This is a genomic window from Mucilaginibacter aurantiaciroseus (assembly GCF_024055595.1).
Taxonomy (GTDB): domain Bacteria; phylum Bacteroidota; class Bacteroidia; order Sphingobacteriales; family Sphingobacteriaceae; genus Mucilaginibacter; species Mucilaginibacter aurantiaciroseus.
In genome coordinates this window covers 690,998-806,340 of sequence record NZ_JAMXOF010000001.1, presented here as the reverse complement: position 1 = coordinate 806,340, position 115,343 = coordinate 690,998, and the positions used below count along the sequence as shown (strand labels likewise).

General features: G+C 43.6%; 108 protein-coding genes, 1 tRNA gene and 2 pseudogenes (1 of these 111 cut by a window edge). 41 read left to right on the top strand and 70 right to left on the bottom strand.

Features of this window, described 5'->3' with window-relative positions:
• Positions 1-321: 321 nt before the first annotated feature.
• Positions 322-1,707, bottom strand: a complete 1,386-nt coding sequence (gene mnmE, locus NAF17_RS03760; RefSeq protein WP_252756643.1) for a tRNA uridine-5-carboxymethylaminomethyl(34) synthesis GTPase MnmE — start codon at positions 1,705-1,707, stop codon at positions 322-324.
• A gap of 161 nt (positions 1,708-1,868) precedes the next feature.
• Here mnmE and NAF17_RS03755 point away from each other — a divergent pair, with 161 nt between their 5' ends.
• Positions 1,869-2,927, top strand: a complete 1,059-nt coding sequence (locus NAF17_RS03755) for a nucleoid-associated protein (protein WP_252756642.1) — start codon at positions 1,869-1,871, stop codon at positions 2,925-2,927.
• A 265-nt stretch (positions 2,928-3,192) separates the two neighbouring features.
• On the opposite strand, the gene NAF17_RS03750 is transcribed toward NAF17_RS03755, so the two are convergent.
• The 4 genes and pseudogenes from NAF17_RS03750 to proS form a co-directional block, all read right to left on the bottom strand.
• Positions 3,193-4,056, bottom strand: a complete 864-nt coding sequence (locus NAF17_RS03750; protein ID WP_252756641.1) for a TIGR02757 family protein — start codon at positions 4,054-4,056, stop codon at positions 3,193-3,195.
• A gap of 93 nt (positions 4,057-4,149) precedes the next feature.
• A complete protein-coding gene (locus NAF17_RS03745; RefSeq protein WP_252756640.1) occupies positions 4,150-5,289 on the bottom strand; it encodes a cystathionine gamma-synthase in 1,140 nt (379 codons plus the stop codon).
• A gap of 83 nt (positions 5,290-5,372) precedes the next feature.
• Positions 5,373-5,720 (bottom strand): annotated as a pseudogene (locus NAF17_RS18230) (four helix bundle protein).
• 114 nt (positions 5,721-5,834) lie between these two features.
• Positions 5,835-7,307, bottom strand: a complete 1,473-nt coding sequence (gene proS, locus NAF17_RS03740; RefSeq protein ID WP_252756639.1) for a proline--tRNA ligase — start codon at positions 7,305-7,307, stop codon at positions 5,835-5,837.
• A 105-nt stretch (positions 7,308-7,412) separates the two neighbouring features.
• On the opposite strand from proS, the gene NAF17_RS03735 reads away from it, so the two are divergent.
• Both NAF17_RS03735 and NAF17_RS03730 read left to right on the top strand, forming a co-directional pair.
• Entirely contained in the window at positions 7,413-8,255 is an 843-nt protein-coding gene (locus tag NAF17_RS03735; protein WP_252756638.1) for a hypothetical protein, read from the top strand.
• A gap of 26 nt (positions 8,256-8,281) precedes the next feature.
• Positions 8,282-9,733 (top strand): OmpP1/FadL family transporter, encoded by a 1,452-nt coding sequence (locus NAF17_RS03730; RefSeq protein ID WP_252756637.1) that lies wholly within the window; start codon positions 8,282-8,284, stop codon positions 9,731-9,733.
• Positions 9,734-9,816: 83 nt separating this feature from the next.
• Here the strand turns inward: NAF17_RS03730 and NAF17_RS03725 are convergent, their stop codons facing one another.
• A complete protein-coding gene (locus tag NAF17_RS03725; protein ID WP_252756636.1) occupies positions 9,817-10,296 on the bottom strand; it encodes a Dps family protein in 480 nt (159 codons plus the stop codon).
• Positions 10,297-10,397: 101 nt separating this feature from the next.
• Between NAF17_RS03725 and NAF17_RS03720 the strand changes: the two genes are divergently transcribed.
• The 3 genes from NAF17_RS03720 to NAF17_RS03710 are packed head-to-tail and all read left to right on the top strand — an operon-like array spanning position 10,398 to position 12,813.
• The gene (locus NAF17_RS03720) at positions 10,398-11,153 is read left to right on the top strand and encodes a DUF4905 domain-containing protein (RefSeq protein WP_252756635.1); all 756 of its coding nucleotides are present in this window, start codon (positions 10,398-10,400) and stop codon (positions 11,151-11,153) included.
• Positions 11,154-11,174: 21 nt separating this feature from the next.
• Positions 11,175-12,185 (top strand): DPBB and LysM peptidoglycan-binding domain-containing protein, encoded by a 1,011-nt coding sequence (locus NAF17_RS03715; protein ID WP_252756634.1) that lies wholly within the window; start codon positions 11,175-11,177, stop codon positions 12,183-12,185.
• Entirely contained in the window at positions 12,178-12,813 is a 636-nt protein-coding gene (locus NAF17_RS03710) for a uridine kinase family protein (protein WP_252756633.1), read from the top strand. The genes NAF17_RS03715 and NAF17_RS03710 overlap by 8 nt, the downstream gene beginning before the upstream one ends.
• 41 nt (positions 12,814-12,854) lie before the next feature.
• Here the strand turns inward: NAF17_RS03710 and NAF17_RS03705 are convergent, their stop codons facing one another.
• The 3 genes from NAF17_RS03705 to rpsO form a co-directional block, all read right to left on the bottom strand.
• Positions 12,855-13,124, bottom strand: coding sequence for a hypothetical protein (locus NAF17_RS03705; protein WP_252756632.1), 270 nt, complete (start codon positions 13,122-13,124; stop codon positions 12,855-12,857).
• Between the two features lie 160 nt (positions 13,125-13,284).
• Positions 13,285-15,423 (bottom strand): polyribonucleotide nucleotidyltransferase, encoded by a 2,139-nt coding sequence (gene pnp / locus NAF17_RS03700; protein WP_252756631.1) that lies wholly within the window; start codon positions 15,421-15,423, stop codon positions 13,285-13,287.
• A 129-nt stretch (positions 15,424-15,552) separates the two neighbouring features.
• Complete coding sequence (gene rpsO, locus NAF17_RS03695) at positions 15,553-15,831, bottom strand: 30S ribosomal protein S15 (protein ID WP_252756630.1); 279 nt, start codon at positions 15,829-15,831, stop codon at positions 15,553-15,555.
• Between the two features lie 430 nt (positions 15,832-16,261).
• On the opposite strand from rpsO, the gene NAF17_RS03690 reads away from it, so the two are divergent.
• Positions 16,262-17,686 (top strand): MATE family efflux transporter, encoded by a 1,425-nt coding sequence (locus NAF17_RS03690; protein ID WP_252756629.1) that lies wholly within the window; start codon positions 16,262-16,264, stop codon positions 17,684-17,686.
• 153 nt (positions 17,687-17,839) lie between these two features.
• A complete protein-coding gene (locus NAF17_RS03685) occupies positions 17,840-18,250 on the top strand; it encodes an acyl-CoA thioesterase (RefSeq protein ID WP_252756628.1) in 411 nt (136 codons plus the stop codon).
• Between the two features lie 62 nt (positions 18,251-18,312).
• On the opposite strand, the gene NAF17_RS03680 is transcribed toward NAF17_RS03685, so the two are convergent.
• Positions 18,313-19,752, bottom strand: coding sequence for a DUF3943 domain-containing protein (locus NAF17_RS03680; protein WP_252756627.1), 1,440 nt, complete (start codon positions 19,750-19,752; stop codon positions 18,313-18,315).
• A 216-nt stretch (positions 19,753-19,968) separates the two neighbouring features.
• Here NAF17_RS03680 and NAF17_RS03675 point away from each other — a divergent pair, with 216 nt between their 5' ends.
• A complete protein-coding gene (locus tag NAF17_RS03675) occupies positions 19,969-20,124 on the top strand; it encodes a hypothetical protein (protein WP_252756626.1) in 156 nt (51 codons plus the stop codon).
• A gap of 13 nt (positions 20,125-20,137) precedes the next feature.
• On the top strand, positions 20,138-20,455 hold the full coding sequence (locus NAF17_RS03670) for a PAS domain-containing protein (RefSeq protein WP_252756625.1): 318 nt from the start codon (positions 20,138-20,140) through the stop codon (positions 20,453-20,455).
• Positions 20,456-21,168: 713 nt separating this feature from the next.
• On the opposite strand, the gene NAF17_RS03665 is transcribed toward NAF17_RS03670, so the two are convergent.
• Positions 21,169-23,049, bottom strand: coding sequence for a PAS domain-containing sensor histidine kinase (locus tag NAF17_RS03665; RefSeq protein ID WP_252756624.1), 1,881 nt, complete (start codon positions 23,047-23,049; stop codon positions 21,169-21,171).
• Positions 23,050-23,139: 90 nt separating this feature from the next.
• Positions 23,140-24,309 (bottom strand): GAF domain-containing sensor histidine kinase, encoded by a 1,170-nt coding sequence (locus NAF17_RS03660; RefSeq protein WP_252756623.1) that lies wholly within the window; start codon positions 24,307-24,309, stop codon positions 23,140-23,142.
• A gap of 205 nt (positions 24,310-24,514) precedes the next feature.
• Between NAF17_RS03660 and NAF17_RS03655 the strand changes: the two genes are divergently transcribed.
• A complete protein-coding gene (locus tag NAF17_RS03655; protein WP_252756622.1) occupies positions 24,515-24,964 on the top strand; it encodes a KTSC domain-containing protein in 450 nt (149 codons plus the stop codon).
• Between the two features lie 81 nt (positions 24,965-25,045).
• Positions 25,046-25,696: an START domain-containing protein gene (locus NAF17_RS03650; protein WP_252756621.1), complete on the top strand. Its 651-nt coding sequence runs from the start codon at positions 25,046-25,048 to the stop codon at positions 25,694-25,696.
• A 277-nt stretch (positions 25,697-25,973) separates the two neighbouring features.
• Here the strand turns inward: NAF17_RS03650 and NAF17_RS03645 are convergent, their stop codons facing one another.
• Positions 25,974-26,555, bottom strand: coding sequence for a sugar O-acetyltransferase (locus tag NAF17_RS03645; RefSeq protein WP_252756620.1), 582 nt, complete (start codon positions 26,553-26,555; stop codon positions 25,974-25,976).
• 222 nt (positions 26,556-26,777) lie between these two features.
• Between NAF17_RS03645 and NAF17_RS03640 the strand changes: the two genes are divergently transcribed.
• Together NAF17_RS03640 and NAF17_RS03635 are read left to right on the top strand one after the other, a co-directional pair.
• Complete coding sequence (locus tag NAF17_RS03640; RefSeq protein WP_252756619.1) at positions 26,778-27,200, top strand: hypothetical protein; 423 nt, start codon at positions 26,778-26,780, stop codon at positions 27,198-27,200.
• A 351-nt stretch (positions 27,201-27,551) separates the two neighbouring features.
• The gene (locus NAF17_RS03635) at positions 27,552-28,247 is read left to right on the top strand and encodes an FkbM family methyltransferase (RefSeq protein WP_252756618.1); all 696 of its coding nucleotides are present in this window, start codon (positions 27,552-27,554) and stop codon (positions 28,245-28,247) included.
• A 56-nt stretch (positions 28,248-28,303) separates the two neighbouring features.
• Here NAF17_RS03635 and NAF17_RS18395 read toward each other — a convergent pair.
• The 11 genes and pseudogenes from NAF17_RS18395 to NAF17_RS03585 form a co-directional block, all read right to left on the bottom strand.
• Positions 28,304-28,516: pseudogene (locus NAF17_RS18395) on the bottom strand (hypothetical protein); the annotation flags it as partial.
• A 140-nt stretch (positions 28,517-28,656) separates the two neighbouring features.
• A complete protein-coding gene (locus NAF17_RS03625) occupies positions 28,657-29,115 on the bottom strand; it encodes an ABC transporter permease (RefSeq protein ID WP_252756617.1) in 459 nt (152 codons plus the stop codon).
• Position 29,116: 1 nt separating this feature from the next.
• The gene (locus NAF17_RS03620; RefSeq protein ID WP_252756616.1) at positions 29,117-29,689 is read right to left on the bottom strand and encodes a transposase; all 573 of its coding nucleotides are present in this window, start codon (positions 29,687-29,689) and stop codon (positions 29,117-29,119) included.
• A gap of 348 nt (positions 29,690-30,037) precedes the next feature.
• Entirely contained in the window at positions 30,038-30,523 is a 486-nt protein-coding gene (locus NAF17_RS03615) for a C40 family peptidase (RefSeq protein ID WP_252756615.1), read from the bottom strand.
• A gap of 358 nt (positions 30,524-30,881) precedes the next feature.
• Positions 30,882-31,925: an NAD(P)-dependent alcohol dehydrogenase gene (locus NAF17_RS03610; RefSeq protein ID WP_252756614.1), complete on the bottom strand. Its 1,044-nt coding sequence runs from the start codon at positions 31,923-31,925 to the stop codon at positions 30,882-30,884.
• A gap of 329 nt (positions 31,926-32,254) precedes the next feature.
• A complete protein-coding gene (locus tag NAF17_RS03605) occupies positions 32,255-32,437 on the bottom strand; it encodes a hypothetical protein (protein WP_252756613.1) in 183 nt (60 codons plus the stop codon).
• Between the two features lie 464 nt (positions 32,438-32,901).
• The gene (locus NAF17_RS18035) at positions 32,902-33,027 is read right to left on the bottom strand and encodes a hypothetical protein (protein WP_256474412.1); all 126 of its coding nucleotides are present in this window, start codon (positions 33,025-33,027) and stop codon (positions 32,902-32,904) included.
• 10 nt (positions 33,028-33,037) lie between these two features.
• On the bottom strand, positions 33,038-33,139 hold the full coding sequence (locus NAF17_RS03600) for a hypothetical protein (RefSeq protein WP_252756612.1): 102 nt from the start codon (positions 33,137-33,139) through the stop codon (positions 33,038-33,040).
• A gap of 64 nt (positions 33,140-33,203) precedes the next feature.
• Positions 33,204-33,293, bottom strand: coding sequence for a hypothetical protein (locus tag NAF17_RS03595; protein ID WP_370340869.1), 90 nt, complete (start codon positions 33,291-33,293; stop codon positions 33,204-33,206).
• 407 nt (positions 33,294-33,700) lie between these two features.
• On the bottom strand, positions 33,701-34,612 hold the full coding sequence (locus NAF17_RS03590) for a helix-turn-helix domain-containing protein (RefSeq protein WP_252756611.1): 912 nt from the start codon (positions 34,610-34,612) through the stop codon (positions 33,701-33,703).
• Positions 34,613-34,862: 250 nt separating this feature from the next.
• Entirely contained in the window at positions 34,863-35,846 is a 984-nt protein-coding gene (locus NAF17_RS03585) for a D-alanine--D-alanine ligase (RefSeq protein WP_252756610.1), read from the bottom strand.
• A gap of 151 nt (positions 35,847-35,997) precedes the next feature.
• On the opposite strand from NAF17_RS03585, the gene NAF17_RS03580 reads away from it, so the two are divergent.
• The 7 genes from NAF17_RS03580 (at position 35,998) to NAF17_RS03550 (ending at position 40,560) form a co-directional block, all read left to right on the top strand.
• On the top strand, positions 35,998-36,630 hold the full coding sequence (locus NAF17_RS03580; protein WP_252756609.1) for a hypothetical protein: 633 nt from the start codon (positions 35,998-36,000) through the stop codon (positions 36,628-36,630).
• Between the two features lie 121 nt (positions 36,631-36,751).
• Positions 36,752-37,546 carry a PASTA domain-containing protein gene (locus NAF17_RS03575; RefSeq protein WP_252756608.1) on the top strand — a complete coding sequence of 265 codons (795 nt, stop codon included), beginning with the start codon at positions 36,752-36,754 and terminating at the stop codon, positions 37,544-37,546.
• Positions 37,530-37,847, top strand: coding sequence for a rhodanese-like domain-containing protein (locus NAF17_RS03570; RefSeq protein ID WP_252756607.1), 318 nt, complete (start codon positions 37,530-37,532; stop codon positions 37,845-37,847). The genes NAF17_RS03575 and NAF17_RS03570 overlap by 17 nt, the downstream gene beginning before the upstream one ends.
• Before the next feature lie 122 nt (positions 37,848-37,969).
• Positions 37,970-38,989, top strand: a complete 1,020-nt coding sequence (gene mltG / locus NAF17_RS03565; RefSeq protein ID WP_252756606.1) for an endolytic transglycosylase MltG — start codon at positions 37,970-37,972, stop codon at positions 38,987-38,989.
• Complete coding sequence (locus tag NAF17_RS03560; RefSeq protein WP_252756605.1) at positions 38,989-39,396, top strand: acyl-CoA thioesterase; 408 nt, start codon at positions 38,989-38,991, stop codon at positions 39,394-39,396. Before mltG ends, NAF17_RS03560 begins: the two co-directional genes overlap by 1 nt.
• An 11-nt stretch (positions 39,397-39,407) precedes the next feature.
• Positions 39,408-40,388, top strand: coding sequence for a YihY/virulence factor BrkB family protein (locus NAF17_RS03555; RefSeq protein WP_252756604.1), 981 nt, complete (start codon positions 39,408-39,410; stop codon positions 40,386-40,388).
• A gap of 87 nt (positions 40,389-40,475) precedes the next feature.
• Positions 40,476-40,560: transfer RNA gene (locus NAF17_RS03550), tRNA-Ser, on the top strand.
• A gap of 239 nt (positions 40,561-40,799) precedes the next feature.
• Here NAF17_RS03550 and NAF17_RS03545 read toward each other — a convergent pair.
• The gene (locus NAF17_RS03545) at positions 40,800-45,116 is read right to left on the bottom strand and encodes a hybrid sensor histidine kinase/response regulator (RefSeq protein ID WP_252756603.1); all 4,317 of its coding nucleotides are present in this window, start codon (positions 45,114-45,116) and stop codon (positions 40,800-40,802) included.
• Between the two features lie 540 nt (positions 45,117-45,656).
• Between NAF17_RS03545 and NAF17_RS03540 the strand changes: the two genes are divergently transcribed.
• Positions 45,657-46,058, top strand: a complete 402-nt coding sequence (locus NAF17_RS03540; RefSeq protein WP_252756602.1) for a class I SAM-dependent methyltransferase — start codon at positions 45,657-45,659, stop codon at positions 46,056-46,058.
• Positions 46,059-46,114: 56 nt separating this feature from the next.
• Here NAF17_RS03540 and NAF17_RS03535 read toward each other — a convergent pair whose 3' ends face one another.
• The 5 genes from NAF17_RS03535 to NAF17_RS03515 form a co-directional block, all read right to left on the bottom strand.
• Positions 46,115-47,854 (bottom strand): ABC transporter ATP-binding protein, encoded by a 1,740-nt coding sequence (locus NAF17_RS03535; RefSeq protein WP_252756601.1) that lies wholly within the window; start codon positions 47,852-47,854, stop codon positions 46,115-46,117.
• A 255-nt stretch (positions 47,855-48,109) separates the two neighbouring features.
• Positions 48,110-49,252 (bottom strand): efflux RND transporter periplasmic adaptor subunit, encoded by a 1,143-nt coding sequence (locus tag NAF17_RS03530; RefSeq protein WP_252756600.1) that lies wholly within the window; start codon positions 49,250-49,252, stop codon positions 48,110-48,112.
• Between the two features lie 34 nt (positions 49,253-49,286).
• Entirely contained in the window at positions 49,287-53,633 is a 4,347-nt protein-coding gene (locus tag NAF17_RS03525; RefSeq protein ID WP_252756599.1) for a CusA/CzcA family heavy metal efflux RND transporter, read from the bottom strand.
• A gap of 69 nt (positions 53,634-53,702) precedes the next feature.
• On the bottom strand, positions 53,703-54,047 hold the full coding sequence (locus NAF17_RS03520; RefSeq protein WP_252756598.1) for a hypothetical protein: 345 nt from the start codon (positions 54,045-54,047) through the stop codon (positions 53,703-53,705).
• Between the two features lie 233 nt (positions 54,048-54,280).
• Entirely contained in the window at positions 54,281-55,138 is an 858-nt protein-coding gene (locus NAF17_RS03515; protein WP_252756597.1) for a HopJ type III effector protein, read from the bottom strand.
• Between the two features lie 399 nt (positions 55,139-55,537).
• Here NAF17_RS03515 and NAF17_RS03510 point away from each other — a divergent pair, with 399 nt between their 5' ends.
• The 5 genes from NAF17_RS03510 (at position 55,538) to NAF17_RS03490 (ending at position 62,341) form a co-directional block, all read left to right on the top strand.
• A complete protein-coding gene (locus tag NAF17_RS03510; RefSeq protein WP_252756596.1) occupies positions 55,538-56,167 on the top strand; it encodes a response regulator transcription factor in 630 nt (209 codons plus the stop codon).
• A gap of 100 nt (positions 56,168-56,267) precedes the next feature.
• Positions 56,268-57,377, top strand: coding sequence for a DUF4856 domain-containing protein (locus NAF17_RS03505; RefSeq protein WP_252756595.1), 1,110 nt, complete (start codon positions 56,268-56,270; stop codon positions 57,375-57,377).
• An 85-nt stretch (positions 57,378-57,462) separates the two neighbouring features.
• Entirely contained in the window at positions 57,463-58,560 is a 1,098-nt protein-coding gene (locus NAF17_RS03500) for an imelysin family protein (protein ID WP_252756594.1), read from the top strand.
• 9 nt (positions 58,561-58,569) lie between these two features.
• Complete coding sequence (locus NAF17_RS03495) at positions 58,570-59,928, top strand: HTTM domain-containing protein (protein WP_252756593.1); 1,359 nt, start codon at positions 58,570-58,572, stop codon at positions 59,926-59,928.
• Complete coding sequence (locus tag NAF17_RS03490) at positions 59,918-62,341, top strand: TonB-dependent receptor (RefSeq protein ID WP_252756592.1); 2,424 nt, start codon at positions 59,918-59,920, stop codon at positions 62,339-62,341. Before NAF17_RS03495 ends, NAF17_RS03490 begins: the two co-directional genes overlap by 11 nt.
• A 47-nt stretch (positions 62,342-62,388) precedes the next feature.
• Here the strand turns inward: NAF17_RS03490 and msrA are convergent, their stop codons facing one another.
• Positions 62,389-62,877, bottom strand: coding sequence for a peptide-methionine (S)-S-oxide reductase MsrA (gene msrA / locus NAF17_RS03485; protein WP_252756591.1), 489 nt, complete (start codon positions 62,875-62,877; stop codon positions 62,389-62,391).
• A gap of 163 nt (positions 62,878-63,040) precedes the next feature.
• Here msrA and NAF17_RS03480 point away from each other — a divergent pair, with 163 nt between their 5' ends.
• The 3 genes from NAF17_RS03480 (at position 63,041) to NAF17_RS03470 (ending at position 63,857) form a co-directional block, all read left to right on the top strand.
• Entirely contained in the window at positions 63,041-63,376 is a 336-nt protein-coding gene (locus NAF17_RS03480; protein ID WP_252756590.1) for a hypothetical protein, read from the top strand.
• 26 nt (positions 63,377-63,402) lie between these two features.
• Entirely contained in the window at positions 63,403-63,570 is a 168-nt protein-coding gene (locus tag NAF17_RS03475) for a hypothetical protein (RefSeq protein ID WP_252756589.1), read from the top strand.
• 68 nt (positions 63,571-63,638) lie between these two features.
• The gene (locus NAF17_RS03470; RefSeq protein ID WP_252756588.1) at positions 63,639-63,857 is read left to right on the top strand and encodes a DUF6965 family protein; all 219 of its coding nucleotides are present in this window, start codon (positions 63,639-63,641) and stop codon (positions 63,855-63,857) included.
• 60 nt (positions 63,858-63,917) lie between these two features.
• Here NAF17_RS03470 and NAF17_RS03465 read toward each other — a convergent pair whose 3' ends face one another.
• The 7 genes from NAF17_RS03465 to NAF17_RS03435 all read right to left on the bottom strand — a co-directional run bounded on the left by NAF17_RS03465 (position 63,918) and on the right by NAF17_RS03435 (position 69,400).
• Positions 63,918-65,573 (bottom strand): thiamine pyrophosphate-binding protein, encoded by a 1,656-nt coding sequence (locus NAF17_RS03465; RefSeq protein WP_252756587.1) that lies wholly within the window; start codon positions 65,571-65,573, stop codon positions 63,918-63,920.
• 12 nt (positions 65,574-65,585) lie between these two features.
• Complete coding sequence (locus tag NAF17_RS03460; RefSeq protein WP_252756586.1) at positions 65,586-67,112, bottom strand: flavin monoamine oxidase family protein; 1,527 nt, start codon at positions 67,110-67,112, stop codon at positions 65,586-65,588.
• An 89-nt stretch (positions 67,113-67,201) separates the two neighbouring features.
• Positions 67,202-67,381, bottom strand: coding sequence for a hypothetical protein (locus NAF17_RS03455; protein ID WP_252756585.1), 180 nt, complete (start codon positions 67,379-67,381; stop codon positions 67,202-67,204).
• Between the two features lie 322 nt (positions 67,382-67,703).
• Positions 67,704-67,853: a hypothetical protein gene (locus NAF17_RS03450; RefSeq protein ID WP_252756584.1), complete on the bottom strand. Its 150-nt coding sequence runs from the start codon at positions 67,851-67,853 to the stop codon at positions 67,704-67,706.
• Between the two features lie 80 nt (positions 67,854-67,933).
• Entirely contained in the window at positions 67,934-68,536 is a 603-nt protein-coding gene (locus tag NAF17_RS03445) for a hypothetical protein (protein WP_252756583.1), read from the bottom strand.
• An 84-nt stretch (positions 68,537-68,620) separates the two neighbouring features.
• Entirely contained in the window at positions 68,621-68,875 is a 255-nt protein-coding gene (locus NAF17_RS03440) for a hypothetical protein (RefSeq protein ID WP_252756582.1), read from the bottom strand.
• 72 nt (positions 68,876-68,947) lie between these two features.
• Positions 68,948-69,400: a DUF4395 domain-containing protein gene (locus NAF17_RS03435; protein ID WP_252756581.1), complete on the bottom strand. Its 453-nt coding sequence runs from the start codon at positions 69,398-69,400 to the stop codon at positions 68,948-68,950.
• A 228-nt stretch (positions 69,401-69,628) separates the two neighbouring features.
• Here NAF17_RS03435 and NAF17_RS03430 point away from each other — a divergent pair, with 228 nt between their 5' ends.
• Positions 69,629-70,774, top strand: a complete 1,146-nt coding sequence (locus NAF17_RS03430) for a hypothetical protein (RefSeq protein WP_252756580.1) — start codon at positions 69,629-69,631, stop codon at positions 70,772-70,774.
• Here NAF17_RS03430 and NAF17_RS03425 read toward each other — a convergent pair whose 3' ends face one another.
• The 8 genes from NAF17_RS03425 to NAF17_RS03390 form a co-directional block, all read right to left on the bottom strand.
• A complete protein-coding gene (locus NAF17_RS03425) occupies positions 70,775-71,533 on the bottom strand; it encodes a ThuA domain-containing protein (RefSeq protein ID WP_252756579.1) in 759 nt (252 codons plus the stop codon).
• A 10-nt stretch (positions 71,534-71,543) separates the two neighbouring features.
• Complete coding sequence (locus NAF17_RS03420; RefSeq protein ID WP_252756578.1) at positions 71,544-72,959, bottom strand: serine/threonine protein kinase; 1,416 nt, start codon at positions 72,957-72,959, stop codon at positions 71,544-71,546.
• The gene (locus NAF17_RS03415; RefSeq protein WP_252756577.1) at positions 72,952-73,743 is read right to left on the bottom strand and encodes an FHA domain-containing protein; all 792 of its coding nucleotides are present in this window, start codon (positions 73,741-73,743) and stop codon (positions 72,952-72,954) included. The genes NAF17_RS03420 and NAF17_RS03415 overlap by 8 nt, the downstream gene beginning before the upstream one ends.
• Before the next feature lie 65 nt (positions 73,744-73,808).
• On the bottom strand, positions 73,809-77,879 hold the full coding sequence (locus NAF17_RS03410) for an FtsW/RodA/SpoVE family cell cycle protein (protein WP_252756576.1): 4,071 nt from the start codon (positions 77,877-77,879) through the stop codon (positions 73,809-73,811).
• A complete protein-coding gene (locus NAF17_RS03405; RefSeq protein ID WP_252756575.1) occupies positions 77,866-79,329 on the bottom strand; it encodes a protein phosphatase 2C domain-containing protein in 1,464 nt (487 codons plus the stop codon). Before NAF17_RS03405 ends, NAF17_RS03410 begins: the two co-directional genes overlap by 14 nt.
• Positions 79,330-79,425: 96 nt before the next feature.
• Positions 79,426-80,370 carry a hypothetical protein gene (locus tag NAF17_RS03400; RefSeq protein ID WP_252756574.1) on the bottom strand — a complete coding sequence of 315 codons (945 nt, stop codon included), beginning with the start codon at positions 80,368-80,370 and terminating at the stop codon, positions 79,426-79,428.
• A 44-nt stretch (positions 80,371-80,414) separates the two neighbouring features.
• On the bottom strand, positions 80,415-81,782 hold the full coding sequence (locus NAF17_RS03395) for a serine/threonine protein kinase (RefSeq protein WP_252756573.1): 1,368 nt from the start codon (positions 81,780-81,782) through the stop codon (positions 80,415-80,417).
• 157 nt (positions 81,783-81,939) lie between these two features.
• On the bottom strand, positions 81,940-82,968 hold the full coding sequence (locus NAF17_RS03390; RefSeq protein WP_252756572.1) for an LLM class flavin-dependent oxidoreductase: 1,029 nt from the start codon (positions 82,966-82,968) through the stop codon (positions 81,940-81,942).
• A gap of 249 nt (positions 82,969-83,217) precedes the next feature.
• Here NAF17_RS03390 and NAF17_RS03385 point away from each other — a divergent pair, with 249 nt between their 5' ends.
• Positions 83,218-84,687, top strand: coding sequence for a YitT family protein (locus NAF17_RS03385; protein WP_252756571.1), 1,470 nt, complete (start codon positions 83,218-83,220; stop codon positions 84,685-84,687).
• A 132-nt stretch (positions 84,688-84,819) separates the two neighbouring features.
• On the opposite strand, the gene NAF17_RS03380 is transcribed toward NAF17_RS03385, so the two are convergent.
• The 14 genes from NAF17_RS03380 to NAF17_RS03315 form a co-directional block, all read right to left on the bottom strand.
• A complete protein-coding gene (locus tag NAF17_RS03380; RefSeq protein ID WP_252756570.1) occupies positions 84,820-85,866 on the bottom strand; it encodes an adenylate/guanylate cyclase domain-containing protein in 1,047 nt (348 codons plus the stop codon).
• 4 nt (positions 85,867-85,870) lie between these two features.
• Positions 85,871-86,245 (bottom strand): response regulator, encoded by a 375-nt coding sequence (locus tag NAF17_RS03375; RefSeq protein ID WP_252756569.1) that lies wholly within the window; start codon positions 86,243-86,245, stop codon positions 85,871-85,873.
• 66 nt (positions 86,246-86,311) lie between these two features.
• The gene (locus NAF17_RS03370) at positions 86,312-87,634 is read right to left on the bottom strand and encodes a sensor histidine kinase (RefSeq protein WP_252756568.1); all 1,323 of its coding nucleotides are present in this window, start codon (positions 87,632-87,634) and stop codon (positions 86,312-86,314) included.
• A gap of 67 nt (positions 87,635-87,701) precedes the next feature.
• Entirely contained in the window at positions 87,702-88,148 is a 447-nt protein-coding gene (locus tag NAF17_RS03365; RefSeq protein WP_252756567.1) for a phosphatidylglycerophosphatase A family protein, read from the bottom strand.
• 85 nt (positions 88,149-88,233) lie between these two features.
• Positions 88,234-89,055: a TerC family protein gene (locus NAF17_RS03360; protein WP_252756566.1), complete on the bottom strand. Its 822-nt coding sequence runs from the start codon at positions 89,053-89,055 to the stop codon at positions 88,234-88,236.
• A 10-nt stretch (positions 89,056-89,065) separates the two neighbouring features.
• Entirely contained in the window at positions 89,066-90,028 is a 963-nt protein-coding gene (locus NAF17_RS03355) for a hypothetical protein (RefSeq protein WP_252756565.1), read from the bottom strand.
• Between the two features lie 7 nt (positions 90,029-90,035).
• Positions 90,036-91,175, bottom strand: a complete 1,140-nt coding sequence (locus NAF17_RS03350) for a toxic anion resistance protein (RefSeq protein ID WP_252756564.1) — start codon at positions 91,173-91,175, stop codon at positions 90,036-90,038.
• Positions 91,176-91,334: 159 nt separating this feature from the next.
• The gene (locus NAF17_RS03345; protein ID WP_252756563.1) at positions 91,335-91,949 is read right to left on the bottom strand and encodes a TerD family protein; all 615 of its coding nucleotides are present in this window, start codon (positions 91,947-91,949) and stop codon (positions 91,335-91,337) included.
• Positions 91,950-92,028: 79 nt separating this feature from the next.
• The gene (locus NAF17_RS03340) at positions 92,029-92,583 is read right to left on the bottom strand and encodes a TerD family protein (protein ID WP_252756562.1); all 555 of its coding nucleotides are present in this window, start codon (positions 92,581-92,583) and stop codon (positions 92,029-92,031) included.
• 52 nt (positions 92,584-92,635) lie between these two features.
• Positions 92,636-93,529 (bottom strand): phosphoribosyltransferase family protein, encoded by an 894-nt coding sequence (locus NAF17_RS03335; RefSeq protein WP_252756561.1) that lies wholly within the window; start codon positions 93,527-93,529, stop codon positions 92,636-92,638.
• Positions 93,530-93,531: 2 nt separating this feature from the next.
• Positions 93,532-94,233, bottom strand: a complete 702-nt coding sequence (locus NAF17_RS03330; protein ID WP_252756560.1) for an HAD family hydrolase — start codon at positions 94,231-94,233, stop codon at positions 93,532-93,534.
• A gap of 113 nt (positions 94,234-94,346) precedes the next feature.
• Positions 94,347-95,165, bottom strand: coding sequence for an N-acetylmuramoyl-L-alanine amidase family protein (locus tag NAF17_RS03325; protein WP_252756559.1), 819 nt, complete (start codon positions 95,163-95,165; stop codon positions 94,347-94,349).
• 131 nt (positions 95,166-95,296) lie between these two features.
• Positions 95,297-95,749, bottom strand: a complete 453-nt coding sequence (locus NAF17_RS03320) for a Fur family transcriptional regulator (RefSeq protein WP_252756558.1) — start codon at positions 95,747-95,749, stop codon at positions 95,297-95,299.
• Positions 95,750-95,777: 28 nt separating this feature from the next.
• A complete protein-coding gene (locus NAF17_RS03315) occupies positions 95,778-96,230 on the bottom strand; it encodes a MerC domain-containing protein (protein WP_252756557.1) in 453 nt (150 codons plus the stop codon).
• A gap of 200 nt (positions 96,231-96,430) precedes the next feature.
• Here NAF17_RS03315 and NAF17_RS03310 point away from each other — a divergent pair, with 200 nt between their 5' ends.
• From NAF17_RS03310 to NAF17_RS03275, 8 genes are all read left to right on the top strand, one after another.
• On the top strand, positions 96,431-97,114 hold the full coding sequence (locus NAF17_RS03310) for a GDSL-type esterase/lipase family protein (protein ID WP_252756556.1): 684 nt from the start codon (positions 96,431-96,433) through the stop codon (positions 97,112-97,114).
• Positions 97,115-97,125: 11 nt separating this feature from the next.
• Positions 97,126-98,217 (top strand): Gfo/Idh/MocA family protein, encoded by a 1,092-nt coding sequence (locus tag NAF17_RS03305; RefSeq protein WP_252756555.1) that lies wholly within the window; start codon positions 97,126-97,128, stop codon positions 98,215-98,217.
• 2 nt (positions 98,218-98,219) lie between these two features.
• Entirely contained in the window at positions 98,220-98,954 is a 735-nt protein-coding gene (locus NAF17_RS03300) for a glucosamine-6-phosphate deaminase (protein WP_252756554.1), read from the top strand.
• Positions 98,899-100,047, top strand: coding sequence for a carbohydrate kinase family protein (locus tag NAF17_RS03295; protein ID WP_252756553.1), 1,149 nt, complete (start codon positions 98,899-98,901; stop codon positions 100,045-100,047). The genes NAF17_RS03300 and NAF17_RS03295 overlap by 56 nt, the downstream gene beginning before the upstream one ends.
• Before the next feature lie 481 nt (positions 100,048-100,528).
• On the top strand, positions 100,529-102,256 hold the full coding sequence (locus NAF17_RS03290; protein ID WP_252756552.1) for a GMC oxidoreductase: 1,728 nt from the start codon (positions 100,529-100,531) through the stop codon (positions 102,254-102,256).
• Between the two features lie 9 nt (positions 102,257-102,265).
• Positions 102,266-103,003 (top strand): 3-keto-disaccharide hydrolase, encoded by a 738-nt coding sequence (locus tag NAF17_RS03285; protein ID WP_252756551.1) that lies wholly within the window; start codon positions 102,266-102,268, stop codon positions 103,001-103,003.
• Positions 103,004-103,138: 135 nt separating this feature from the next.
• Positions 103,139-105,805 (top strand): alpha-L-rhamnosidase, encoded by a 2,667-nt coding sequence (locus tag NAF17_RS03280; protein ID WP_252756550.1) that lies wholly within the window; start codon positions 103,139-103,141, stop codon positions 105,803-105,805.
• Positions 105,806-105,889: 84 nt separating this feature from the next.
• Positions 105,890-106,279: a group III truncated hemoglobin gene (locus tag NAF17_RS03275; RefSeq protein ID WP_252756549.1), complete on the top strand. Its 390-nt coding sequence runs from the start codon at positions 105,890-105,892 to the stop codon at positions 106,277-106,279.
• A gap of 164 nt (positions 106,280-106,443) precedes the next feature.
• On the opposite strand, the gene NAF17_RS03270 is transcribed toward NAF17_RS03275, so the two are convergent.
• Together NAF17_RS03270 and NAF17_RS03265 are read right to left on the bottom strand one after the other, a co-directional pair.
• Positions 106,444-106,833 (bottom strand): hypothetical protein, encoded by a 390-nt coding sequence (locus NAF17_RS03270; RefSeq protein ID WP_252756548.1) that lies wholly within the window; start codon positions 106,831-106,833, stop codon positions 106,444-106,446.
• A 41-nt stretch (positions 106,834-106,874) separates the two neighbouring features.
• A complete protein-coding gene (locus NAF17_RS03265) occupies positions 106,875-107,681 on the bottom strand; it encodes an SDR family oxidoreductase (RefSeq protein WP_252756547.1) in 807 nt (268 codons plus the stop codon).
• Positions 107,682-107,744: 63 nt separating this feature from the next.
• On the opposite strand from NAF17_RS03265, the gene NAF17_RS03260 reads away from it, so the two are divergent.
• Positions 107,745-108,392: a YceH family protein gene (locus NAF17_RS03260; RefSeq protein ID WP_252756546.1), complete on the top strand. Its 648-nt coding sequence runs from the start codon at positions 107,745-107,747 to the stop codon at positions 108,390-108,392.
• A 297-nt stretch (positions 108,393-108,689) separates the two neighbouring features.
• Here the strand turns inward: NAF17_RS03260 and NAF17_RS18030 are convergent, their stop codons facing one another.
• The 8 genes from NAF17_RS18030 to NAF17_RS03225 all read right to left on the bottom strand — a co-directional run.
• A complete protein-coding gene (locus tag NAF17_RS18030; RefSeq protein ID WP_256474409.1) occupies positions 108,690-108,812 on the bottom strand; it encodes a hypothetical protein in 123 nt (40 codons plus the stop codon).
• 148 nt (positions 108,813-108,960) lie between these two features.
• Positions 108,961-110,427 (bottom strand): phytoene desaturase family protein, encoded by a 1,467-nt coding sequence (locus NAF17_RS03255; RefSeq protein ID WP_252756545.1) that lies wholly within the window; start codon positions 110,425-110,427, stop codon positions 108,961-108,963.
• A gap of 8 nt (positions 110,428-110,435) precedes the next feature.
• Positions 110,436-111,227 (bottom strand): NIPSNAP family protein, encoded by a 792-nt coding sequence (locus NAF17_RS03250; RefSeq protein WP_252756544.1) that lies wholly within the window; start codon positions 111,225-111,227, stop codon positions 110,436-110,438.
• A 150-nt stretch (positions 111,228-111,377) separates the two neighbouring features.
• Complete coding sequence (locus NAF17_RS03245) at positions 111,378-112,142, bottom strand: 3-keto-disaccharide hydrolase (protein ID WP_252756543.1); 765 nt, start codon at positions 112,140-112,142, stop codon at positions 111,378-111,380.
• Between the two features lie 23 nt (positions 112,143-112,165).
• A complete protein-coding gene (locus NAF17_RS03240) occupies positions 112,166-113,041 on the bottom strand; it encodes a sugar phosphate isomerase/epimerase family protein (protein WP_252756542.1) in 876 nt (291 codons plus the stop codon).
• 81 nt (positions 113,042-113,122) lie between these two features.
• A complete protein-coding gene (locus NAF17_RS03235) occupies positions 113,123-114,007 on the bottom strand; it encodes a hydroxypyruvate isomerase family protein (RefSeq protein WP_252756541.1) in 885 nt (294 codons plus the stop codon).
• A 2-nt stretch (positions 114,008-114,009) separates the two neighbouring features.
• On the bottom strand, positions 114,010-115,263 hold the full coding sequence (locus NAF17_RS03230; RefSeq protein ID WP_252756540.1) for a nucleoside permease: 1,254 nt from the start codon (positions 115,261-115,263) through the stop codon (positions 114,010-114,012).
• A 46-nt stretch (positions 115,264-115,309) separates the two neighbouring features.
• Positions 115,310-115,343 carry the final stretch of a c-type cytochrome gene (locus NAF17_RS03225; protein ID WP_252756539.1) on the bottom strand. Its footprint extends 401 nt past the window's final position, so 34 of the gene's 435 nt are visible here — the last part of the coding sequence; the start codon falls outside the window, past its right edge; its stop codon occupies positions 115,310-115,312.

The window sequence follows — 115,343 nt, the reverse complement described above, 5'->3', positions numbered from 1 at the left end:
AATAATCAGATTATTATCACCTATTGGCGACATAACAACTGATGATATTTTAAATCAATATCGGTTGTAATTTCTCCCTTTTTAGAAGTAATTAAGCGCGTTTAAGACGCAATAAGAGTAAATAAGGGTATTTAAGCGACTTAATTTCTCCATCAAATTAAATTCTCAAAGAAAATTATTTTTGAGAACCATCTTAGAACCAAATATAAGAAATACAACGCCAATTATCCAAGAATTTGGACAAACGAAATATTCATAACTTATTAACAATGAGTTATTTACTTGTCGTAAGTTGTCGTAACTTTTGGGTGTTTGTTGGGCCTACTTGCCGATACAGAATTTACTAAAAATATTTTCCAGTAAATCGTCGGTTGTAACCGCACCGGTTATCTCACCTAAATAATGCAGGGCTTGTTTAATGTCCATCGACAGGAAATCGGATGTTACAGTATCTATTCCGGCCAATACCCTTATCAGGGCTTCTTCGGTTTTCTGCAGGGCTTCTAAGTGGCGGATGTTGGTTACAAGGGTTTCGTGGCCGGTTAGCTGGTCTTTTATTGCAGTACCGTAGATCTTGTTTTTCAGTTCATCGATATGTTGTTTTTCTTTGGCCGATATAATAATTGCCTTTTCGGTATGCGGCAGTGCCGATATTTGTTCCGCATTTAACAGGTCGGCTTTATTAGCTACAATAAGCATCGTTACGCCAGGCTTTTGCAGGCTTTCTATATCGCTGTTCAAGTCGGCAAGGCTTATTTCACCGGCATCATAAACATATATTAACAGGGCGCTTTGGCTTATCTTTTCCATAGTACGCTGCACCCCTATCTGCTCAATGGTATCTGTTGCTTCTCGGATGCCTGCCGTGTCTATCAGGCGGAAGTTGATACCTTGTATATTCAGTACCTCCTCAATTGTATCGCGCGTTGTGCCTGGGATATGGCTCACTATGGCCCGCTCTTCATTTAAAAGGGCGTTTAACAGGGTTGATTTTCCAGCGTTTGGCCTTCCTGCAATAACGGTGTTCACACCATTTTTAATGGCGTTACCCAATTCAAAAGACTGTATTAAGCTGCCAATAACGCGAGTGATCTCGTGGGTTAACTTTTTTAACTGATCGCGGTTAGCAAATTCAACATCCTCTTCGGCAAAATCAAGTTCCAGTTCTATCAGCGATGCAAATTGCACCAACTGATCGCGCAGTTGCTGTAACTGGTTACTAAAGCCGCCACGCAATTGCTGTAAGGCAATCTGCTGCGAAGCTTTAGAATTTGATGCGATTAAGTCGGCCACTGCTTCGGCTTGTGAAAGATCGAGCTGCCCATTTAAGAATGCCCTTAATGTAAATTCGCCTGCTTTAGCAGCGCGTGCGCCATTTTTTATAAGAAGCTTAATAATGGACTCGATAATATAATTCGACCCATGACAAGAGATCTCTACCACATTTTCTCGGGTATATGACCGCGGTGCAACAAATAACGAAGTTACTACCTCGTCAAGCTCCAGGCCGCCATCCACAATACGCCCAAAATGAAGCGTATGCGACGCCTGTTTGGTAAGGTCTTTACCCATCCAAACCTTTTGGGCAATAGTTATTGCTTCGGGCCCCGAAAGCCTGATAACCCCTATTGCCCCTGCCCCGTTTGGTGTAGCAAGCGCTACTATAGTTTCTTCAGTATAGTTCATGGATAATGGTTCATGGTTCATGGTTCATGGTTCATGGTTCATGGTAAAAACCATGAACCGTTATTAATTGCGAAGTTCGTTATTTTCAGTCAATGTTATGTCCACCATATGCCATAAACAATTATCCCGCTATTCCTAAGAACTACTAACCATCAACCAAAAAGTTTTAACTTCGCCACACTATGGTAACTTTTTTTGAAGCTTCGCTCGATACAATTTCTGTACACCACGTGGGTAACCAATCTACAGGTGAAATGTATGCCCTGTCAGAAAAACCACTGGAACTTAAGGATGAGATCATCCCCAACCTATTGATGCAATACTTTTTAAAACCATTCGAAAAAGTTAACGAGGTTTACCACTTGATGCATAGTAGCAGCGACCTGGCACTTAACGAACTGCATAATTTTGCTACCAAAGTTTTCGATGATCAGGATAAATTTCAGGAAATGTCTGAGCAGATTGCTAAACACTTATATAAAGTTAGCACACACCCTAACATTAAAGGCGGCGAACTTTACGTAGTGTACTTTAACAATGTACAGATAGAAGGCAATCCGTTAGATGCTATCGGCATCTTTAAATCTGAAAATAAAGAAACCTACCTTAAAGTATACCCACACCAGGGCGGTTTCGCGGTAGATTATGAACAGGACGCCATCAACATAAATAAGTTGGATAAAGGTGTGCTCATCTTTAACATTGAGAAAGAAAATGGCTACAAAGTAGTTGTGGTTGATAAAGTAAGTGGGGGGCAGGATGCCGCCGTATATTGGAAAGATGAGTTCCTGCAGCTAAAGATCCGTAACGATAGTTTTAACCAAACCAGTAATACGCTGGGAATCTACAAAAACTTTGTCACCCAAAAGCTTGACGATGAGTTTGACATGAGCAAGGCCGATAAAATAGACCTATTGAACCGTTCGATGAAGTACTTTAAAGAAAGAGAGACCTTTGATTTGGACGAGTTTAGTGAAGAAGTGATCAATAATCCTGAAGCCATAGCGTCCTTCAAAACCTTTAAAAGCCAGTATGAAGAGGAATTTGACACCCCGATAGCTAATAATTTTGAGATCTCCGGCAATGCCGTAAAAAAACAAGCCCGCATCTATAAAAGCGTTTTAAAACTTGATAAGAACTTCCATATTTATATCCACGGTGATAACAAGCTGATTGAAAAAGGCTTTGACGACGACAAGGCAATGAATTATTACAAGGTTTATTTTAAAGAAGAGGCATAGATCACTGTAATTTATCAATACAGGTTGTAGTTAACTGTTTACAAAGTGTTTATATAACGCAAGTGTATGTTCACTTTTGCCGGTTATAAAATCGGACAGAAGATGTTTTTTTGGGGCCATGGCGTTAGTTTTTTACTAATCTAAAACTAACGTCATTTCGAACAAGGTACGAGGAAAAATCTTCTACGCCATACTAATCGCCGACCTATTAATTGTAGAAGATCTCTACTATCTATCGTTCGTTCGATAACAGTGGTGAGATTCTTTAAAACTCCGGCAATATCCCCTCTAATCCCCAACGCTCTTCTATACCTAAACCAAATAACGCAAAATCGTATTTAACGGGGTCGAGCGGGTCAAGTTCGCGGAGGTAGTGTGTTAGTTCGAGGGCGGTTTGCCAGTCGGTTTGTTTGCGGGAAATGAGTTTTAGCTTGCGGGCTACACGGTCTACATGCAAGTCGCACGGGCAAATCAGGTTGGCTGGTTTCAATTTATTCCAGATGCCAAAATCGACACCATTATCATCCTTACGTACCATCCATCGTAGAAACATATTTAGCCTTTTACAAGTGGATTTTTGTGATGGCGACGAAACATGCTTTTTTGTACGGTGCGGAAAATCTGGCAGGGAAAAGAAATAGGAACGGAAATGGTTGAGGGCAGCTTCGGCTTTGTTTACCCTGTCATTCTGGGCATCGCGAAGAATATACTCGCTGTTAGATGCTTCACTATCGTTCAGGATGACAAAAGGCTTATTTGAAGGTACAAACGCATCTTCCAAACTCTCAAAATTCTCATAATGCCATCTAAAGAACGAGATGAAATATAATGTATCTATATCGTTAAAGGTACGGTGTTTAAAATGAAGTAGTTTCTTAAGGTCAGGTTCCTCGTGATTGATGATAAAATCATAAGGTGCGCCATCCATTAGGGTGATGAGCTCCTTGCATTTATTAATGATGGTAACCCTTTGTCCCCATGCCAGCGTTGCTGCCCAAAAACCCATGATCTCTATATCCTGCTTTTTATTGAACATATGCGGGATGCTCACCGGATCATTGGCAATAAACTCCGGGCGGTTGTATTGGGCTACTTTTTGGTCGAGGAAGGCTTTGAGGTTATCGTTCATGCTAATCAAAAAACGTCATTGCAGTAAGGGTCAACTAATTCGGTTATCGAATTAGTTGACCCTTACTACAATGACGCGTGGGTTTTTATTGGCCTAAGCCAACGCTTGTTTCAAATCCTCTAACAAATCCTCGATATCCTCTACCCCTACACTTAGGCGTAGCAGGTTATCTACCACACCGGCTTTGTCGCGTTCGGTTTTGGGGATGCTGCCGTGGGTCATGCTAACGGGGTGGTTTATTAATGATTCCACACCGCCCAACGACTCTGCCAAAGCAAATACTTTAAAGGATGACGCGATGCGGAAAGTTTCCTTTAAGTCTGCATCTTTTAAAACGATAGAGATCATGCCGCCAAAATCGCGCATTTGCTTTTTGGCAACGTCATGATTTTTAGAATCCGGGAAACCGGGCCAATAAATTTTCTCAACACGTGGATGGTCTTTCAAAAACTCGGCAACCTGGCGGCCGTTCTCGCAATGCGCTTTCATGCGCAAGTGCAGGGTTTTTATCCCACGCAATACCAAAAAGCTATCCATAGGGCCTGGCGTAGCGCCGCAGGCATTATAGATAAACCAAAGCCTTTTGTAAAGTTCCTCGTCGTTCAGCATCAGGGCACCCATCACTACGTCACTGTGGCCACCAATATATTTGGTAACCGAGTGCATTACCACATCGGCACCAAGGTCGATCGGGTTTTGCAGATATGGCGAGGCAAAGGTGTTATCCACCACAAACAATAAATTATTAGCCTTACTGATCTTGCCTATCGCCTCTATATCTACCACTTGCATGGTTGGGTTGGTTGGGGTTTCTATCCAAATCAGTTTGGTTTTATCATTCACATATTCGTTGATAATGTCTGGGTTCGACAGATCAAGAAAATGGAATTTGATACCATAGTTAGCATAGATCTTGGTAAAGATGCGGTACGATCCTCCATAAAGGTCATTACCCGTAATTACCTCATCGCCCGGGGCAAGCAATTTCATTACGGCATCAGTTGCGCCCATACCGCTTGAAAATGCAAGACCGTATTTGGCATTTTCCAATGCAGCCAAACAATCCTCCAGCGCTTTGCGGGTTGGGTTTGTACCGCGCGAGTACTCGTACCCCTTATTATCTCCCGGCGATTTTTGCCAGTAGGTTGATGTTTGGTATATCGGCGTCATGATAGCGCCGGTAGTTGGGTCGGGCTCCTGCCCTGCGTGTATTGCTTTAGTTCCGAATTTCATGGGATGGTAAATGGTTGATTATGTTAAGTGGTGAGTGGTTGTCTATCTATGAATGATTGAAAATTTCAACCATCACTAATCAACTACTCACTACCCAACTGTATTGTACTTTTTAAATATTCAATGTATCTGTTTATCAATTTCAAACAGCTTTCATATTCTGATTGAAACGATTGTAAAACTTCTTTTGTAATAATTTCCTCATCTAACGCGATAATTAAATGATCCAGGGTTTCGGTTAATGACCCTCTTGCAATAATACAAAACCGGATGTTATCCTGATAATGAAAGCGGCCATGCCCTTATGCCAAATTATTACCAATAGAACGGGAAGAACGTATAATTTGGTCTGCTAATCTAAACTTTTCTTGAGCCGGAAATTTCTTTATAAGATCAGAAACCAAGTTTCTGATCTTGCGTGACTCTTCCATGTTTCAAGTTCAGTAAAAGATGCCATATCGTTAAATGCTTTTGTTTGTTATACTGTTGTTGACAAGGCAAGTACAGCTAAAAACCACTTAACTCAATCAACCACATACCAACAATTAATATGCTCTCGCAAACAACACCCTCTGTGTCGACGGATTACCTGTCAGGATGCATTTGCCTTCTTCCTGTTTATTGTTCAAAGGTATACAACGGATTGTAGCCTTAGTTTCATCTTTTATCTTTTGTTCCGTTTCTGACGTACCATCCCAATGGGCCGATATAAAGCCCGGCTGCTCGTCTAACAGGCGTTTAAATTCGTCGTAGCTATCAACCTCAGTAGTATTCTCCGCACGGAAGTTTGACGCCTTGCTGTAAATGTTCGCCTGGATCTCTTCTAATAAAGCCTCGATGTGCGCGGCAAGGCCCTCCTGGTTTACCGTTTCTTTGGTTTTGGTATCGCGGCGGGCCAATTCAACCGTACCGTTCTGCATGTCGCGGCTGCCTATGGCAACGCGCAATGGCACACCTTTCAGCTCGTACTCGGCAAATTTGGCACCGGGGCGGTGGGTATCGCGTTTATCAAATTTTATGCTGATGTCTTTAGCACGCAGTTCTTTTGTTAACGCGTTTACAAACGTGGTGATGTTTTCTAACTCTTCGTCGTGCTTGTAAATTGGCACAACAACCACCTGTATTGGCGCTAATTTTGGAGGCAATACCAAACCGGCATCATCAGAATGTGCCATAATAAGCGCGCCTATTAAGCGGGTTGATACACCCCAAGAGGTCGCCCAAACAAAATCCTGTACGTTTTCTTTATTAGTGAACTTTACATCAAACGCTTTGGCAAAATTTTGCCCTAAAAAGTGAGATGTACCTGCCTGCAGTGCTTTACCATCCTGCATCAAAGCCTCTATACAATAGGTGTCTAACGCGCCAGCAAACCTTTCATTTGGCGTTTTACGGCCTTTTACAACCGGTAATGCCATCCAGTTTTCGGCAAAATCGGCGTAAATGTCCAGCATTTGCTCGGTTTCTGCTATAGCTTCTTGTGATGTTGCGTGTGCGGTGTGGCCTTCCTGCCACAAAAACTCGCTGGTACGCAAAAACAAACGGGTACGCATTTCCCAACGCATTACGTTAGCCCACTGGTTAACTAAAATAGGCAGATCACGGTAACTTTGGATCCATCCGCGGTAAGTATTCCAAATGATGGTTTCTGATGTTGGGCGGATAATTAATTCTTCCTCCAATTTTGCATCTTCATCCACAACAATATTACCTGTTCCATCGTTCTTTAACCTGTAGTGCGTTACTACGGCACATTCTTTAGCGAAGCCCTCTACGTGGGCAGCTTCTTTAGAGAAGAAAGATTTTGGTATAAGCAACGGAAAATATGCATTAACATGCCCGGTCTCTTTAAACATTTTATCGAGCACGGCCTGGATCTTTTCCCATATAGAATAACCGTACGGTTTAATGATCATGCAACCTTTGACAGGCGAATACTCGGCCATGTCAGATTTAATTACTAACTCGTTAAACCATTTCGAATAATCTTCGTCTTTACTAATAACACCTTTGCTCATATATTGATTTTTGGAATAGAAATTGACTTTGTTATTAATATTAATAACGCCCAAATTTATAAATTTATACGTTTATTTGACCTTAGAACTTTACATCCTTACAAAATGAATAGGAATCTTATTAAAGGAATGATTTTGATTGGCGCGGTAGCGCTGAGTTCCTGCTCCGTTAACCGAACTACATCCACATCTAAAAGCAACAACGACGACGTTTATTTCTCTCACGCGACAGCTGCAGAGGAGCCGTTTTACATAACCCGGAACGACCAATACAACCAGGATGGCGACGAGCAAACCGACGAAGACGATTACTTTTACTATGACGATTATGCATCGCGCATAAACCGTTTTGGCTATTACTCCCCTTTCGGTTATTACAATAACCTGTATTATGGCTATGGCGGCTACGGCGGCCTTGGTTATGGCTACGGTGGCGGCTGGAACATTGGCAGTGGCTTTGGTTACGGCGGCTTCGGCTCGCCATGGTATGGCGGTGGCTTTGGCTACGGCGGCGGTTTTGGCTATGGTTACCCGTGGGGTGGTTATGGTTACGGCGGCTTTTACTCTCCATACTCGTTCTGGGGAACAGGGTATGGTTATGGCGGCGGCTTTGGTGGGGGGTACTCTGCATACCGCAGCAACCCACGCCCATACAGGGGCAATGGCAGCCCGGGCAGTTCATTTGGCAACCAGGGCCGTACCGCATTTGGCGGCCGCGGCGGTACCAGCAACATAGGGTATTTGCCTGGCCGTCAAAGCAGAAATGGAGCTGCCGGTATTAGGCAAACCACTAATGGCACCTATAATGACAGGAACTCTGCCCGTCAACAAAGGCAGCCTCAAAACTACCAACCAAGCGTTGAACGCTCTGCACCTGCTTCATCATTTGGTGGTGGCGGCCGTAGCTCTGGTGGTGGTGGTGGCGGTGGCAGACCGGCAAGGAACTAAGTATTAACATCAACCTAACTCATTTTATGAAATTTAAATATGTACTAAGTGTAATTGCTATAGTAGCATTTACCCAAAATACTTTTGCCCAATACTCCCAGGATGCCATAAGGTTTTCGCAAACTACAACGGGTACAACATCGCGTATTAAAGCAGTTGGGGGCGCAGGTACTGCCGTTGGCGGCGATCTGAGCAACGTTAGCGGTAACCCTGCCGGCCTCGGTTTTTTTACCCGCTCGGAGTTTAGCATTACACCAGAGTATAGCAATAACAAATCAAATTCGAGCTATCTGGGCCAGTCAAGTTCTGCTACCATCAATAAGGTTAATTTGAATAACGCGGCAATTGTAATTTACAATCAGCTAACCAAACCGGCCGGTGCCGATAAAAACAAAGGCTGGTTAAGTGTTAACTATGGTATTGGCTTTAGCCGAACAAACGATTTTAATCAAAATATAAACTACGGCGGTACAAATAATGCTAATTCAATAAACGATTACTACTCAAGCCAAGCCAAACAATTTGGCACTGATGAGGGCAGTTTAGGAGGGTGGGCTTTTGAACAATATTTAATAAACTCGCAATTAAACAGTAACTCCTTGCCAGGCACCAAACAGGCTGCTGTTATTAACAGGAGAGGAAGCCAATCTGCCGTTGATTTTTCGTTAGGAGGCAATTACAGTAATAAGCTTTATTTAGGTTTGTCATTAAGCTTTACCGATATAAGCTACAATTCGTCTAACGCGTTTTTTGAAGACGGCACATTAGCTACAGCAAATGCTGGCGCTATCAATCAAGCTTACAGTTCAGATTACGTCCAAAATCAAATTACGAGGGGTACTGGTTTCAGTGCTAAACTTGGTGTTATTTACAAACCTGTTGAAGCAGTACGTTTGGGCGCAACATTCACCTCTCCTACTTTTTATAATATTGATGATACGTTTAACGAAGCGCTTGCAAACCGCATAGCCAATGGCAATAATCTTGCCAACCAATCTCAAGATTATCAATTAAATTATAACCTGCGTACACCATTAAAACTGGCAGGCGGCGCGTCTGTATTCATCAAAAAATTTGGTTTTATAACCGGTGATGTGGAGTATGTTGATTATAGTACTACGCACTTAAGCAGCAATGACAACTACAATGCGGACCGCAAAGATAACCCTGAGATAAAAGGGTTATACAAATCGGCCGTTAATGCGCATATTGGTGCAGAAGCCCGTATAACCAGTTTCTTTTTACTACGTGGTGGTTACGGCATACAGGGTGATGCCCGTAAAAGCAACGGCAGCGATATTAAAACCACAAGCGGTGGCATAGGCCTGCGCTTTGGTGCATACTATGTTGATGCTACCTACGCACACTCTACCGGCACACAAAACCTGTTCCCATATGATATTGGCGCGGGCAGCCCTGCAGCCATGTTAAGGAATACCGCTAATAATGGTTACTTAACTTTGGGATATCGATTCTAAGAGGTTAGGGATTAGTTAAATTCAAAAAGGCGATGAGTTTTACTCATCGCCTTTTTTGTTATTCATTGAATTAGAGCTAATCTCTAATCTTCATTAACGAAAGACCTTAGCATCCAGGTGTTTTTCTCTTTAAATTGCATAAAGCGATTCACCATATCATTGGTACCATCATCGCCTGCATCAGCGGTAATATCTAAAATTTGGCGTTCCATTTCTATCAGGGCAGCCATATCCTCAATGAGGGCTTTAATCATATCGGTATCTTCTAAGCCGATGGTTTGAATCTCTTTAAGGGTTGATTGAGAGATATAATCATTAAACGTGCTATATGGTGGCTTGCCTAAAGTAAGGATCCGCTCCGCCAGTTCATCAATAGTGGTTAGGGCTACGGTATAAAGTTCTTCAAACTTAACGTGCAGTGTAAAAAAGCTTTTGCCTTTAACGTTCCAATGGCAACCCCGTAATTTTTGGTAGTGGATATGGTAATTGGCAAGCAAGTCGTTCAAGTGGTCAACTACTGGTTTTACTTTTTTTTCTTCTAAGCTTATTTTTTCAGCGTCCATGATGTGTTAGTTTTTGTTATGATAACAGTTTTTTAGCGGTCTTTGTTTCCAAAAGTTAATATGTTTTGATATAAATAGCCATATTTGCACACTTAATGACAATGCTACAACCATTTATCTCCCAAGCCCTAAATGGCTCCATTTGGCGCCTGCAAATTGATGGGTTAACAGATACTATGGCCATTGAGATCCGTAACGAAACGGATAAGCAAACGAGCTTCGCATCGCTTAATTTAGAATCCGGCGAAGTGCATTTTACCTCCTTTACCCTACCCGAGCGCTGGCTCACCGGTATTGAAGCTGTTTATAATAGCGTGATACTTTTACACTACTACAAACACGAAAGCGGCCCCGAGCACAAATCCATTATTGCCATTGACGCCACCACTTCAAAAGAACTTTGGAGTAACTACAGTTTAGCGTTCGATCATCTTTCTACCAATGGGCCGGTTGTTTATAATACCAGCTTCCAGCCAAAAAAATTGACACTGATAGATGTGCTTACCGGGCAAATTGTAAGGCCCTATGATGTAACTAAGGATAAACCTTTAGAGAATAATATAGTCGTACCTGTAATGATACCCCCCGCAGACATGGTTCCGGGCACTTTGCCCGATGAGCCTTACGGAAATATGGTGCATTACCTAAACCATAATACTTACAGAATTGTATCTTTGCACACTTTAAAAAACAGGGCTTTACAACAGCACCTGTATATTATGGATGGTACTGATGTAGTTTACCACGATTTATTGAACCAGGATATACAAAAATTACAACCCGAGGCGTTTGTATTACATAAAAACGCACTGGTTTATATAAAAAAAAAGGCCGAAATAAAGGTTTTAAAAATATAAATTACTGAATAAGAATTTATTATGAAATTTAAAATACTACTATTATCCACCGTTCTGCTCAGCATAAGCTCTACATTATTTGCATCAGCCCTGCCCGATTCTGTTGGTGTTGAGAACCTGAATGGTAAAAAAGTTATCCTGCATAAGCTCGATCCTAAAGATAATTACTACTTGCTTGGCCGTAAGTATGGTGTTAGCCCAAAGGTTATCCAAACGTTTAATAATAATGCCAAAATGCAAATTGGCCAGATCATTAAAGTACCTACCGAGCGTTCTATCATGGAAACAACCAAGCCTGTAATTATAGCGCAAGCCCCCGTAGTGCAGCCGCAAACCAAACCGGTACAACAAGCACCGGTTGCCACCAAACCGGTAGAGCCGGCACCTGCTAAAACGCCCGTTTTAACCCAACAACAAACGGTTCAAAAAGACGAGCAGAAAGCCGTTCAAGCGCCTGCTACAACCCCGGGCACACAAGAATATAAAGTATCGGCGCATGAAACCTTGTATTCTATAGCCAAGCGTTTCAATACAACCGTTGAAGCGCTTACCACCCTAAACAAATTAAAATCTACTACGCTATCACCCAGACAGGTTTTGATCGTACCCAATGGCACAACCGCCGCTCCGCAAGTGCAGCCTGTTGTTGCAACTGACGCCCATGTTGATACCGTTAAACGCGATTCAACTTACGTTGCTTCTGCTATCGATAGCGCAACGCACAAACCGGGTAGTAACAAATACGGCCTGTTCGAAAAAAACGAAAAAGGCGTAGCCACCTGGATAGATGACGCCAGCCTTGACCCTAATAAGAAACTGGTTTTACACCGCACAGCCCCTATAGGCACCGTTATGCGCATAACCAACCCAATGAATAACCGCACCACCTTTGCTAAAGTAGTTGGCCGCTTTACAGATAGCCAATCTACCAAAGACGCGGTAGTAGTGATGACCAAAAATGTTGCTGAAGCATTAGGCGCGCTTGACAAACGTTTTCATGTAAATATCAGCTACGGTACACCTAATGAATAAACCTTATGTAATTGGCGTTGCCGGTGGCAGCGGATCTGGTAAAACCTTCTTTTTAAAATCCTTCCTGGAACACTTCAGCGATGACGAGGTTTGCCTGGTATCGCAAGATGATTACTACTTCCCCGTGGCGCATAATATGACCAAACTGGAGAACCGTGATTATAACTTCGATTTACCATCAACTATAGATCATGACCACTTTGAAAATGATATTTTCAAGCTATTGAAGGGCGAATCATTTATGAAGCAGGAGTACACTTTTAATAACCCTGACGCTATCCCCAAAATGCTGGAGATAAAACCCGCACCTATTATTATTGTGGAAGGCCTTTTTATCATGCACTTCGGCAAAATTAAGGATGTACTTGATATGACCATATTTATTGAGGCCGAGGAACACATAGCCCTGCAGCGCCGCCTAAAGCGCGACCTGGAAGAACGAGGCTACTCTAACGAAGACGCATACTATAAATGGGTAAACCACGTTTTACCGGCTTATAAAGAATACCTGTTACCCTACAGAGATATCTGCAATAAGATCATTATTAACAACACCCAGGAAGCGGCTGATATCATTAAAATAACGGACGAGATCTCGCAGGAACTGCGTGATAAGGTTTTAAGCTAAATCGAAAAGTAAAATCTAAATTCTGTAATCTAAGTTAAGTATCAATCGCAGTTGAGCAGCAGATCGTAATACTTTTTCATTAATACGGTATCGTAGTTCACAAGGGAGTTGTAAGCTTCGGTAACCAACTCATTCAAAATGGATGAGCCGAGCTGCCCTGCGCCATTTGTAATGGAATCGTAAAGGGTAATAAGCTCTTTAACCCTAATAATTTCGTACAATAACTTTTGGATCAGATCAGTTTGCGCACCGGTCTGTATCCCATGAGAGTTATTGAGAAAATCTAAAGGATCGTTGGTGGAAGATGTCATTTGCAAAATTAGGACCGGCTTTTGTGTTTCTCTAAACTTTCTATTCTTAACTTATCTAGACAACAAAAGGCTACAACTTGTTTTTAATATTTTAATATTTTTCGGACTAAATAGCAAAACCCTCTTTTAGAGGGTTTTGCATTATAAAAAAAAAGTCTGATTAGTTGTTATCAGTAGGCTTGCTATCCGGGCGGGGCAATAAAGCCTTGCGCGATAGTTTCAATTTACCTTGCTTATCAACATCAAGTAGTTTAACACGTACTTCGTCGCCAACGTTAAAGATACCATCCATGGTCTCGATACGGCGGTGGTCAATTTCAGATATGTGTAACAAACCATCTTTACCCGGCATAATCTCAACAAATGCACCAAACGGCATAATTGATTTCACTTTACCTTCGTAGATCTCGCCAACTTCCGGTTTAGAAGCAATAGCGCGGATACGTGATAAAGCCGCGTCGATAGCGTCCTTGTTATCACCAAAGATCTGAACAATACCTTGTCCGTCTTTTTCTTCGATAGAGATAGTAGCACCTGTTTCGCGCTGCATTTCCTGGATAATTTTACCGCCGGGGCCAATAACCGCGCCAATAAATTCCTTGTCTATCTTGATCATTACAATACGCGGAGCGTGTGGTTTGTAGTCCTCACGTGGTGCAGTAAGCGTTTTGGCCATTTCGCCAAGAATATGTAAACGGCCATCTTTAGCCTGGTTTAACGCATTGGTTAAAACTTCGTATGATAAACCGTTTATCTTCAAGTCCATTTGTACAGCAACAATACCGTTTTTAGTACCTGTTACTTTAAAGTCCATATCACCTAAGTGATCTTCATCACCCAAAATGTCAGAAAGGATAGCATATTTAGTCCCCATTTCGTTAGTGATCAATCCCATTGCAATACCAGATACCGGGTTGCTGATCTTGATACCTGCATCCATCAAAGCCAATGTACCGGCACAAACCGTAGCCATTGATGATGAACCGTTAGATTCTAAAATATCAGAAACGATACGAATAGTATATGGGTTTTCTGCCTCGGCAGGTAAAACACGTTTTAACGAACGCATAGCTAAGTTACCGTGCCCGATTTCGCGGCGGCCTGCACCCCTGTTAGGGCGAACCTCACCGGTTGAAAAACCAGGGAAATTATAGTGTAACAGGAATTTTTGGTAACCATTGATGAAAGCGCCATCAATCATTTGCTCATCATCCTTAGCACCTAAAGTAACGGTGGTTAATGATTGTGTTTCGCCACGGGTGAATACAGCAGAACCGTGAGCAGATGGTAAGTAACCAACTTCGCTCCATATAGGGCGAATCTGGGTAGTAGTACGGCCATCTAAACGTTTGCCTTCGTCTAATACAAGGTTACGGATAGCATCATATTCCACATCGTGGTAGTATTTTTTAGCTAATGATTTAGTGATATCATCAATCTCGCCTAAAGTAGCGATGTAAGCATCTCTAACTTCTTTAAACTTAGCGGTACGCTCATCTTTACCTGATGCCGCACCTGCAATAGCGTAAACCTGGTCATAAGTAGCGGCATAGATGGCTTTTTCAAGCTCGTCGTTACTGTGCTCATGGTTGTAAACGCGTTTAACAGTTTTGTTAAGCTCGGCAGTTAATTCTTTTTGCGCTAAACATTGTACTTTGATAGCAATGTGTGCAAATTTAATAGCTTCAACCAATTCGGCTTCCTGTATCTCTGCAGATTCGCCTTCAACCATGTTGATATCGTGCTCGCTACCGGCAACAATAAACTCTAAAGTTGCAGTCTGTAACTGGGTTAAAGTTGGGTTAATAATTAGTTTACCATCCACTTTAGCAACACGTACTTCAGATATAGGGCCATTAAATGGAATGTCTGAACAAGCTAAGGCGGCAGAAGCAGCTAAACCTGCAAGGCAATCCGGCATAATATCTTTATCGGCAGATATCAATGATATCATTACCTGTGTATCCGCATGATAATCATCCGGGAACATTGGGCGCAATGCGCGGTCAACCAAACGAGAGATCAAAACCTCATAGTCTGACAAACGTGCTTCGCGGCGTAAAAAACCACCCGGGATACGACCCGTGGCAGCGTATTTTTCTTGGTAATCAACAGAAAGAGGTAAAAAATCGATACCTTCTTTTGCTTCCTGCGATGATACTACCGTAGCTAATAACATGGTATCACCCATTTTAATTACTACAGAGCCATCGGCTTGTTTGGCCAGTTTACCGGTTTCGATCTCAATGGTGCGGCCGTCACCTAAATCAATAACCTTTTTAATTACGTTTAAACTCATCTTGTTTGTTTTGTGGTACGCTTTTCATCTTTCGGAGCGCACCGGTTTTTATGTGTGTGTATAATAGTTTCAAAAGTAAAAAAGCCATCCTGCAAATGCGGACGGCTTTTTTAAAAAAAATAAGAAAAGTTATTTGATGATATCCCTTAGCGCTAACGCTTTGATGATGGCACGATATCTTTCAATGTCTTTTTTGAACAGGTATGCCAACAAACCGCGGCGTTTACCTACTAATTTTTGAAGCGATAACTGGGTTGAAAAATCATGTTTGTTCTTTTTCAAGTGACCGGTTAAATGCGCGATGCGGTAAGTGAATAATGCTACCTGACCTTCGGTTGAACCTGTGTCGGTTACATTTTTACCATGTTTTGCAAAGATCTCTGCCTTTGCTTCTTTACCTAAATACATTACGTGAATAATATTAAAGCGTTAATAACTTAATTAATTGGGTGCAAAGATACGGTTTTAATTGAAAAGTAAAAATGATTTTTGAGAGGTTGGTGAGTGGTTTTAATAACTCAGCAAACCGTTATACCGAACTTGTTTCGGCATCTCATAAGCAAGGTTTTTATTGACCATAGCGTTCCCTTCGATCGGGCTTTACGCTGCAAGTCCCCGCCTGCCCCGTAACAGGCCGCCACACACTGTGTGCATTCCACTGCACTCCCTAATACAAAACCTCAGTAAGGTAAATTATAAATCTTGTCGCAATTGCCCCTACTTATGGCATTTTTACACAGTAGCAAATAACGGCATTACAAATAACTTTGTATGAGTTACTATTTAATACATTATTACGTATAGGCTGTATATTTTTGCGCCTGTTAATTTAACCTTTATGTCACAAGCCGCCAAGTCCCCAAGCAAAGTATATTCATTTTTCAGCGTTTTAAAACAATCTTTAAAGGGCGACCATGTGGATCTTACCGCTATCAGCATCAAACGGGCTATTGTATTGTTAGCAATACCCATGATGCTGGAGATGGCAATGGAATCGGTTTTCGCATTGGTAGATCTGTATTTTGTAGGTCACCTGGAAAATAGCAGCCACGCTATCCAAACTGTTGGTTTAACAGAATCTGTGCTTACGGTGATATATTCACTTGCTATAGGTTTAAGCATGGCTGCCACCGCGGTTGTTGCCCGCCGTATTGGCGAGAAAAACCCGGAGGCGGCCTCGAAAGTGGGGATGCAAACCATTGTTATAGCTGTATTTATAAATGTAGCCATCAGCATTGCCGGTTTGCTCCACGCCCGCGACTTGCTCCTATTAATGGGCGCATCAACAGAAACGGCAAACCATGGCACTCGCTTCGTTCAAATTATGATGGGTGGCAGCCTCATTATTGTATTGCTATTTTTGATAAACGGGATATTTAGAGGTGCAGGGAACGCAGCCGTTGCCATGCGCAGCCTTTGGATAGCCAATATCGCCAACATTATTTTATGCCCCATATTTATCAGGGGCCTTGGCCCTATCCCTGCCTTTGGTTTAACCGGGGCTGCTATAGCTACCACTATTGGTCGCGGGCTTGGGGTTTCGTACCAGGTTTATAATTTGTTTAATAACAAAAATGCATTAATAGTACGCTTAAGCTATTTTATACCCGATTGGCTGCAGATCAAAGCCATCATCAAAGTGGCGGCACCGGGCATCCTACAATTTGTAATAGCCAGTTGCAGTTGGATCTTTTTAGCGCAGCTGGTTGCTACCACAGGCGGCGACCAGGCTTCGGCAGGGTATCAAACTTCGTTGCGGTTAATGATGTTCTTTTTACTGCCCGCCTGGGGGCTTAGTAATGCCGCTGCTACACTGGTGGGGCAAAACCTTGGCGCAGGCCGGGTAGACAGGGCCGAGCAATCCGTTTATCAAACCATCAAATACACAGTTGTTTTTTTGGGGATAGTGAGCATCTTGTTTTTAACATGCGGCCATTTATTCGCATCGTTTTTTACCGATGATTTAGCTGTAAAAAAGGTAGCTACCCAATCGTTGCAGATTTTAAGCGGGGGCTTTATTATTTTTGGTATGGGGATGGTATTTACCAGTGCCTTTAACGGCGCCGGCGACACCTGGACACCCACCAAGATTAACTTCTGTACATTCTGGTTATTCCAAATCCCTTTTGCTTATCTATTGTCCAAGTATTTTGAAATGGGGCCTAAAGGCGTTTTTATAGCTATACCCGTTGCCGAAATTGGGTTAACAATAGCCGCTTATCTCCTATTTAAAAAAGGAAAGTGGAAGAAAACGTTGGTGTAAGAGATTTGATGTTAAAAGATGCGAGGTATTGCGTTTTTACGAACACGGGCAATGTGGAGAAGCGATACCTCGCGTCTCCCAACAGACATGCGCAGAAAAACAATTGTAACAGGTATAATCTATTTTTACTTTTGAATTTTTACTTTTGTCTTAATGAGTTACGCCACCTTTGAGACCGAACTGCGGGTACGCCCCGATGATATAGACATGTTTCAACATGTGCACAACAGCAAGTACTTTGATTACGTGCTGGCCGCCCGTTACGACCAGATGGAACGCTGCTATGGAATGGCCATGGAGAAATTTATGGAACGTGGCTTTGGCTGGGTGGTGCGCACCGCACATATAAATTATAAACGCGCCCTCACCATGGGCGATTACTTCATCGTAAAAACCGGCATTGAAACCATTAACGACAAAGGCTGCCGCGTGGTATTTACCTTAACCAACAAGGCCACCAACAAAATATGCTGCGACGGCTATTTCGATTACGTAATGATAGACATGGCAACCGGTCGCGGTGCCAAAATGCCTAAGGATGTGATTGAGCATTACCAGATATAAATAAATGTGCTAACATGCAGATGTGCAGATTATCTTCATATTAAACTTAACTACAGCACCCTCTAAAAATCCACACTATACCTTACAGCCAGCCTTGCAAACGGATAACGTTTATTCACGTTCGGATGATCATCGTAATTTCCCTGCAAAAAGAAATAGCCCGACTCGCCAACAACGGATAGTTTTTTAGACCATGCGTAACGCAACTCACTATTCACCGTGTGCAAATAGTAATGTGATTTATTGCCGTTAACCGTATAGAGGAATGCGCCACGATAATCCAGGCTGGCAAAAAACCTATCAGTTACAACAACCCCTACCCCACCATTTATGCCAAAGCCCGAAGTGTAATCGTAATTTCGGCCGTTGGATGAATAAGTGCTTGGCACTGCGGCTAACAGCACCGGGCCGGTACCTATATTGGTATTGATTTTTACTTTTTTACCTGCCTCGAATTGAGAGAACAGGTTCATCTTAACACTTTGCCCGCCGTAAAAAAAGGCTTCGTTGCTGATGTAATCGTAATTGGCGCTCAGGATAACCAGGTGCTTAAGGTCTTGGTTAGATTCCAACTCCCACCCTGCCAGCGAACCATACACATTTATAGCGTTCACTGCCGAGCTATCATCCTTACCCACCTCCACATTGATCATGATATTACTAAATGGTGTATGGTAATCCTTATATCTGCTACCGTACAATAATTTGGCGCGGCCAAATATGCCGGTTTTTTTATTGCCGCCAACCTTACCGTTTAGGCTATTAAATGTGCGCAAACCAAGGTCAAACTCCGCAGATACCTGCGATGAATCCCTGTCTTTGGGGTTACCGTATACTTTACCCCATTTACCATCAAGCAAACGGTTAAGGCCGTTCATAGGGTTGAATAAAAAAGCGGCTACTTCTTCCATTTGCCTGCCAAACCCACGGTGGCGGTTATTTACAATTTTGTTTGATAAGCGATAGCTCATCTCCCCCAAAACTATACCGCCAAAGCTTGTATTGATAAAGTCGTTAGGCGATGGGTGCTCGTTCTCGCCAAAGGTTTCCCAAAAATAACTACCCGCAACAGCCGCCGGTGCCGACTGCCAAAAGCTGTAGCCATTGCTCCGGAACGAACTAAAGTATAAACTACCCTGGTATGGGTGCCCAAATTGGTTGGTAAGAAAAATATCCTTATCCCACTGCCAGCTGCCCGGGTTTAGGTTACGCCAGATTGTGGCGCCGGTTATGTTTGAGTAAGGTGCATGCACTATAAATTTACCGTAACTAAATGGTATGGCCTGTGCAAGCCCCCACTCGGCGGCGGCGCGGCCAAAGCGCTTGGTTTCGGGCGGTACGGTACCAAAAAATGGCGTACCTGCACGGCGGGGTTTGGGTTTCGCCAACGTATCTACAAGTAGTTTGTTAGCATCCTGGGCCGTTTGTGCAATTAAGGTAATGGGGAAACATAAACCTATTGCAAAAACCAATAAGGTAAACTGGTAAGGTAAAAATTTCAATGTGCGTTCTTTTAAGGTTAAACCATCAACAACGCAATGTTACTTGCTTGTCAATATTTTATAAACGTATACCGCATTTTGGTATAAATGGTTTTTAAATAAGCGAAAAAAGTATGATTATTAGCAACTAATTTTAGCTGATGCCTGTATCAACTATGCTAAAGTTTTTTATTTTCGAAGAGGTTAATTTAATTAATTAGCAATACATTAAAGCACTTGAAACCAGCAGAAAGTATTTACCGTAAAATTGTGCCCCCCCCTTTCCCGTTGTATGTATGCACCGGCGAGGAGATGATCATCACCGTTGCCAATACCGCTACCCTAAAAGCCTGGGATAGGGACAACATCTGTTATTGGCAAGCCTTTTTTTGACGCCCTGCCCGAATTGGAAGACCAGCCTTTTTTAGGTTACCTGCAAAGAGTGTATCGTACCGGCAAACCTTTTAACAGCTGCAGCGAAAGCGTAAACCTTTTGGTAGGTGGCAAGCTACAAACCTATTACTACAAGTTTACCTACCAGCCCATGTGCGATACCGATGGCAATGTGTACGGCGTGGTAGCCATTAACACCAATGTTACCGAACTGGAACGAGCCAAACAATCTGTAGAAGAAAGTAAGATGGCGCTCTTAGATACTGTAACAAAATCTTCATCAGATGTATTAACAATTGGGGTGCCTTACATAGTTGAAGAGGGGCTATAGTCTATAACGGTTCTATGTACCAACCAAGCCAAAGATTTACAACAGTAACCGGACAAAGTTCATTAAATACTGTAGCTTCCGTCATTGTTCATGAAATACTTGAAGCACCGCAACTACATACGATAATGGCAAGGTTTAGCGATGGGGGTGCAAGTATCAGTTCCGGCACAGATATAACAATGGGTAACTACACTTCGTGGTTTTGGGGTCAATAACATATAATGCGGTTGATTACAATGTGGGTATTTTTTTAAAGACGTCGATACAAATTCATTTTTGGGTTCGGGTTCCGTTGTAATAGCATTCAGCAATGAAAGTTATCAGCACTATGAACCAGGGATTAGGCCAACATCAAACAACGTTGGGGATTTAAGAACCGACTCAAGAATACGGGGCGGCGACCGGCTTATATTCGAGGTGGTATCGGTGTTAAAGAATTTCCGATTAACGCAAGGTTCATACAAATAAGATATATCATTAGAATAAGTTGTTCAAATCAGAGAATTTCAAAGAAGGCCAAAAAAAATATTGTGCTTATTTGTGCAAAATATATTTTTAGATGATTGCAGTTAAACCCGATTTAAAAGCCCTTTTAAATTTTGCGAAAAACAGGACAAATCGTTTTGTATTTTTGAGTCGCGTCATTTTGGCAATTTTATATTAACATGCTACAATTAAATATTCCTACCGGATATTTTACAAGCAGCGTAACATTACACTTGCTGCATATCCATCACAAAGTAAAAAGTAGCTCCTTCATCTTCACGGCTTTCTACCTCAATTTTACTCTTGTGGTAACGCAATAGTTCTGATACCAGGTAAAGCCCTATACCAAAGCCGGATATGGTTTTCACCTTTTCATTCTTCACGCGGTAAAACTTATCGAAAAGCTTTTTCTGGTCGGTGGTGTTAATACCCACACCTTCGTCTTTCACAAATATTTTTACTTTATCCTCAAGCTTTACACAGCCTATAACAATAGTACCGCCCCGTGGCGAATATTTGATGGCATTGCTAAGCAAATTCATCAACACCTGCCCTATTTTATCTCTATCGGCACGGATGATGATATCCTCGCAATCGTGCAGTTTAACGGTATGTGTCGAAGTTAAGAACTGCGCGTCGTCTGCAACCTCTTCTATCAGGGTATGCAGTTCAAATACTTCTTTATTCAACTGGATCTTCCCTTCTTCCAGGCGGGCCAGGCTCAGAAAATCATGGATCATCGAGGTCATCTTTTTGGTTTGCACCTCGGCCCTCGATAGTGCACTTATCTTAAAGGCGTCGCCTCCATTTTTTTCTTTTGCAAGCAGGATCTGGATGTATGATTTTACGGCTGTTAGTGGGGTTTTAAGTTCATGGCTAACCATGGCTATAAAATCGTTCTTTCGTAATTCCTCCTGTTTCTTCCCGGTGATATCACGCGCTATTTTAGAAAACCCTATAGTTTTGCCGTGCTCATCCTTAATTGGCGAAATGGTTAAAGATACATTCAGCAGCCTTCGGTCTTTAGTGATCCGCACGGTTTCGAAATGCTCAACTCTTTCGCCATTTTTTAAACGGGAAAGTATCATGGGCTCTTCATCCTGCCTATCCTCGGGTATTATCATTAAAATCGAGTGTCCTATAACTTCTTCGGGGGTGTAACCGAACGTGCGTTGTGCCGATGCATTCCAGCTGGTGATGATCCCGTCAAGGGTTTTACTGATGATAATATCGTTTGATGATTCTACAATGGCGGCCAGTTTGGCACTTTTCTCAGCAGCTACACGGCTTTCGGTAATATCAATTACTGTACCTATAAAGCGTTCTACTTGCCCGTTAACATTAAAATATACTTTACCCTGCGCCCTAACCCAGCGTGTGGCGCCATCATCAAAACGGATAATACGTAATATAATATCGTATCCCCCGCCGGATACGGCATCCATGCTATCCTGTATCTCTTGCAACACTCTTTCCTTATCGTCAGGGTGCAATTGCTGTGTATATATTTCAAAGGTAACGCCCTTATCTAAAGGCAGGCCGTAGATCTTTTTACATTCATCGCTCCAAGTGAGCAGGCCGGTTTTAGGTTCCCAATCCCAGGTGCCTAAATTAACAGATGCGATCACCATTTTTAGTTTGGCTTCGCTTTGTTCAAGTTCCTGTAAAATGGTATCCCTGTGCATACCTGGCTCCTTAAGTTCAGTAATATCACGTGTAAAACAGCGTGTATGCACAAACACACCATCTTTATTTAAAACGTTCGAGTTGATGAGCACATGCTTTATACTACCATTTTTACATTTAAGTTTTGCAGTATAATTCTGGAGTGTTTCGTTATTAATAAGGCGATTTAAAATATCTATAATAACGGTTTTATCAGCATGGAAATCGGTTATCGGGAAGCTTAAATATTCTTCTTTTGTATAGCCTAAAAGGTCAAGCTCGGCCTGGTTAGCCCATATTATAATGCCATTACCATCTACCCAATGCAGTGGTAACGAAGCGTTCTCTACAAAATCGGTCAAATTTTCTAACTTGCTTTGCAGTTCTATTTCTTTTTGTTGGTAGTAAGCGAGTTTGTTATCAGGATCTGAAGTGTCTTCCATTCGTCATCTAAGTTACTTATTAAGGCCACTATTAGAAATATTTACTTTTAAGAAATATATTAGGTAACAATTCACTAAATTATTGGCGAACTAATTAACCGGCATTTTAAAAGTAAAGGCAGTAGAATGTTCGTCGGACTTGACAGTTAAGGTACCGCTGTGGGCACGGGCAATTTCGGCAGCTATGTACAGGCCGAGGCCAAGGCCATCCTTACCCTGATCATCTCCACGGGAGAACGGTTCGAAAAGTTTTTCCCTGATAGCATCCGGGATCTGACTGCCGGAATTGGTAACCGATATGGAAAAATCATCGGCATCGCAAACTACATCAACATTTACCGGTGTGTCTTTTGAACCGTGAGCAATGGCGTTACCCAGTAAGTTTGAAAGCACTTGCGATACCCGCCTTCCATCGCAGCTTATAGCGCATTTTACCCGGAAATTAGTATTGATCGTTCTATCGGGCCAAAGTATCGCCAGCTCTGCAATTACCTGCTCCAGCATTTCTGCTATAGGTTCGTTATCGTTACGCTTAAGTATAATACCCTCGCCAAGGCGGCCGCGGGCAAAGTCAAGTATGTTTTCTATCAGCGCCTTCATCCGGTACGATGAATTTTGCAAAATGTTTGCCAGGCGCTTGGTGCGTTCGTCTAATGGCATGCGCAACAATAGTTGCGATACATTGAGTATAGCGCCCACCGGGTTGCCCAGGTCATGGCCTAAAATAGCGATGAACTGATCGCGCAGCTGGGCGGTTTTACGCGCTTCTAAAAGTTCCATTTCCGTTGAAGCTACCTTTTCTTGCGTATCCAAATGGAACGCGATCAAATCAGCAAAAAGCTTAAACATGCCCATTACCTGGGTGTTTTTTAAATGCGCGGGGTTAGGATCAATGGCGCAAAGGGTACCAAAAAAACTACCATTTTTTAAAGTAATTGGGAACGAGATATAGCTTTGAAAGCCGTAAATGGCCGGGGTATGGTGCTGGGCAAAATCTACATCTAAAGCCACATGGTCTATCACTACAGGGTTATGATGCTGGCGGATCTCGTTACATATCGTGGTTTCAAGCTTTAACTCGCTACCGGGGACAAGGCCAAAGGCAATCTCGTCGCGCACGGCGCAGGTTATCCACTTATCATCGGTAACACGGGCAACAGCCGAAAACCCCATGCCTGTTGTACGGCATACCACTTCTAAAATTAAACTAATTGCATCAATGCGGCCAACTGCATCTATATCTTGTTGAATCTCTTTCAATTTTAATTAGTTGGGTATAAATACTGATACAAAGTAAACTTTTTATGTTATAAATACTCATAGCGCTACTTTTAATTATCTTGATAAGGTATGATCATATTATTTTTGCGTCATCGATACCCACGTTATTAATAAAGCGTACCTTTGCAAAATTATTTTCCTTGACTAAAGTTTCATCGACAATAAACATTAAAATAGAAATACAATGAAAAAAATTGTCGATTACCGCAAACTTTTAAACGTAACTGAAGCTGCCGAGCTTTCTGAATTAAAATCTACCTACCGTGGCCTGATGAAGGAATGGCACCCGGACAAATTTCAGGATAGCGAAGAAAGCAAGCACGGAGCCGAAGAAAAAAGTAAGACCATTATTGAGGCTTACCACTTTTTAGTAAGTATAGCGCCAGAAACACGCGCCCAATCATTAGCTGAATATACCGCGACTACCGGTACATCTGCCATTGTTGATTTTGAATACAAATCACAAGTGTTACGTGTTGATTTTACCGACGGTAACTCATACGAATACTTTGACGTGCCTAAGGCCGTTTACGTGAAACTGGTTAATGCAGATTCGCCGGGCAGGTTTGCACGCAGGCATATTTATAACGAATACGTTTACCGCAGTACAAGCAAGCTGGTAGCCACAGCCTAATTATTTTTTTTAATTGTGTTGAACAGATGACACGCAGTATTAACCGGATAATTAAATTTGTTAGGGTTTATTGCTGAATTTATGTTTAAAAAAATATTATTCGCCTTATTGCTTTTACTGGTTATATCCAACAACGCTTCCGCCCAATATAAATGGGCGTTAAAAAGCAATAAGGATGGTATTAAGATCTACACAAGCGAAATTGTTAACTCTAAACTAAAAGCTTTAAGGATAGAGTGCAATTACGTTGCCACCCTTACACAAATGGTGGCAACGTTGCTTGACCTTAAAACACGCCCCGAGTGGATCTATCATACTAAATCTATCCGTTTGGTTAAACAGGTATCTCCTTCCGAACTTTTTTATTACTCGGAAATAAGCATACCCTGGCCGGCACAAAACCGCGACTTTGTGGCCCACCTGATAACCACCCAAGACGAAGAAACCAAAATTGTAACGCTGGATGGCCCCGTGGCCCCTACCATGGTACCAGAGCGGGATGGCATTGTAAGAATAAAAAACTCAATTAGTAAATGGTTGATAGTCCCTGTTAACAAAAACGAGGTAAAGGTTGAATACACCATTCAGCTCGATCCCGGAGGTGCTATCCCCGCCTGGTTAAGCAACATGTTTGCATCTGAAGGGCCAACGGAAAGTTTTAAGGCGTTAAGATCGCAGCTTAAAAAGCCCGGGTATAAAACGGCGCATGTACCGTTTATTAAAAATTACTAATTAATATAATTTGTAATGCTAAACGATGGTGAAGCATCTAATAGCCGACATACATATGGCGAGGCACAGTTTGCGAATAGATCCTTTGCAATGCTCAAAATGACAAATGATTATAAGAAAGCCCTTTCAAAAATTGGACTGCCCCCAATAAGTGTCTAATTTTTTGGGGAGGCAGTTCACAAGCCGGGCTTTGTTATTCATCTATAAGTTTTGCGGTTAATGCAATACATTATATTACAGCACCAAATTTTGAACAACTGTAACAGATTTATGACTATTAATTTATCGGCGAGCTTTCATCGGTTTGGTTCAGCTTCCTGATCACCACAGCAGGGTTGCCCACCGCCAAACTATCATCAGGGATATTTTTGGTGACTACCGCCCCCGCGCCAATCACACAGCGGTTGCCAATGGTAACACCCGGGCAAATTATGGCCCCGCCGCCTATCCAGCAGTCGTCGCCAATTACAACCGGCTTTGCATTCTCTTTACTGCGGCGTAGCACAGCATCTAAAGGGTGCGTGGCGGTATAAATTTGCACACCCGGCGCGCAAAATACATTACTGCCAAGTTTTACTTCCATCACATCCAGCACCACGCAATTCACGTTAAAATACACGTTCTCGCCACAGGTTATGTTATAACCATAATCGCAATGGAAGGGCGGCTCTATATAAAGGCTTTTCGGCGCGTTAGGTATCAACTCTGCTAAAACAGCCTCGGTGCCCTCGCCGACTATAAATTCTTCTACATTCAGCCTTTTTAACAACTGCTTACAATGCTTGCGCTCGGCAGCTAATGTTTCATCGTTAGCCAGGTAATATTCGCCGGTAAGCATTTTTTCTTTTTCTGTTTTCATGGTGGATGTATGGTTTCAGCAGCAATATCAGTAAAATGCAATGCTTTTCAAAGGCTTGTAACAATTGGCAGTAAAGCCCCGTCAATAAACAGCATACAACATTTTAATATAATTTATAGCTAAACCTGTAATTTGAAAAAACTTATAAGGCTGCCGGCCCGTTTTATGGATAACATTTGGCCTGTTATTTGTATTTAACAATACATCTACAACTCTAATACCATGAAAAAGAACCTATTAGCCGCCAGCATAATCGCTTTGTTAAGCATCCACATCAGCACCTTTGCGCAGCAAAAAACAAACTGGGCCATGGTTAGTGCCGAAAAAGAAAAAACAATTGAACTGCCAAAAGCATCAACTGATGGCAAATCGCCATACTGGTTCATCGTATCTAACGAGAAAGAATTTAAGATAGATACCCTAAGCGCTATCAAATACCTCAACCCGCAATGGATGTCGGCAGTTGATTTCCCCGACCTTGATGTAGCCAAAGCCAGGTATGGCAAAACAACTTTAGATGGTTTGGTGATCGTAACCATCGATGATAAGAAATTCCCAAATGCTTTTGAAGAGTTAAAAGAGCATATGGCCTTTATTGACGATTACGAAGAATTGCCTTTTTACGATTTTACAACACTGCCGTAAGTATAAGCGCAGGCTTTGTGTATACTGTCCTAAAGCCGCAGGGTCCTTTCCAAGAGACCCTGTGGGGAAAAAAACGTGTTTTTATGGATATACGGAAGTAATGTTACTCAATTTAATGGTAACGGTGCCGGTATTATTAATTGTCAAGCGCAAACATCGCAAGCATGGGGAAAATTTATTATATCGCCAGATTTATACTAATCATATAACTTTGGTTACAAGAATAGGCCGGTACCTAAATAAGGCTACCTGCCTAATTTTTCAGGCCCAGAATTAAAAATAGGATTTAATTAATAAATCAAGGGACAAGTTATTTTAAACTATTATTTTTGCCGGTAAAATTATTACAGCGTGGGTTTAAGAAAAATTTTAAGAAAAATTTTAGGTTACAAAGAGCCTGATCAATATTTAAATCAGACGTTCTCACAGGAAGGTGAAGATGCAATATTAAAACGCATTTACGGTAAACAGCAAAAAGGTTTTTTCGTTGACATCGGTGCCTTGCATCCAAAGCGATTTTCCAACACATACGCTTTATATATATTGGGATGGCGCGGCATTAATATTGATGCAATGCCGGGAAGCATGATTGAATTTAAAAAGATTAGGCCATTAGATATAAACTTAGAAATCCCTGTTTCAATCAAAAGCCAAACCTTGCCGTTTTATATTATGAATGAGCCAGCACTAAATACATTTTTAAAAGAACTGGCGATAGAGCGTGATCAGGAAGATGCCTATAACATCGAGAAAGTGGTGGATATTAAGACACAGCCTCTTTACTCTATTTTGGATAAATATTTGCCGCACGACACGCATATTGATTTTTTTACAATAGATGCTGAAGGCTTTGATTTTGAAATATTACAGTCAAACAATTGGGATAAATATAAGCCAGACGTGATCCTTGTTGAAAATGATTTAAATTTTCAAGATTTTATAAATTCTGATTTATACAAATTCATGCAAAATCTTGGGTATGAATTTTTTGCAAAAACGGTTTTAACCATTTTTCTTAAAAGAAAAAATTTCGTGATGCCAATGTAATTTATTTGATACTAAATTTTCAAATCTTAGATAAGCAAGGTTAAATTAGAATAAACTTATATAACTGTCCGCAACTGATGCAAAGCGTTGTCTAAAGCGGCAATGGCTAGTCTGTCAAATAATTTATAGCCAAAAAACCTTATGTTGAATTTGTAACAGAATTCATCAATAACATTTTTGTACAAAATTGTTATTGATTCCGTTATGATAATTACCTAAAAGCACTTTTTGGCATTGCTAATTGTTCTGTTAGACCAGGGGAACCACTTCTATCCAAAACAAAGCAAGCATTCTGCTTGCGTAAGCTGAAAACTTACCACATTTTTAGGTTCACGCTATTGCTAAACTTTAATTAGTGTAGGGCCGGTATAGGATACCTTCATTTACAAATTAAATTTTTTTTTAAAAATCATTCACTACGTAAACTTTTTACCGGATTAGATATGGCAGCGTTTACAGCCTGGTAGCTTATGGTAATCAACGCAATTATTATTGCTGTTAGGCCGCCCGTTACAAACACCCACCATCCAATTTCTATTCTGTAAGCAAATGCTTGTAACCATTTGCTCATTATAAATAAAGCCACGGGGCAGGCTATTATAATTTCAATAATTACTAAACCAACAAATTCTTTAGACAGCAACGCCGTGATTTGCACTATAGATGCACCCATAACTTTACGGATACCTATTTCTTTTCTGCGTTGTTTAACGCTAAAAAGGGCCAGCCCAAATAATCCAAAACAAGCTATACCAATGGCCAGCATGGTAAACACACCAAATAATTGACCAAATTTTATTTCGGCCTGGTATTGCTGGTTAAATATTATGTCGCCGCAGGGTCTCTTGAAAAGGACCCTGCGATGCATGTCACACCCAATAGATACGATAATCCGTAATCTCCACATATTCGTTTAGTGCACCGTCAATATAAAACGCTGCGCTACTGTGCGGATAGTCGGTGTATTCTTTCGCTAAATTCCATTTCCCCTGTACCGGATTGTTATGTATGTAATCTATTTTCTGGTTTAAAAATCCCACGCTATAAATTTCTTTAGCATCAAACGATGGTTCAAAAACTTTATGCTTTTGACCTTTTGCTTTCTCCTTTTCACTACAACCCGCAGATAGCTTATCCAATAATGAGTTTTGATTACTGGCCTTGAGCCACTTTATAAATTCGTAAGCCATAAAACGCTTGCCATTGCTTAATAATGTATTCAGATTAATATTAAGCTCCGTTAAATAAATAAGCACATGGGCATGATTCGGCATAATTACATATGCCAGCGTTTTAATCTGGTATTTGCCATCTATTAACTTTAGCCAATTATAAATTAGATCGTACGAGTCGGTAATTTCAAATAGCGGTAACCAATCGTAACAGGTAAAAGTGATAAACCATGTATTATCTGTTATTTGGTGTGATGTGCGGATAGACATTAGGCTAAATTATTATTTATTTAATTATAATGCTCGTTACCTGTCCTAAAGCCGCAGGGTCCTTTCCAAGAGACCCTGCGGGGACAAATGCTTTTGACCTTTTGCTTTCTCCTTTCTAAAACCGCAGGGTCCTTTTCAAGAGACCCTGCGGGGACAAAAAGTAATACCCCCGAAATATTTAAGGCTTGGTTATGTAACCTCGAATTGTGCAAAATGTCAAACAATTGATTTTAGTGCATCAGGTTGACAGCGGTGCTAACGTAAACTATATTTTTACGTCGCCGCAGGGTCTCTTGTAAAGGACCCTGCGATGCATGTGGGCTAACCTACAAGTTATCCGCCCTTTGTTTACCTATCGTTATGAGAAAAGATACGCACTGTTTTTACATAGCGCCCCTGGTAATAACTATTGAATGGGGTTTCGGTTACACCGTTGGCTTTACCGGATGTGGAGTGGATAAAGGTTAGTTCTTTTCCGGGCGATTTGATGATGATTCCCATATGACCCACCACCCTGATGGTGCTATCGGTGCCGGTAAACAGGATAAGGTCGCCGGTTTTGGCATCTTTTAGGTTTATCGCTTTGCGGATATTAGTAAAATCAACAGATCGCCTGGGTACAGCTATTTTAAAATGATTGAACACAACAGTGATAAACCCCGAGCAATCAAAACCCCTGGCAGGATCTATTGATGCGTATTTATATGGGATGCCTTTTAGGGTATTTGCAAAAACGAGCAATTGTTTTGGCGTGGTGCTACCCGTATTGATCCGGGTGAACAACCCGGCGCTATCGGGTGCGGGCGGCGGTAGGGTATCTTGTTTAGCAACCATAACGGTATCTCCCTTGCCGGTAATTATATAGGTGGGTTTGCGGGCGTCTGAACAAGATAAAAACAGACCGGCTAAAACAATAAGTATCGGGATGTAGCGCATATCTAATACTACATTACATTGGTTGTTAAGTTTTTATCACTTCAATAAAACACCCCGGTCGAAGTTTTCAACTTTGACCCAAAATAGCGCAAAAACTCTTCTTGCGAAACACGCCAGCTGAAAGCTGGGACAATTATGGAACGAAGTTACGCTATCGCTTAACTTAGACCAGTGAAAAGCTAAACCTCGACCAGTGAAAAACAAAAAAAGGCAGATATCCTTTCAGATATCCGCCTTCAAAATAAATTATTCTTACTTACAGCGATGCAATATCAATTACAAAACGGTAGCGTACATCACCTTTTACCATACGTTCGTAGGCATTGCTGATATCTTTGATGTCAATCATTTCAATATCTGAAACGATGCCATGCTCAGCGCAAAAATCAAGCATTTCCTGAGTTTCGGCAATACCGCCAATACCCGAACCGGCAAGGCTTTTACGGCCGCCCAGTAGGCTAAACGCTGCTACTTTTGCAGGCTCTGATGGTACACCCACGCAAATCATAGTACCGTTGGTACGTAACAGGCTTAGGTACATGTTAAAATCGTGCTCGGCAGATACTGTGTCCAATATAAAATCGAATGTGCCTGTAGCCGCTTTGATCTGCTCAGGGTCGCTGGTTACCACAAAATGGTGTGCACCTAATTTTTTTGCATCTTCTTCTTTCTTTGGCGAAGTACTCAAAACTGTAACCTCGGCACCAAAAGCAACACCAAATTTAACAGCCATGTGGCCAAGTCCGCCTAAACCTAATACGGCTAATTTGTGGCCTTTGCCAACTTTCCAATGCCTAAGTGGAGAATAAGTGGTGATACCTGCACACAATAAAGGCGCGGTGGCGGCAAGGTCTAGCTTTTCTGAAATGTGCAGTACAAACTCTTCGCGCACTACAATGCTATTGCTATAACCACCGTAAGTAGGTGATGAACCATCACGCTCCATACCGTTGTAGGTTCCAGTATTACCTTCCAGGCAGTATTGCTCCAGGTCCTGCTTGCAGTTTTCGCAAACCTGGCAAGAATCTACCATACAGCCGGTACCGGCAAGGTCGCCAACTTTAAACTTTTTAACGTGGTCGCCTACCCTGGTAACACGGCCAACAATTTCATGACCGGGCACCATCGGGAAGATCCCCGGGAACCAATCGTTTTTTATCTGGTGAAGATCTGAGTGGCAAACGCCACAAAATAGAATTTCGAATTGCACATCATGAGGGCCAACGTCGCGGCGCTGAAAGTCCCATGGTGCAAGGTCGGTTTGCGAGTCTTGTGCCGCGTATCCTTTTACTGGTATCATGTTTTTTTGGTTTTTATTGTTAGTTTTTCAATGCGTCAAATATGAGCAGATTATGTATCTGTTCGTGTAATTTCCCTGTAATAATATCGGGTTTTATGGAAATCCCTTATCGCCTCCATATTTATCATTTCTTCGCTTAAGAGGTCCACATTTTTTTCAACGCCTGTAATTTGTATCACTACGCTTAGGCCATCCGGAGATTTATAAAGCTCCAACCGATTGCCTGTCGACTTGTTTTATACTCCCTTTCGAAACCGATGATACCGGCAGTTAAATTGAGAAACCTATATTGCAGCAACACAAAAAGCGGCGAGTTGTTCAATCTCATTTTAAGAAGCATGCAACTTCCTCTGGCGGGGAAAGGATTTTTTAAAATCCAATATTGGTTCATCGCTTAATTCTTCCATACTGCCCACCAGGCTATAGCCCGCAGTTTTTATCACCACATCTATTTTACCAAACAGGCTGATGGCATCGTTAACGCTTTTTTCATCGGTGATGTTTACTGCCAATGGTAAAAAGCTTTCTGATTTATCTACTGCATTTTCATGGTCGGCGATGTTGCGGCTACGTTTTCTAATAATTGTTTTACGAGGCTTAACCCCAGGCCTTTTGAGGCACCGGTTATAAACCATAGTTTTTGATTATTCATTGTTTTATGTTTGAGTTTTTGTTGGATATTTGATTATTTTTTCGTATGCTATATCGGGTAGTTCAGCTGCGTTTGGGGGCATGCCAAGGGCGTTTCAAAGTCGGTTTTTGGTGATTTAAAGACGGTTTTTGATGATGGTTTTTGATTTAATAAAGGCGTTTTAGGGGCGTTTTTTACGCACCTTGTAAATTGCAAAAATCAAACAATAAACAAACTTGATTTTTACGCTCCATAGGCCACAGCCTTGCTTAATTCTTCGTTAAAGCAGAACCCTTTTTCCAGTTTCTCTAATCGTACCATGGCACAGTCGAAGGCAACGGCACCTTAAAGTAAATGCAATGGCGGGTTTTCGTCATACGCTACGTTGATGATGGCTGTAGCGGCCTTTTCGGGATCGCCGGCTTGCTGAACGTGGTAGCCCAGGTATTTGTCTAATGATGCGCCAACCACTTTGTAATCTTCAATGCGGTTTTTTGCGATGGCGAGTGATTCTTGCGTTAAAAAAGCTGGTACGGAAAGCGCCCGGAGCTACTACAGTAACCTTTACGCCAAACTCGCGCATATCCCCGGCCAATACAAAGGATAGCCCTTCTACCGCGCATTTCGTAGCCGCGTAAACCTACCAGTCAATGCCCGGCACAAAAACCGCCGATAGAGGAGATGTTAATGATGAGTCCCGACTGCTGGTAGCGCATGTAAGAAATCACCATACGGATGACGTTTAGCGTGCTAAATAGGTTAACATCAAAGCTGTTGACGCTTTCCTGATCGGTAAGTTATTTTATACTGCCGCCAATACCGTAGCCGGCGTTACTAATCACCACATCTATGCAACCAAAGGAATTTTGGTTTGATACATAACGCAGCCAACGCTATCTTATTTGCAAGATTCACCTCAATTGGCAGGAAGTTGTCGGCGGTAGAACCAACAGCAATCACCAGTTCGGCAAGGTGGCAGCAACGTTTTGCCCGGTAGCAAGCAATTGTTTTACTAGTATGATAATCAAACACTTAGATACCCTGATAATGAACCATGTCTTTTTGTTGTTTGTAATATTGACGCCTTTATATTACAAAATTAAAACATAAATCCCCTTACCGTTTGCAGCATTCAAATAAATAATTACATAACTCGAACAGATCTGAAAGAAGAAGGGGTTGAACCGGTTTGTTTTTTGAAAAAGTTATTGAAATGGGCGGGTTCTTCAAAGCCGAGGCTATAGCTAATTTCAGATACGTTCCAGTTGGTGTGCCTTAATAAAGCCTTGGCTTCGCTGGTGAGGCGTTCAAAAATATGGTGAGTAGTGGTTTTACCTGTTGTTTGGCGGATGGCCCTGTTCAGGTGGTTTACGTGGACGGATAACCTGTCGGCAAAATCTTTGGCCGACCGTAGGTTAAAGCGTTGCGAAGGCGTTTCTATCGGAAACTGGCGCTCCAGCAGCTCGGTAAATACCGATGTGATGCGCGAGTTGGCATCCGGGTGCTGATAAATGGTTTCCTGTGGCTGCAACTTTAACGCGTAGTGCATCAGCTCGGTAACGTAGTTGCGCAGCAGGTCGTACTTAAAACAATAATCAGAATTGATCTCGTCCAGCATCTTCTTGAAGATCTGGCCGGCGTACTCATCCTGCTCGCTGTTAAGGGTATAGGTAGGCTTGCCGCTTAACGCAAACATAGGCAGTTCGTGTACATTAGCGCGGATTGTATCCCTAAAAAAAGCTTCTTTAAAGATACAGAAAGCCCCCGATCTATCGTCGCTTTTAGGCTCGAAGGTATAAGGTACTTTAGGATTAAAAAAGATAAGCGTGGCACCATCCACCTCAATACTTTTATCAGCATAGTGAATCACATTTTTCCCGCGAATCAGGCTGATCTTATAGAAGTCTCGGCGGGTATAAACAATAGGCTTGGCCCCGGGCGCGTAACAATCCTCCAAACGGAAAACATTGAAGTGCCCTATCTCCTGCCTAAGGTTATCCGGCAGGTAATTAAACTTCTGCATGTAAAAATCTTCTATGGTTTCTGTAGCTGCCATAAGCTAAAGTTACATAATTCAAACAAAAAAAAAAAAATTTGAAAACAACCTGAAACCGCCCTTAAAACGACCAAAAAGCATCTTCCAAACAACCCTGATAATCTTAAAAAACAACTAAATCAAAGGTAAAATTCACCCCAAAAGCGACTTTTAAACGCCGAAAAACGCTCTCAAAACGGCCTATCAACGAAAAAAAATCACCAAAAAGCGACTCTCAATCACCCAAAAACGACCAAATAATGACCAATTTTTACATTGTACTATCTATTAATGTACCGTAAAAGTGGGTAACGCTCATGCCGGCCGCCCTCACCTGTTGCGGGATCAGGCTATTGGCGCTTTGGCCCGGGGTGGTGTTAATTTCAATGAAATAGAAATCCTGTGTACCCTCCAAAAGAATGAAATCCACCCTTACCATCCCGCGGCAATTAAGGCGCAGGTAAACCTGGGTTACTATCTCGGCTATCTCGTGGTTTTTGGCTTCGGGCAGGTCGGCTGGGGTAATTTCTTCGGAAACCCCGGGGGTATACTTAGCTTCGTAATCAAAAAAGTCTTTAGAGCTGATGATCTCGGTAGCAGGCAGCACTACTATTTTACCATTCAGCCTGGCTATGCCAATGCTAAATTCGCGGCCTTTAATAAACTCTTCTATCAGTACCTGCGGGTCTTCTTTAAACGCCTTTTCTATAGCCTCGTGCAGGCCGCCAACGTTGTAAACCTTGCTCATGCCTACGCTGCTGCCACCGTTATTTGGTTTGATGAACAGCGGGAACCTTAAGGTTGATGCTATGGTAGCCGTATCATGATCGTCCCTTTGATGTAGCTGGATCGATTTCGCAACATGTAAACCGTGAATACCATTCACGATAGCCTTGGTGTAGGCCTTGTTCATGGTAATGGCTGATGTGGTGGCATCGCAGGTGTTGTAAGGGATACCCACCAGGTCGAAATAGCTTTGCAGTTTACCGTCCTCGCCGGGGGTGCCGTGTACGGTAATGAACGCGAAATCGAATGTTATCTTTTCACCGTTTAGGGTAAGGCTAAAGTCGTTTTTATCAATATCGATGGCTTTATTATCGGCCTCGTAAACCCAGTTGTGGCGGTTTATTAATATGGTATAAACCTTGTATTTGCTTGCATCTAAACTGGCGGCGATGTTTTTGGCGCTGTTGATAGATACTTCATACTCGCCGGTAAAGCCACCGGCCAAAAGGGCTACGTTTATGGTTTTCATGATAGCCAAAGATAGTTTTTGATTTTGAATGTGGGAGATTGGATGTTATTTTAGGCAATACGAGGAAAATTCGACTGGAAACGCGAACCAATTTTGTAACAATAAGCCACCAATTTAATCTCATTTGCAGTTTTAACCCAAACCTCCGTCAATGATTAGGAAATATTCAGTTTTAATAGGGATAATATTATCGTTGATCTTGATACTAATAGCTATTGCTGTTTACCCCGGTGGCAACATGTTCAACGAATATGCTGTTGGGTATGACTGGACAAAAAACTTCATGAGCAATTTGTTTGGAATACGGGCTTTAAATGGCGCCCCAAACCTTTCCAGAATTTGGGCATACGCTGGAATGATACTGCTTCCACTTACTTACGCGGTGTTTTTCATCAACATGTCGAAGAAAACACCAGATAGAAATGCCGCTGCTATTTTAAAGTATGGAGGTTTAGCCAATATCTTCTTCACATTTTTAACCGTAACGGCTTTGCATAATGTTATGCTTATTATATCAACTTTCGTATTTTGGACATGCATAGTTATCATCACAGTTTTTATCCTTAAAACAAAGCTTCATTTATTTAAATTCTTTTGCATCATTAGCCTTTTGGTGTTTTTTTATAGTGTTTACTTATGGGGCATTAGCGATTGGCGTTTACTGCCCATCATGCAAAAAGTAAATTTCGCAAATTCTACGCTGTTGATCTTAGGGCTCGAATATTTTACTAAAAAGGAGGATTTTGCTTATATTAAAACAAAGGCCAATATTAGTGATCAGTGACTGGAGAGTAGAGGTAGTTTAAAGTCATAAATCAAATCTCTTACACACCCCTTCCCAAATCTTAAATTCGCAATCCAAAATCAAATCCCTATGTTTGAAGTTAAATTCCTTACGCAAAAACATGAGTAATTTTTGGGCTTATTTAAAAACCAGGCAATTCAGAAACACTATTTTATTGGTTATAGCCACGGTTATCAGCATTGTTTTGATAGCTTTTTTTAGCCTTAGCTCGTACACCCGCCACGGCCAGGGTATCCCTGTTCCAAAACTTAAAGGCCTAAATGTTGACAGAGCGATGGAACTGCTTAAAGAGCAGGGTTTCAACTTTAAAATAGATTCGGTTTACGTGCCCGACCAGGCCCCCGGCACCATTGTTGAGCAAGACCCGGATGCCGGCACCAACGTTAAAGAGAACCGTACCATATACCTTACCATGGTTACCCAACTGGCACCAAACGTACCCCTACCTGACCTTACTACCGAGCAAAGCATTTACCGCGAAGCGGTGGCGGTATTATCAAACTACGGTTTAAAAATCGGCGATACCACCTACCGGTCGGACATTGCCCGCGACCGCGTGCTGGAAGTGCGCTTTGGCGGCCAGATCATAAAACCGGGCACCAAACTACCAAAAGGCTCTAAGCTGGACCTGGTATTGGGTAATGGCGAAGGTGCTAGCGAAGTGGAGATACCGGAGTTAATAAATCTTGACCTGGATGCGGCCAGGTTTTCGATAAAAGGCGCCGGGTTAACTGTGGGCAGCATTACCTACGAGGGCTCGATAAGCGACTCTACCAACGTAATTGTGGTTTCGCAATCGCCAATGCGGAGCGATTCGCTGAGCAAAACCAGTATCGGCACACGCATTAATTTAACGGTATCGCAAGGTAAAGCAGATAATGCCCCAACAAATTAATGCAGTTCAATTACAGCAACTTTTACAAGCCGGAGAAAGCTTAAATCTGCTTGATGTTAGGGAGGTTATTGAATACCATACCTATAACATCGGCGGCCAAAACATCCCGGTAGGGAAATTAAAACAACACATCAAAAACATTGCTTACAACAAAACCGACGAGATAATCGTTATTTGCAGTGCAGGTATCAGGAGCGAAACTGCGCAGGCAATTTTAACTGGAGGTGGTTTCTTAAACGTATTAAACCTTAAAGGTGGCCTTAAAGCCCTGCAAAAACTAAATATTAACAACACATCTTAGCCTCACCCTGCCCTCTCCAGAGGAGAGGGTTCTGAAAAGAGGAGTTCAATTCCTTTCCATAGGAGAGGAATTAGGTGAGGCTAAAAAACTAAATATTAAATATACATCTTCCTAAACATACCATGAAAAAATTTTGGATAGCGCTGGTGGTCATCGTCCTATTATCATTAGCCGGTACCGGTATATTCTATTACCTGCGCTTTTTTGGGCCAAACGTTACCGATAAGCAGGAACACCTCTACATCAAAACAGGTGCTACGCTTGATGAGGTTTACAAGTCGATAACCCGGCAGGGCATCGTTAAAGACACTACTTCGTTCCTGCAATCGGCTCAAAGCATGAAGTTTGTAAAGGTAAAACCGGGTAAGTACCGGCTAAAAAGCGGCATGAGTAACCGCAATTTTATCAACATGCTAAAATCAGGCAACCAGGAGCCGGTTACACTTGCCTTCCATAACATCAGGCTGAAGGACCAGTTCGCAGGTTTTATTTCTAAAAAGATCGAGGCCGATTCGGTTTCGGTATTGCGCCTATTAGATTCTTCTAAGTTTGCACAGCAATACGGTTTTACTACCGATAATATCTACACCGTTTTTATACCCAATTCTTACCAGCTATACTGGAATACATCGGCAGAAAAACTATTTACGAGAATGTATGCCAACTACAAAAAGTTTTGGACGCCCGAGCGGAAACAAAAAGCCGAAGCCTTAAAACTTACACCACAGGAAGTTTCTGTTTTAGCATCTATTGTTGATGCCGAGGCTTTGCATGATGATGAAATGCCCACCATTGCTGGCCTTTACCTTAACCGTCTTAACAAAGGCATGAAGCTGCAGTCCGATCCTACTGTGATCTTCGCTTTGAATGATTTTACCATTAAACGCGTGCTTAATCGTGACTTAATTACTAATTCGCCATACAACACTTACTTTTATAAAGGTTTACCCCCCGGCCCTATCATGATGCCATCGGTAAACGCCATTAATGCGGTGCTTGATTATAAAAAAAACGACTACCTATATATGTGCGCTAAGGCGGACTTTAGCGGCAACCATGCTTTTGCCACTAATGAAACCGAACATAGAGTTAATGCCAAGGCATTTCAGCAGGCCCTTAACGACCGGAATATCAAACGCTAATGTTCCAGAACGCTACCAAATTGAGGGTGCGCTACGGCGAAACCGACCAAATGGGCTATATGTACTACGGTAATTACGCCGAGTTTTTTGAAGTGGGCCGTGTAGAAATGCTGCGTAGCCTTGGCCTAACCTACAGCGGTATGGAAGCATCAGGTATTATGATGCCAGTACTTGAACTGAAATGCAAGTACCTTAAACCCGCCCGTTACGACGAGGAGATAACCATTAACGTTATTATGGATAAGATACCCGGGGTTAAGATCCATTTCCGTTACGAGCTGTTTAACGAGCGTGAGGAACTGATCCACCTTGGGGAAACTTTGCTGGCCTTCGTTAATATGAAGAGCAACCGCCCCTGCCTGCCCCCTGCCGATTTTATTAAAAAACTAAAGCCTTTTTTTGAGTAATTTTAGCCATAATGAAATGGGCCCACAAATTTTTACTGCGTTTTAGATTTTACCAATACCTTACCGACTGGGCCAAAACCGTTTACATCCCGGGCTTTAGGCCGCTGCCTTTGTACACAGTAGTGGTGTTTTTTTTCTTCGAGATCCAAAAAACGTCGCTGGCTAACCGCGCGGCTGCCCTGGCTTATAATTTTATGCTGGCGTTGTTCCCGGCTATTATCTTTTTATTTACGCTGATAGCTTATATACCTGTACATGGCTTTCAAAAAAATCTTCTAAGTCTGTTTGCCCTAATTATGCCGGTAAATGTTTATAAAGCGTTTTACGATACTATAGTAGACATCGTTGCGCGCCAAAACGGCAAACTACTTTCAGTAGGGTTTATAACCGCTTTATACTTTGCTACTAACGGCGTAAGTAACCTAATGCAGGCGTTCAACAAGTCATCACTGATACTGGAAACCCGCAGCTGGTTAAAACGCCGCTTTATAGCTTTGCTGCTAACTGTGATAATCAGTATCGCATTACTCATTGCCATTATCATTATGATAGCGGGCCAATCAGTAATTCATTTTATTCAGCACGAACTAAATAGCGAAGCGGCCTTTTGGACATGGCTGTTAGCCCTTACACGCTGGTTAATTATCCTGGTGATATTCTTTACTACCATTTGCATATTATACCGCTACGGGCCTTCAAACAAGCGTAAATGGAAGTTTATCAACCCCGGCTCTATCCTGGCTACATCGCTGGCTATATTAACATCGATTGGGTTTACTTACTATACCAACAACTTTTCATCATACAACGCGGTTTATGGTGCCATTGGTACACTCATTGTAGTAATGATATATCTGTACCTTAACTCCATGATTTTGCTCATCGGGTTTGAATTAAACGCCAGTGTTGACCTTTCCAAGCGCGCCATCCGCATCCAAAAACCAAGGTTTAATACCTTCCGAACCAAAAAAAACAACAATTTGGCTAAATAAGCCAATGACAATCAACCCATTACAATTAGTTTAAAAAAAGTTAACATCAAGTTTGGCAATTCGCCCCGGATTTGTACTTTTGTCCCCGGAGAGCTGGCAGAGTGGTCGATTGCGGCAGTCTTGAAAACTGTTGACTGTTACAGGTCCTGGGGTTCGAATCCCTAGCTCTCCGCTGATTACATATTAAAACCAAACAAAAGCCTGCAAATCAAATGATTGCAGGCTTTTGTGTTTTAATCGAAACCCCTTACAATACTGAGCCAGTAGCGAAATTGGTAAAAGCAGGAAAAGAATCGCGATAAGTCGAGTTGTTTTCTTCATGAATCTTATAATTATCACTGCAATATTTATTTGTTTAACCAAACAATGATACCCAGATCAACCCGGCTAACTCATAAAACCTATCGGGCGTTAATTTTTTATGTTTTGACCCCATTTCTCCAGAACGGCGATGATCTCGGCAAGCTTCATTGGTTTACTCAAATAGTCATTCATGCCGGCCTGAAAACAGGCCTCACGGTCTTCCACCATTGCGTTGGCGGTCATAGCAACGATAACGGGCTGTTCGCTGAGATGTTCCCGGATAAAACGGGTTGCCTCCAGCCCGTCCATTTCCGGCATCTGGATGTCCATCAAGATCATATCGTACCTGCGCCGCGCTATGGCCTCCAGGACTTCGTGGCCATTAGCAGAGAGATCGGGTGAATACCCCATCTTTTTAAGAATGTACATGATCACTTTTTGGTTAACCATATTGTCCTCCGCGATCAGGATATCCAACGGAAAACGTTGGGCCATTTCTAAGGTCAGCTGGCCGGGTAAAGTTTGTACGGGCCTCGGCGCAGCCTCCTCATCCCTTAACTGGTCTATGATCTGTTTATATAGTAAATGATGTTTGACCGGTTTTGTCACTACCACATCGAATAAGCCCGCATCAGTTTTTAAACGATCATTACCTATTGAACTAAGCAATATCAAATGTGATTTCTTTTGCATTAAACGAACGCGTCGGGCAAGTTCAGCCCCGTCCATCACCGGCATATCCATATCGGTGATTACGAGATCGAAACTGTCTTTTTTTATCAGCTCAAGCGCTTCTTCTCCTGAAGCGGCAGCAAAAGGCAAAAAATCCCATTGTTTTAACTGGGTCATCAGGATATTACGGTTGGTATCATTATCGTCTACCACGAGGATAGTTTTTGATCGAAGGGCATCAGTATTTAAGTTAACGTACGTTCGTTCGCTTTTCTGTCCCGCTTTCACCTGAACAGTGAATGTAAATGTTGCTCCCGATCCGGCTTCGCTGCTTACCGATATGGTTCCCCCCATCAGGTTGATCAGCTTTTCGCTGATCGCGAGGCCTAAACCTGTACCGCCATATTTGCGGGTCGTTCCGGAGTCAACCTGTGAGAATGCTCTAAATAATTTATGCAGTTTGTCGGCGGGGATACCAATGCCGGTATCCCGTACAGAAAACTGCAATACCAAGTCGCTTTCTGTGACACCGGCGAATTGAATATCAATAAATACTTCTCCCCTCGAAGTGAATTTCATGGCATTTCCAACCAGATTAATTAAAACCTGTCCAAGACGCAAGGGATCGCCGATGATACGGGGAGGTACGTTTGGTGCCATTTGGTAAACCAGGTCAAGCTTTTGCCTGGATGCTTTTTCCGCAAAGATATCCAGTACCCCTTCTACGCAGTCGCGCAAATCGAAATCATGAGCTTCCAGTTCCATATGACCCGTTTCGATCTTCGTAAAATCCAGTATATCATTGATAACGTTTAACAGAGAATCTCCGCAATTCCTGATCGTATCGGTGTATTCCTCCTGTTCGGTTGTTAATTTAGTGTTTGATAACAGCGTCGCCATCCCGATAACACCGTTCATCGGTGTTCTAATCTCATGGCTCATTGTCGCTAAAAATATACTTTTAGCTTTATTGGCCTCGTCAGCATCTTTCCTCGCATTTTCTGCCTCCTCCCTTGCTTTTTCAGCCTCTTCACGTGATTTCCGTTCTTCTATCGTTAAACGGGCCAAACTTTCCGTACGTTCCTTGACCTGCTTTTCCAGTTGATCCCTTTGCCGGTTAATCAGCCGGATGCGGTAACGGAACAGACCATACACGGCACTTACGGCAGCAATAATGATGACCGTACGGAACCACCAGGTCATCCAGAACGGGGGAATAATATCGATAACGAGCGCCATTGTTACGGGTGACCAGTCACCTGAGGCGTTTTGATATTTAAGTTTTAACCGGTAGACACCCGGAGAAAGATTTGTATAGGACGCAGAATTTTTGTTTCCAACCAAATTCCACTCCGGATCGAAGCCTTCTAACTGGTAAGCGTATTGCTTTTTATCCGGTGAACCATAATCGAGCGCTGCAAACTCGAAAGAGAACACGGATTGTTTGTGGTTGAGTTTTATGGCCCTGGTTTCAGATATGTCTTTTTTTAGCGGCGAAGGGTCATCTGCGTTTTGCGCGACTGTGAGCGGCTTATTAAACAATGAGAACGAAGTGAGTATTATTAGTGCGAACCCCTTGGAATTGACAACTTTACCGGGGTCGAACACATTAAACCCGTTTACCCCGCCAAAGTAAAGTTTGCCGTCACTTGTTTTCAGTGCTGAATGGGGTTTAAACTCATCACCCTGGACCCCATCTTCAGTGTTATAATTTTTAAATATTTTTGTACGAGGGTTAAATTGTGAAAGACCGCCATTGGTACTGATCCATAACATGCCTTGTGCGTCTTCCCTTATGGCATAAATGATGTCGCTGGGCAAACCATCCTTTTTACCAAAAATGGTAAAATGCCCGGTAACAGGGTCAAAAAGGTTAAGCCCTGATAAAGTACCTAACCAAAGCCGGCCTTTACTGTCTTCAAATATTTCTGTCACCCCGTTATTACTGATACTGTTCCTGTCTTCCCGGTGTTTATAATGCACAAAGGTCCCTTTACGGCGGTCAAGCATTTCAAGTCCTGCATCGGAGGTGCCCAGCCAAAGCTTATCATTACGGTCCTCAAAAAGTGCATAGATGCGATCGCTGCCCAAACCGTCGGGATTTTGCAGGTTATAGCGGTAGTGTTTAAAAATGCCTGTAGCAGGGTCGTACTGATCCAGCCCGTCATTAAACGTGCTGAGCCACGTTTTCCCATCGCGGGTATGTAGCAAATTATAAATATTGTTACCGCCAATACCATCGGGCTTTTTCTCGTCCCGTTTTAGATTGGTAAAAACACCTGTACGCGGATCAAAGATACTGGCGCCGTCTCCCCAGGTACCAATCCATATCTTCCCGCTATGATCTTCGTCAACAACCAGTACAAAGTTACCGGTAATACCGTTTTGCCCGTCGGCAGGCTTTTTGTAATTTTTAAAATTGCCGGTTAGCGGGTTGAAAAGATTTAAACCTCCCCCATCTGTCCCCAACCAAATACGATTCCTGCTGTCCTGAGATATATCCAGCACAAAATTATTAGATAGGCTTCCGGGCGATGCATTGTGCCGGTAAAGTCCAAAATTAGCTGTGGATTTCCGGAAAAGGTTTATTCCCCCACCAAATGCGCCAAGCCACATATTTCCACTACGGTCCCTGCAAATACTGTATATCGAGTTACCGTTCAGGCTATTATAATCCACTTCGTCGTGCATATAGGTATCAAACCTGCCCGTGCGCTTATTCAAAATACTCAGGCCTCCGTTTTCAGTTCCAACCCATAAGTTGCCTGCTTCATCATTGCCCAGGCTATATACAGCATCGCTGGACAGCGTCCCCGTATCGCCCTCAAGGTGCTGATAGTGTTTAAACCTGTTCATGCCTTGATCGTACCTGAATAATCCTGCATCCTGTGATCCGATCCATAAGCGTTTCTGATCATCCTCAAACAGGCAATAAATATTTTTAGCGGTTAATAAGCCGGGCGACGTTCCCATAACCTTGTCAAAGCTATTTCTTTTCGAATTGTAAACGGCTAATCCGCCCGAGGCGGTGCCTACCCAAACTTTTTGGCGGGAATCAATAAAAATGGTCCGCGCGTTGTTATCGGCAATACTCATCGGGTCAGCATCATCATGCAGATGATGCTGGAAAGTTCCCTTTTTCAGGTTAAAATAATCAAGTCCGCTATTTTGTGTAGCTACCCAAATATTGCCCGAACTGTCCAAAGCCAGCCTGTTTATAAGGTTGGTAGAGATGGATTTTGGATCCCGGTCATCGTGAACATACCTGGTAAAATACCCCGACTTTCTGTTATACCGGTTCAGCCCGTCTTGCGTGGCAAGCCAAATATTGCCTGCTTTATCCTCCAACATGTCATTGATCATGTTATTGCTGATGGAATTACGATTTTTAGCGTCGTTTCGAAAAGTGGTAAAACGGTAACCATCGTAACGGTTCAAGCCGTTACGTGTGCCTATCCACATTAGACCGCGGCTATCCTGCTTGACGCAGTTCACGTTGATCTGCGTCAGTCCCTGCTCTGTCGTGATATGATAAAACTTAAGGCTTTCTTTTTGGGCGAATGCCCCCAAATAAATGAACATAGACAGCCCTGTGAGCAGCATGTGCTTGCCGGAAAAACGACAACAGAAACAAAGCAAGTATGACAATTTTTTATAACTCAGGTTACCGTCTTTTACGTTACATTCCTTAATAAAGTTACCGATCATCCAATTGCGTTTCAGCCTGATCCAACTTAGCTTGCGTATGAACAAAACGGGTTATATTATAGTCGATACAAAAGAGTCCTCGCGGCAGGCCTATATGATCAACCTGTCCGGCTGTCAATATCTAATTTTAATGATTACTTTTCTTAAAATTGTTAGAAATAGATATAGCAACAACAAATTTGTTTGTTAAGTTTTTTACATTGAATCAGCGAAATATTAATTACATATTTCGAAAAGAGAATGGTTTAAATAAAACTCAAATGGAGATACTATTCTTTGCAGTTACCATAGTATGTTTTAACCCGTTCGACGTCCAAAAACAATTTATTCAAATGAACTTGCAACAAGTAAAGTTGGGAATTAGAAAACTTGTGAATGTTGGTGCAGTCGAATTATGGCATATTGGTAAAAAAAACAAGTCTTCAGTATATCTAATAAATAATAAAGGCAGGCAATTATTAAGCTATTATGCTCAGTCGTGGTGGATATAAATCCTGACAAAAAATCCCAGCATCATCTATATTGGTGGCGGTGACTGTAGACTGATAGATTTTCTTTTACTGGAAGGTTACCAATATAACTATTTTGGATATATCAGCAGCAGCCATTGAAAAAGCAAAAGTCAGATTGGGGCCAAATAGCAGTCGCGTAAAATGGGAGGTGTCTTACGTTACATCGTTCAAAACAGATGAGCATTATGATTTGTGGCATAACCGGGCTACCTTTCATTTTTTGACAGATGAAGCCCAAATAGCTACTTATAAAAGTATTGCAACCAAATCAGTTAAACAGTATTTGATCATTAGTACCTTTTCTGAAAATGGCCCTGAAAGATGTAGCAGCCTGCCTGTCCGACGATATTCGTCAGGTCAATTACAAGGTCAGTTCTACCATGATTTTACTAATCTAAGTTGTACCATGGAAGACCATATCACGCCATTTGGAACCAAGCAGAATTTCGTGTTTTGTAGCTTTAAAAAACTATGAGTGTTAACGTTTCCGATGTGAACCCGTTGGTATAATTCCTAACCGGCCGGTTAGCTTTATTGATAACCTTTCGCCTGTAACCGAAATAACTCCGCATAACGGGTATCCTTTAATATTAATTCTTCATGCGTACCCGCTTCCAGCAGTGTGCCTTTATCCAATACCAGAATCCTGTCAGCTAAGCGTGCGGTAGAAAAACGGTGCGAAATTAGTACGGCTGATTTTCCTTTAGTCATTTGAGCAAAACGCTGAAACACCTCGTATTCTGCCCTTGCATCCAGGGCGGCAGTCGGTTCATCAAGGATCAATACCTGGGCATCCTTCATATAAGCGCGGGCTAAAGCCACTTTTTGCCATTCGCCTCCTGATAGTTCTACGCCATCATTGAAACGCCTGCCTAACCATTGTTCGTAGCGATTAGGTAATTTTTCCGCTAAAACATCCGCCAGGCTTTCCTCTGCCGCTTTTTGAATCAGCGCTTTGTTGCCAATTTCGCTGATATTGCCGACCGCAATATTTTGCGAAAGTGTCATCTGGTAACGCAGGTAATCCTGGAAGATAATGCCCAGGTTTAAACGCAGGTCATCAATCGCATATTCCTTAAGATCTATCCCGTCCAATAAAATACGTCCCTCAGTTGGATCATACAGCCGGGCCAGCAATTTGACGAGTGTGGTTTTACCCGCACCGTTTTCACCAACCAATGCCAGCTTTTCGCCGGGATGCAAGGTAAAGTTCAAATGACGGTTGGCCCAGCTCTCCGAATTATGGTATTGAAAACCTACATTTTCAAAGGTAAACCCTTGTTTAATGGGGTTAGGGAACGGCAATGGTTTTTCTGCAATGCTTATCTTAGGTTTGATCTCAAAAAATTCTAAAAAGTCATTCAGGTAGATTGCGCCCTGCGATACCGTAGTAAAGCGGTTCAGCATATTTTCCATCAGGCTGCTCAATTGCCGGAAAGAACCCGCCAAAAAGGTCAGTGTACCGACTGACGCTTTTCCGGTAACAGTTTGGTAGATTATAAAGCCGTATGCCGCGTAATAACCGATGCTGCCCAAAACAGAAAAGAACGTTCCCCAGGCCGAACGTTTGACCGCCAGCCTGCTGTTATCTGCGTAAAATTTATCAGATAATGTTTTGAAGCGGTTAATGATGAAATCAGACAGCCCGAATATCTTTACTTCTTTTGCGGTTTCATCACTGGCACCCAAATAACGAACATAATCCAGTTCGCGCCTTTCGGGTGTCTGGCTGCGGGTTAAGGCATAGTTTTGACTATTAAAATAGGATTCTCCTAAAAATGAGGGGATGATAGCGATGAGCAGCAACAGGATTAGCCAGGGATTGAAAGCGAGTAGCCCGGTTAGCAAAAAAGCCATAGAGATAAAATCCTGTACCTGGCTCATCACCTGCGACAGCAGTACACTACGGCCAACTGTTTGCTGGCGGGCACGTTCCAGCTTATCATAAAATACAGAGTCTTCAAACTGGTCAAGGTCGAGCGTTGCCGCATGGCGCATGATCCGCATGGAGGTATAATTAGAAAATAGGTCACCGAGCAGGCTATCCGTCAAATTGATCATCCGGTTTAAACCATCCGTCAGCACGGCCAGGCCAAACTCAATGCCAACCAGTGTCCATAGTTCGTGCTGGCTGCCTCCGTGCCGGTTCAACTCTACCACTTGGTCAATGATCAGTTTACCAACATACAATAAAGTTACCGGCATCGCCGAACGGGCGATACGCAACGCGAAACTTAGCGTTGTTTTACCGGGGCTACTTTGCCAGACCAACCTAAAAAGTTCGGGTAAATTTTTTAAAGCGGACAGCCGTTGTTTAAAAGTAAGATCAGACTTGAATATCGTTTTAACCATGTGCCTTCGCTGCGCTATTGTTAAAAAACAAAGCTATGAGTAATAAGGCACCTGAAATAACACCGCTAAGTAAACAAACTAACAAACTGCGCGAAATTTAAGCCTCCGAAAACCTTGGTATTTAAGACGAAAAACATATCGGCAAATACAGCCAGCCATTTACCGCTTTTGCTATTATTCATCTTTGCCGGTATTTTTCATTTTCATCAATAAACTGTAAGCGCCTTTAGTTACGAAATTGATATTGCGTAATTCAGTGCCGCTTGCAGCCAGTTCCATGTAGCCATCTTTAGTTACTCCAGGTTTAACCGGTATCATTTCATAAGCATTTTTACCTGTTACCTTAAAAGCATAGCTTTTGTTTTCATAGTTAACAAACGCATCTTCAGGCAAGGTCAGCGTATTGCTGGCCGTCACTTCAATCTCGGCGTTTATAAAGGTACCCGGTAACAGGGTTTTATCATACTGTTCAAAATGGCAATGCACTTCGGTCTTGCGCTGGTCGGTCAGGTTTTTACCGATCAACACAATTTTACAGATGTATTTTTTATCCGGATTACTGTTGGTGTAGGCAATCACCTTTTGCCCTTGGTGCAATAAGGTCACATCTTTTTCAAATACATCCAACGCCAAATGAATATCCCTTGGATCAACTATCTCAAATAGCACATCGCTCGGGTTAACATACTTTCCAATATTCACATTTACCTTACTTACATAGCCGTCAATTGGTGACCGCACAGCTGCACTACGGGTGATGTTGCCATCACTCATTTTAGCAGGGTTCATACCAATCAGGCGTAGTTTTTCCGCAAGAGAGCTGACCATGATTTTCTGGCTTTCATAATCAGTCTGCGCCTGTTGATAAACTTTATCACTATTGGCTTTACTTTGATTAAGGTCGCGTTGGCGCTCAAAATCTTTTTGCGCATAATTCAATTTGGCTTTTGCTGTTAAATAATCCTGCTGTAATTGGATAAATTGCTGGTCTTCCATTATGGCAATCGTTTCACCGCGGCTAACGTGCATTCCTGGAAGCAATTGAGTAGATTTTAAATAGCCGCCCATCGGGAAACTAATGCTAACCATATTTTGCGGTGGTACATCAACGGCACCAGTAACTTTTAAGGTAGTCGCTACGGCACGGGTAATCGCGTGGCCGGTATCAATGCCGGCAGTTTTGACCTGGGCATTGGTTAAAGTAACAGCCATACTGTTTGCGGCGGCGGGTTTCTCTGCCGTTTTTGTTTCCGGTTTATCCACCGTGCTGCCGCCGCAAGAAAACAGGGCCAATGTTGCCAGCGTAATCACGGACATTTGTATATGTAACTTTATAGTTAGTGATTTCATTTTATTTGTTTTGAAGCGAGTTGATTTGGATAATTGCTTGGTTTAAATTATTTACCGCATCTGTATATTCGCTGCGGATAGCGGTCGCCTGGTTTATGAGCAAAATATATTCGAGGTAATTAATCTGCCCGGCAGTGAATTGAAGGTTAGCCGTTTTTAAGATTAGGTTAGCATTGGGCAAACCTGTCGTTTCATAATAAGCAATTAGCTTTTGGTATTTGACTACATCTCCCGCCGCCTGTTTGTAGCGGCTTTGCAAGGCTTGCAGGCCCGACTGAAAATCTACCTGCGCCTGTTGTTCCCTGATGCGGAAAGCGCTTACCCGGTTCTTTTGTGCGCCGCCAAATAAGGATAGAGCAACGCCCAATTGAACCGATGAAAAACGATTGCCGCCATTATAATTGCGGCTAACGCCGTTCACAGTTTGCGTACCATTAAAACTCTGATTAAAATAACCCAGGCTAAGATCGGGTAACAACTTCGCCTGTTCGGCAAGTGTTTGCGCTTTAGATACTCGCTGTTGCTGGTTAAGGTACAAAGCCTGCGGATGATTGCTGAAGACGGTGTCAGTAAGGATTGGCAACGGTAATTTAAAACCATCAGCTTCCGGCCGATAATCAGCTGTAGTATTTAGTAATACCCGAAAACGGTCGTAAGCTATAAAAACGTCGCTATTCAACATTTCGATTTGCCGCGCTATTTGCGCCCTTTGCGTTTCGGCAGTAATCTTTTCCAGGATGTTACTTTCTCCTTTGTCAAAACGCAGGTTGGCGTTTTTAACAAAAAGTGCGTAGGTGCTATCCACACTTAACAGCAATTGTAGTTTCTGTTTCAGGAAAAGGATATGGTAAAAACTTTCTGTCACCAAACGCTCCAGTTCGCGTCGCCGCAAGTTGACATTCAATTCCTCTGCTTGATATTCCGCGTTAAGCAAAGCTTTTTGCCGCGTGTAAACAGTAGGTAAATTAACCGATTGTATAACTGATAAACGGTTATCATCATAAGCACCGTTGATTTTGCCATATTCCCCGCTGATATTTGTTTTTGGGATAGTTACGCTTGTACCGGTATTTCTTTTCAAATATTCAGCATTTAACCGTTCGCTTTTAAGTGACAGGTTATTTTTAATGGAGGTATCTATAGCCGCTTTCAGCGAAATTGGGGCTTGTGCTTTAACATGGCCTGCGAACAACCCCAATGAAGCTAGCAGTAAAATCACTGTGGGTTTAAACGGTACTTTCATCGTTTTTCCCTTCTCAAATAAGATATAAAGAATCGGCAGGACAAACAGCGTCAAAAATGTGGCGGTAATTAAGCCGCCGATCACCACTGTTGCTAATGGCCGTTGCACCTCCGCGCCTGAACCATTGCCCAAAGCCATCGGTAAAAAGCCTAACGAAGCTACCGAGGCAGTCATTAATACTGGCCGTAAACGAAGCTTGGTGCCTTCGATAACAATGGCCCGCAGGTCGTCCCAGCCCTCTTTGCGCAAGCGGTTAAATTCAGAGATCAGTACCAAGCCATTCAATACCGCCACACCGAACAGGGCAATAAAACCAACCCCCGCACTAATGCTGAACGGCATTCCCCTAACCACCAGTGCCAAAATACCGCCGATAGCTGATAAGGGAACAGCTGAAAAGATAAGCAAGCCCTGTTTAGCCGAACCAAAAGCCAGGTACAGCATTAATAAGATGAGAAGCAGGGAAACCGGAACAGCAATCGTAAGGCGTTTTTTGGCGGCATTCAGGTTCTCAAAAGCACCACCATAGGTAGTGTAATAACCAGGTGGTAATTTGATATTTGTATTTACCTTTTGCTGTAATTCCTCAACCATGCTTTGAACATCACGGCCCAGTACGTTAAAGCCAACAATAATACGCCGTTGCGCATCCTCCCGCTGGATCTGGTTTGGCCCCTCTTCAATTTTAACATCGGCAACCTGTTGTAATGGTACCTGGTTCCCGGTTGGTGTAGGAATCAGCAAATCCTGCACATCGCTTAATTGCTTGCGCTGCGCACCAGCCAGCCGCACAACCAACTCAAAACGTTTTTCACCTTCGTAAACCGTGCCGCTGCTTTGCCCGGCAAAAGCCGTGTTTACAACCCTATTGATATCTTCCACGTTCAGGCCGTATTCTGCAATGGCCGCACGTTTATAACGGATCACGATCTGCGGCATACCGGTAATGGATTCTACGTAAATATCCCGTGCTCCTTTAATGCTTCCGGCAATCGCGCCCAGCTTCTTAGCAAAAATAGCTAAGGTATCAAGGTTTTCTCCAAAGATCTTACAAACCACATCCTGCCTTGCGCCGGTCATAAGTTCATTAAAGCGCATTTGTACCGGGTATTGGAAACCAAAGCTGACACCCGGTACAGCTTCCAGTTCTTTAGACATTTTGGTGGTTAGGTCATCAAAGGTTTTGGCTGATGTCCATTTATTTTTATCTTTCAGAATCACCATCATATCGCTGGCATCAACGGGCATTGGGTCGGTAGGGATCTCTGAACTGCCTGTTTTGCCAACCACCTGTTCCACTTCCGGGAATTTGGTTAGCAAGATCTTGGAACCTTGTTTGATCGCGTTAACTGAAGTTTGCAGGTTACTCCCCGTTAGTACCCTGGTGTCAACGGCAAAATCACCCTCTTCCAGTTTTGGGATAAACTCACCACCCAAACGGGTGAGTATAAATACTGCTATGATAAAGGAAACCGAAGCGATAGCGACAACCATTTTTGGATGTTTAATCACCCTTTGTAGAAGTTTTTGGTAATGTTTTAGTAAAAAGTCCATCATCCTGTCAGACCAGTTCTTTTCATGTTTCCCATTACGACTCAAAAACAGGCTGCTCATCATGGGTATATAGGTAAGGGAAAGTATAAAAGCCCCGATTAGCGCGAACGATACGGTTTGCGCCATTGGCTTAAACATTTTACCCTCAATGCCTTGTAGTGTAAATATGGGAATGTAAACGATCAGGATGATTAAACCGCCGAATACGGCCACATTCTGCATCCGGGTAGATACGGTGATCACTTCCGTATCCATTTCTTCGCGGCTAATTTTTGCCTTATTTGTCAGGTAAATATGGTGCATAATCGCTTCCACGATGATTACCGCGCCATCAACGATCAGGCCGAAATCTAGTGCACCCAGGCTCATTAAATTACCAGATACACCAAATATGTTCATTAAAATAACAGCGATCAGCATCGCCAGCGGAATTACAGAAGCTACCAATAAACCCGCCCTGATATTGCCCAGGAAAATGATAAGCACAATAAGCACAATAGCTATTCCTTCAATCAGGTTATGCTCTACCGTAGTAATGGCGTTGTTTACCATCTTGGTACGATCCAAAAACGCGTCAATTACCACACCTTGTGGTAGGCTTTTCTGGATTTGTACGACCTTATCCTTAATGCTTTTGATCACCTCGTTGCTGTTAGCACCCTTCAGCATCATTACCACGGCGCCGGATACTTCCTGCTTACCATTCCAGGTCATCGCACCGTAACGGGTAGCATGGTTTAAACCAACTTCGCCAATATCACGGATCAATAAAGGCGTACCATTGGGAAGGTTTTTTACCACGATACTGCCAATATCGTCTAAAGAGCCAACCAAGCCCTCGCTACGGATAAACAATACGGTTGGCCCGCGTTCAATGTAAGCGCCCCCGGTATTGTTGTTGTTCTTTTGTAAGGCAGTAAATACATCAGTAATAGAAACATTATTAGCTTTTAGCCGATCGGGGTTTACCGATATTTCATATTGTTTTAGTAAACCGCCGAAGCTGCTCACGTCAGCAACGCCTGGTAAACCTAATAGTTGTTTACGTACAATCCAGTCCTGTATGGTTCGCAAAGCCATAGCATCATATTTTTGTTCATACCCGGCTTTTGCCCTAACAGAATATTGGTAAATTTCGCCCAGGCCGGTTGTTACCGGTGCCATTTCGGGCTTTCCAAACTCAATGGGTATGGTAGCGGTAATATTATTCAACCTTTCAGCAACCTGCTGCCTGGCCCAATAGATCTCGGCCTTATCTTCGAATACAATAGTAACTACAGAAAGGCCAAAGCGGGAAAAACTGCGGATCTCTTTAATGTAAGGTATATTGCGGCAGCTTTGTTCGATAGGAAAGGAAATGAGGCGCTCTACATCGGGCGTACCTAACGACGGAGTACGGGTAATGATTTGTACCTGGTTGTCGGTAATATCGGGTACGGCATCAATTGGCAGGCGGTTTACCTCGTACAAGCCGAAGCCGATCAGGCCAAATACAAAGAGGCCGATGATGAGCTTATTCCTAACGGAAAACTCAATGATTTTATTTAACATGAAAAAGAAGCTTAAAGTTAACGTTAAAAAAAGGCCAAAGAGTGGACCACAACTGTGAATACAGCAGCGTCAACAATTCATAGGGAGGCCGCGAAGAATGGTTCGGTCCGTAACCCAACATGGCGGATAGGGTTCATCGGGTATTATAAGCGGCTGGATAGGTGAGTTAACCGGGAATAGTACAAAACGATACGCCGATGAGTAAACCAGTTTTTGAACAGTGATTTGCAGGCCATCAAAATGGTAAATCTGCGGGGAAGATATATGGTCTATCTTTGCATGTTCCAGCGCATTGTTGTGATGATTTATAATATTGTCATCGTGTTCATTATCATGGTGATGAGCGACGATAACATGGAAAAGCAAGAGGGTAAACCCTGTTAATAAGAATATCCTGCTGATCGATAGCTTCATGAAAACAAATGTAGTATATCTTAATTAAAATCTAACTGTTTCAAATATTCTAAATAATGGAGTGCTAGTTGGTTGGTAATTTTGAATTATTTCCAAAAATTACGATCAACTAATAAGTCTTCATCCGTATTTCAACAAAAAGCACCTTTAAAGATCCGCATATCTTTAGGCTTTATTCATTTTAAAAAAAAAGTTTAAAAAACCGCATTAATCGGGCGGCCTGTTTAGGGGTACTATACCGGCATTTGTAACAGTGTAAAAATTCCGCCTTTGTAATGCGCGGGAAGATCCGGGGTGTAATTAATACCGGTATTTCCAATAATTGTAAAACCACTGTTTACATAGTAGTTTATAAGCCTGTCGTTTCCACTGCCTGTATCTATACGGATGTATAAAAGATGGTTGGCCCCGGCAAATTCCCGTGCCCAATCAATAATATGTTTAAGCAGGTTATGCCCGCGGAAGGATTGGCTGTTAGCTATACGGTGAATATAAATAGCAGGCGTAGTGGCCGAATCTTTCCAAATAAGGGGGTCACTGAGGGTGATGCAAAAAGTGGCGACTATTTCACCATCAGCTAAAATTTTGAAATGCCGATTTTCGTCTATTTCTTTTGCTATCAGTGCCGGTTCAAAGCCCAACCAATGGTTATTACCAACCTTTTTCTGATAAACAATAGCATCATCATAAAGCGCGAAAATTGTTTCTGAGTCGTTTTGTTGGGTGTGTTTTATTTCTATTTGCATGGGGCTGTTTAGAGTTAAGGCTTCGCCCTCAAAAGTTATCCCCTTCCAACCGTTTATCATAAACTGCCTGATGTTTTGGTGGTCTGTTGCATCGGTCGTATTTAAAACAGCCTGGTAATGCTCTGCAAATAATTGAAGTGTATCTGCTTCGTTCAAATTATTCAATTGCGCGAATGTGAAAACCTTTGCACTTCCCTGGTTTTGGGTAGCTCCATTGTAAGCCTCACCATTTTTAAAGGCGGTTGGCTGGTGGTTGTAGTAAGTTTCGATAAAACCGATAACATCAGCAAACTTTGTAGTGTTATTTTTTAGAGCGGTAATCAGGGCAGATAATTCGTTTTTCATTAGTTTATTCTATCCTTCAAAAGTAATAAATCTACCTTTAACTTGTCGGTTACAGTCGCCAAATGTTCACGTTCACGCTTGTGAACACATATCAAACACCATTTAATTACTGATAATCAGTAATTTAAAAAAACTTATACTGACAAAATGGTGCCACCATCAGTTATGTAAAATTACTTACAGTTTCTTAATCCGCATCGCGTAAACAGGCGATGCCCAAGCCATTCCATAGCACTTGAACAGGTAACACCTGCGTTATTTTATCACCTAAAAACGTCTTTATAACGCCTGTAATAAAAATAATTAAATAGCAAATGCATGTCGAAATATTTTTTTTCAGTTAAAGCAACGTTTGTCGTATTTTTGCCGTATTCTTTGGATTAAGTCCAGATAAAAATAATGTTAAAAATACTTATCGCCGATAATCAAATACTTACCTACAAAGGCATTGTTGCTTTAATTACCGATGTTAAAGATCTTAAGGTTATTGGCAGGGCCAAAAACTTTAAAGAACTGGAGTTGATGATAGGTAAACACCAGCCGGATGTTATTATTATCGATCATCACCAGGGCGACGATCTTGAAGCGAAATTTTTGCAAGACACCCATATTCCATTCGATCATACCCATATTGTTCTTATCTCTAACAAACAAAACCGCAACGAAATAATTGAACTGGCCGACCTTGGCCTTAAGAACTATATAAGCAAGGAATGTACTCACGACGAATTAATACAAGCTATCCGCAGCGCGGCAAAGGGCGAACAATTTTATTGTGAGATAACCATGCATAATATTTTTGGTAAAAGCGTCCCCACAAAAAATGGCGACACCCTGCCTGTTTTATCTGTTAGGGAAACCGAAATAATCAATCTCATTGCCGAAGGTTTAGCCAATAAAGATATTGCCGAACGCCTTTTTTTAAGTGTGCATACCATTAAAACACATCGTAAAAACATCATTAAAAAATTGGGCTTTACTTTTAAAAACGCCTCCGAGTTGGTTTTATTTACCGATTATCTTAAGTAAATTTATTTAGACTAATTATAAATTACCCCCGAGGGGGTATTGCCCAGCCTTGCCATACCCCATAGTTTTGTATCCAGAAACAATACTCAAATCCTGCAAAATGAAAAGATCCTTTACCATACTAACCGTACTATATGCGGCATTGTTATTTACAGCAAGTTGTACAAAAGATAATGCCTTGGTTACAACACCTGTTGATGAAGCCGTTACCCCATATGATGTACCAATTACTTACAACTTTGCTAACGCCGATTTTTTTAAAGCAAGCCAGCGTGTTAAAATGGGTGCCGAATTAAACAGCTACCTTGGCACTGCAAACAACGCGGTTATCACATCTGCAAAAGCAAACGATTATTTCGATAATAAAAACAACCTGTTTACTACTGATGCTTCTTTAAATACATCTGGCGTTACACTTGCAGAAAAAACTGCTGATGCTGCTTACTTCAGAGGCCACTTTGCTACACAAGCTACAAACAGCTTAAGCAATACGGTTACTGCTGCCGATGGTACCGCAGGTATTATAGTTGTTGGTACTACCAAAAGGTTAGTAGGCCCAACCGGTTTAGAATCTAACCAGGCAGCTGCTAAAGGTATGATGGGTGCTTTATTCTTTAAAGAAGCGGTTACGCTTTTAACCAACATCCCTAACGATGATAACAAAACAGTAACCAATGGTACTACTTTGGCACAACGCCACTGGGATGAAGCTTTTGGCAACTTAGGCGTACCTGTTAATTACGACCCAGCCGTAACTTACGTTAATACTGATCCTCTCCGCCCTTTATTATGGGGTGGTTACCTTGCCGAGCGTGGTAAAGAGATCCTTGCAGGTAAAACTATTTTTGATGCATTTTTGAAAGGCCGTGCTGCCTTAGGTGGCCATGATAAAGTTGTTGTTGCCGCACAGGCTAAGATCATTATTGATAAATGGGAGCAATTAAACGCTGCTGCTGCTTTAGAGTATTCAACCATCCCAACCCGTTCGGTTAACGTTAATAACCTGGCAACTCAGTTCCACGCTTTATCAGAAGGTTTCGGTTTCATTCATTCTTTACAGTTCCGTGCTACAACAAGCAAACTTAGCGCTGCTGATTATGCTACTTTGAAAAGCATCTTCGCAACCAACTTCTACACACTTATCAACGAGCCGGGCTTTACCAAATTGGTACAAGCCCAAACCATTCTTAAAACAACTTATGTTTTATAATTAACCATATTTTAATAAAACATTACCCAGTAAGCTCTTTGGTTTTAAACACCAAAGAGTTTCTGATATTAAAAAAAACACCATTATGATGATCATAAACAGATTAAGGGCCGGGATATTTTTAGGGATAGCCGCGTTTGCAATTGGATTTGTAGCCTGTTCAAAATCAGACAATTCAACAACCAAGCCAAACCCGGCCGAAAACGGTTTTGATAAGGCGGCCATGTTAACCAACTATGCCGATAATCTTATCATACCTGCCTACACCAGTTTACAAACACAGTTAGGCGTGCTCGAAATAGCCGCAAACAGTTTCCTGGCAGCGCCAACCTTTGCCAACAAACAGGCACTAAAGATTGTTTTTAAGGATACCTACCTGAAATTTGAGCATGTTTCGGTTGACCAGTTTGGCCCTGCCGAAGCGGCATTGTTCACCAACTTTACCAACACCTTCCCTACAGATTCTATCGCGATAGAAGGTAACATCACCCGTGGCACTTACAGCTTTAACGCAAACAGCGCTGTAGGCCAACAGGGTTTCCCGGCGTTAGATTATTTATTGTTTTCACCTAACCATTTAAATGATTTTAGCGGCGCTAATGCAGTTAACCGTAAAAAATATGTACAGGATGTAATTGCCCGTTTAAAAACGCTTACCGGCACGGTATTAACCGGCTGGCAAAATACCTACCGTGCAAGCTTTATAACCAACACACGGTCAGATTCGGGCAGCCCTATCGCTTTCCTTATCAACCAGTTCGCGTTTGAGATGGACCAGCTAAAAGGGCCGCGCATTGGCTGGCCTTTTGGCAAGCAATCGGCAGATATTTTGTTTCCAAATAACACCGAAGGTTTTAACGCGGGGATCTCTGTGGCCCTTGCTACCGAAAACTTAATAAGCCTTAAAGCCATGTTTAATGGTAATGGCAGCGGCAAAGGCATGTCAGATTATTTGATCGCCCTTAAAAAAGATAAGTTGAGCAGCGATGTTTTGACCCAGTTTGATAAAGCCATTAACGGCTTAAAGGCCGTGCCTGACCCTTACGCTACCTCCATGTCGTTACATAAAACCGAGATCGAGGCCGCTTATCGCGAGATACAGATCCTACTAACGCTGATCAAAACAGACGTAGCATCGGCAACAGGCGTGCGCATTACTTACCAGGATACCGACGGCGACTAACAGCATACATTGAAAACATTCTTAAAAGCGCAACTCAAAAACCTGCAACGGCCTGTATCTATTTCCCCATTGGCAACCTTTAGGGTGTTGTTTGGGCTGATGATGCTTGCCGGTACCATTCGTTTTTGGATGAATGGCTGGATAACCCAGCAGTACGTTACGCCCAAATTTTACTTCACCTATATGGGGTTTGATTGGGTGCACCCATTGGGCAATACCGGCATGCACGTGGTGTTTGCTTTGATAGCGCTTTCCACTGTATTGATAGCTGCCGGCCTTTTTTACAGGTTGGCGGCTATTTTGTTTTTTGTGGCTTTTACTTACGTGGAATTGATAGATGTTACCAACTATCTTAACCATTACTATTTCATTAGCCTGGTTAGTTTTCTGCTGATATGGCTACCTGCCAACAGATATTTTTCGCTCGATGTACGCATTTGGCCTAATTTGAAACGTACGCATATCCCCTTGTGGGTTATTGGTGTTATTAGGTTACAAATTGGTGTAGTTTACATTTTTGCGGGCCTTGCCAAGCTAAACCCCGACTGGATGCTGCAAGCACAGCCCATGAAGATCTGGCTGCCGGCAAAAAGCCATCTGCCTGTAATTGGCAGTTTGATGTACAAAGAATGGGTAGCCTACCTGTTTAGCTGGTTCGGTGCTTTTTATGATGTTTTCATCGCTTTCTTCCTTATCAACCGCAAAACAAGGCCTGTGGCCTATGTTTTTGTATTGGGCTTCCATATTGCTACCGCGATAGTTTTCCCGGGGATAGGCATGTTCCCGTATGTGATGATCATTAGCAGTTTTGCTTTCTTCAGTTCGGGCTATCACCAAAAATTGCTTAACCGTTTCCAAAAAAGCAACCTGTGTAACGGGGTTAAAATTTATAACTATGCCCCTATCCTGCAACCTGTACTGGCTATTTGTATAGGCATTTATTTTTTAATTCAGTTCATCGTGCCTGTACGGTTCCTGTTCTACCCCGGCCATTTATTTTGGTATGAAGAGGGTTACCGTTTCTCGTGGCGGGTTATGCTGATGGAAAAATCGGGCAACACTTTCTTTACAGTAAAAGAGCCATCAACCGGCAAAACTTACGAGGTAGAAAACCGTGAGTTTTTAACCCCTTTACAAGATAAAATGATGAGCACCCAGCCGGATATGATACTGCGTTACGCGCATTATTTGGCTGATGTTTACGCTAAACGCGGATTGAAAAAGCCCGCGGTTTATGCCCAATGTTTTGTAGCCTTAAACGGCGAACGCTCCCGGCCGTATGTAAATACTGCCGTTAACCTTGCTGCACAGCCGCTTAGCTGGCAGCATTATAACTGGGTTTTACCCTTTACCAATCATGAAAAATAGATTATTACTTTTTATATCTACCATTGTATTTGTGCTGATAACCGGCACTGCTTTCGCGCAGCAATTGCAGATAAGCGGTACTGTAAAAACAGGCAATAAGGTAATTGAAGGCGCAACAGTAACGTTACTGCCCGATACCTTAAAAACTGCAAGCGATGCCGCCGGGCACTTTGCATTTAACAGTTTAAAACCCGGCAGTTACGAGGTATTGGTGACCTATTTAGGTGCCGAAACTTACCGCAAAAAAGTTAACCTTAAAGTCCAAAGTATCACCCTATCTGTCAATGTAAAACAGGAAGATACCCGCGAGCTTTCGGAAGTTAATGTGCAGGATACCGCCTTTAAACAGGCATCGGGTAATTTGCGCCAGATAGAGGGCACCGCTATTTACGCCGGTAAAAAAACCGAGGTGATTAATATAGGCAGCCTTAATGCCAACCTGGCTACCAATAACACCAGGCAAATTTACAGCCGCGCGGCGGGTATTAACATTATAGAATATGATGGCGGCGGCTTACAATTAGGTATTGGCGGCCGCGGATTAAACCCAAGCCGGGTATCAAACTTTAACACCCGCCAAAATGGTTACGATATTAGTGCCGATGCGTTGGGCTATCCGGAGAGTTACTACACCCCCACTACCGAAGCTGTCGACCGGATCGAGATCATCCGCGGGGCGGCAAGTTTGCAGTACGGTACACAGTTTGGCGGCCTCATTAACTTTAAGATGAAACAAGGCCCGGCTAATAAACTGATGGAGATCACCAGCAGACAAACCGTTGGCTCGTTTGGGTTCTTCAATACCTTTAACAGTATTGGCGGGTCTACCAAAAAACTAAATTATTACGCTTATTACCAATACAAACGCGGTGATGGCTGGCGACCAAATAGTCGCTTTAGCCAGCATGGCGCATACATCCACCTGGATTACGCCATAAGCGATAAACTAAAAATAACCGGGGAGTACACCTATATGGATTACCTTGCGCATCTGCCGGGAGGATTAACTGATAACGACTTTGAAGAAGATGCGCACCAATCTGTACGTGCCCGTAATTGGTTCAAGGTAAACTGGAACCTGGCAAGCATCAGCCTCGATTATAAATTTAGCGATAACACAAAACTTAACTGGCGCACCTATCATTTAGATGCCGGCCGTACGGCACTTGGCATACTCGATTTTATTAACACTAATGATGATGGCGGCCCGCGCGATATGCTTAAAGACCATTACGATAATTATGGCACGGAGTTGCGCGTGTTACATCAATACAAATTGGGTGGCACACAAACCAATTCGTTACTTACAGGCGTACGTGTTTATAAGGGCAAAACCTTGCGCAGTCAGGGCGCGGCAGATGCCGGCAGCGGCCCTGTATTTGAGTATAGCGGTGCTTTCCCAACCAGTTCGCAGTATACTTTCCCGGGTATAAACGTGGCCGTATTTGCCGAAAACATCTTCCAGATTACCGATAAATGGAGTGTAACGCCGGGCGCGAGGTTCGAGTTTATTTCAACCAAGGCCGATGGGTACTATACAAAACGATCGAGCCCATACCCGGATTACTACCTTATTCAAACCCCCGAAACCAAAGTCAACAACCGCTCTTTCGTATTCTTTGGCATAGGTACATCCTACAAACCGGCTAAAAGGGTTGAGGTATATGCCAACATCTCGCAAAACTATCGCTCTGTAAATTTTAATGATATCCGCGTGCTTAACCAAAATGCCCGGGTAGACTCAAACCTTACCGACGAGCGTGGTTATACCATTGATGGCGGTGTGCGTGGTAATATCAACAGCTTTATGCGTTACGATGTAAGCGTATTCTATTTAAAATATAACCGCCGTATAGGCTCTGTATTTACGGCCAGCGATGATTATACCGTTGCCTATCGTTTCCGCAAAAACATTGGCGATAGCCGCAATATAGGTTTAGAAAGCTTATTAGAAGCCGATCTGCTGAAAGCATTTACACAAGGCGCAAGCAAATACAAACTATCCGTTTTTACCAACTTTGCCTTAATAGATGCAAAGTATGTGAACAGCCTGGATAAATCTGTTTTAAAAGGCAACAAGGTAGAGTTTGTACCTCCCGTGTTGTTCCGCACGGGCCTGTCGTTCGGTAATAAGCGCTTTGATGTGAGCTACCAGTTCTCGTATGTAGGCAAACAATACTCTGATGCAACCAATACAGAGTACTCTCCAAGGGCAGTAGACGGCGCGGTACCTGCTTACAAAGTGATGGACCTAAGTGCCAGCTATAACTGGAAATGGTTTACCCTATCTGGCAGTATCAACAACCTGGCTAACGAAAAGTACTTTACCCGCCGTGCGGATGGTTACCCCGGCCCCGGTATTTTACCATCAGACCCACGGGGATATTATATGACCCTGCAAATCAAATATTAAGTGAACAATAAAGGCGAACCAAATGGTTCGCCTTTATTGTTTGAATATTATATTGTCCATTCCGGCCGTTCCCAATGGCAGGTATAACCGTAAGGGGTTTTCTGCAGGTAATCCTGGTGCTCGGCTTCGGCATCCCAAAAATCGGTTGCGGGCACTACTTCAGTCACAACTTTACCCGGCCATTTGCCCGATGCATCCATATCTGCAATTAGCGTGTTCGCTGTTTCACGCTGCTCTTCGCTCAGGTAAAAAATTGCCGAGCGATAAGACACCCCAACATCGTTTCCCTGCCTGTTGCGGGTAGTAGGGTCGTGGATCTGGAAAAAGTATTCTAATAGTTTGCGGTACGATAGCTCATCCGGATTGAAGGTTATGGCTATACCCTCGGCATGTGTGCCATGGTTACGGTAAGTAGCATTAGGCACATCGCCCCCGGTATAACCCACTACGGTTTCTATAACGCCCGGTTGCTGTCTTATCAGTTCCTCAACGCCCCAAAAGCAACCACCGGCCAATATGGCTTTTTCAGTATTCATATAAATATTATTATTAGTTAATCAGAGTATTAATCCTATTTGTCAATTATAAATAGAAGTAGTGTAAGGCGCAAATTGTTTTTTACAAACAGAGGGTAAAAGCCCCTTTACCCAATATTTACCTTCGGAACAAAGCACACAAACGCCACTACTATGAAATTGAATGTACCCTGCTAAATTATTAATATTAGGCTTAAGCTCTATCATTGCCCTGTCATCGTTTACGGGTAAGCCAAAACCAAGGGTTAAGCCTAAAATAGTTAACATCGAAAATTTCATTCGCCTGCTGGAACCGCGCGACCCGGCTGTTACCGAAGATATTTTGTACCAAACGGTTGTAAAGCAGGTGCAGATCATGAACAAATACAAACTGCGCGGCACGTTCCAGTTGCAGTACAATACGCTGATGGATGCCCGTTATCAAAAATTACTTAAAAGCCTTGCTCCGGTTCTTTTAAGATTGGCGGTGGTGGGAAATCCCGCAGCCAATGGTTTTTAGATCTCAATGTAACCCCGAAAGCGGAGTTGCCATTTATTGCGGTTAACAAAACTGATATTAGCAGCAAATTCCATGGGTTGGATTATGAAGTAACCACACCCGATGGGGAATTTTCAAAACCGGATAACGGCAAGGTGTTCCGTATAAAGCCCGGCAAAAACACGTTAACGCTAAATTTTGCCACAGGCAAGTAGCCTTATGATGCGATATTATGTTGATAGTTTCCTGTCTCCCATAATAGCATTTATTTTACTTTTGCAGCATGACTGATGAGGAGCTGATCGCTTATTTTGAACACGCTAAATTACCGGAAACTTTACGTTTAGATAGGGCTACCACCCAACACAACCTACCACAGGCCGTGCAAAATAATATAGAGCTAATGAGCGACCCGGCTAACCACCGTTGCAGGCACCGTTTACGCAGGATTGCCGCCGCATTTGAGAAACCATACGACGGACCGGAGATCCCAAGATTTTAATATAAAAAAAGCCTTTAGAAATATATCTAAAGGCTTTTTACTTTTTGAAAAGTGATCCAACTATAAGTTTAAGCTTTCAATCTTCTTTACATATTCGGTTGGGATATCTTTAGGGTTTATCTCTATAGCGATGATCACCGGGCCATCCTTATAAGCAAAGGCCAGTTCAAGTGTCTCGTAAAATTTATCGGTATCGTTTACCCTAAAACCTTTACCGCCGCCAAAAACCTCGGGAAAATTCTCATACTTCCAGCGGTTAAGGGTATTAAAGCCGATAGACGGTGTAGATGTGTCGGTGTAGAATTTCTTATCCAGCAAAAACTGCTCAATCCCATACAAACCGTTATCGATAACCGCTATAATGGATGGAATCTTATATTTCACCATAGTAGAGAACGTTTGCGCTATCATCTGGAAGCCGCCATCACCGCTAACAATTATCGGTCTTTTGCCGGTGGCCAAATGCGCGCCTATGCTGGCAGGTGTGCCCTGCCCAATGGAAAGCCATACCGGGTTTGCCAAAAACATTTTGGTTGCCGGCATTTGCAGGTCTGATGCAGGGTAACTGCTTAAACAGGTATCTGCCACCATCAGCATCTGATCGCCTTTATCGCTCAGGAATTTATTGATGGCTTTAAAAACACCATCGTGCGTTGGCCTTTTGGTAGGGTTACGCATAAGTTTTTGATTGTCAAATAGTTCAGATCTATTGACTATTAATAATTGGGCTTGCTTATGCGATAAAATGCCTTCCAAAAACCCTTTCAACGCCACGCCTTCAAACGCTGTTGATGCTATCCGGGCTTTGCCGTAAGACACATCAACCATCGTTTTATACTGGGTTTTTACCAATGAGCCATGGTCTATCCCGAAGATGCAGCCAAGCGCGATAAAGCAGTCCGAAGCTTCGGCGTAGCGGCGCGGTGGCTTGTTTACCAGGTCGCTGTCGTATGTGCCGATGAACAATTCGTGCCCTTCATCTATTACCGATTTAGACAGCAGCGTGGTGCAAAACGGGATCTTCAACTTCTCGATAACCGCCAGCGCTTGTTTGGCAAGCCCCCTCCTGCAGATCTCTGATCCTAACAAAATAACAGGTTCTTTCGCGACCGAAATCCGCTCAAAAAACGCTTTTAAAACGTCCTCGTTAGCTATAATTTCTTCCTTAGCCAGTTCCTCTTCTACAACTTCAATTTCTTTATCCCAAAAGTTGTTGGCAACCTCCAAATAAACCGGGCCGGGTGTTTCGGATGCTTTTTTGAACAAGCCGGATATCAGCGCCTGCGCGGTCGACAGATCGGTTAGCATCTCGGCAGCCACGGTAACATTTTTGTAGATCTCCAGATCGGCGTTGCGTTTACCGGTGGAGTGCGAGAACAGGATGCCGTAAACGTCCTGGTCAGCCTGCTCGTTTGCGGTTGGGCCACCGTTCAGCACTATCATGGGTACCTTCTCGGTATAGGCACTGGCTATAGCGTTGATCATGCTCAGGTTACCCACCCCGTAAGAAACCGCCACTGCCGACATAGGCGCGAACCGCCCGTAACCATCGGCAATGTACCCTGCTTCCAGTTCGTTTACGGTAACCAGGTATTTCATCTCCGGGTCGTTATCAACCGCGAAGTAAATGCCCGCGCATGATGTACCGGGCACTCCAAAAATATGATGGCAGCCATGTTTCTTCAGGCATTGCAATATGTATTGTGCTACAGTCATGATGGGTAAGGCTTAAGAATTGTTAACAATATAGGTACAGGCATCAATGGTAGATTCCAGCGAGCCCTGGATCCAAGAATGGGTAAGGGAACAATGCTCGCCCGCGAGCAGCACCTTGCCATCGGGTGTTTTCAGTTCCTTATATAAAAACTGGTGCTCGCCCGGGTTAAAGAACGCGAACGCGCCCGAACTCCAAGGGTGGGTTGTCCAGCTCCAGCGCCTAAGGCCTATAATATCTTCATCTAATACGTAAGGATGCACTTTCCTTAATTCTTTTAGCACAAAGGCTTTCAAAGCTTCTTCCGGCAGGGCATCCACACGCCTTGCCTGCTGCCCCCAGGTGTATGATGCCAGCAGGAAAGATGGCGAATTAGAGACTTTAGGGTCGCGGGCTACGCTGTTATCTGATGGGTACCAGGTATGCCCGGCTGGGCCGTCGTAAATGGTACCGCCGCCAAAAATACCATCCTTTAGTTCCCAAAAGCGGTTACGGGTTTTTACTACAATTTTGGTTGATGAATCGTAATTCACCCTGCGGATGGCCCGGATCTTTTGTGGGGATAATGCGCCGCCCACATCCATTTTTGATACCAGGCCAAGTGGCGCGGTACAAATCACCCAGTGGCCCGTAACTTTAACCTCCTTGTCCGCTGCATCTTTATAATATACATCGGTAGTATTTTCATTCTGATGGATCTTAAATACTTTGGCCGATATGATGGTCTCCTTTTTCAAGTGCTCGTAAACTGCGGTAGCGAGGCTATCGGTACCGTTCTCCAGTTCGGCAAAATCTGTGGGGTCCCAGGTGGCATCCATCTCCTCGCGGATGTGCTCGGCCAGTGAGGTTTGCAGGTAAGTTTCCAGCCCAAAATGCGTTAGCACATATTCAGACGCCTCTTCGCTCAAACCAGCTTTTTTAAAGGCATCGTTCAGGCTGCTGCGGTCGAGCTGTTTGATCTTATCAGTAGTAGGTGTTACGCTGAAAATATCCTCGCGTTCTTCCTCGGTAAAGTTGCTGATGATACCTAACACGGCCTCCGTCCACAGTTCCGATAAATTCTTACCCTTTTCAACATCCGACAGGTTAAACAACAGCTTTGATGCCTGGATACCTTCATCGGTACGCTGGAAACGATGGCCGCGGATATAAGAAAACGTTTTTTTACTATCCTGCACAAAAGGGCGCAGTTTTAACCCTTGCTCGCTAATGTAAAGCCGGGTAAGCGTATGGCTTTTAGGGATGCGCATGGCGCCCAATTCGGCATGCAGGTCGCCTTCGCGCCAGGTGCGTAAGCGTCCACCAATATGGTCGTCCTGTGCTTCCAACAGGGTTACATTGTAGCCAAGTTTTTTCAGTTCGTGCCCTGCGCTAAGGCCGGCAATACCCGCCCCTATGATAATCACTTTTTTGCCTACATCAACTTTTGATTTACGCAGTTCTTTAAGTTTTTCGATATACTCATCCCCCCTGAATTTCGCGGGGTCTTCAACGGATGATTTGAATAATAGCGGGGCCGGTTTAAAACGATAAAATCTCATGGTGTGGGTTTGGATTAGGTTGTTGTATTCGCATTAATAACTAATGCACAGCAATTTAGCACAAAAAGCAATAAAAAGAAAAAGAGTATTTACTCTCCTCTGCTTATTTTTATAAATACTATTGATAAATTAGGTTTCCGTTGGGGGTTTTGTCCATCCGTTACCCTATAGATCACGTCTGTTAGGGTATTAAAAATATTTTCAGCACCATCCACCATATAGTGGTAAAGATCTTCGAATGCTTTGCCGATGTCGTCAAAAATGCTCATGATAGTTAGGGTTGTGGTTTAGTAAATATATAATTTAAAAAGCACTAAAGTACGTGGACAGGCAAAAGCTGCCAAGGCCAGTTTGGGCTTATTAAAAGGGGGGATCTCCGCTTTTTTAATGGTAGAATTAATACGGACCATCAACCTGCACAGTAACCAGGTCGAGGCTTTCGAAAGTAAGGTTAACCGACCTGTTCCCGTTTGGGCGGGTGCGATGTATTGTATCTTTAGGAATGGTAAAAAGCTAATTTTGGAATAATTCGATTGTTTTATCTTCCAGATCGATGAATGTAGAACCCGCTATCACCAGGAAGCTCTCATCTTAATTTGGATGGAAATTCCAGTAGTAGGCCTCTGTCATCACACTCATCCTCACAACATGGTTGTTTACCAGCGCAACCGGTATATTCTTGTAAACATTTGTCGCGGCGTTTTGGGCGATATCCATTACGGTAAGGTTTTGGGCGTCCATGGCTTGAGGGATCTAATCCTAAAGGTCGACAAAAACCGATAATTAATATAGCAGTAAGAGAGAATAATTAAGCTTATGGATTATATTTCCAGCATCCGGTGCTGCAAAATACCAACTACGTAAGGCGATACAATTTTGATAGTATGCTCTACATTCAGCGGAATTTCCAGAAAGCTGCCGCCATACAGGTGAAAGGTATCCTCACCAACAGTACACACGCATTCGCCTTTCAGGATGAAGAAACTTTCGATCAGATCGCCGTGGGTTTCCTCGGGAACATCACATTTGGTTACTACCAATACTTGTGATAGTAGCGGCGAATTAGTTAAAACCTCGGCAAAAACATCCTGATCAGGATTTTCCGGGATCAGGTGCTTCAAGGCTTCTATCCATTGCAGGTGGTTGGCATCAGCATTGGTTAAAGGAAGGTTATTCAAATCTAAAGCAGGTAAGGCATCAGCAAAACCAAGGGAAGCAAGCAACCTGTTTTTTGAATGATTTGATGTAGCGATGGCAGTTAAAGCGGCTAATTTTTCGATAGCAACTTCAATAGCGTTTAGTTCCGCTTTTACTTCGGGATGTAGCAAGCTTAGGCGAACAACATCTTGCTGATCTTCGCTGTTAAGCAACCCTAGGATATATTCCTCCAGGATGCCACTTTCTATATATCGTTTAATCTCCATTAATTACCAGGTATGCCAATGTTATACAAATATAAGTATTTGGCAATAAGTATTTTGTTCATTCTTAACCGTTTTAAGAGTAAATTATTCGAAAAAGTTGTGCCGGTTCGCAAAAAAGGTCCGGAAATAACTCCAAAGGCAACCTAAACCAATTATTACCTTTAAACTATTCATCATCATCATAAAAGCCCGGCGCAATGGATCGCCATCGTAATCAAAGATCCCTGCACCTGCATCAAATATGGTGGCATTTGTGTTCAGGAAATTCTCGTTACTTGGTAAAGTGAGGTCAAAACCGCTGCCGGGGTTAAACTGCCTGCCGTTCAAATTGATGGTCAACTATATCATCAAACACGAAAAGCCGCATGATCATGCGGCCTCTTTATTATAGTTTCTTATAAAAAGATCAATCTATCCCCTTCCAAACTTCCTCATCACCCATTGCAAACCTGTATACACATAGCATCCCACACAAAACCCACTAAACGATTCAAGGAAGGCGAAAATGCATAACAACACAGTTAGGGGCAACAATAATACCGCCCACTCTGCAATAGTGGCTATCAGGATAATGGATACAAACGTTAAGCCCATCCCGGCTGCAAAACGTTTCGGGCCACGGTCGGTAGGTTTGTAGGGAATCTTAAAACGGAATACCAGCCTGTCGGCTAACCAGCCCAGCGGGCTGTGTTTTTGCTTATTAAAGGTTCGTGTGAAAAAGTCGAACACCAATAGGATGATGAGCAAACTATAGCTTGTGAACAAAAAGAACAAGCCCAGCACCAATACCAGCAAGGCAATCATTCTAACTTTATTTTCGTTCACTTTTACGTGGTCTACCGGGCATTGCAGGTCGTTATTCATTCTATTTAATTAATAGGTACTAAATTTAGCGTAAAAATAAACATATGTGCTTATAATGTTAAATAATGTAAAATTAGTGTGTCGTTTTTGTTACGCATCTATTAGTTAGTATATTTATCAAATAATGCTTTGCAATAGTTGGCAAAGCGTTTACTGAACCATATTGTTGTTGCTGAAAGGATTTACCGCCGCCTAAACTCGTTACCTTATCAATTCACAATATTAAAAATGAAAAGCACAACACAATCTATTTTATTTAAGCCGATACTTTTAGTACTGTTTATCATCAGCAGCTTTACAACAGCCCGTGCCCAATTATCGGCATCAATGCCATATCGTTCGCCAAGGCCAGATACCACCAACCAGCCCCTGCCATTTACCGAAGCTAAAGAAACTGCCTACGCCGCCACTACCGCCACCAATATTTTTGATGACGATGATGATAACAAACTACAAAAAACCATCTCGCTAAACCTGAACAAAACCCAGGAACGCAAGCAGCTAATGGGTTACCTAAAACAGCTTGAATTAGGCAACACCGTAGCCGAGAACAAAAAAAATAATAAAGCACTATACCGCTTCGCCAACCTTTTTGCAAGGTTAAAGCTGTACCCACTGGCTATGAAATGCTTTTTTAAAACCATTGATAAGGCAAATAAAAAAGCAAGAAAAACCGAGATCAATTTAGCTGATGACGATGATGTTGTTAATATTAACAAATTGCCTATTAACGCCAAAGATGATTCGCTGCTTAATGCGCAAAACGAAGTTTTAAAAAGATCGAAAAGCAAATACACAAACTATAAACGTATTGCAGGCACCTTTAACGATGGTAAGCCAACTGTGGCTTACGCCTTACTTTTCCACGTAAAGCAGCCAGTATCGGGTAAACCACAAGTGTTTAAATTCAGCAATACAGGGCATACTTTTATTACGCTGATAAAATATAATGCCGATTCTACCTATGTAACATGCTCTTTCGGTTTCTATCCAAAAAAAGAAAAAATAATGTTTGCCACTCCGTGGGACCCATCTGCCGAAGGGCAACTGAAGGATGATGCCAGCCACCAATGGGATGAAGTGGTTGGGAAATTTATTTCTAAAAAGAGTTTTGAACGAATTTTGAACCTCACCAAAAAATACAGCGACTTAGATTATCACCTGAGTAATAACAACTGTACAGATTTTTGCCTGCAGGCCGCCTCTATGGCCGGTTTAAATATCACCAAAACCAAAGATAAATGGCCTTTAGGTTATGGTGCCAACCCGGGTACAACGGGCCAAAGCATTATTAATGGCGGCTATAAAAATACCGATAAGCAGCCCAGCACCAATATATTCAAAAGCCTGAATATTGAAGCTTTGGTAAAATAATTATCTCTCCGCCGCCCAAAAAATAGCGTTGCTGAACAGCCTGGTGTAAGCCGGGTTATTAAACAGGTTTGGCGAGTGCCCCATAAAAATATAAACGTTTCGTGCTTTGTAATGCTCATTCGTCCACACTATGGGATGGTCGCCCATGGTAACTTTGGTTTGTTTGGGCTGATAGGTTGCTTCATCCACACTGGCCAGCACATGTACGTTTGGCCCTGGGCTTTTATCATAAGTGTACCACTCCTCCTGCTGGATAATAAACGATTGGGGTACGCCTTTCATCACGGGGTGTTGCTTGTCTTCTACATTCACAGTTCCTTTCGCAAAAGTTTCGATATAATCCTTCCACCTGATGCCACCCATAAATTGCGAGAACCAATTCCACATGGGGTAGCCATCAAACTCGCCCAGTAATGTAGCATGATGAAAGCCTATCCATCCCCCCCTGCCTTCGTTAATGTATTGCTCAAACGCGGCGGCTGCTTTTGGCTTCCAGGCATAAGGAGCATAATCCAGTTGAATGAAGAGTTGGTAATTGGCTAAGAAAGCGCTGTCGATCTTGTCAGTATTCTGAATATAATTGATAGCAAATCTCTTTTTGGCTGCGAGTTGATTTAGCCACACCTTCGCGTGTTTAGAGTATTCCACGTGGTGGCCGCCGTTTTCGTACAATGCAAGCACTTTAAACGGTTTAATTTTTTGCGCCCAGGCAACAAGGCCAATACAAGCGACACACAAAAGCAGGACTATCTTTTTCATTCCACGAAATTTAGAATATTCCGAGGAACTTCTTGCGCTTTTTCTTTATTGGAACAACAGGTTTTATAATGGAAGAATCTGTACCGGCCGCAAGTATCGCCCTGGTTGCGGCAGCTCTTTTCGCGGCGTTTAACTTGCGGTTATACGCCCTCATAATACTATCATGCGCATAGGGCCTTAATATCATAGGCGGTTTCAAATAATTTGTAGGGCTTATGTAAACCGTTTTAACATTATCAGACGCGGGCATATTAAAATAAGAATACACAAACAATGCGACAAACACCAGCGCCACTGTTACAATACCCGCAAGTGCTTTCTTAGGCAGAAATATCAGTGCATTGTTCCGTTCGTACACACCTTTAGATTCGTTGAAACGTGCACCGGTTTCGTTGGCATAATGTTTAAGGGAGAGTAGTTGCTCTTCCTTTTTTACCTCATCTTGCTGATACTGGGCTACTCTCATTTCAAGTCGCTCATTCTCCACCTGTATAGCCGCGGTACTTACTTTACCATCTGCAGATAGGCTTCCGTTAACGATTGCGTCATGCAGTTCCATCCCGTTTTTAAAACGGGCATCGGGCAATTTTTGCAGGCATTTATCAATCACATCCAGCAGCCATTGGGGCACTTGCAGTTCCTGGGTTTGTTTCAGGGTTGTCCAGGCATCGGTTATGCTCTTTTTACGGGCCTCGCGCAGGTTGGGCACCGGGGCTTCCATATGGGCAAGCATAATAGCGTTGCGGCCTGTTTCTCCATTGCCCGTAAGGGGGAACGGAACTTGACCAGTAAGTAATTCGTACAGGATAATGCCGTAGCTGTAAATATCCGTCTGCAATAGCATCGCGCCGTCATGCTGCTCGGGCGCCATAAATTCTATTGCTCCCGCATGGCGGATGCTGCTGCGGCGTTCCTCCTCGCTCATGATTGCCAGGCCAAAATCCAGCAGTACATAATTACCTGTGTGGATATTGTATTTTACATTATTGCTTTTAACATCGCCATGCTTTACACCAACCTTATGGCAATGCGCCAAAGCACCCGCAAGCTGGTCGGCAACGCGGATAGCTTCTTTCAGCATAAATATCTTTTCGTTCGGTGGCTGCAATAACTCGCAAAGGTCCGGCCCCTCAATGTACTCCATCTCGATATATGGCAGCGAGCCGCTTTCGGTTATGCCCGAGCTTAAGATTTTTACAACGTTGGGGTTTGGTTCTTCGTTTACCTTTTTCAGCTTGGCAACTTCGTTACTAAAGTTGCGGTAATTTTTATCATCTTCACTTTCAGAGTGGATAGGCGTTGGCAACAGTTTTACAGCCGTTAGCACAGGCCCCATTCGGCGGCCTTTATATACTGAGCCCTGCCCGCCGGTACGCAGCGCACCAAGGTTCTCTAAGCCTTCTGTAATGGTAAAAACTTTACTCATTTGCTGCCGGTTGGTAACTAAACTCTAACACTGCCGATTCGCCCAGTATGATCTGGTCGCCTTCCTGTAATTGGTGGCCAATATGGGTAGATGTCAGTTTAATAATATCTTCACTTTTTTCTGAACGGATCTTGATCTTATTTCGTGGTGGTACGCCGCCTTCATCCGCAAAAAGCATAAACCTGCCCGCGTCATTATTCCATTCGATGCGGGCATGCTGGCGGCTCACATATTTATTGCCATCGCTTTGGCTTTCGCTGGGGAACGCGATATGATTGGTGCGAAAGAACCCGTCATCGCCCTGCGCTTTTTTATCCCTGCCAATGTGGATCTTCTCCCCTTCGGACGTTAACTGATATTCTTTCTGCTCGGTTTCGCCGCTTAAAGGGCGGATATAAGCAGTAGCGCTTTGCTTGATAAAATTCTTACTTGTTTTGATAAAAAACGCCGCGTCAAGCTTGGTAGCCCTGATCGCCTCCGGTGGAAATTCCTCTGTAAAAACCACCTCCATCAGCCACCTTTCGGGCAGGTTTACGGCATAATCATCTGCAATGCGCTGTACCTCGTCTTTAAAAACTTCGGGTTCTTCAGTATAAACAGAAGCCTCGTACATGGGGATGTCAGACGTGGGAGCGTTCACGTAAAGGGTTAATCCTTTAATGTTGCCGCCTTCTCCGCCTTCGGCCTTTTGCAGTTCCTGTTTGATAAATTGTAACAATTCATAACGGATGCTTTTCACATCAGCAGGCCTGTCGGCTTTATCACTTTTAAACAAATTGAACATAATGCTGCGCTGTACTACTTATATTGAACCCTAAAAATCGTTTTATATTATGTTAAACCCAAGCCTTATTCACTTGTTTGCTCTTTAATACTTTTAATGTATCCTTTTTCTTTCAGGAACGGAATTACGTGCTTTGCAGCCAATCGTACTGCATCTGATGACCCTTTTGTCGATTCTATCCGCACACAAACCACCATATTTCCGCTTCCATCCGCCTTCGGCGCAAAAAAAACGTACCAGCCATCATTTATCTGCTGTTTCTTCCAGATCCTCTCGGGCGTACCGGTTTTACCTGCTACCGCAAGGCCCAGTATCCATTCCTTTGGCGCGCTTTGCTCTATCATATATTGGCGAAGCAATGCCGCGTATTTTGGATCGTTAGTCAATTTAATCCCTGGCTTAACCTTGGTTGCCGAATCAGCTACCTTTAACACATACCTGTTCGGCAGAATAGTACCATGATTGGCAATGCCTGATGCCATCCGCGCGACAGATGCCGGTGTAGCTATCAACTCACCCTGGCCCCATGCCATACCCGAGATACCCTTTGCACGGGTTTTACGGATATTATCCGGGTTATATTTCGGTTTGGTGTTAAACTCAGTTTTGCGCCATAGCTCGCGCCATTTTTCTTCCTGCGCGGCGTTCTCTTTACCACGGCCATAATAATAACCACCCACTCCATGCAGGAACATGCCCGTTTTTAAATATACGGTAGCCATATCTTCCTGCAAATGCTCCTGGTTGGCGAGTTTGATGAAATATACGTTGTTTGATTTGGCAACGGCACGTTCCAAGGTGATCAATCCCGTTTCATCGGGCTCCAAACCTTTGGTACGGATGCGCTCGTAACTTTCTACGTTGTACTTTTTATCGACAGCTGCCAGCCCCAGTTTATTGAACGATGCGATAGATGTAGCCAGTTTTGCCGTTGAGCCCGGTTGCGTTGCGAGGGTAAAACCAAGATCTTGCGTGGTTGTCCATTGCGAAAGCTGGTTTTGATCGTAATAACTCATGGTAAGCTTTTCCCAATCATGCACGGGCGGCAACGGGTAATTGGCGGATGTAAGCACATCGCCCGTGTTAGATTCCATCACCACAACAGACACGCGGTTATCCAACAGAGAAGTGTCCGTTGCCATAGAGTTTTGGATACTGGTTTGCAGGCCTGCATCCATCGTCAGCTTAACATCCCTGTTACGGTTTTTAAAAGCTTTCACCTCCTTGCTGTTAATGCCCGCAATGAGTAATGGCGCTATCTCGCTGTAGTCCTTCTTCACCACTGCCATTTCTTTTACGCCACGCGCCAAAAAGCGGTCTTCCTGGTAGCGGTTGGCAGTCACGTTGTATTTCTCTGTAGGCATTTTAAATCCACGCAGTTCTGCTGCGTGTTCGTACTCGGCAAAGTAACCGTTAGGGCTACCGTTAAAAACGCCTGTATTGGCATCGCCCGTCCAAAAGAACATTTGCGCATCAAACGGGTAATACCTGTCTAACCGCTTGTGCATGGCAGAATCGATATTATAATCCTGCGCTCCGGCCAATACCAGTTTACGATGCTGTTTTTTAACCATTTCGGGCTTGCTGGTTGCCAGTAGCGTACCGGTACGGTCATACAAATCGCCGGCTTGCAGCCTGTTCATCAATATGGCTATCCGCGGGTTATAACTAAACATTCTGGCGCCGCTTTTATCGGCTACCAAAGCAGGTTGAACCACCCATTTTTTATTATTAGACAAATAGCGCGATACGTTAACCGTTAATAACGTAACCGCAACAAAGGCGGCTATCAAGGCAGGCACCAGGTTTTTATCCTGCTGGCGCGATATATAATTCATTTGAACCGGCGTACCCCTCACCAATGATGCGGAGAGCAAAAAGCCCGAAGCCATCAAGTTTGCCACCAACGACGACCCTCCATAACTCTGAAATGGCAGCGAAACGCCCGATAAAGGCAATGCACCCGTTGAACCACCCGCAATGAGCAGAAACTGCACAAAGGTAGAAACGCCTATCCCAGCGCATAAATAGAACAGGAACGGTGTACCTGTTCGCCGCCCAATGAGGATGGAACGATGCAGGTAAACCAAAAACAGCACGAAAATGCAGACGATACCCGTCCACCCAAACTCCTCGCCCATTGATGGTAAGATCATATCGGTATGCGCCTCGGGGATGGTTTTAGCAAAGCCCTCACCTACTCCCTGGCCGCTTACGCCGCCGCTGCTCATAGCCCAAAGGCCGTTTGCTACCTGGTCGCCACCGTAAACCTCGTTATTCCAGGCATCCTGCCAAATGGCCTTACGATCTACCAACCTTTGTACCGGGCCGGGAAATAGTTTGCCTAAATAAGGGATTTGGTCGATGGTTAAAAATGCGGCCATAATGATGAGTACCATCATTGCCGATTCGCTCAATTGCTTGCGTTTAAACAGCATGAATAGCGCCGCGATAGCCGCGGTTATCAATGCCGAAAGCCAAACGTTCTTCACCACCCACGATACAATAACGTACAGCACCACCGCCCCCGCCATGAACATAAAATCGCCACGGGAGAAGGAGAATAGCACAATGAAGGTAAAACACACCACCATCGCCGGGCCCAAGTCGCCCAGTAAAAGGAACAGCAGCAGCGTTACCAAAATAGCTACCAGCGCGAAGGAGAAGAAAGACCAGCGTTTGCTCCAGCTGGTGTATTCGCTGATCAGTTTTTCGTTGGCGGCAAAAAAGCCCGCCAGGAAAAGGATGATAAGATATTTTACGATCTCGCTGGGTTGGAAACCAAAGAGGTTAACCTTAACGCCGCTACCTTCAGGACCTGTACCAAATTTGATGGTCATGGCCAGTAGCGTAGCCGCCAGTACCACCCAAGGCCAGCCGTTTGCCGCGTTGCGGTTGTTTTTAAATATCAGCATGCGGTAGATCCACGAATCGGGTGTAAAGCGGCGTAGTTTTAATTGCAGCATCACCAGCATGGCTACCAAACCAATACCGAGAAAAACCAGCATATCTTTAGCCAAAAACCGATCGCGAAGCGGGTCTTGTAAACTTAATAAGGTGAGGAAAGACAAGCCGGTAAGGATCATCACCACAGGCAGTATCAACTGATCTGAAGTGCTAAACTTCCACGACAGCAGGATATGTACAAACAGGAAAGCCCCGATAAACACGCACGAAATAATTAGGAACCACTTATTAAACTCAACCGGGGTACGAATAATAAGGGATTTTTCCTTCTTCAGGATATTAAAATCGCGGGTAGAAAAAAGCCTGATGGTATGTGGCGCCTGGTTAAACGTTAAACTCACGTCATCATCCAAATTTTGCACGCCCTGCGATGTACCAAACTGAAAGCCGGGTTGTAAGGGCAATATTTTAAAGGCCTTGCCCCCGGGTAGATTTTTAAATTCGGCAATGCCTTGCTCATTGGTACGGGCATAGGCGGTTAAGGCCTGCAGGCGTTTTTTGCCGGCACTATCGGGCAGGAAAGTTTTTTTATAACCATTACCAGTCTCAGTAAATGGTTTTAATTCGTCAAGTTCTTCATCGGTAAAAATGCTATCCTGCGGCAATATCATATCCATGCGAACCAGCACGCCGGCAATAGGTTGCTTTTTATTGGTGATGATACCGCTAATACTGTACCCGCCCATCGCCAGGTCGGTAACATGGGGTACTTTTATCGGGTTGCTACGCTCGTTTACAAACAACGTGGAATCCTCACCTGTATATCCCAATAAAGATCGCGAAGCAGCAACACGCGCCTTAAACGACTCGCCGCCTTGCTGGAAGGCGTCATCGGCAGCAATAAAATACTTGCGCTTGTTTAACTCGCCTATGTTATCAATTTTTTGCCCGGTGCCTATATTGTAGGCAACTTTTTGGGTAATGAGGTTAATGTCGCGCTTATCTTCAAAATAATAGCCTTTGGTCAACAAGGTTTTTAGCTGCCCGGCGGGATCAGGCGCGTTCAGGTTGATCATCGTGCCATCCTGCAGGCGCTTATCCACATCGGCAAAACGTGTTTGCACAACGGTATATAGTCTAAAGAAAAGAAATACAAATAATACGCTTATTAGCAACAGGAAACCCCTCTCCTTCCAGCGGGTTTCCGTTTGGATCTTATCGGGCTCCATTTGGCTTGGCAGGGGTTTGAGGTTTAGCAGTTTGCGGGTTAACTTTTGTAGCTGGGAAATAGGCGGTTACGGGTTTATCTGCAAGCAGTTCGTACTTACGCTGAACCGGCAGGCGGCAGTTCATAAACTGTGTGTTTTTTAAAGAGAAAGCCGTGTTTTGCAGATCGATGGCCGTATCAAAACCCTCAAACTTAAAATTCTCTAAAACGATGACCTTACTATCCTTACCAACAGCTAAAGCCGGGCCTTTGTAGGCCGTATCACGCTGCAAAACAATATCGCCCTTCACGCGGATGTATAAAGTATCCTGGTCGATGTGCAGTGTATCGGTAAGCACTATGGTTTTCTTGAATAATGTATCAGACAATACCAATGTATCTCCTTTAAAGGCATCAATGGCATCCTGCAATTTAACTTCATCGCCATTGCGTAGCTTTTCTGTAGGCGTACCCGATTGCGCGGTTGGTTTGCCAGCAGGTTGTTTAGACATGTACAGCCAAATGCTGGTAGCTAAAAACACCAGGCACAGCAGCCCAAGCAAAATGGTTAAGCCATTACTTTTATGTTGAGCCATAGGTGGTTCGGTTTGTGGTCGTGATTCGGATTTGGGTTGGTTACGGACTGAAGTTATCCCATCATCGGTTTCATCATTCCTCTTTACGGGCGATGATACCGGCATGGTAACCTGCGGGCGTTGCTGCGGTTTATCGTTTTGTACCAATACAACCGTAACATTATCGCTACCACCGTTATCATTAGCTGTATTGATTAGCTGGATAGCCTTTTCCTGCAAAGGAATGTTTTGAGTGATGATATCCAGGATAGCCGTTTTATCTACCAGGTCCGTCAGGCCATCGCTGCACAGTAACAGCATATCGCCCGGCAAAAAAGGCGACTGCCCTGTTTCGATAAAACTTTCGTCGGTATCTATCTGGCTGGTAAAACCAAGGGCCTTATTGATCTCGTTACGCTTAGGATGGTTCATGGCCGCGGTTTCAGTCAACCTTCCGCTGTCTTCCAGGAAACCTACAAAGGAATGGTCTTTAGAGATCTTCACCAACGAATTATCGCGCAGCAGATACAAACGGGTATCGCCAACGTGGGCGTAAAAAAACTGGTTATGCTCCACATCTACCAAAGCAATGGTAGCTACGCAAGCCATACTTTCCAGGTCTTTGTCGCTTGCCTTTTTGTCGGAGATCTGGGTGCTTGCCAGTTTAAAGGCATCTATCATCCCGGGGATGATCTCGCCCTGCAGGCCGCTCAGCCGCTCAATAAAAACATCTTTTGCTATCGCGGCAGCAACTTCGCCGCCATTGTAGCCACCCACCCCATCAATTACCGAAGCCAGTAACATGCGGCCGCCCATCACCTTTTGGGTGATAAAGGCATCCTCGTTATTGGTACGTACCTTGCCTGTGTCGGTTAATCCAAAATAGTTTTCAGCCATTGCGTTTACCGGATTTTTTAATATCAATAAAATGGGTTACCAACAGGCAAAACCCTATTGCCAACAGGCCTATAGATAATATTTGCGACATACCCATTATGCTTTAAACAGGTTTAGTCCAATGATACCATTCAGCAACATGCGCGAGTTTATGGGCAATTCCACCCATTTTGGTGAGTTGATCTCGCTGCGCTCAACCGCAACTTCATTCAATGTAGTTATTTCGCCAAACGATGCCAGGTAAAATTTACCAGCGGCCTTGTTATACCTAATGTGCAGGTGCGGCGCGTTCACCCAATCGCTCGGGATGGTAAAGATGTTAGAATCCTCGCGGGTTTCTTCGCTGCCGGATACGATGAGGTCTTCATCCGTCATAAAATATTCCACCTTTTTACCTGCAAATTGCTGATCGGGTATAATGGTTTCCAGTCGTGCTATATTGGCTTGCGCCTTGGCGGCCTTCGCTTCCTGGGGTTCCAGTTCCTCCTCGTATGGGATCTCGAAATAACCTTCGCTGTAATAAGTAAAGCCTTTTAAAGCTTCCTGGCTTACATCAAAAGTTTGGGCGATACCCGTTTGGCGTGGGATGAATGTTACACGCAGGTTCTGCTCTTTTTGGTTATTATCCGGTAGTAATTTACCGATGAAGCCTTTATCCCCGCGGGCATAGTCCGGGTGCGATACCAAACGGAACACCCATTTAGAGCCCGACGGCTTTACTGTTTTACCCTGCGCGCGGTATTCTTTCAATATCTCGTAGAACTTGGTAACCGTTTCCTGTACGATGAGGCCGAAGATGCCTTGTTTATCGGCGACAAACTCCTTGTAATCATCGGCATTAAAACTGATGATGAACTCGTGGTAGAACACCACCCGGTCGGCAAAGGAAAGGTCTTTAATAGAATCGCGGAACTTCTCTACAATGTAGCTGTAAACCGTATCGGGCGTAAGGGCTTTCGCCTTGGCCTTCTCGGTGCTTTCGTTGGTTAAAAACCAATCCTGGATCCCTATGCGTTGCCAAAAATTTGGTGTTGATGCCATTTATATATCTTAGAAAAACTGCCTTACGGCAGATGTTTAATGGTTTAATTACTTGTTGTGTCCGGCTCTGTTCTGATCGTATCAGGCGCGGGCTTTTGCGGTATTACCAACGGCTTTTTAACAACCGTATCCTTTGCTACGCGTATGCTATCCGCTTCTGCCGCGTTATCCGTTGGAAATTTGGAGCCGAAGTTTACACCCGTATCGCCTTTGCTCGCGTCACTGTTCTGTAACGAATCCTGGTTGATCTGTTTTGGCGGGCCTTGCTTTTTCAACAAAGTCGAGTAAACCGAAAAGCCCATGAACAGCACCAGTAATGTTATAACCGTATAATAATATGGTTTTGACAGCGACACGCGCGATGCATCTTCTACCGGTTCGGCTGTAACCTGTGCAGGCGGCGGACCAGCCTGTTGGTAAAGCATCAACTGATTATGCAGGCGTTCGTTCTCGCTACGCAGGGCGGCATTGCTTAACCCTCCCGTCAGGTCGAACCCATCAGATGCGCTGATGCTGCCTTTTATTATGGCGTCATGCAATTGTGTACCATTGCTAAACCTATCTTTAGGTGCTTTTTGCAGGCATTTCGCGATCAGGTTTAACAACCATTTAGGTACCTGCATTTCGTGGCCTTTCATTTCATCGTCCCAGCTATCGGGCAACGATTTACGACGGGCGTTCAGCAGATCGGGCACGGGGGTTTCTATATGGGCAAGCATCACCGCGTTACGGCCTGCATCGCCACCGCCATGAAGCGGGAACGGCACTTCGCCGGTTAGCAGTTCGTACAGGATAATGCCGTAACTGTAAATATCGGTTTCCATCAGCATTTTACCTTCGTGCTGCTCGGGGGCCATAAATTCGATAGCTCCTGCGTGGCGGATGCTGGTACGGCGCTGCTCTTCGCTCATTATCGCAAGGCCAAAATCCAGTAGTACATAATTACCGGTGTGGATGTTATATTTTACATTATTGCTTTTAACATCGCCATGCTTTACTCCTACTTTATGGCAATGTGCCAGGGCGCTCGCCAGCTGATCTGCCACGCGGATCACCTCCTTAAGCATGAAGATTTTTTCGTGGGGTGGTTTCAGCAGTTCGCAAAGGTCGGGGCCCTCAATGTACTCCATCTCGATGTAGGGGAAAGAGCCGCTATCGGTAATACCCGAGCTTAATATCTTCACCACGTTAGGGTTTGGCTGCTCGTTTACCTTTTGTAGTTTGGTAACCTCGTTGCGGAAATTGCGGAAGTTCTTATCATCCTCACTTTCGGTATGGATAGGTGTTGGCAACAGTTTTATGGCCGTAAGTACAGGCCCCATGCGGCGGCCTTTATATACCGAGCCCTGCCCACCGGTGCTCATGGCGCCTAAGTTTTCAAGTCCCTCTGTTATTGTAAATACTTTACTCATTCGTAGATATTATGCTGTAAATTATATAAACAGCATTTTACAGACTAAAGTACATTTATTACGCCTGTTTGTTGTAGGTTTTTATTAAGATGTTGAGATATATCCACAAAAAAGCCCGCTATCCTTGCAGATGCGGGCAATATTTTCTGTTAGGTAATTAAGCTATAGGCGCGTAAGCCGATGTACGGATAATATCAGCAAAAACCTTGTAGGAGTACATTCTTGATTGATGGTCGAAGATATGCGTAGTTGCCATGATCTCGTCGATGCCGGTTTCTTCTACAAAAGCGCTTAATTCTGCCTTGATCTTTTCAGGCCCGCCAATGAACGAGTAGGCCAGCATCTGCATTACGGCTTCTTCTTCAAATACATTCCAAACGCTGTCCATGTGTTTAACTGGCGGCGGCAATAACTGACGTTTGCCGGTTACCACACCCATAAAAAATTGTTTAACCGAGGTCGATAAATATTCCGCTTCCTTATCGGTATCGGCAGCAACTACGTTCACACAAGCCATTACGTAAGGCTTTTTCAAATGTTCTGATGGTTTAAAGTTGTCGCGGTAAATCTGGATAGCTTCTTTAAAGTAAGTTGGTGCAAAGTGGCTGGCAAACGCATAGGGCAAACCAAATGCGGCAGCAACCTTTGCGCTATCGGTACTGGATCCCAAGATCCATATCGGTACATCTAAACCCTCGCCGGGGATAGCCCTTACTTTGCTGTTGGCATTATCTGCAGAGAAATAGGTTTGCAGCTTTACAATATCCCGCGGGAAATTATGTGCCGCATTAAAGTTTTCGCCACGGATGGCAAGGGCAGTTACCTGGTCGGTGCCTGGCGCGCGGCCAAGGCCCAGGTCTATCCTATCGGGATATAGCGATGCAAGCGTACCAAACTGCTCGGCTACAATAAGTGGCGCATGGTTTGGCAGCATAATACCACCCGAGCCAACACGAATCTTGGAAGTACCACCGGCAATGTAACAGATCAATACCGAGGTTGCCGAACTGGCTACGTTCATCATGTTATGATGCTCGGCAAACCAGTAACGGGTGTAGCCGATTTTTTCGGCAAGCTGTGCCACATCCATGCTTTTTTTAAAGCTCTCTGCAGGTGTGCTACCCTCGGTTACCGAAGCAAGGTCTAATACCGAATATTTTATATCTGCTAATTTTTTTGCGTTCATGTTTGTGAAATTCTGTAGATATAACACCCGTTTTTGGCAGATGTTATTCAAATTTACGCCGAATTTGATGCTGTTAAGCCTATTTTGATGTTATATGACGTTGCGGTCACAAAATCAGAAAGGGATGACAAAAAGGAGCCTTTCCCCGGCCCTCTCCTATGGAGAGGTAGGAAAATACTTTTAAAGCCCTCTCCTTTGGAAAGGATTTAGGTGAGGCATTTCCCCTCAAATTAATATCTTAGCGCAACAATGATGGATCTGGTTGAGAGCCCCGAGGGTAAATATATTTTAGACAGGCTGCGGATTGAATTGCCGGTGCAATTCCATTACCATAACACCAACCATACCCTTGATGTGTATCGTTCTGCCGCTTCCATCGCAAAGCAGGAAAACATAAACGAAGCGGATACCCAGCTTTTACTTTTAGCCGCCCTTTACCACGACAGCGGCTACCTAAAAAGTGTTAAAGACCATGAACTGGCTTCCTGCCATATTGCCCGTGAGGCTTTACCCCTGTTTGGTTACGACCAGGATTATATTGAGCGGGTTTGCACCCTGATCATGGCAACCCAATTACCACAGCAACCTACCACCCTGCTGGAGCAGATCATCTGCGATGCCGACCTGGATTACCTGGGACGACAGGATTTTATCCCGACGGGTAACAAGCTTTTAAAGGAGATGCAGGCGCTTGGATTGGGAGATAATATTAATGACTGGGACAAAACACAGATTAGTTTCCTGCAAAGCCACCATTATTTCACACCAACATCATTGAAAAATAGGAAGCCGAAAAAACAGGAAAATTTAAGAGATTTACAAACCAAAACTTCCATCGCCGAAATGAATACAGCCACCACCAAACGATCTATAATTACAGACACGCTTTATGCCGTTGTAGGCATTTTGTTTTGCGGGTTTGCCTTAAAAAGTTTCCTGATCCCCAATGCCTTTTTTGATGGTGGGGTAACGGGTATCTCCCTGTTGATCCACGAACTTTACCATGTTAACATTGCCTACGTAATTATCCTGGCTAACATACCATTCATTATTATGGGTGCAATGCAGGTAAATAAAACCTTTGCCATACGCACCATGATGGCTATTATAGGCTTAGCGCTGTGTTTGCTTTATTTGCCTTATCCTGATAAAATCACTTCAGACAAACTACTTGTATCTATTTTTGGAGGCGTATTTATGGGCACCGGGATTGGTTTAGCTATTCGGGGTGGCTGCGCGCTGGATGGCATCGAAGTATTAGCACTTTATACCGGTAAGCGCATCAGCTTTACCATCAGCGAGATCATATTAGGTATCAACGTAATTATTTTCCTGATAGCTGCCTTAGAGGTCGGCTTTATCACCTCCCTTTACTCTATCATTACTTATTACACCGCATCGCGGATGATCAACTTTGTGATAGAAGGCCTGGAAGAGTATACCGGTGTAACCATCATATCCGGCCAAAACGCATTAATCAAAGAGATGCTGGTGAAGCAGCTTAGTCGCGGTATTACCGTTTACAAAGGCGAGCGCGGTTTCCTGAAAGAAAGTTTTGACGTGAGCCACCCGGTTGATATAGTGTTTACCGTAGTTACCCGTTTAGAGTTAAGGCGCCTGCGCAATATGGTACATGAGATAGACCCTAAAGCGTTCATCTTTACCAGTATTATTAAAGAAGCCGCGGGTGGGGTACTGAAACGAAGAGCGAGACATTAAGAGACGCATTTCCCACCATGACATTGCGAGCGATAGCGTGGCAATCTCATAGGACATGCGGATTATGCTGCTGAGATTGCCACGTAGCTACGCTACTTGCGATGACATAATTAGATAGTCAGAAATCCTCCTCTACTCCACCACCTCGTAAGTATTAACCGGCTTTATCTTATTCTTTAGCGCAAACTCTCCGTTTACTTTGCACTGGAACGATTCTTTTGCTTTATGGTAAACATCCTCAGTGATGATGATTTGGCCGGCGGTGGCTATGCCTTGCAGGCGCTGGGCAAGGTTTACCGAATCGCCTATTACGGTATAATCCAGTCTTTTTAGAGAGGCCGAACCAATGTTGCCCGATACCATTTCGCCGCTGTTGATACCCACAGAAATATTTGGTTTAAAGATTTTGCCGTTGCCTGCGTCGATCTCCGGCTCGTCAGCGAGGTGGGATTTTACCGACAGCGCCGCATCTATCGCCCTATCCAAATGGAACTCACCACGGAACACGGCCATAATCGCATCGCCCATAAACTTATCTACATGGCCACCCTGGGCTATAATTTCTTTTACAATTTTATCGAATAAACCGTTAAGCAGGTTTACTACCGTATTGGCCGGGATATGCTCGGTAATGGCCGTAAAACCACAAACATCTACAAACATTACGGTAGCTTCCAACAGTTCATTTTTCATGAGGCTGCCTTCAAACTCCTTGTGTGCCATAAAATTTAGCACGTTCTCATCCACATACATTTTCAGAATGTTATTCTCTTTAATAGCCTTAAAGGTTGCCTGCAATTGCCTTACATAGGCAATGGTACGCTGCATGGTCAAGTCCAGGTCTTCAAAGTCCACAGGTTTCATCACAAAGTCGTAAGCGCCACGGTTCATGGCGGTGCGGATATTTTGCATATCGCCATAGGCCGATACCACTACCGCTTTTAGCATCGGGTTGGCATCGGGCAGGTGGGTAAGTAGGGTAAGTCCGTCCATCACAGGCATGTTAATGTCCGACAGGATAATGTCCAGGTCAGGGTGTTCTTTAATGCGCTCTAAAGCTTCTTCACCGTTCGCCGCGAAGATAAATTCGTACTCGTTCTCCCTTATCTTACGGCGAAACTTTTGTTTTACCAGCACTTCCAGGTCGGCCTCGTCATCCACTACCAGTATCTTAGCCATTGTGCTATAAGTTTTTAAGTTTTTCTTTCAGTAAATTAAAATCAAGGGGCTTGGTCAGAAAATCATCCGCGCCTTTAGCCATCGCTTGTTGGTAGTTTTCGTCGTCGCCATAGGCGGTTATCATCATTACCACGGGTGGTGGCGGGTTTGGGAAATCTTCACGGATGTGCGTTAGCAACTCTATCCCGCTCATGCCCGGCATGTTGATGTCCGAAAGGATGAGCACCACCTCCGAATGTTTATCCTTCAGATAATCCAGCGCTTCCTCGCCCGACTGGGCAAAGTTAAATTCTACTTCATGGTTTTTTATTTCCTTGCGGAATCGCTGTAAAAAAAGCGGCTGAACGTCTGCTTCGTCGTCTACAACTAATATTTTCATATGGTGTTTAAAGATAGATAAATCAATTTTGTGCTAAGTAATTAAATCATGTAGAGCATAACAACGTTACGCCAAAGGCAGGGTAATAATAAACGATGTGCCTTCACCCTCTTTACTATGGATATCGATATGGCCTTTGTGGGCTTTTACAATAATATCGTAGCTTAAAGATAAGCCCAGACCGGTACCCTCACCTGCCGGTTTGGTGGTGAAGAAAGGCTGCATAATTTTATCCTTGATAGCATCCGGGATACCGCTGCCGTTATCTTTTACCGTGATCTCTAACTCTTTACCATTTGCGGCCGATATAACCCGTGTAGATACCTCTACTTTCGGTTTAAAGTCGCCACCAATCGTTTTTTGTTTTTGATGCACGGCGTAAAACGCGTTGGTAAACATATTAAGCAATACGCGGCCAACATCCTGCGATACGATGTTGATCTCCGGTAAATTTGGGTCGAAATTGGTTACCAGGTCAGCGTTGAACGACTTATCCTTGGCGCGCAAGCCGTGGTACGCCAGGCGGAAATATTCATCGGCAATGGTATTTAAATTCGTAAGCTCTTTTACGTTACTACTGGCACGGCTGTGCTGCAGCATCCCCTTCACAATACCATCTGCACGTTTACCGTGGTGGCGAATTTTTTCGAGGTTTTGTTTGATATCATTGGCAATAGCGGTGGCTTCTTCCATATCGCCTTTGGCCATTTCCTCTTCCATCTCGTCAATCAATTCCATACTCACCTCAGAGAAGTTATTGACAAAGTTTAGCGGGTTTTGAATTTCATGGGCAATGCCGGCGGTAAGTTCACCTAAGGATGCCAGTTTTTCCTGCTGAATCAATTGTGCCTGGGTGGCTTGCAGTTCTTTTACAGTTTCTTGTAGTTCGTTACGTTGCTTGGTAATCTCGGTGGTACGCTCGGCAACTAAAATTTCCAGTTCATCTTTCCGCTCGCTGATGCGTTTGAGTTCGCTTTGTTGTTTTTTAGAAGTTGCTACGCGAAGGAATACCCAACCGAAGGCAGCCAGTTGTGCACTCTCAAAAAAGTTATCGTATTTGTTGTAGAACTTAATGTTTATCAGCGCTGTTAAATTGGCTATTAAGGCTATCGCGATCAACGGGTAATGTGCGTTGATCATTACGCTGAACCCTTTAAAATCGGGTTCCTTGTTAAAGAAAAGCACCACACCCAATAGTACCATGGCGATGATTATACCGTTTATTTCATCCCTCGGAACAAGGTCATTTACCAAAAAATATAAACCAATGGCGCTTAAAGCAATGCCGTAGAGCGGCGTATTCCATTTTGGCGCTATAGGTAATAGCTTTATGGACTTGCGCAGGCGTATAGCAAGCAATAGCAACGCGGCATAGATAAAAAAATACATACCTTGATAATGGTTAAAGTTTAAAAACTAAGGTTATTATAATTGCTGAGCAATGTAAATGTATGGCTTAAAACTTAACAAAGTGTACCACAACCTGCAGTACAATATTGCCATACACGCCGGCCAGCACATCATCCATCATAACACCTGTGCCGCCCGGCAGGGCTTCCATTTTACGGATGCCCAATGGTTTTACAATATCAAAAAAGCGGAACAGCACCAGGCCTATTAACAGGTAATACAAATTTGGCGGTATAAATAGCATGGTTACCAGCATGCCGGCAACTTCGTCTATCACCACGCGGTAGCTGTCTTTTCCCCAGGCGGGTTCTACTTTGTCGCCAACATAAATGCCTAACAGGGTTATGATAATGGTAACGCCTAACAAATACAGCGGACTATGCATATCAGACCGCCACAAAAGCCAGATGAACGGGCAGGTAACAATAGCGGCAAGCGTGCCCCCACCCTTTACATAGCCAATACCAAATATAGATGCGATGAGTTTATTCATTATTAAAAATTAACCATGTCATTGCGAGCGATAGCGTGGCTACCTCATAGCGCGCTCATATATGCTGTTTTATTGTTCAGCCCAATTAGCTTTTATCTAACACGCTCTCGGCCTCTTCGGCTATTTCGGGTTTGATGATGTTCTTTTTAGGGAAATTAAATAGGATTGACGTAATTACCGGAATAATAAACACTGCCACCGTAAATATCGATACAGCGATATCTGCAGTCTCGCCTTCCATAAATTTGGAGAAACCTGCCTCCGGAAAGAAATGCACATACAGTGAAGCCGTAAGCTTGATACCCAATACACCTATCACCATAAAGGCGACTGTTTCCAGGAAGGTAAATTTCTCCATCAGTTTCACAAAAGCCTGCGCCACAAAACGCATGGCCAAAATACCGATGAACACCCCGGTATAGATCAAAAATACGTGATCTGTAAAGGCCACGGCAGCAAATACGTTATCTATCGAAAAGGCTAAATCCATTAGCTCTACCAATGCCACAGTTGCCCAAAAGGTACCTATAAGCCCAACGGTTGATTTGTACAGCCAGTTCTTGTTCTTATCTACAGACTCATCACCACCATCGGCATGTTTTTTAGCAAGCTTGCCTTTAAAATAATCGAACGCCAGGTAAAGCAGATACAAGCCACCCAATGGCTTTAACCACCAGATTTTTACCAGCCACGCGGCCAGGAACAAACATACCCCACGCAGCACGTAAGCGCCAATGATACCATAACGCAAGGCACGGCTCCGCTGCTCCTTAGGCAAATCGATAACCATAGTAGCCAGCACCGCGGCATTATCTACCGAGAGCAAGCTTTCTATAACGATCAGGTTTAAGACAATTAGTAAGCCTGCTTTTATATCTTCACCAAGTAAGGTGTGTAAAAAATCCATTGTTTTTAGTTTAAAGTATATCAGTGTTTAACATCGTTTTTAAAATATTAGCCTGCACGTCAAACGCGTTCATGTGTGCCATAAAGTTCACATCGGCTATCTTTTTATAGTCCTCGGCCAGCAGGGCCGTAATATTTTCTGGCAGGTTGGCTTTTATTAAACCGGCCTTGCCTGTTAGCTGCACATTCTTATCGCGTAGTTCGCGCATTATGCGCTCGCGTTTGCTCACGGTGTTCTTCAGGTCAATATCGCCCAGTTTAGCTACATCGCAAAATAGCAAAACATTGTTAAGCGGCGAAAACAGAAAATATTTGTTTACATCCGCGAAGCGATAAACCTCCAGTACAATATCGTTTGCCCTTACGCCGCAGTACAACTCGATCTTAAAATCGTACTTGCAAAGGCTGCCCATAAGCTTACGCTGTATGGTGGCATATTCATTTGAGTAAACATCAGCCGGGTTATAAACCAGCAGCTCGTAAACCAGCTCGGTAGAGATGCTGTAAAAGTAATCGGCCGAAAAATGCGCGCTAAACTTATTGATATTTGCCGCGAACGGGTACTCCGCCGAGTTATCTGAAAGTACCTGGAACAGCTTACGTAACGACTGGCTCATTTTTAGCGCCTGCCGCTGTTTATCGTTCACATAACTTTGTTCGCTATATGCCGAACCTTCCATCTGCTCTATCAACTGGTGGTTTAGGTGTACTTCGTCAAGCAGCAGGTCGGCCCGGGCCTCATTGTTCTTTTTGATTTTCTTAAGCAGATCAGTAAGGGTTTGTGTAAACTGGAGATGAAACATCTCCAGTTGGTTAATATCAAGTTCGGGGTTGGTTTGAAACAGCTGGTGCAGCACTTGTGTACGCAGGTAAATCTTATAAATAACGTCGTTATTAAAAAAAACCGATAGCAGCTGCAATTTGCTGATATCACGCGTGGACGCATTTAATATGTTTAGCCTGTTTTCATCCATATGCCAATTAACGTGTATTGGTCACATTCTTTTTCAACTCAGTTTCTAAAGTTTGCAACTCGGTATTAAGCGTTTTTCTGTTTTGTGTACCCTCGTCATGGATGCGTTTAACCTCGGTTAAAGTCTCTATTAACGATTGTGTAGTACGTTTTAAAGTATCCAAAGATACCACAGTTTTCTCATTTTCGCGGGCAACATCTATGCTGTTTGTTTTTAAAAGCTCGGCGTTTTTAAGCAAAATGGTATTTGTAGTGTCCGAGATCTTTTTCTGCATCTCTACATTGGCCTTTTGCCTGTTCAAGGCCACGGCAATGGTGAGCTGGTTTTTCCAAACCGGGATGGTGGTAGATACTATCGACTGCGCCTTTTCTGCAATGGTGGTATTGTTGTTTTGCACCACGCGGATCTGGGCAAGCGATTGCAGCATAATAAAGCGAACCACCTTTAAATCGGCAAGGCGTTTATCCAAACGGTTTACGTAATCGCGCAGGTCGGCAATCTCGTAATCCTGGTAGGCAGATGGGTTGCCGTCCATCACCGCAAGCTGCTCGTTCAATTCCGCATAGCGTAACTGGCCGGCAATAATAAGCTCTTCCATCTGGTGGATGTAGTCTACATTGCTATCAAACATGGTTTGCAGCGATGCATTATCCTTAATGGAGTTTACACGGCCCGCTTTTATTTTGTTGGTGATCTTGTCAACGTTGTTAACCACCAGGTCGTACTTGGCAAACATCTTTTTGGTATCCATAACCAGGGTACGCAAAATTGGGATGCGAGATATGATTTTTACAAAAGCGTTTTGCTCCAGTTCGTCTACATCAATATAATTCAGCTCGTGCAGCAGGTCGGTAATTAAAGTGCCTACCTCGCCCGAATCAAACGTACGTACCGATGTAAGGAAAGTATTACTGTAACGCTCCATAGATGCCTGCACATCGGTACCATAATTCAGGATCGAGTTTACGTCGCTTGGGTTTAAGTCCTTGCCTTTTTCATTGAATTTTTTAACCTCATCCGGCGTAATATTGGTCAGGTCTACGTTGCCTTCTTTATCTAATTTAACCGGGGTGTTAGTGCTTGCCGCAGCCGGTGTAGCTGCAAAATCCGGCAGGCCGGCACCCTCGTTGGTTAGGTTGGTTTCCATTGTTTTGTTGTTTAATAATAATGATAACTTTCTCGTTTATCGGCCTGAGCAAAGGGCTTCCCTCTTAAGATGGACAGAGGTGTGTTAGCAAACAAACACATCTGCCATTAAACTATCCGGCGCGCGCCCTCTCAAGAGAAGAGCAAAAATTACGTTAAATTACAAATAATTACGCATTACGGTATTCACGGTTTCTTCCAGCTTGCGGTCTTTGGTTGGTTCGCCAATGGCGTTAAATTTCCACTCGCTGTTTTTGTTGTAGAAGATGCCCATCACCATTGATACGTGGCCCTTAAAGTCGGATCCGTTGGCAATATCGTACGTTGCGAAGATCTCGTTCACACGTTTTGGCGTGCCTTCGTAAATACGGATAGACGCGAAAGGTATGGTACCAAAATCCTGGCCTTTGAAGCTATTAAGCACAAATGCCACGTGTTTAACCGCCGGGTTAAGGCCGCCCAGGTCAAGCGAAATCACTTCGTTATCTAAACCATCATCGCCGCCCATATCACCGGTAAGGTCATCACCACTGTGGCTTACGGCGTTGTCTTTCGATTTTAGGTTACCGAAGTACACTACGTCTATCAGTTTTTTATTCTCATCAAACAAAGCGCAGCTGGCGTCAAGGTCAACCGCTTCTTTGCTGCCACCAAAGCCAAATATGCCCTTTTTCTCTATAGCGCCCCAGTTTATACCCACACAAACGTTTTGCAGTTTGCTGCCGTTAGTTTTTTCGAGGCTGATGCGTTGCCCCTTTTGAAGATTAATTGCCATAATTTAAATTTATTTATGTTAAGGGTTGTCCATAGTTGATGGCCCATAGCCTGCTTTTTACTATGGACTATCGACTGTTTTAGTTGTACTTATTTAAATAATCTTGCAAGCCGCCTTTCATACCGGCGCCTACTGCCTCAAATTTCCATTTGTTATCGCGTTTGTAAATACGGCCAAATTCTACAGCTGTTTCTATCGAGAAATCCTCTTCCAGCTCGTATTTCAAAATATCTGCGTTGGTAGCCGCGTCAAAAATACGTACGAACGAGTTGCGCACCTGGCCAAAATTTTGGCGGCGGCTTTCCGCTTCGTGGATGGTTACTACAATGCAAATTTCGGTTACACGCGGGTCAATTATGCTCAGGTCTATTTTTACCTGCTCATCATCGCCATCGCCTGCACCGGTAAGGTTATCGCCTGTGTGCTCAACCGCGCCATCCGGCGATTTTAGGTTATTGTAGAAAACAAAGTGCTCATCGCTCAAGATCTTTTTGTTATCACCCATAATAAATATAGATGCATCAAGGTCAAAAGCAGCCCCGGTAGATGAGGTATTGGTATCCCAACCTAAGCCTATCGTAAATTTGGGAGCGTCGATAGCTTCGCGCTGCCCTTTTTGAAGATTAATTGCCATTATCTTGTTATTTTAAAATTGTTAAAAAGTAAGTTTTCTTTAATATTTAGCCTCATCCTGCCCTCTCCAAAGAAGAGGGTTCTAAAACCCCTCTCTTTAAAGGCCTCTCTTTTGGAGAGGATTGAGGTGAGGCTAATAATTGTTCTTTTATAAATATAAGGTTCAGTTCGTACGCCTCTATAGTATGGTAACCGTTGCCCAAAGCCATGTTGTACAGCAGTTCTGCAAAATCTGCAGTTTGGTTTTGGATGAACACCCTAAAGCCATCAAAACTATAGTTTAATATGTATTTTACAATACGCGTATTGATGCAAAAATTGCTGCTTTTGATAATACCATCCAAATCAAAAATAGATTTTACCTGGTGATAGTTAAGGTGGTTCTCTACATTGGGGTGGATATTTTTATTGATCAGTTCGGCAAAGTACAGCATGTGGATGTCGTTCTTTAACCCATAAGCATCAACCATCTTCATGATCATACGTTCGTGGCTGCCGGTAATGCGGATATCATCTAAAAAAAACAGCGTTTTACCAATCAGGAACTCCTTATCAATATGGAACTTATCGTTACCTATCAGGTTCATACGCTGCTCGGCATCCAATTCACCATAATCCTCTTTGTAGGTTATGGTACGGTGTACCTTGGTTTCCTGCACCACGGGTAAGCCCTGCCCTGCCAGCCAATTGTTTAGGCGGTAAACAAACCAGGTTTTCATGGCGAAGGTTGCCGTTGGGATAAAAGAATACGGGCTCGAGATTACCACGATTTGTTTGGTGACGGGGTTATTGATTAAGTACTCATTAATAAAACCATCCGCCAGGGCAATACCAAAATCTTTTGATATAGCGCCATCGCCAAACTTAAAACGGCTGTAATCATCGGCATCAAAGCCAAAATCATCATCGTGGTGGATATGGTGTAATGAGTAGGTAGTGGTTATCATGCTTAGTTTAAAAGGCTTAAAATGCTGTTTTGGTTTGAATTAATGAGCATGGAGCTGATGCCTAATTCTTCGGCTGGCTTAACATCATTTTTAGGGTTATCGCCCACATGGATAATGTTTTTCAGCGGGATGTTCTTGCCCCCGTTACATATATCTATGTTGTTTAGCATCGCCTTAAAAAATTCGGGGTTTGGTTTTGACATCCCTGCCTCGTCTGAGTACAGCTGAAAATCGAAATAGGTATCCAGCTCATAAAGTGCTAATACTTTTCTTAATGTTTTCCCGGTGATGTATCCTGTGTTGCTCAACAAACTAAAAGTTGCTCCGCTTTTTAGCTTTAGATGCTGCAGGGTATCAATTGTTACATCGGCATACATGCGGGGCGGGTATTTAAAAAGCAAATCCTCCATTTGCAGGTGTAGCGCGGGATAGTCTATATCATCGATATTCAACCGATCGCCATTGATGAGGCTGATCACCATCAGGTACATTTCATCAGCATCAATGTTCTTGCCTGTTTTCTCGTTCACGGCGTTGCACATCAGGTCCACCTTACGGAAAACCCCGGCGACATCATCAACCGATAAGCCTGTATTATTAAACTTTTGGTGGAAGAACCGCGCGCGCTGAATTTTAAATTCGGGGTCGGATTTGATGAGTGTTAACCACATATCAAAAGAATAGTGCTGGTAATAATGAGGCATTAAATAAATGTATACAGGTTACAGAAAGGAGCGCAACCCGCAACCCTAACTTTATCTAATATATGCCTTTTATACTTATTAGCTTTAAAATTAAAATAAAGTTTATGTTAAAGTTACTGCGCCATCTGTGCCGCCCTGTACGCCATAATAGAACGGATAATGGTTTGCACGATCTGCGCCTGTCCTTCGTCCGAGTTTAGGAATATCTCTTCTTCGGGGTTATTGATAAAGCCTGTTTCTACAAGCACCGCGGGCATACCGCTGTTAGCCAGCACATAAAGGCTTTGCTCGCGTACGCCAATGGACGGGCGACCGTCAGTTTCTGTAAATTCCTGGTTCAAGAATTCGCCGAAACGTATGCTTTGCTTACGGTATTTTTTGGTAAAGGCATCCAGAATAATGGCATTAGCCGGGTCGGCAGCATCCAACGCTTCGTATTTTGTTGGGTCTTTTTCAATCAGGATAGATGCATTCTCGCGCACAGCCTCCAATTGTTCCCCCGTACGTTTTGAAGCATAAACCAGCAGCATTACCCCGCTTTGCTTGTGCGCGCGGTAGGCGGTGCCCTCGGCAGATGAATTACAATGGATAGAGACAAACAGGTTGCCCTGCGATTTGTTGGCAATATCAGACCGGCGCCTCAATTCGATAAAGGTATCGTCGAAGCGTGTCATTACAGTACTCAGATCGGGGATCTGTGCCTTGATGGCGTCCTGCAATTTTTGGGCGATGGAAAGGGTTACATTCTTCTCGAATGAGGTTAAGCCTTTTGCACCGGCATCCTTGCCGCCGTGGCCTGCATCGATAATAACGGTTTTAAGTTTAAAGCCTGTAGCCCGGATGGTATCTGCCGCAGGCGAGAACGAACACAGCAGCAAGTAAAAACATAATATGCTAACCGAAATTATCGGCCCAATACTTTTTTTAATCATTTATTTTATTAAGGAACGCTAAAGTAATCAACATTGTATTCATAAGGAAAATAAAAGACGGTTTTTGGTGATTGGAAGTCGTTTTTTGACGTTTTTTTACCGCAATGGTTTAATAGCAATTTTGTTGCAAATCAGTTCATTTTAACCTGTTCCTTTTTACTGCATTTAGGGCAAAGGCCCGATGCATAAAGCGTAAACCCTTGCGCCTCGAAACCCGCGGGCAGGGTAAGCTTTGGCATATTTAGCTCGTTAATACAGTACACATTTTTACACAAGGTGCAGTTAAAATGCAGATGTTCGTCTTGGTGGTGGTTCTCCCGGCAATCCGAGTGGCAAACGGCGTAATTGGCCGTACCGTTCAAGTCAAATACTTTATGAATGATGCCTTTTTCCTCGAACGTGTTTAAGATGCGGTACAGCGTAACTCGGTCAATATCATTCATTACGCTCTCCAGGTCGGGCTGCGAAGTGGCCGTATTTTTGGAATACATCATGGACAGCACCCTTAACCGCGGCGCAGTTTTTTTAAGATTATGCTTCTGCAGCATATCTTCAAACTGGTAGTTATTTTTTACTTGTGCCATTTTAATGCAAATTTAACAAAAAATGCAATTACGCCGCCTTGTGACTTTCATGTTCATGTGCATGATTGTGCGCGTGTTTGATGTGGAAAAAGTTATCGCCCGCCCTGCAAGTACCCGCGTATTTGTAATTGATGAAATGCGCCAATGCAATGGTAAAACCGCCCACAGGCACAATAACGGCCTCTATCCAGCCTTTTGTAAATAAATGGCCGATGATGATGATCAGAAAGCCGGTTATTAGCAAAGCCAATGGCAACACGCGGTGATGCTCTTTAAAATAAGAGTTACCGATAGATGAGATGCCCACAACCAAGGCGGTGATGATCATGATCCACTCTACCCAGGGGTTAGCCAAAAAGCCGAGGCCCACCAAGGGCAAACTGGTAAAAAACACCGGTACCGCCGCGCAATGTATAGCACAAAGCGTAGACGCCGTCATTCCAATATTGTCCAGTTTTATGGTCTTTAACCTCGAGATCATGTTGCAAAGATAATACAAATGCAACATTATTGTATTTAGAATTGTTTGCGATTTGTCAGAAAATAATATTTAACCCCAATATCTTAATAAAAAAAACATCGATTTTTAGTGCAAATAATTGACCAAAATCCGCATAAAAATCACCAAAAAAGCCCTCTATGATTACTAATTATTGTATTTTAACCGCCAATAAACAAATTATGAAATACATCCTGCTGCTATTGCTGCTGCCTGTTTTTGCGCAGGCGCAAACCCGGCCGTCGAACCAAAACCTGTTTGATACCATCCCTTTTATACCCGACCATACTACCGACCGGCTGGAACAATTTAAAAAGCAACCCATAACCAAAGGTGGTATCATCTTCTTAGGCAACAGCATTACCGAAACGGGCAACTGGGCCAAACTACTAAATGATACCACTGTGGTAAACCGCGGCATAGGCGGCGATATCACCTACGGAATACTAAGAAGGCTTGATGATGTAATTATCCGCCAGCCAAAAAAACTATTTATTTTGCTGGGCATCAATGACATTGGCAAGGATATCCCCGATTCGGTGATCGCTTACAATTACTACAAGATCATCAAACGGGTAAAAGCGGGTAGTCCGGCTACCAAGATCTTTGTACAAAGCATTCTGCCGTTAAACCCCACGGTCAAAAACTTTCCGCAGCATTACGACAAGGCCGAGCATATCCCGCGGGTAAACGCTATGCTAAAAGCGCAGGCGGCAAGCATGGGGTATACTTATATTAACCTGCATCCGCTCTTCCTCGATAAACAAAACCGACTGGACGCCAGGTATACCTTTGAAGGCCTGCACCTTAAACCCGAGGCGTATGTAGTTTGGGTGGCTTACCTAAAAAAAATGAAATACCTGTAATACTCTATAGCATGACTAAAACCAAAGTTGCCATACTTGGCGCCGGATTTATATCTGACATCCACGTAGAATCATACCAGCGCTTTATACCCGAAGCTGAGATAGTAGCCGTATACGCCCGCAATATAGATAAGGCCAAAGCCTTTGCAGAAAAGCATCATATCCCCGCTTATTTTGATGATGTAGATAAACTACTTGCCGAAACAGATTGTGAAGTAATAGACATTTGCGTACCCAATTACCTGCATGCTGTAAATACCATTAAAGCGGCAAACGCGGGCAAACATATCATCATCGAAAAACCACTTGCCGTTACCTTAGAGGAAGCCGATGAAATGATAGCTGTTTGCAAAGCCAAAAATGTAAAGCTGATGTATGCCGAGGAGCTTTGCTTCGCCCCTAAATACGAACGTGCAAGGCAGGTAGTAAAAGAGGGTGCCGTTGGCGAAGTGTACATGCTTAAACAAGCCGAAAAACACTCCGGCCCACACACCGATTGGTTTTACGACATCAATTTTGCCGGCGGCGGTGTGCTGATGGATATGGGCTGCCACGCCATGGGCTGGTTTCGCTGGATGCTGGGCAATGCTAAGGTTAAAAGTGTTTATGCCACTATGGATACAGTTTTACATGGTGCCCGAACCAAAGGTGAGGATAATGCCGTGGTAATTGTTGAATTTGAGAACGGTGTTACCTGCGTTGCCGAAGACAGCTGGGCCAAACATGGCGGCATGGACGACCGTTGCGAGATCTACGGCAAAGGCGGCGTTATATATGCCGACCTTTTTATGGGCAGCTCGGCGCTTACTTATAGCCGGGAAGGTTATGGCTACGCGATGGAAAAGGCAGATACCTCTGCCGGATGGAGTTTCACCATTTTTGAAGAAGTGTTTAACCAGGGCTATCCGCACGAACTGAAACACTTTATAGAATGCGTGCGCGAGGATAAAACCCCGTTGGTAACCGGCGAAGATGGCCGTGCAGTGCTTGAAATGTTATATGCCGCCTATGCATCTGCCGGGCAGGGCAAAAAGATAATGCTGCCATTCGCCCCAAAAGTTGACCGCCCTATTGACTTGTGGCTTAACCCCAAACAAGATTAATTATGAAAATATCAATATACGATACCAACGACGAAATGTCAAAAGCTGCAGCCGAACTGGTTGCCAAACAGTTGGCCGAAAAGCCCGCTTCGGTAATTTGTTTCCCTTCGGGCGATTCACCTACCGGGATGCTCAACTACATCGTGCAATGGGCAAACGATGGCAAAATAGACCTGAGCCAGAGCTTCTTTATCGGCCTTGACGAATGGGTGGGCATGGACGAGAACGACCAGGGTAGCTGTAAATATTATCTAAAGCATACCTTTTTTGATAAGCTAAATACCAAACTAATTAACATCACCCTGTTTGATGCCAAGGCAGAAGACCTGGATGCCGAATGCGAGCGCATGAACAACTTCATCAGCAGCAAAGGCGGCTTGGATATTATGATTGTTGGCATTGGCATGAATGGCCACTTAGGCTTAAATGAGCCCGGCACACCGTTCGACTTGTATGCACACCGATCGGAATTAGACCCGGTTACCGTGCAGGTAGGTCAAAAATATTTCACGAAGGAGACCGCGTTGACAGAAGGCATCACGCTTGGTTTAAAACATCTGGCAGAAGCTGGCATAGCTGTACTGATCGCAACCGGCGCTAAAAAAGCAGATATCATCCACGAAAGTTTGCAAGGTTTGGTAACACCCGAGGTACCGGCTTCTATCCTGCAAACATTGTCGAATGCTTTTGTTCTACTGGATAAAGATGCCGCGTCGGAACTGGAACATGGTGCCTGATATGAACGAAAAGCTGCAACATATCCAACAAGCGCTTCAAAATGCATCCACCCTACTGTGCGGTAAAAAAATTGCCGCCGGGTTTGATGGGTTTGTAGATTCCATTGTAAAAGTGGTTAACTACAAGAACGACTACGGCACGGTATTCTTCCGTACTATCAGCGAGTTTGGCACTTATATCAGCAGTAAAAGTGGTTCGGGATTTAGTTTAGAGAGCGAAGAACTGATACAAAAACTTGGCGGCAACATGCCTATTATGGCGAACGCGCTGGCAGGCATGGGCATCGGCGTAAATTGTGTTGGCGCATTTGGGGTTCCAAACGTTGCACCAGCTTTTACAGGCATGCATGCCAATTGCGAACTGCACAGCTATACCAACCCCGGCTTTACCACCGCCATGGAATTTGCCGATGGAAAGATCATGCTTGCCCAAATGACCGATCTGAACCACGCCAATTGGGATACCATTAAACAAACCGTCGGGCTGGAAAAACTTACAGAGGTTTTTACCCAAGCCGAGCTTATTTGTCTGGTAAACTGGAGCGAGCTTGACCATAGCAACAGCATGTGGCAGGGCTTATTGGACGATGTTTTGACAGGCCCACAATCAACCCAAAAACAATTCTTTTTTGATCTGTCCGATTGCTCTAAACGCAGCGCGGGGGCTATCACATCAGCCATAAAATTGATTGAACAATTTGGTACTTATGGGCAGGTAACATTAAGTTTGAACAGAAACGAGGCCAATATCTTTTACAGAACATTCATAGATGATGTCCTGCCTGAGGATATGCAGTTAATTGGCGAAAAACTGTTTACTGCGTTGAAAATCGATACAATTGTTATTCACAACTCAAAAATTTCAATTGCCTGGGATAAAAATGGCACTTACATTAACGAACCTACCTTTATATCTGATCCGAAGATCTCTACCGGCGCGGGCGATAATTTTAACGCGGGTTACTGTTTAGCTGTTTTATTAGGGTTTAACGCAGAAGCAGCTTTAATGATGGCTAATTCGACATCGAATATTTATATGAATACGGGCGAAAGCCCGGGGATAACGGAGTTGGCTGCTTATTTTGGTGGATAACGTCGGTAGACTTCATTAACTATTCTTGATGTCAAAACATTTCATTCATTGCCGTCGACTTTAGTCAACGGATAATAAACAAACAAATCTTGGCTTTAGCCAAACTAAGTCTTTGGCTAAAGCCAATGCCTTTTATTAACTATCCGTTCCATAAATGGGGCGGCAATGATGAGCATGATGGCTTTACCCTCGCAGAATTTACTCACCCCGACTACGCTACGCTGGTCGACCCTCTCTGCTCCGCAAACAGGGTAAGAACTACAGCTACACCCTCTTTCCGCGCAGCAAAGAGAGGGTCGCGCACGAAGTGCCGCGGGGTGAGTAAATTCTTCGATTTTTGTCGCCGCAGGGTCTCACATCTTGGACGCTGTACTGCCTTGCATTCTTGCGAAAAGCCTCTTTCAGAAGATCCCGCGAGAACAAAATTTTTACTTTTCCGATAAATTATTGCATCTTTAGGATACCAAAATTATAAACTTTAATGTCAGCAAATTTTACTGATAAAGGTTCGGGCGCTTTTGCCGAGAACACATTTGATGCAATTGTTATCGGCTCGGGTATCAGCGGAGGCTGGGCTGCCAAAGAGCTTTGCCAACAGGGACTAAAAACCCTTGTATTAGAACGTGGCCGGGATGTAAAACACCTTAAAGATTACCCTACCGCTACCACCCCGCCATGGGAATTTCCCTACCGTGGCCGCATGAACCTGAAGCATAACAAAGAAAACCCGCTGATCAGCAAAGCTTCCGGCTACGGTGATGACTGCGACCATTTCTTTGTGAAAGACGCCGACCATCCCTACGTACAGGAAAAACCTTTCGACTGGATCCGCGGGTACCAGGTTGGCGGCAAATCGCTTACCTGGGGGCGTGCAACACAACGCTGGAGCGAGTTTGAATTTACCGCACCCGAACGTTTTGGCTATGGCATTGGCTGGCCAATTGGCTATAAAGATGTGGCGCCATGGTATTCGCACGTAGAAAAATTTATAGGCATCTGCGGCAGCAAAGACGGCCTGGAAGCTATGCCCGATGGCGAGTTTCAAACTCCGTTTGAAATGAACGTGCCGTTGCAGCACATCAAACAATCATTAAAAGATAATTATACCGACCGCCACCTGGTGCATGCTCTTTGGGCGCACCTTACCGAGCCGCAACAGATTCACCTTGACCAGGGACGCGGCAAATGCCAGGCGCGCAACATGTGCGTGCGGGGCTGCCCGTTTGGCGGGTACTTTAGTTCGGTAAGTTCTACCCTTCCCTGGGCGCAAAAAACCGGGAACCTGACTATCCGCCCCCATTCTGTTGTCCATTCTGTTATTTATGACGAAAAACTGGGCAAGGCAAGTGGCGTACGCGTTATAGATGCCAACACCAAAGAGGTTATTGAATACCATGCCAGGGTGATCTTCGTGAATGCCTCGGCACTAAATACCAACCTCATCTTGCTCAACTCAAAATCAAACCGTTTCCCTAATGGTTTGGGTAACGATAGCGGTATGCTGGGTAAATACATTGCGTTCCATAACTACCGCGCATCGGTATCGGGCACGCTGGATGGTTATCTGGATAAATACTATTTTGGCCGCAACCCTACCGACCTGATATTGGTAAATTACCGTAACCTGCATAAACGCGACACCAATTATTTTGGAGGCTACACCACCTTTATGAATGCTTATCGCGACCAGCACCCTAACGACAGCGAGCAAGGCCAGGTTGGCGCGCAATACAAGGATGACCTTTGCGAACCGGGCGGCTGGCATGTATTTGCCTATCTACAGGGCGAAACTGTACCTGTTGAGAGCAATCACGTCCGCCTCAGCGAAACGGAAAAAGACCAGTGGGGTATTCCATTATTGGTAACATCGGTAGAATACCATCCCAATGACGACCTCATGACCGAAGACTTTTTGAATACCACAGCCGAAATGCTGGAAAAAGCCGGTGTAAAAAACATCAGCAAACACAACAACAAGCAATCGCCGGGGTTAGATATTCATGAAATGGGCGGTGTACGCATGGGTAAAAATCCTAAAACATCCTTACTAAATGCCAACAACCAGCTGCATGCCTGCAAAAATGTGTTTGTAACCGATGGTGCATGTATGGCAAGTACCGGCAACCAAAGCCCCTCAATATTGTACATGGCGCTTACGGCAAGGGCCGCGACTTTCGCTGTTAACGAAATTAAAAAAGGTAACCTTTAAAGATCATTTATGAGAAAACTGAGTTTTGTATTATTAGCAGCTATCGCGATAAGCGGCTGTAAAGGTAAAAGGGCGGCAAATTATCAGGATAGCACAACTGCATCATCAGATAAACCCGGTGAATGGGTAAATCTCATAGACCATAACACCATGGCCGGCTGGCACGCCTATGGTAAAAGCGCGGTTGGTAGTGCATGGAAATTAAAAGATGGCGAACTGCACCTAAATGCATCCAAAAAAGCCGACTGGCAAAGCGCGGGCGGCGGCGATATTGTTACCAATAACGAGTATGAGAACTTCGACCTAAAAGTGGAATGGAAGATAAGTCGCGCGGGCAATAGTGGCATTATGTTCTACGTGCATGAGGATACCACCCAATACAAATACCCATGGCAAACCGGGCCCGAAACGCAGATCGCGGATAACAAAGAGAATGAAGACGGTAAACTGATCAAACACCGCGCGGGCGACCTTTACGACCTGATGTCGATAGATAAAGAGATTGTAAACAAAGCGGGCAGCTGGAATAAAACTGAAGTGATAGCCAATAATGGCAGCTTAACCATTTTGGTTAATAACGAGGTTGTTTTAAAAACCACGATGTGGGATGCTAAATGGAAAAAGCTGATAGCGGGCAGCAAGTTTAAAGAATGGCCCGGCTTTGGCACTTATAAAAAAGGCCGCATAGCCTTGCAAGACCATGGCGCTGACGTATGGTTTAAAAATGTTGCGATCAAAAAACTATAGAACGACTTGAGAGACAAAGCCTTTTCTGCACACAGAGGAGGCTTTGTTGTTTTATGAAACAGCGTGTAACAGTGTTTATTCGAAAACATTCTTAACCCAATTAAAGCTAATAAAATTTAAAACCATCTTTACGCTATGCGCCTATTTCATAACATACTGGTTGGTGCTTTTTTGCCTTTTTCGTTATTTACACAGGCTGCAACACCTGCCAAACCTATTGGTTTGCGCATAGAATACCTTGTAAACCCCATTGGTATAGATAACACGCATCCCCGTTTAACCTGGATGCTGGCCGATAACCGCCAGGGCGCAAAACAAACTGCCTACCAGGTTTTTGTAGGGATGGATTCTGTGGAGGTAAGCCGTGGTAAAGGCGGCGACTGGACATCGGCCAAAATAGCTTCATCAAATATATTAGCCACTTATAATGGCAAGGCTTTACAGGCATTCAAAAAATACTACTGGAAGGTTGATGTTTGGGATAAAGATGGCGTAAAGGCTATATCATCTACGGTTAGCAGTTTTGAAATGGGTATGCTTAAAATGACCAACTGGAAAGGCACCTGGATAAGCGACGAGCAAGGTGTAAACGTAAAACCCGCCCCCTATTTCCGCACTACATTTGGTACTGGCAAAAAAGTAAAATCGGCAAGGGCGTATATTGCTGTTGCGGGTTTGTATGAACTTTATATCAATGGCGAAAAAATTGGCAATCACCGATTAGACCCCATGTACACCCGTTTTGACAGGCGTACCTTATATGTTACTTATGATGTTACCAAGAATATTATGGCTGGTAAAAACGCCATTGGCGTTCTGTTGGGCAATGGCTGGTACAATCACCAAAGCACCGCCGTTTGGGATTTTGATAAGGCATCTTGGCGTAACCGCCCGACTTTTTGTTTGGACCTGCGGATCACTTATGAGGATGGCACTTTTCAGACAATACGCTCGAGCGAGCAATGGAAAACCAGCTTTAGTCCCATTACTTTGAACAGTATTTACACTGCCGAGCATTACGACGCCCGCCTTGACCAGCCCGGATGGAACACCATCAACTTTAACGATACCAAATGGAAACCAGCATTTGCCCGCCCTGTGCCATCGCAAAATGTAACCGCACAGGCATTACACCCTATACGCAATGTAGACGAGATCCCCGCAAAAACCATGACTAAAATAGACGATGGCGCTATGGTTTTTGACCTTGGCAGAAATATATCCGGTGTAACCAAATTTACCGTAAAAGGTAAAGAGGGTACGGTTATCCGCTTAAAACATGGCGAAAGGCTGTATAAGAACGGCCACGTGGATCTCTCGAACATCGACCTGCATTACCGCCCAACCGATGATAAAGACCCTTTCCAGGTAGATATATTTACGCTGAGCGGCAAAGGCGAGGAAACCTTTATGCCCAAGTTTAACTACAAAGGCTTCCAGTATGTAGAGGTTACCAGCAGTGAACCTATTGAACTGAGCACCAAAAGCCTTACCGGATATTTTATGCACAGCGATGTGCCGCCGATAGGTAAGTTAAATTCATCAAATACAACTATCAATAAGATCTGGGTGGCAACCAATAATTCGTACCTGAGCAACCTGTTTGGTTATCCTACAGATTGCCCACAGCGCGAAAAGAACGGATGGACGGGCGATGCGCATATAGCTGCCGAAACCGGTCTTTATAATTTTGACGGCATCACCGTTTACGAAAAATGGCTGGCCGATCATCGCGACGAGCAGCAGCCAAATGGTACATTGCCATCTATCATCCCAACAGCAGGCTGGGGTTACGAGTGGGGTAACGGGCCGGATTGGACCAGCACCATCGCGCTTATTCCGTGGGATATTTACCTGTTTTATGGCGATACCAAGATCCTGAAGGACAATTACGAAAACATCACACGCTACGTGAACCACATTAACGACCTGTACCCTACCGGCCTTACCACCTGGGGCCTTGGCGACTGGGTGCCTGTAAAATCGGTATCGCCCGTGGAGGTTACTTCTACCGCGTACTACTTTGCAGATGTTACCATTGCGGCCAAAGTGGCCGGTATACTGGGCAACAAAGCCGATAAGCAGAAATACATCGCGTTAGCCAGTAAAATTAAGAAAGCGTTTAACGATAAATACCTGGACAAAAAAACAGGATCCTATAATAAAGGCCTGCAAACAGAACTTGCCGTGCCGCTTTACTGGGGCATGGTTCCTGATGCTTATAAAGCTAAGATCGCCGCGCGACTTGCTGAGCGTGTAAAAGCTGACAACTTCCATTTGGATGTGGGGATCTTAGGTGGTAAAGCTATTTTAGGCGCTTTAAGCGACAACGGTTACCCGGATGTTGCCTACAAAATTGCATCGCAGGAAACCTATCCTTCATGGGGTTGGTGGATGGTGAACGGCGCTACCACACTTTACGAAAACTGGAATATAGATGCCAAGCATGACATATCACTTAACCACATCATGTTTGGTAATATTGGTGCATGGCTTTACAGCGGCATTGCAGGCATTAAACCCGATGAAAAACAACCGGGCTTTAAAAACGTGATCCTGCAGCCAAACTTTGTTCCCGGCTTAGAACAATTCACTGCCGAGCATGCAAGCCCGTACGGCAAAGTTGTTTCCTCGTGGAAACGCAATGGCAATGCGGTAGAGTATTCGGTAACCGTACCTGCTAATACATCAGCAGATATTACTTTCCCGCTAAATGGTGGTAAAAAAGCTTCTTTAGGTGGTAAGCCTGTTAGTGGTGTTTACCATGTGAGTGCGGGGTATTATAAGTTTGTGGTGAAGTAAACGCACACACCTCTCCGCGCGTTATTGCAAGGTACGAAGCAATCTCTCAATGACGGTTTTGTTTTAAAGTCGTATTTTTGCACTATGTCCCAAACTCAAATATTAACCCTCGATGATATTAAACTGCTTGTTGATACTTTCTATCAGCGCATCCAGTCTGACGAATTATTAGGGCCTATATTTAACGAGCGCATACAGGACAAGTGGCCTATCCATCTGGAAAAGATGTACCGTTTCTGGCAAACAGTACTGCTGGAAGAATATACTTACAATGGCAGGCCTTTCCCTCCGCATGCACAGCTACCCGTAGGGCCCGAGCATTTCGCCCTATGGCTTGCGCTTTTCACTCAAACAGTTGATGAACTTTTTACCGGCGGCAAAGCTACGGAAGCAAAATGGCGTGCAGCTAAAATGGCCGAGATGTTTCAGCATAAGATCGCTTATTTGAAGAATAACCCGTTGAATATTGTTTGACAACTTTTTGTCATCCTAAACGATAGCAAAGGGTTTAATGTACATCATGCATGTAGGCGAATAGATGCTTTACGATGTTCAGCATCACAAACCAAACATGTCAGTCTGAGCTTGTCGAAGACTTTTACAATTCGCGAATGGTTCTACAGGCTCACTATTACACATCAGAGCGTTTCCACCTCATTAGGGTGCCTGGGTTGCCAGTAGGCGTAGTAATAAGCCAGGCAGAAAACGCCCAGCAGAAAAGGGATAATAGCTAAATGTTTATAGGTAACCATACCATAAACGTGGTGCCCGTCGAAGTTCATAAATTCGCTGATCATCCAATAGGAATTAGCGCTGATCCAAAAGGTAATGGCCAGGTTGTGGCAAAGTTCGGATACCATATCGCGGGTGCGGTAGGCTATCATGATAGAGATAAACAATGTCGGGATGATCATGACCAGCCCCAGCGGTTTCCACAAAAGGCACCAGCCTATATCTTTAAAAAGCCAGAAAACGATGTGCAGGTTTTCCATCCTGCGGTACTTTAGGGGTATGCTGTATTGCGACATGGTAGTGCTAAAATAATAAATTATTTTATTTGCAAACCGTGCTATTTAAGCCAGTCGTACCAGTTTTTGATGTGATATACGTAACCTAAAAACTTATCATTATTTACGCTGGAGATGATCTTCCACTCTTTCAACTCGGGGATAAATTGAGGCGCTTCCAGTCCGGCTTTAGCGGCGGCCTGTGTGTAAAAAAACAATTTTGGTAAATGGTGCGGAGTGCAAGCGTTAAAGGTAAAGCCAAAAGCGTCCTTATCTATCACCGCGAGCGTAAAGCCCACACAATCCTGCTGATGGATCATATTTACCGGAGCTAAACCGTTCGGAATATCTTTTTTCCCGGCAAAGAACCTGCCCGGTTCGCGGCCGGGACCAATCAAGCCGCCAAAACGGATAATGGTGGTTTTGAAATTGATTTGTTGATTAAAAAGTACTTCGGCCTCAAATAACACACGGCCCGATGGGGTGTTTGGTTTAGAATCGCTTAGTTCGTTCAGTTCCTGGTTTTGGTCGGCATAAACGCCTGTAGAACTAATGAGAATAACTTTTTTAATGTTATGCTGATCGATGGCATCAATCACTTTTTTAAGCTTCGGCACATACTCCGCCCCTGCCCCCGAACGGGCTTTTGGCGGGATGGCAATCACCAAAACATCGCAAGAAAAAAATATAGGGTCGTATAGTAAACGATCTGGCGATAGATCGATAAGGAAAGAATTGATGCCTTCTTCATTAAGTATTGGCAGTTTATCCGGCGAAGTGGTAGAGCCGTTAACCGTTACGCCACGGGCAACAAGCGCTTTAGCCAGTGCCAACCCGTACCATCCGCAACCTAAAATACTAACCGTCATACAAGGGCTAATATAAGGAGCATCAAGCGAATGCTAAAACAAAAACCAATGTTATATTTGTGCATGGATACTCCGCAAACTTTACCTGTTTTAACCGATACCGAACTGCGCGTACTTGGCTCGCTGATGGAAAAAAGCAAAACCACACCCGATTATTACCCCATGACGCTTAACGGCCTCACCGCTGCATGCAACCAGAAAACGGCACGCCGACCGGTGGTTGATTATGACGAGAACACGGTAATGCTGGCATTGGATACTTTGAAACGTAAAGGGTTGATCTCTACCGCTACAGGCGGCAGCAGTCGTTCTACTAAATACAAACATAATTTTGGCATTGTGTTCCCGGTTGTACCATCAGAAGTAGCGGTGATCTGTTTGCTTATACTGCGTGGGCCGCAAACACCGGGCGAGATCAACACCAACTCGGGCAGGTTATATGAGTTTGAAGATTTAGACGAGGTGCAGGCCATGCTGGAAAAACTGGCTACCGATGAAACCCCATTCGTAACACAATTACCCAAACGCCCCGGCCAAAAAGAAGTGCGCTACCGCCACCTCTTAGGCGGCACAATTATAGAAGACGATGCACAGGACGAGCCAACCCGCAGGGCAAATACATCTGAATTGGAAGAACGCCTGAGCAAGGTAGAAACCGAACTGGCCGAACTAAAAGAGGCCTTTGATAAACTAATGAAAGAACTTAGCTAACATGATGAGCGGCGTTATCGTCGGTTAGTTTACGTTCGATGTGTTTATCGGGCACCAGCCAAATCAGCAGCACAATAAAGTACATGCTAAAGGCAATTCACGAGTGAATAAATGAAACCGCGATAGTGGCAGCATAAATACCCGTAGAAATTTTTCCTTTGGTATCGCTACCTATTGTCAAATTGTTTTATTTAAGATCACAAATGGCAATGGCTTACATATCGGTATAGTCGGGGTTTTCGCCAGCCATACCCAGATAAAACTATAGCTTGCCGTGCCGCAACCCGAATGAATGCTCTACGGCGGCAAAACTATTGCGTTATAATTATCCATTACCACGTGGCGCGTTTCCTGTCCCTCACCCATGTAATGAAAAACCCATTGTCCATCGGGCAGGTCGAAATAGAAACAGGCTTGCATCCGGCTGTTGTTTATCCGTTAAAAACCGCTTCCCTATCTATTCGGTTTGGTAAGTTATAAAATCTTGAGGATGTACAGCATCTAACACTTTCAATGCAAGAATATTTATACAGCAAAGTAAGCAAATAATATTCGCCTGCAAATGCCTTTAGGCTTTCCCGGTGGAGTTTAGGTTGCCAACCGAAATATCAAAAACATCCTTTAAAGCTTTTTTTGCGGCATAATACCCGCACATGCCATGCACGCCACCACCCGGAGGGGTTGATGATGAACAAATATACATGCCTTTTTCAGATGTTTTGTATGGCGAATAACGCAATGCGGGGCGGGTAAAAAGCTGGCCAAGGTCTATCACGCCGCCATTGATATCGCCGCCTATATAGTTGGGGTTATACTCTTCCATCTGCGTTGTATCCATAGTGTGTTTGGCAAGGATGGTGTCTTTAAAGCCCGGTGCGTAACGTTCAATTTGCCTTTGGATAATCTCTGTCATACTTTTGGTGGAGCCATTGGGTACATGGCAATATGCCCAGGCGGTATGCTTGCCTTTTGGCGCGCGCGTATCATCATACAAGCTTTGCTGGGCTAACAGCACGTATGGTTTATCGGGGTGTTTACCGTTCCATGTTTGCTGCTCGGCATCGCGTATCTCGTTTAAGGTATTACCTAAATGAACGGTACCGGCTCTACGGCATTCTTCGGCCTCGAAAGGGATCTGCTCGCTAAGCGCCCAATCTACTTTATAAACACCCATGCCATAGCGGTAGCGTTCCAACTGCCACTTGTAAATAGATGAGAATTTATGCCCGGCTATTGCCAATAATTGTTTCGGGGTGATGTCGAACAATATCGCATGGGTGGATGGTAACTGATCTAATGACTTAATGTAAGTATCTGTCTGGATAGTCCCGCCTATAGATACAAAATAGCCAGCCAGCGCGTTGGCTATACTGTTAGAGCCACCTTTAGGTATAGGCCAGCCTTGCAGGTGCCCCGCAGCCATCAATACCAATGCAATTGCCGATGTGGCCAGGTTGGTGATGGGTTGAATAGCATGCGCCGCCATACCGGCAATTAGGGCCTTTGCTTGTTTGGTTTTGAATTGATTTGCCAGCATGGTAGCCGATTTTATGGCATCCAGCCCAAAGCTTGCCAACGCCAGTGGGTGTTTAGGAAAATGCAGCGGGCCTAATATATCGGCATCTATCAAAGGCCAGTTTTTAGTGACTGATCCCATTAATTTGCGGTAAGTCTGCTCGTCCTCTCCTAAATGCTGCGCGGTCAAGTCAATACTCCGGCATAGTATGGCGGGTTTTGCGTGTTCTAACGGGTGGGCAGCATCAATTTCGGGATAGATATAATTCAAACCAAAATCGGCCAGCGGCAAGGTTTTCAAAAATGGCGACGCAGCTGCCAGCGGATGAATGGCCGAGCAGATATCATGCTTAAAACCGGGCAGGGTAAGTTCGGCCGTGCGTAAACCACCCCCTATCTCGCTTTTAGCTTCGAGCAGTAGAACTTTGAGGCCTTTTTGCTGCATGAGTATAGCAGCAGCCAACCCGTTAGGGCCCGAGCCTACTATAATTGCATCAAAGTCTCGTTTTTCAAGCACCATCGTTCAAATTAAAAGTCCGAGTAATCTGTAGGGTATAAAAATGTGATCTCCGCTTTGGAAACACTATTTTGGAACTCCTTACGTGTCGAAAGATCCTTCCATTGCGCATCCTTTACAAATGCATCCCAATGTTTATCCCTGTCCGCTTTATCGTTAAAAGTGGTGAGGTACATCAGGTTAGGCATTTTACTACCTGCAATAACGTTGCCATAAAATACTGAATTGAAGTTAAGGCGGTCAAACAGATCCGTTTCGCCGCTATTGAACATGCGTACTTTATTAAAGTTTAAGGCTTCTGTCGGGCTCTCATAACTGCGTAGTTCATATACGCGTTTAGCGCGTTCGCCGGTTAATTTTATAGCCGAAGGATGCGGACGGGTCACAAAGGCTGTCAGGATAATGGTTTCTATCCGGCTGTAAGGCGCCTTGTTATAAGCGGCGTTTGTATAATCCTGGGTGTTGGTTGCAAAAGCATTTGGTTCTTCGGCGGATGCATTGAACTTTTCAAGGGCCTTCCAATTTTTAAAGGGGATAAAAACATAGATCTTCCTGTCGGCAGTATCGGTTTCTACCGGCTTTAGTACGCCAACATTGGTAAATCCTTTTTTGTGCAGCATGGGGAGGTATGCGTTTTTCAGATAGCTATCCAATATACCCTCCTGCACCGGGGTTTTAAAATGGTAAACTTTTATCTCGTAATAATTACCGGTACCGGCAGATTGTGCTTTTAATATCATTGACGATACTACCAAAAGCAACGTCAATCCCGCACAGCGGAAAAGGGATTTATAAAACAGCATAATGGGTTAATTTTAGACTGCTAATTTATTCAAAAATAACGCATTTGCATCTTTTACCATGCTGCTTATTTGAACATATTATTAGTGCGTTTTAAACAAAAAGCCCACCATTTTCGTGGTGGGCTAATCTTATATTTTTATGAGGTTAGACTATAATTCCCTAACCCAAATATTACGGAAACTAAGCGGTTCGCTTTTGTCGCCATGCGCCTGTAATTTAATTGGCGACGGGCCATGTGCTTTCCTGTAAGCAGGTGTACCGATGTATTGCGTTGGGCCTAACAACTCAATGTTGTTTTCTACCAACACACCGTTAAATAATACGGTTACACGTGCCGGGGTTTTAATTTTATCACCATCAAATGTCGGTGCAGTCCAAATTACATCATAAGTGTTCCATACGCCCGGTGGCTTGGTTGGGTTTGCCAGGGGTATAAATTGCTTGTAGATGCTACCCGCCATACCATTAACGTATGTTTTGTTGTTGTACGAATCTAAAACCTGCAGTTCGTAACCGTCATCACCTTTACCAATAGAGGCTAAGAAAACGCCGCTGTTACCGCGTGCCTGGCCTGTACCGCTGATGTTTGCAGGTACTTTCCACTCAATATGTAACTGGTAACTGCCAAATGATTTTTTGGTTTCGATGTTACCAGATTGTTTGTTAACGGTTAAAACATCGCCTTTAACATCCCATTTTGCTTCGCCGCCACTGGCAACGTCTTTCCATTCGCTAAGGCCGGTTTTGCCGTCAAATAAAACGGTTGCGTCAGATGGTGCATCTGTGGTTACTTTACCTGCCGTTACAACTTTAGGAACAGGCTCCCATTTTTCGGTATCTTCCGGTTTGCTTTGCGCATTTGCCAAATAGGCTGTGCCTGTTAACAATGCAGTTAAAATTACTTTATACTTCATAGTTTTTGGATTTGATGGTTGGCTTATAAGTAAAGCTTGTTTTTTAAGTAAGCGCTACTTTGCGCGATGCTTTTGTAAGGATCGATATTGGTAAAGTTTTCCTGTTCTACCAGGTAATGTTTAATACCCGCCAGTTTTGCTTTAGCCAAAATGGTTTTAAAATCAATACTGCCCGATCCTATCTCTGTGTTCAATTCAGGGTTGGTTTTGTCCATATCCTTTATGTGTACCATGGCGAAACGGCCCGGATGTTTTTTAAAGATGGAAACCGGATCATGCCCTGCACGCACTACCCAATAAATATCCATTTCCATGGCTACTAATTTAGGGTCGGTTTTGGCAAGGATGGTATCGTAAAAGGTTGTGCCTTCTACTTTCTCCCACTCAAAATTATGGTTGTGGTAACCTAATTTCAATCCTTCTTTTTTACAAACCTCGGCAGCTTTATTCATCTTGTCGGCTATCGAATTAAAATCGGCAGCAGTTTTGATGAAATCGTGGTTTAATGATGGGATAACGATATAAGTTTGGCCGGTTGCATGGGCTGCTTCGATGTAGCTGTAAAACTCATCTGTTTTGCCGGTGCCAAAAAATTCGTTCATACCGTAGTGGCCGCTTGGTGTTTTTAAGCCGTTCGCTTTTAACACCGCGCTAAATTCTTTCGCGCTTAAGCCCCAAAAACCGTTTTGTTTTGAGTAGCCAAAAGTTTCTACCTCTTTGTAACCTGCTTTTGCGATTTTTGCTAATACGCCTTTAGGATCTTTTGGTAACTGATCGCGTAAGCTGTATAGTTGGATCCCTACGCCATTTACGCTTTTTGCCGATAGTAACGATGGTGCAAGCACCATACCTGCCGACGCTAAGCCCGCCTGCGCTAAAAATGTTCTTCTGCTTGTCATTATATTTAATTGGTTGATGTAAGTATTGTAGCCCCTCTAAATCTCCCCCGTTAGGGGAGACTTTAAAAAGTTATTTTTAAATTAAACATCGCAAATATGTACCGCCTTGCGTAAGGATGCCAGCTTGTCTTTTTGCTTAGGAATAAACTCCTGGGCAACAAAGCCTTTATGCCCTACTTCTAATACCGCGCGCATAATGGCAGGGTAAAAAAGTTCCTGGGTTTCGTCAATCTCGTTACGGCCCGGTACGCCACCTGTGTGGTAATGCGCAATGTATTGGTGATGATCGCGGATGTTACGGATAACGTCGCCTTCATCAATCTGCATGTGGTAGATATCGTAAAGCAATTTAAAGTTCTCCGATCCTAAACGTTTGCAAAGTTCAGCGCCCCATGCGGTATGGTCACACTGGTAATCTTTATGGTCAATTTTGCTGTTCAATAGCTCCATTACCAAAACAACGTTGTGCTGCTCGGCCAGTTTCACCATTGGTTTAAGCCCTTCCACGCAGTTCTTCCATCCTTCTTCATCGGTTTTTCCTCTACGGCTGCCGCTAAAGCAGATGAGGTTTTTATACCCTGCTGCCGCAACCTTTGGGATCATGGCTGCATATTGCTTGTGCAACTGCGCGTGAAACTGTGTATCACCAAAACCATCCGTAAGGTTAATTTCGGCACCATTGCACATGGAAGAGAACAGGCCGTGCTTTTTAAGCGTAGGCCAATCTTCGGGGCCAACCAGGTCTATCCCCTTTATACCAATATCCTTCGCGGCAACGCAAAGTTGCTCTACAGATATATCACCATAGCACCAGCGGCAAACCGCATGGTTAATGTTTCCTTTTAAATTATCAGCCATGGCTTCTTTATGTTCCGACTTGAAAGACGATAGCATACCCGATGCGCCAATGACCGCCGACCCTGCCAGCAAACTCTTTATAGCCGATCTTCTGTTTGTATTAGCCATAGTTATACTTCTACCCTGCCGGTACCCGGTTCTTGAATATCCAATCCCGGTTTAGTTTGGATCTGGTTAGTATCCTTAAATGCCAATAGGAATACTACTAACACTACAGCCGCAATACCCGCAGGTATCAACCATATTGTTTGCCAGTTGTGGGCGGTTGCTGATACTTTAAATTTATCAACTATAGGGCCCGATATGTAAGAGCCGATAAGCATACCCACACCGTATGTAGCTAAGGTAATAAAACCCTGTGCAGCACTTTTGAATTTCTCGCCTGCAAGGTTATCGGTATATATCTGACCGGTTACGAAGAAGAAATCGTAACAGATACCGTGCATTACTATACCTGCGATTAGCATCCAGTAGTTTGCACCCGTATCGCCGTAGGCAAAAAAGATGTAACGGATCACCCACGCCAGCATACCTACTGCCAGCATCTTTTTAACGCCAAGGCGCACAAAGAACAGCGGCATTAACGCCATAAATAAGAACTCGGACACCTGACCCAAAGATTGTACGCCGGCTGCTGCCTTCATACCTACTTCGTTAAGGAACGGGTTTGTAAAGTTATAGTAGAATGCCAGCGGGATACAAATTGCAACCGATGCCAAAAAGAACGTTAGGTATGATTTGTTTTTAAGTAAACCTAAAGAATCGAGGCCTAATATATCGCCAAGGCTTGCTTTTTGGCCTTTTTTTGCAGGCGGTGTAGCAGGTAAAGTAAAGCTTAGTAAACCTAAAATTAAAGATGCACCCGCAGCCATTTTAAAAGTTAATACTAAGGAGTTGCTTTGCTCCCATCCTAACCAGCCAATTACCAAACCGGCTATGATCCAGCCTAATGTACCAAATACGCGTATCGGCGGAAACTCCTTGCTTGGGTTTGCCATTTGTTTAAACGACACCGAGTTTACCAACGCGAGGGTAGGCATGTAAACGATCATGTAAGCAAATATTATTGGGAAAAAGCCTTCGAAATTCGTTTGTGTTGTGATGTAAAACAATAAAGCTGCACCGGTAAGGTGCAAAATTCCCAGTACTTTTTGGGCTGAGAAAAATCTGTCGGCTATTAATCCAATAATAAAAGGCGCTATAATAGCACCCCATGATTGTGTGGCATAGGCATTACCATTTTGCACGCCTGTAGCGGCCAAAGTTTTGCCTAAATACGTCCCCATAGTTACAAACCATGCACCCCAGATAAAAAACTCCAGGAACATCATGGTAGATAACTTAACGCGCGTTGTTACGGTCATAATTGGTTTTGGTTTTGGTTTAAATTAATTGGTTAGGTTGGTTTACTTATTTTACGGTTAAGATGTACTTAACCATTTCT

Bases quoted from the DNA above. Each gene is read 5' to 3' on its own strand.
- mnmE (WP_252756643.1), bottom strand. From the start codon at position 1,707: ATGAACCATGAACCATTATCCATGAACTATACTGAAGAAACTATAGTA.
- NAF17_RS03755 (WP_252756642.1), top strand. From the start codon at position 1,869: ATGGTAACTTTTTTTGAAGCTTCGCTCGATACAATTTCTGTACACCAC.
- NAF17_RS03750 (WP_252756641.1), bottom strand. From the start codon at position 4,056: ATGAACGATAACCTCAAAGCCTTCCTCGACCAAAAAGTAGCCCAATAC.
- NAF17_RS03745 (WP_252756640.1), bottom strand. From the start codon at position 5,289: ATGAAATTCGGAACTAAAGCAATACACGCAGGGCAGGAGCCCGACCCA.
- proS (WP_252756639.1), bottom strand. From the start codon at position 7,307: ATGAGCAAAGGTGTTATTAGTAAAGACGAAGATTATTCGAAATGGTTT.
- NAF17_RS03735 (WP_252756638.1), top strand. From the start codon at position 7,413: ATGAATAGGAATCTTATTAAAGGAATGATTTTGATTGGCGCGGTAGCG.
- NAF17_RS03730 (WP_252756637.1), top strand. From the start codon at position 8,282: ATGAAATTTAAATATGTACTAAGTGTAATTGCTATAGTAGCATTTACC.
- NAF17_RS03725 (WP_252756636.1), bottom strand. From the start codon at position 10,296: ATGGACGCTGAAAAAATAAGCTTAGAAGAAAAAAAAGTAAAACCAGTA.
- NAF17_RS03720 (WP_252756635.1), top strand. From the start codon at position 10,398: ATGCTACAACCATTTATCTCCCAAGCCCTAAATGGCTCCATTTGGCGC.
- NAF17_RS03715 (WP_252756634.1), top strand. From the start codon at position 11,175: ATGAAATTTAAAATACTACTATTATCCACCGTTCTGCTCAGCATAAGC.
- NAF17_RS03710 (WP_252756633.1), top strand. From the start codon at position 12,178: ATGAATAAACCTTATGTAATTGGCGTTGCCGGTGGCAGCGGATCTGGT.
- NAF17_RS03705 (WP_252756632.1), bottom strand. From the start codon at position 13,124: ATGACATCTTCCACCAACGATCCTTTAGATTTTCTCAATAACTCTCAT.
- pnp (WP_252756631.1), bottom strand. From the start codon at position 15,423: ATGAGTTTAAACGTAATTAAAAAGGTTATTGATTTAGGTGACGGCCGC.
- rpsO (WP_252756630.1), bottom strand. From the start codon at position 15,831: ATGTATTTAGGTAAAGAAGCAAAGGCAGAGATCTTTGCAAAACATGGT.
- NAF17_RS03690 (WP_252756629.1), top strand. From the start codon at position 16,262: ATGTCACAAGCCGCCAAGTCCCCAAGCAAAGTATATTCATTTTTCAGC.
- NAF17_RS03685 (WP_252756628.1), top strand. From the start codon at position 17,840: ATGAGTTACGCCACCTTTGAGACCGAACTGCGGGTACGCCCCGATGAT.
- NAF17_RS03665 (WP_252756624.1), bottom strand. From the start codon at position 23,049: ATGGAAGACACTTCAGATCCTGATAACAAACTCGCTTACTACCAACAA.
- NAF17_RS03655 (WP_252756622.1), top strand. From the start codon at position 24,515: ATGAAAAAAATTGTCGATTACCGCAAACTTTTAAACGTAACTGAAGCT.
- NAF17_RS03650 (WP_252756621.1), top strand. From the start codon at position 25,046: ATGTTTAAAAAAATATTATTCGCCTTATTGCTTTTACTGGTTATATCC.
- NAF17_RS03645 (WP_252756620.1), bottom strand. From the start codon at position 26,555: ATGAAAACAGAAAAAGAAAAAATGCTTACCGGCGAATATTACCTGGCT.
- NAF17_RS03640 (WP_252756619.1), top strand. From the start codon at position 26,778: ATGAAAAAGAACCTATTAGCCGCCAGCATAATCGCTTTGTTAAGCATC.
- NAF17_RS03625 (WP_252756617.1), bottom strand. From the start codon at position 29,115: ATGCATCGCAGGGTCCTTTTCAAGAGACCCTGCGGCGACATAATATTT.
- NAF17_RS03620 (WP_252756616.1), bottom strand. From the start codon at position 29,689: ATGTCTATCCGCACATCACACCAAATAACAGATAATACATGGTTTATC.
- NAF17_RS03615 (WP_252756615.1), bottom strand. From the start codon at position 30,523: ATGGTTGCTAAACAAGATACCCTACCGCCGCCCGCACCCGATAGCGCC.
- NAF17_RS03610 (WP_252756614.1), bottom strand. From the start codon at position 31,925: ATGATACCAGTAAAAGGATACGCGGCACAAGACTCGCAAACCGACCTT.
- NAF17_RS03600 (WP_252756612.1), bottom strand. From the start codon at position 33,139: ATGCGCGAGTTTGGCGTAAAGGTTACTGTAGTAGCTCCGGGCGCTTTC.
- NAF17_RS03590 (WP_252756611.1), bottom strand. From the start codon at position 34,612: ATGGCAGCTACAGAAACCATAGAAGATTTTTACATGCAGAAGTTTAAT.
- NAF17_RS03585 (WP_252756610.1), bottom strand. From the start codon at position 35,846: ATGAAAACCATAAACGTAGCCCTTTTGGCCGGTGGCTTTACCGGCGAG.
- NAF17_RS03580 (WP_252756609.1), top strand. From the start codon at position 35,998: ATGATTAGGAAATATTCAGTTTTAATAGGGATAATATTATCGTTGATC.
- NAF17_RS03575 (WP_252756608.1), top strand. From the start codon at position 36,752: ATGAGTAATTTTTGGGCTTATTTAAAAACCAGGCAATTCAGAAACACT.
- NAF17_RS03570 (WP_252756607.1), top strand. From the start codon at position 37,530: ATGCCCCAACAAATTAATGCAGTTCAATTACAGCAACTTTTACAAGCC.
- mltG (WP_252756606.1), top strand. From the start codon at position 37,970: ATGAAAAAATTTTGGATAGCGCTGGTGGTCATCGTCCTATTATCATTA.
- NAF17_RS03560 (WP_252756605.1), top strand. From the start codon at position 38,989: ATGTTCCAGAACGCTACCAAATTGAGGGTGCGCTACGGCGAAACCGAC.
- NAF17_RS03555 (WP_252756604.1), top strand. From the start codon at position 39,408: ATGAAATGGGCCCACAAATTTTTACTGCGTTTTAGATTTTACCAATAC.
- NAF17_RS03530 (WP_252756600.1), bottom strand. From the start codon at position 49,252: ATGTCCGTGATTACGCTGGCAACATTGGCCCTGTTTTCTTGCGGCGGC.
- NAF17_RS03525 (WP_252756599.1), bottom strand. From the start codon at position 53,633: ATGTTAAATAAAATCATTGAGTTTTCCGTTAGGAATAAGCTCATCATC.
- NAF17_RS03520 (WP_252756598.1), bottom strand. From the start codon at position 54,047: ATGAAGCTATCGATCAGCAGGATATTCTTATTAACAGGGTTTACCCTC.
- NAF17_RS03515 (WP_252756597.1), bottom strand. From the start codon at position 55,138: ATGAAAAACGAATTATCTGCCCTGATTACCGCTCTAAAAAATAACACT.
- NAF17_RS03510 (WP_252756596.1), top strand. From the start codon at position 55,538: ATGTTAAAAATACTTATCGCCGATAATCAAATACTTACCTACAAAGGC.
- NAF17_RS03505 (WP_252756595.1), top strand. From the start codon at position 56,268: ATGAAAAGATCCTTTACCATACTAACCGTACTATATGCGGCATTGTTA.
- NAF17_RS03500 (WP_252756594.1), top strand. From the start codon at position 57,463: ATGATGATCATAAACAGATTAAGGGCCGGGATATTTTTAGGGATAGCC.
- NAF17_RS03490 (WP_252756592.1), top strand. From the start codon at position 59,918: ATGAAAAATAGATTATTACTTTTTATATCTACCATTGTATTTGTGCTG.
- msrA (WP_252756591.1), bottom strand. From the start codon at position 62,877: ATGAATACTGAAAAAGCCATATTGGCCGGTGGTTGCTTTTGGGGCGTT.
- NAF17_RS03480 (WP_252756590.1), top strand. From the start codon at position 63,041: ATGTACCCTGCTAAATTATTAATATTAGGCTTAAGCTCTATCATTGCC.
- NAF17_RS03470 (WP_252756588.1), top strand. From the start codon at position 63,639: ATGACTGATGAGGAGCTGATCGCTTATTTTGAACACGCTAAATTACCG.
- NAF17_RS03465 (WP_252756587.1), bottom strand. From the start codon at position 65,573: ATGACTGTAGCACAATACATATTGCAATGCCTGAAGAAACATGGCTGC.
- NAF17_RS03460 (WP_252756586.1), bottom strand. From the start codon at position 67,112: ATGAGATTTTATCGTTTTAAACCGGCCCCGCTATTATTCAAATCATCC.
- NAF17_RS03455 (WP_252756585.1), bottom strand. From the start codon at position 67,381: ATGAGCATTTTTGACGACATCGGCAAAGCATTCGAAGATCTTTACCAC.
- NAF17_RS03450 (WP_252756584.1), bottom strand. From the start codon at position 67,853: ATGGACGCCCAAAACCTTACCGTAATGGATATCGCCCAAAACGCCGCG.
- NAF17_RS03445 (WP_252756583.1), bottom strand. From the start codon at position 68,536: ATGGAGATTAAACGATATATAGAAAGTGGCATCCTGGAGGAATATATC.
- NAF17_RS03435 (WP_252756581.1), bottom strand. From the start codon at position 69,400: ATGAATAACGACCTGCAATGCCCGGTAGACCACGTAAAAGTGAACGAA.
- NAF17_RS03430 (WP_252756580.1), top strand. From the start codon at position 69,629: ATGAAAAGCACAACACAATCTATTTTATTTAAGCCGATACTTTTAGTA.
- NAF17_RS03425 (WP_252756579.1), bottom strand. From the start codon at position 71,533: ATGAAAAAGATAGTCCTGCTTTTGTGTGTCGCTTGTATTGGCCTTGTT.
- NAF17_RS03420 (WP_252756578.1), bottom strand. From the start codon at position 72,959: ATGAGTAAAGTTTTTACCATTACAGAAGGCTTAGAGAACCTTGGTGCG.
- NAF17_RS03415 (WP_252756577.1), bottom strand. From the start codon at position 73,743: ATGTTCAATTTGTTTAAAAGTGATAAAGCCGACAGGCCTGCTGATGTG.
- NAF17_RS03410 (WP_252756576.1), bottom strand. From the start codon at position 77,879: ATGGAGCCCGATAAGATCCAAACGGAAACCCGCTGGAAGGAGAGGGGT.
- NAF17_RS03405 (WP_252756575.1), bottom strand. From the start codon at position 79,329: ATGGCTGAAAACTATTTTGGATTAACCGACACAGGCAAGGTACGTACC.
- NAF17_RS03400 (WP_252756574.1), bottom strand. From the start codon at position 80,370: ATGGCATCAACACCAAATTTTTGGCAACGCATAGGGATCCAGGATTGG.
- NAF17_RS03395 (WP_252756573.1), bottom strand. From the start codon at position 81,782: ATGAGTAAAGTATTTACAATAACAGAGGGACTTGAAAACTTAGGCGCC.
- NAF17_RS03390 (WP_252756572.1), bottom strand. From the start codon at position 82,968: ATGAACGCAAAAAAATTAGCAGATATAAAATATTCGGTATTAGACCTT.
- NAF17_RS03385 (WP_252756571.1), top strand. From the start codon at position 83,218: ATGATGGATCTGGTTGAGAGCCCCGAGGGTAAATATATTTTAGACAGG.
- NAF17_RS03380 (WP_252756570.1), bottom strand. From the start codon at position 85,866: ATGGCTAAGATACTGGTAGTGGATGACGAGGCCGACCTGGAAGTGCTG.
- NAF17_RS03375 (WP_252756569.1), bottom strand. From the start codon at position 86,245: ATGAAAATATTAGTTGTAGACGACGAAGCAGACGTTCAGCCGCTTTTT.
- NAF17_RS03370 (WP_252756568.1), bottom strand. From the start codon at position 87,634: ATGTATTTTTTTATCTATGCCGCGTTGCTATTGCTTGCTATACGCCTG.
- NAF17_RS03365 (WP_252756567.1), bottom strand. From the start codon at position 88,148: ATGAATAAACTCATCGCATCTATATTTGGTATTGGCTATGTAAAGGGT.
- NAF17_RS03360 (WP_252756566.1), bottom strand. From the start codon at position 89,055: ATGGATTTTTTACACACCTTACTTGGTGAAGATATAAAAGCAGGCTTA.
- NAF17_RS03355 (WP_252756565.1), bottom strand. From the start codon at position 90,028: ATGGATGAAAACAGGCTAAACATATTAAATGCGTCCACGCGTGATATC.
- NAF17_RS03350 (WP_252756564.1), bottom strand. From the start codon at position 91,175: ATGGAAACCAACCTAACCAACGAGGGTGCCGGCCTGCCGGATTTTGCA.
- NAF17_RS03345 (WP_252756563.1), bottom strand. From the start codon at position 91,949: ATGGCAATTAATCTTCAAAAGGGGCAACGCATCAGCCTCGAAAAAACT.
- NAF17_RS03340 (WP_252756562.1), bottom strand. From the start codon at position 92,583: ATGGCAATTAATCTTCAAAAAGGGCAGCGCGAAGCTATCGACGCTCCC.
- NAF17_RS03335 (WP_252756561.1), bottom strand. From the start codon at position 93,529: ATGATAACCACTACCTACTCATTACACCATATCCACCACGATGATGAT.
- NAF17_RS03330 (WP_252756560.1), bottom strand. From the start codon at position 94,233: ATGCCTCATTATTACCAGCACTATTCTTTTGATATGTGGTTAACACTC.
- NAF17_RS03325 (WP_252756559.1), bottom strand. From the start codon at position 95,165: ATGATTAAAAAAAGTATTGGGCCGATAATTTCGGTTAGCATATTATGT.
- NAF17_RS03320 (WP_252756558.1), bottom strand. From the start codon at position 95,749: ATGGCACAAGTAAAAAATAACTACCAGTTTGAAGATATGCTGCAGAAG.
- NAF17_RS03315 (WP_252756557.1), bottom strand. From the start codon at position 96,230: ATGATCTCGAGGTTAAAGACCATAAAACTGGACAATATTGGAATGACG.
- NAF17_RS03310 (WP_252756556.1), top strand. From the start codon at position 96,431: ATGAAATACATCCTGCTGCTATTGCTGCTGCCTGTTTTTGCGCAGGCG.
- NAF17_RS03305 (WP_252756555.1), top strand. From the start codon at position 97,126: ATGACTAAAACCAAAGTTGCCATACTTGGCGCCGGATTTATATCTGAC.
- NAF17_RS03300 (WP_252756554.1), top strand. From the start codon at position 98,220: ATGAAAATATCAATATACGATACCAACGACGAAATGTCAAAAGCTGCA.
- NAF17_RS03295 (WP_252756553.1), top strand. From the start codon at position 98,899: ATGCTTTTGTTCTACTGGATAAAGATGCCGCGTCGGAACTGGAACATG.
- NAF17_RS03290 (WP_252756552.1), top strand. From the start codon at position 100,529: ATGTCAGCAAATTTTACTGATAAAGGTTCGGGCGCTTTTGCCGAGAAC.
- NAF17_RS03285 (WP_252756551.1), top strand. From the start codon at position 102,266: ATGAGAAAACTGAGTTTTGTATTATTAGCAGCTATCGCGATAAGCGGC.
- NAF17_RS03280 (WP_252756550.1), top strand. From the start codon at position 103,139: ATGCGCCTATTTCATAACATACTGGTTGGTGCTTTTTTGCCTTTTTCG.
- NAF17_RS03275 (WP_252756549.1), top strand. From the start codon at position 105,890: ATGTCCCAAACTCAAATATTAACCCTCGATGATATTAAACTGCTTGTT.
- NAF17_RS03270 (WP_252756548.1), bottom strand. From the start codon at position 106,833: ATGTCGCAATACAGCATACCCCTAAAGTACCGCAGGATGGAAAACCTG.
- NAF17_RS03265 (WP_252756547.1), bottom strand. From the start codon at position 107,681: ATGACGGTTAGTATTTTAGGTTGCGGATGGTACGGGTTGGCACTGGCT.
- NAF17_RS03260 (WP_252756546.1), top strand. From the start codon at position 107,745: ATGGATACTCCGCAAACTTTACCTGTTTTAACCGATACCGAACTGCGC.
- NAF17_RS18030 (WP_256474409.1), bottom strand. From the start codon at position 108,812: ATGCAAGCCTGTTTCTATTTCGACCTGCCCGATGGACAATGGGTTTTT.
- NAF17_RS03255 (WP_252756545.1), bottom strand. From the start codon at position 110,427: ATGGTGCTTGAAAAACGAGACTTTGATGCAATTATAGTAGGCTCGGGC.
- NAF17_RS03250 (WP_252756544.1), bottom strand. From the start codon at position 111,227: ATGCTGTTTTATAAATCCCTTTTCCGCTGTGCGGGATTGACGTTGCTT.
- NAF17_RS03245 (WP_252756543.1), bottom strand. From the start codon at position 112,142: ATGAAGTATAAAGTAATTTTAACTGCATTGTTAACAGGCACAGCCTAT.
- NAF17_RS03240 (WP_252756542.1), bottom strand. From the start codon at position 113,041: ATGACAAGCAGAAGAACATTTTTAGCGCAGGCGGGCTTAGCGTCGGCA.
- NAF17_RS03235 (WP_252756541.1), bottom strand. From the start codon at position 114,007: ATGGCTAATACAAACAGAAGATCGGCTATAAAGAGTTTGCTGGCAGGG.
- NAF17_RS03230 (WP_252756540.1), bottom strand. From the start codon at position 115,263: ATGACCGTAACAACGCGCGTTAAGTTATCTACCATGATGTTCCTGGAG.